Genomic DNA, 112,040 nt, shown 5'->3' with positions numbered 1-112,040 from the left:
ACGGGCTGCTGGGCATCGAAAAGGGCAACAAGGCGCGTATGCATGAACAGCATGCGCAGAACTACCGCTTCTTCGGCGCGCCCGTGGGTTTGTTCTTCACCATCGACCGTGGGTTGGAACGGGGCAGCTGGCTCGACTACGGCATGTTCGTCCAGGCGATCATGACAGCCGCGCGCGGGCGTGGACTCGATACCTGTCCACAGGCCGCGTTCACGCAGTTTCATCAGGTGATCGGCGAGCACCTCGGACTGCAGGACAATGAGCAACTGGTGTGCGGCATGTCGCTCGGTTACGCCGACGAACACGCGCTCGTCAACACGCTGCGCACCGAGCGTGAACCGGTGGAACGGTTCGCGCGATTCCTCGAATAACCAGAACCTGTTTGCGTGCGATCGCCACGCCCCACATTCCCTCGGACCAATATGAAAACATCGCGCCGTCAATTTCTGATGCTGGGTGCGAGCCTTGGCTCATCGCTCGTTCTGTCTAACGGCGCTTTCGCCGACACCGCGAACACGCTCAGCGAATCCGATCCCGCAGCGCAAGCGGTCGGCTATAAAGAAGATGCGTCGAAGGTCGATAAGGCGAAGTTTCCCAGCTACGTAGCAGGGCAAACTTGCGCCAGTTGCTCGCTGTTTCAGGGCAAAGCTACCGATGCGTATGGTGGCTGCACCTTGTTCGGCACGAAGCAGGTCGCGGCGCGTGGCTGGTGCAGTTCGTATTCGACGATGTGACGATTTGACGATGTGATTAGCCGTGGGTGACTGGCGGCGGCGCGTGGCGGGACGCCATAGCGCCCACGTCGTCGTCGCAGCAGAATTAGCCAAACACCTTCAACACCAACTCATGCGAGCGGCCGATCCAGACAGCCGCATCGCGATGATCGCGTAACGCGTTGCCGGTATTCGGGTGCATAAAAATATCGAGCGCGCCGTGGTTCAGCGTCAGCCAACCCACCACGTCCGTAAATTGCGCTTGCGTGAATTCGAGCTGATACGACCACATGGGATGCGGCCCGACCGGTCGTTCATGAAAGCGGCCGATCAGCAGTGTGTCGCGCCAATAAGTCTCGATCTGTTCGCGGAAGGCCCAGGCAGCGTCGCGGCTGGTCGAGTCGAAATAAATATGAGCGTGCCAACTTTCGATGGCAGAGGTATCGCGAAGAGTCATACAAGGTCCGTTGTCTATCTGGCTTTATCCGACATTCATTCTGCTTCAGTTTCCGTCGACGTGCGCACTGCGCGCCTCATGTAAAACTGTATGTCATCTTCGCCGACGATCTCGAAGCCAAGTCGATCGTACAGCCGTTTCGCGGGATTGCCTTTGATCACCTTCAACGTGACGGGCAACGCGTCGGCCTGAGCGGCACGCAACACACGATGCAGCACACGCTCTCCAATGCCGCGCCCTTGTAGCGTTGGCAAAACCTGTATCTGGACGACGACCCACTCGGTGTCGGTGCGGTGCGCTTTCAGCAAGCCGGCTGGCGTGCCGTCGATGCATATCACCTGCGCCGTGTCGTAACGATGCAGCAGACGCGCGCGATGCGCGGCGTCGTCGGCCGGTTCGCCGACGCGCGTCAGGTACTCCGTCATCGTGGCCTTGCGCAGCGCGAACAGGAAGTCCTCGTCAGCGGCTAGAGCCGGGCGCAGGGTTAAGGTGGGCTTCTGGCTGGTCATGTCGAAGGCGTTTCCGGTGCGGGACTGGCCCGCCCCGGTTAGTAAGAATGGTCGTGAATTGTCGTGTTGTCGGTGCTTTTTTACCACGTGCTCATGTTTCGCTCTCGCCACCCGCGGGTTCAACGCGCTAGCTCGCCGTTCCCGCCGGATGTCCATTCGACCGGCATTCGGCATGCATCGGCATGCGTCACATCAGGCGCGCTCTGCGTTTGCGGGTTGTCGAAGGCAATGCGGCGAGCGGTTGCGTTCAGATTACGAAGTCCAGTGCGATACCCCGCTGACACGTTGGCATGTGCTTTGCTTTTGCCCTACTCGCGTCTTGCTGAAGCGCGCAGGTCAAAGGTGTTGCGCGCGAGACGTCGTCCCTCCGGGAAACGGGGCCAACCCTGCATAAAAACGAAAAATGCTGAACACGAAACCACACACTGTCACGCGCGAAGTCGATGGCGAGGTCGTCACGCTTGTCTTCTATCCTGACACCGGCTGTTTGCGTTTTGCCAATGCCCGCGGCGTTTGCCATGAATTGCGGCCGCCGCATTCGTGGCTGGCGATGTCGGCCACCGCGCGCGGCGTGTGCCGTGGGACGCAAGCGACGACCGACGGCTTGAGCGTGCTATTGACTGACTTTTGCGCACAGCGCCCGCGCTGGCTGAGCGCTCCGGAACGTGTATCGGTTTATGAGCCTGCTGATGAACCCACCCGTGGCGCCACGCGCGAGGTCAACCGGGGAGTCCTGCATCAGGCCGCTGACGACTTCGCCGGTCTGCGAGTGCACGCCATAGCGTAGTGGCCGTGCCTGATAAGCCGCTGGATGCGGCATTTGGCAAGTCCCATAACGCAATACGCGTAATGTGTCGGCCGACACAATCCGATGGACGGACTGCGGTTATATTCAGATTATCCGGCGACGTTCGTTCTACACGGCGGGCAGTTTTTTTGTGAATTAAGTGAGGTGAGCCATGGAGATGATCGAGCTTGAGCCTAGCGTTTCGGCAGATGGACGCGCGGTGATTTTCCAGCTTTCTGCGCGCGGACGGGATCTCGAATGCGCGGTGACGCGCGAGGCATTGGAACAGCACTTCTGGCTGCAACGCGGCGCCGCCGAGGCACGCATCCTCAAGGCGTTCGCGGATGGGCGCAAGCGCATCACCGCAGTCGCTGAAAGAAAAATGCTGGCGCGGCCCGGCGAAAAAGTTTTGCTGACAATCAGCGATTTCGCTGCGCGTGGTTAATGTTGCGGGTTCGCGTGTGTGGCATTGAGCGAGCGACGGTCGTCGTACCGTCGCTCGCATGACTGTTGCCGTGTTTTCTAGTGGCGGTCCGTTATTGCGGGCCGCTGCTATTCAAGCCAATGCTTGTTCACCAGATCGCGCGTGTGCTGTAAGCGTGTCCAAGTCGGCACCCAGCCGCGAGGTCAGATCGCCGAGCAAGGCTGGCAGATCCGCCAGATCCTTTACCGCGCCGAAGATGTAGTAATCGGGCCGCACGATAATCGCCTTCACGCCGTGTTCATCGAAGAAGCGCTGGTACTTGCCGCTTGCGTCCAGCAGGATGTGGCCCGCCACCGCTTTGGCCGCATCTGTTGTCATGCCGGTTGCGCGGCCGCCAATCCGCTCCAGCGCATTCTGCGAAGCGGCGTCGAGATAATGAGCCGGATCGGCGTCGAGTGTGATGACGTGAAAGCCATTCGGCATCGCATCGTCGAAACGCGACGTGGCGTCGCCGGTTCGGATCTGGCCATGTACGCTCAGCAGTCCCGCTGGTGTATCGCATGAAAACGGCTGGTGCGTGCAGATGAGTCCTCCGCTCAGGCCAGGGAAGGGCGGCAGCGGCGGCACGTCGCCAGCGAGGTAGGCGGCGTCGCGGCGAGCGGCCTGCACAGGATCGGAAATGCATACGACCTGACCCATCGCAATCGACGCCTCGATCACCGCGCGCACCTGCGGACGACGCTCCGGCGTGTAGCTTTCGAGCAGACCCGGTGACGTAATCCCCCGCAGAATCAGGTCGAAACGCCATGCGAGATTCCACGCATCGCGCAGACCCGAACACATGCCCTGGCCCATGAACGGCGGCATCTGGTGAGCGGCGTCGCCGGCCAGCACGATCCGGCCGCTATGCCAGTTCTTCGCGAGCAGCGAGCGGAACGTGTAGACCGCGTGACGGACCAGCGTAGCGTCGGCGGGCGTGACCCACGGCGACAATAGCTCCCACACTTTCTCCGGCTTTTGCAGATCGTCGAGCGACTCATGCGGCAAGCGCATGAATTCCCAACGCCGCAAGCCTGGACCACCGGGCACCATTGTCGTGGGGCGTGCCGGATTGCACCATTGGCCGATGTCCGGCACATCGAGCTTCACGCCTTCGTTCGGCTTCAGATCGATCACGAGCCAGTCTTCCTGGAACCCGAGGTCGTCAACGGCAATGCCCGCCGATTTGCGCACGAAACTATTCGCGCCGTCCGCGCCGACCACGTAACGGGCTCGCACGGTTTGCGTATTGCCGGTTGGCGTCCACGTGCCGTCCACCATCGTGCCTTCGCGCAAGCTCACTTCGCAGTAGTCGGTATGTTGATGCACGGCGGTCGCTTCCCAGCCCTGTTGCACCGACACGGTCGGCAACGACTTCGCCTTGCTGTCGAACAGCGCTTCGAGTGACGGTTGATTGAACAGATAGCCGACCGGGCCATCGCTGATCGATTCCGCCGACCAGTCGATCTCGACCAGCGTCTTCCATTCTGCGTTGAACCATTGATAAGTGGCCGACGGTTGCGAGATTTTCTCGACGTCCTGGCCGAGCCCCATCGCGTGAAAGACGCGGCGGATCTCGTGATCGTGAAACACGGCGCGCGGCAGCGGATAGAGCGCGGGCCACCGGTCGAACGCCGCAACGCGGTACCCGCGTTCGCCGAGAAGAATCGACAGCGATTGTCCCACGGGACCATAGCCTACGATGACGACATCAAGTAGTTTCTGTTCAGCCATTTGAGTTCACCTGCGAGGAAACGAGTTGTGCCCTGGCGCCAGTGCGTCCGGCTGCCATTCGATAAAAACAACGAAGAGGAAAGAGGGGGTTCAGCCCTCGTGCGTCAGCTCAGCGGCGGGGCCGATGCTTCGTAGTTGTGGATGAAGTCGGCCGGCACTTCAGGACCCCACAGATAAAGCGAGTCTTCTGGTGGAAAGTCGCCCGCAGGCCATACATGTCCCGCTGAAACGAAATCGATGTCCGCCGAGTACTCGCAAAACGAGCCCCACGGATCCTGCACATAATGAAAGTAGTTTGAGCCAAGCACGTGCCTTCCAGTGCCCCAGCCTTTGCTGAAGCCGGCGGCGTGCATCTGCGATGCGCCCTCGCCAACCATGTTGACGTTCTCGACATCCCATGCCGAGTGATGCCAGCCGCGTGCGTTGCTTTTCGCAAACGCGACGAGATGGTGATCGCTGCCGTGCGGCGCATGCGTGAACGCGATGATGTCGATCGATTTGTCCGAAAGCCGGAGACCCAATGCGCGCGAGTAAAAATCGAGTGCGCCGAGTACATCGGGGGTGAATAGCAGGACGTGCGTCAGGCGGCGCGGTTTAACCTGCTTCGACGCGGATCGCGTGTGTGAGCCGCGTGCGTCCGCAGCGCTGCCGGTTATCACGCTCGGCGTCTTTTCTGACGGACTGGTCTTTGGGCCGCTTTTTACCTGAACCAGATTGCCATCCGGGTCGTGAAACCAGAAGCCCGCTGTATCATGCAGAGGATCACTGATGATCGATGCGCCGTTAGCCTGAACCTGTGACTTGAGCGCGGGGAGGTCGTCTGCGAAACAGTTAAAGCTTAGATACGCGAGCGATTTTTTGTCGGCCGGCAAGATGCGCCCCCAACGATGTCCGTCCGCTGCGCGAAGTTCGAGTTCGCGTGCATCGCCGGTGCCGCGTGCGGCGACATCGAGGCCGAAGGCGCTGAAGAAGCGCCCGGCTTCGTCGACGGAAGGAACGTTGAGCGCGAAGTGGTCGATTGAATGAACACTCGCAGCGGGGCGAACGGCTGCTGAATGGGACATGTCTGCCTCCACGAATAGGAAACGATGCGCCGGCTCTTGGGCCGGCTTTGCTTCAATGCGCCGGGTGCGCCGTTCAGCCTTTAACTTCGTCGACGATCACGTTGGTCAGTGTGCCGATCTTTTCCACCGTGATTTCGCAGACGTCGCCCGCTTTCATCAACAGCTTCGGCGTGCGCGCCCAACCAATGCCCGACGGCGTGCCGGAGACGATCACGTCGCCCGCTTCCAGGGTGATCGCTTCGCTGATGATGCTGATGAGCGTCGGTACGTCGAACACCATCTCGTCCGTGCTCGCCGATTGCACGACTTCGCCGTTCAACCGCGTTTCAAGGCGCAAGCCCTTCACGCCAGGCGGAAGTTCGTCGGCGGTGACGAGGTCGGGGCCGAACGCGCCCGTGCCGTCGAAGTTCTTGCCGACGGTCCATTGCGGCGTCTTGAACTGATACTCGCGCACTGAGCCGTCATTGAAGACCGAGTAACCGGCCACGTGCGACAGCGCATCGTCCTTCGTGATATGACGGCCGCCCTTGCCGAGCACGACGGCGATCTCGCCCTCGTAGTCCAGCCCTTCGGAGTCGCTGACTGCCGGACGGACCATCGGCTGTTCGTGCGCGATGAGGCTCGTGTGGACGCGGAAAAACAGCGTCGGGTAATCCGGTTGCTCGTATTTGCTTTCCGACGTGTGGTCCGCGAAATTCAGCCCGACGCAGATGATCTTCGGTGGGCGTTGCAGCGGCGGCAGCAGCTTCAATCCGTTGGCCGCGACCTTCTCGTCGCTCGCGTGATCCTTCGCATAAGCGCACAGATCGACGCCACGTGTGAGCAGCGATTCGAGCGTTTCTTCGCCCAGCACGCGCACCTGTTCACCGTCGCGGATACCGAGCACCGCCTTTCCATTCTTTTCAAAACTGACGAACCGCATTGCTGCCTCCTGATGTTTCCCGCGACCTTCCGGGCCTTCGAGCTCTAATTGACACATTTGTCATTTCGTATTCTAGTGATAATGACGAAATCGTCAACATGAATAAGCCCAGGACAAACCCGCAGGCACCAGCGTGTAAAATCCTTGTCAATCAAGGGATATCGAACATGCAAGAGCAAGAGCCAGTTGAAAATCATCGGACGCGGGTGGGGGCGTTGCGTCGTGAGAAGACTCGCAATCGCCTGATCGAGAGCGCGCTGGGCGTGTTCGCCGAGAAGGGGCCGGATGCGCCGATGATCGACGACTTCATCGCGGCGGCAGGGGTCGCGCGGGGCACCTTTTACAACTACTTCCGCACGACAGCCGAACTGCTGTCCGCCGTCGCTGGCGACAGCAGCGACGAGGTGCTGGCTGTGATCGATCCGATCGTGCGCGCCATCGACGACCCGGCGCAGCGCGTCGCCGTCGGTTCGAGGCTGTATATGCAGATGGCGTTTCGCTATCCGCTGTGGGGCGCGTTCATTACGCGCGTCGGTACGAAGCGCGGCTCACGCGGACGTCTGCTCGACGAATATCTGACTCGCGATCTGAAACTCGCCATCGACGCCGGCCGTTTTCATGTCGCCGACGTCGTGGTCGCGCGCGATATTGCGCTCGGCTCCATTCGCTACGGCATTGAAACGCTGTTGTCCGAAGAGGCGCCGCCCGATTACACCGAGCAGTCGATGTACGCGCTACTCCAGGCTTTCGGTATCGCCGCGCAGGAAGCACGCGAACTCGCGTATGCGCCTATCGCCGACTGTCCCGAACCACGCGGCGTCATTTTCGAGCGCATCGGCCGCGGCATTGAAGTGGCCGGCCACGCGCTGCCACAGTAATCGTTCGCACTTCATCAAGTCACGCACGCGATTCTCGTCTGACGAAATCGCGCTGTTACACCCATTCGTCAAATTAACCCGCCAAACTCCCTCGCTTCGCCCAATTGCATTTGAGACCTCGCGCATAAACTGTTTTCCATGGCGCGACAAATCACCGAGCTCCATCGACGCGGTCTTCCCCCGCGTTGTTTTGAACCGTACCGTTGATGGCAGTTTGCCGCGGGTATTGAACGCGGCAGGGCAGTAACGCAGTAGGAAGTAGAAGCAATGCAAATAACGCGCAATCCATGTAATAGGCGCGAAATCAGAAGGGGTTTGCAGCCAGGGGTAGTTGAAGGCGAGGGACCGGGCTGTTACGTGAAGTACAGCAGTGAGAAGTAGCTCTGGTAATGACGTTTTATGCAGTAGGGGTCGCAGTAAAAGTAGTAGCCGTAGCATTTTTAGAGCAGCAGTATGAGTCGTTCAGGTAATAGCTGTTCCAGTAGTTCAGTGAGTAAGAGTCATTGCATTCGTGGTTTCAAGTTGCAACAGCTTTGTTTGGTTTTGGTGGTCATAGGTCGGCAAGCATCCACGCGCGAGTACGACTGTTCCATCCTGTCAGACCCTGTTCCCTCACGGGAACAGGGTTTTTTTTCGCCGAAATACATTGGATGGCTTGTATTTGGCGCAACCGCGCCGATATACAGACACTGAGCCTCGCGGATCGACAGTCATTGTCCGGTCGCGAATCGCAACATGCCGGGCGCGAAACGGGAACAAGGCAACGTTCGATTGCTCACGCCGGTATTAAAAGTTGCTTGCCACGGCGGCTTCACGGACTCACATTAGAGGCCAGAGCCGTCGCGCATTGGCGGCGTTTGTCATCGGAAACCACCGGCAGCTACCGGAGTCTGCATGACGATGCTGAGAGTTAGAGAAGGAGTCTGAAGCCTATGTCCAGTAAATCGCGAGTCCGCAAGCACCATCAGCCGGCCATGTCCCCGCTGTTGCGGGCATTGACTTACAGCAGCACGTCGCACGAACCCGTCACCTCGGCCATGCTGATGCAGTGCTATAGCGCACTCGACGCGTTCCGGCACGGCCACGGTTCGCGCACTTTGCACACCACGTTGAGCCGGCATTTACTGGTGTCGCAGGAATTGGCGAGACTCGGGCTGGGTGAAGACTATCTTGCCGACATTCAAAGCGCACATGCGGCGATGGTTCGACTCGACGCGCGTGAACATGATGGCGGCCTCTGGGCCCTGGAAGAAAGCGACTATGTCCATCTTTGCACGGGGTTGGCGATTCTCGACGGCCAGTTGTCCATGGCATCGTTGAGCGAAATCGCGAGCGCCGAAGCGAAAATGATCGAAGGTTTGATGCGGTCCGCGAAAGTGCAGGCGATTGCCGAAGCGGTGGTCTGAGTCGCGGAGGTGTGTGCGCTACGTCAGTTGCATTGGTGATGCCGTTTCAAACGCACTATTGATAAACGCCCCACATGTGGGGCGTTTATCGTTTTCGGATCCAGCCACCGTCGTAGCCGATCAACCCGTCAATCGTTGTACTGCGTCATGTCGTAGTACGCGACGCCGTTCTGCCCGCCACCCAACTGCACGACTCGCGAGCCACCTGACGTCAGCGCCGGGAACGGGCAATTCGTACAGCTTTGCACGCCCTGGGAATTGACGCCCGCACTCACCGTGGCCTGATACTGCCCGGTCGTGGTGTTGTTCGGCTGCCCAACGAAGAAGCCGTTGACCTGCGACGTCGAGCCGCCGGTTGCGACAGCAGACGCCTGAATCTGCAACGACGTCACTGGATACGCGATGTCCGCGCCGTTCACGAGGCTCGACCACGTGAGGCTCATCGCGTACTGCGTGCCGGCCAATGAACCGGTCGGCGTCAGAAATGCGGTGGCGATATCCGACAGCAGCGTCGGCCATTCGACCGTGCTGCCCGCTACCGCATTCAGCGGACTGCCCGGGTTGATGATCGACGACTGGCCCAGTTGTGCGCCGTTCCTGTCGTAGAAGGTCACGGTGTAGCTCGAATAGAGCGGTACCGTGCTTGCGTCGACGGCTTGCGGTGCGTAGGAGCCGCTCGTCGTCGGTGCGGCGAAACTTGCCGTCGTCGACAACGATTCCCATGACCAGCGATACAACTCGGTATTGCTCGTGGTCGTAGCCGGCGACACCGGCGCTGCGCTCAACGTGGCGTCCGACAGTCCCAGCGTGCTGCTGCCCAGCGCGATGCGCGGCATCAGCCAAACCGGCGCCGCCAGACCGGGACCCGTCACCGAAGCCGAATAGACTGTCGGATTCAATGCCGTCGGAATCGAAATTGCCAGGCCGGATTCGTAGCGGTTCACGTCGCTCAACTTCGTATCGAGGAACGTGCGGCGCTGGATCTGCGAGCTGATCGCCACCGCGAATTGCGACTGGTTGCCGATCAGGTCCCAGGTCAGTTGCGTGCCGCTTGCGAGCGTGACCGGCGTCGCGAGGGGTTGCGCGATGCTGTAGAGCACGCCGGTGGTGCCGCTCGCGAGCGTGAACGGCAATTGCACGAGCGCAAGCTGCTTGCCGTTGCTCGTGAAGAACGCCAGCGTTTTCGGCGAGCCGAAAACGGCGCCGGTGAAGGCCGTGTCCGTCGAAGCGTGGCCAATGGCGAGATCGGCCGAACCGTTTTCGAGGAACGTGGAGTCGATGGCCGGCGAGCACGCCGTACTGAGCGCGCCGTTCGCGGCGCAGGCAGTCAGCAGCGAAGCAAGCGGCTCCAGGTAATTGGCGGCCACGCTCGGCGCTGCGAGTGTCACCGACGAGCTGGTCTTGCTGTTCAATGCGATGGTGGTACCCGGCGCCGCGTTCGACACCAGCATCGAGCCGCCGTTAGCTGCCCTGACAACCGATACCGTGTCGATCACCGCATCCGCGCCCGTGTGATTCGGCGTGAACGCCGTGCCGATCGGATCGAAACCCGCCGACGCGATGCCGTTCTGCGTGAAAATTTTCGCAAGAATGGTATCGAGCGTGATGGTCGCGATCTGCACGGACGGCAAGGTCACCGCCGCGAGCGTGGCGGTGGTGGCCAGGTCGGCAGGATTGCCCGACGCGGTCAGCATTGCAGCGAGCGCGGTGGTCAACGTCGTGACGTTGGCGGTGGCCGTTGCCTTGCTGGGCAACTGGGCCAGCACCGTCGACAGCGGCGCCGCGATGCCGCGTGCATCGGTGGCGACGATCAGGAATGGCGCGCTCATGCCCTTCACCGACATCGTGTAGGCCCCGTTGGTGTCGGTCGTGGTGGTGGCCTGGGTGCCGGTCGAATCGGTCAGCGTGACGGTCGCGCCAACCAGCGGGCCGCCCGTCGCCACCGTGCCGCTGACCGAGGTCGTCGTGACAGTCGACGAACCCGACGATGTCGAGCCGGAACTGTCGCCGCTACAACCGCTGAGCTGCAAAAAGGCAAAAGCCACGGCGGCTGCGATGCCGGTGCGCACTGACGATCGATGCATGAATTTCCCCGATACTCGGATTATTTGAATCGCGTGTTGGATGACGTGTTGAATGACATTAATACCGGCAGATTTTGCCGAAAAAGCTGCCCGGCTATACCGCGCTGCGCGGTCGGTCGGAAAGCGGATTATCTCGTGACTAAACGATAAAGCGGCATGGTCGCGGCGGGCTTTAGCGAGTTCGGAGAATACTTGAAAGCGGCGTTATTGTGTCGGACAGCCAATGTAAATATGCAGTGTCATTGAGCATAACGAGTCTCCGTAAGAAACACGTTGAAGCGGCGCGTGAGGTTTGCCGGAGCCAGCAACGCTTGCTAGACTGGCTTTCGCCCAGTCGCCGTCAGCGTGCTGTTGCGGGCCGGCTCCCGCCGGACGTTCGCTTTAACGGCGCGATTAATCGGAGACGCCATGTCTTACATGCTGCTCATCGTCGAGCCGACCCATCAACGGTTTGAACGCGGCGAGGCCAAAGGCCGCGAACTCTACGACCAGATGGTTCGTTTTTCCGCCGATCTGAAAGAGCGCGGCAAACTGCTCGCGGTCGAATCGCTCACTTCCCAGAATGACGCCGTGCGGGTGCAGGTTCGCGACGGCCAGCCCAAATTGCTCGACGGACCTTTCGCCGAAGCGAAGGAAATGATCGGCGGCTTTTTTCTGCTTACGTGCGAAACCCGTGAGGAAGCCGTTGAGATCGCGCAGGCGTGTCCGGCGGCTGCGTGGTGCACGGTCGAAGTCCGCAAGCTCGGGCCGTGTTTCTTGTAGACGCATGCATGGAGATTGAGCGGCTATCGATTGGTCAGGGTTTTCCCGCGTCTATCGGTCCCTATGTCGATCCGGTCGCGCACCGCTCGTCGTGTGAATAGGAAGCCGGCCAACGGGCGCGGCGTTTCCTTCACAACGACAAGGAGAGGTGGCGATGCGATTCATGATCCTCGTAAAAGCGACGGCCGCCAGTGAGGCCGGCGAGATGCCCGAAGTGTCGCTGATCGCCGCCATGGGCGAGTACCACCAGGAACTGGCGAAGGCGGGCGTGTTGCTCGACGCAACCGGTTTGCAGCCGAGTTCGAAAGGCTGGCGCATTCACTACAGCGGCGGCAAGCGCACTGTGGTCGACGGTCCGTTTGCGGAGACTCGCGAACTGCTCGCCGGTTACACGCTGATCCAGGTGCGCTCGCGTGAGGAAGCGATGGAATGGGCGCGGCGCTTCCCCGCGCCATTCGGCGAGCACGCCGATGGGGAAATCGAAGTGCGTCAGCTATTCGAACTCGACGACTTCGAGTCCGGCCCGGAGATCGAGCGGTTCCGTGACCTTGAAGCGTCCCGGCGCTGAGCGCGTTGGCAGGCGACCGAGGCGACCAGGGCGGCGTGTTGCGTTGTACGTCGACCGTCCGGCGCACTAACCGATCAATGGGCTCCATCATGCACAACCAGATTTACGTCAATCTCGCCGTCGACAACCTCGAGCGTTCGAAGACATTTTTTAGCGCGCTCGGCTTCAGCTTCGACGCACAGTTCACCAATGAACAGGCGGCCTGTCTGATCCTCGGCGACAACATCTACGCGATGTTGCTGGTCAAGGATCTGTTCAAGTCCTTCACCCGTAAGTCACTGTGCAATCCGCAGGAAAGCACCGAGGCGCTGGTCGGGCTGTCGTGCGAAAGCCGGGGAGAGGTGGATGCGCTGGTCGCGAAGGCGCTCGCTGCCGGCGGTTCGGTGCCGCGCGCGCCGCAGGACTTCGGCTTCATGTACGGGCACGGCTTCGAGGATGTCGACGGCCATATCTGGGAGTTGATCCATATGGATCAGAGTGCGCGGGCAGCGGCTCAGACGGCAGGCTAACGCAGTGACCATACCGGCCACTCATCGTGCCATCGAGGCAGTCTGGCGGATCGAATCCGCCAAGGTCATCGCCCACGTTGCGCGGATCGTGCGCGATGTCGGGCTGGCTGAGGAACTGGCGCAGGACGCGCTGGTGGCCGCGCTCGAACATTGGCCCGACGCGGGCGTGCCTGACAACCCGGGGGCCTGGCTGATGACGACGGCGAAGAACCGCGCGCTCGACCGCTTGCGCCAGGAAGCGCTGCATGCGCGCAAACGCGAAGAACTCGGTCACGACCTCGACGCACAGGAAGCGCATCTCGTGCCCGATTTCGTCGATGCACTCGACGCCGCGCATGCCGACGACATCGGCGACGATCTGTTGCGGCTGGTGTTCACCGCGTGCCATCCGGTTTTATCGACCGATGCGCGGGTCGCGCTCACGCTGCGCCTGCTGGGCGGCCTTACCACCGACGAAATCGCCCGTGCGTTTCTCGTACCCGAGCCGACCATCGCGCAAAGAATCGTGCGGGCCAAGCGCACGTTGTCGGCGGCGAAAGTGCCGTTTGACGTACCGCAGGCGGATGCGCGGGCGCCGCGCGTTGCGTCGGTATTGCAGGTGATCTATCTGATCTTCAACGAAGGCTATTCGGCGACCGCCGGCGACGACTGGATGCGTCCCGCGCTCTGCGAGGAAGCGTTGCGGCTGGGGCGCGTACTCAGCGGTCTCGTGCCGGACGAAAGCGAGGTGCATGGCCTCGTCGCGTTGATGGAAATTCAGTCGTCGCGCATGCATGCGCGCACGGACGCACAGGGTCGTCCGGTGCTGTTGCTCGACCAGGATCGCAGCCGATGGGATCCGTTGCTGATTCGCCGGGGCCTGGCCGCGCTCGGCAACGCGTACACGCTCGGCGGCGCGAGCGGTCCCTATGCGTTGCAGGCCGCGCTGGCCGCGTGTCACGCACGCGCGCGTCGCGCTGAGGATACCGACTGGGCGCAGATCGTTGCGTTATATGACGCGCTGTCGCAAGTCGCGCCGTCGCCGGTGGTCGAGTTGAATCGCGCGGTGGCGGTGGGAATGGCGTTCGGACCGGCAGCGGGTCTTGAGATCGTCGACGCGCTGGCCGCCGATCCCGCACTCGCCAACTACCACTGGTTGCCAAGCGTGCGTGGCGACTTGCTGGTCAAGCTCGGTCGTGTGGACGAAGCGCGCGGCGAGTTCGAGCGCGCCGCTTCGATGACGCGTAATGCGCGCGAACGCGAGTTGCTGCTCGAACGCGTACGCGAGCTCAAGCATTGAGCCGTCAAAGCGTGCTGCGTTGACTAGCGGATCAGTTGACGCACGCCCAACGCGACGATCAAGCCGCCGCATATACGATCGACCCACGCCTTGCTGCGCCGGTACGCCGATGCGATCCGCGAATGCGACAACGTGAGCGCGACGAATCCGTACCAGCTACCCGCCGTCACGCACACCATGCCGAGCATCGCGGCAAACGTGCCGACGCTCACGTGCGCGGGTGCGGCCGACGAAAACACGGCGGCAAAAAACGCCATCGACTTCGGATTCGCGATGTTGGTCGCAAAGCCCTGCGCGAACGACTGACGGAAGCCGCCTGCGGGCGCGTTGACGCTCGTTACCGGCTTGCCTGCCGACGCGTTGACGATCAAGCGTCCGCCGAACCAGATCAGATACGCGGCGCCCGCCACCTTCACCGCGAGCGCCAGCCACGGAAACGCGGCGAACACGATGCCCACGCCGAGAATCGCGCAACTTGCCCAGAACAGATTGACCAGCACGATGCCGGCGACCACGGCGAGTGCTTCGACTCGGGTGGCGGACGCAGCCTTGTGCGCGACTGCGACGAAGTTGGGGCCGGGAATCACCACACCGGCTATGTACACGGAGAAAACGCCGAGAACGGCAGAACCATCGATCACAGGACACTCCTTATGTCGGACCCGCCACGGTGCGGTGCATTTGGCCACTGCGCGTGCGGGTCAATGTCAGCGTCAGCGTCAGCGTCAGCGGGGAAATTCTAAATGCCGAAAAACGCCACGGCGGCAGTGGCCACGCCCGCTGCCGCGACCCCGAACGACAGATTGCGCATCCAGTTCTTGCGGGTCAGCAAGGTGATCGCGCACAGCGCAATCGCGACCTGGATCAGCAAGGTCGCTTGCGCCCAGCGATGGTGGCCGTGCAGCAGCGCTTCGCTTTGGGCGTCGCTGGCCAGCACCTCTTTCTCGATCGCTTCGGCCTTCGCGCGGATCGGCGCTTTCTGCTGCGTGTATTTGTCGACGTCGGCGAGGAATTTGGCGTGAGCCTCGCTATTGTTCGCCGACAACGCCGCGCCGAGTTCCGCGAGGTTTTCCTTCTCGCCTTTGGCCTGATAGTAGTTCCACTGGTTCGACGCTTCGGTCTTCTTGATCGCAGCTTCGTTCTTGTAGAACAGCGCCAGATTTTCGGCGTTGCCGCTCTGGTAGGCACACAACGCACCGATCGTCGCGAGGATCGCCGTCATCACGGCCATGCGGCTCGCAAACGGGTCCGCGTCGTGGTGGCCGGCGTGTTCCACGGCATGGTCGTGCAGACCGTGCACTTCGTATTCTTCAGACATCCGATTCTCCGAGGCAATGCTTTTCTTGTCGCCGGGGTGCGCGCACGCAATGTGTCGCGCGCGCGAGTCCGGCGGGGCTCAATCTTAGCGTGTGAGCACCGTGGATGGAAAAGCTGCGGGTTGGAGAACGGATTGTCATGGTGGTTCAATGGGACGACGCTTTGCGTCGCCTTCAATGAATCCCCGCCGCGAGCCAGGTTCGTACCAGCGGAATCACATGTTCCCCCGCCAGCATGCCGAGCAAACCGACCAGCGCGACGGTGGGCGGCGCGGGCGATTTCACTTCCATCACGCTATAAATCAACCCGACCACCACGCCGGCGGCCAGAGAGACCAGATACGCTTTCATGTTCGGTGTATCCCTTTCAGACGACGGGCGATGACGCGTCACGCCCGCCGTTCGCGTTGGCAATTACATCCGGATGACGACGCGGCCGCGCGTGCCGGCCGCCACGGCCTGATACGCGTCGCGGGCTCGTTCGAGCGGAAATTCCTCTGCGATGGCGGGCCCGGTCAGCTTGCCGCTCTCGAAACCTTCGACCAGCGCCGTCATCAAGGGCGCCGATTCCGCGACACCGAGTTTCGCGCTGTCCACGCCGAGCAATTGGGTCTCGTTGTGATAGAAGTCGATCAGGTCGAACTCGACCCGGCGCTTGCCCGTCCCGCTGATTTCCAACACCCGGCCACGGCGTTTGACGAGACTCAGCGCGGTTTCGAATGCCACGCCGCCGACGGTGTCGTACACCACGTCCGCACCGTCGCCGCCGGTCAAAGCACGCAGGCGGTTGGTCACGTGTTCGTCGAACGGCACGTAATCGTCGATCAGACGGCCTGCTGGCGTAGCACGGTCAAGTGGATGACGGTCGACAGCAATCACGCGCGCACCACGCGCTTTCGCGATCTGCACGACCGCGCCGCCGACGCCGCCGCCCGCGCCGATCACCGCGATCGTCTCGCCTGCTTGCAGATGCGCGTACTCGACGGTGCCGAGCCACGCAACCACGAAGTTCACGCCAATCGCGGATGCGGCGGCGTGGCTCAGCGTGCCGGGTTTGCGCGACAGCGCCGCGAGCGGAATCTTGATGAACTCGGCATGGGTGCCGTCGCGCGTGAAGCCGATGTCGCCGCCGGTGCCCCACACTTCGGCGCCGAGCCATGCTTGCGGGCCGTCTACCACGACGCCGCTGAAGTCGCGGCCCGGTATGCGCGGCAAGGTCGTGTGTTCGAAGTGTCCGGAGACGTTTTTGACGTCGCTCGGATTGACCGACGCCGCCATGACGCGCACGACGGCGTTATCCGCGTCGGCGTGTGGAGTCGGCAGGTCGACGTAGTCGAGCACGTCGGGGCTGCCGGGAGACTTGAACTGAATCGCTTTCATCGTGCGTCGCTCCTGAGAGATCGGTAGATGCCGGGCCGCACAAGTGCGGTGGATTGAGCGTAAGTCTAGATGACAGAGAAAAAGGAATTAAGACAAAGGCTTTCGAATATCGGACAAACCAGACTATTCGGCCAGGCGGGCCGGCGCCCCCTCGCTCAGCGTACCGCCCGGATCGAAGCCGGTCGGCGGCGCGCCCAGTTCACGCCGGAACATGTCGCTGAAACTGCTCGGCTGGAAACCGAGCGAACGCGCGATGCTGCTCACCGACCGTCCTTCGGCCAGTCCTGAAACGGCCACTGCCAGTTGCACCTGACGTCGCCATTCCGCGAAGCCGACGCCCAGTTCGCGTGTAAAAAGCCGCGCCAGCGTCCGCACACTCGCGCCAACGGACGCCGCGTGTTGCTCGAAGCTGATCGCAATCGACGGGTTTGCGATCACCGCGCGGCACAACGCTTCGAGCCGCCGGTCCGATGCATCTGGCAGCGCGATGCGCAGGGACGAGCGCGGCGCGTGAGTTAGCTCCAGCATTGCAAGACGATACGCGGTGTCGAGATAGTTCTGATCGCGAGCGTGCGCGCTCTCGTGTTCCGCAATCGATGTAATCAGTTCGCGCAGCAGGCCATTGATCTCGAACACATCGCAGCGCCGGCTCAGGTGGCCGACAGTACGCTCGTGGAAATAGATATTGCGCATCTCCACGTCGCTCATCATGTGGATGGAATGAAGCGTGCCCGCGGGCAGCCAGACCGCGCGCTGCGGCGGCACCACCAGCGCTTCGCGGCCGACCTCGACCCACATTACCCCCGACACCGCGTAAAGCACTTGTGCCCAGGTATGCGAATGAGGATCGATGCGCAGCCCGCGCGGATAATGCCGCGCTAGCGAGCGGGCATCGGCGGCGTCATCGAGTTCGGGAGGGCGGGCTTTGGGCACGGCGGGTCGGGACGCGCTTCGCGTGGTGTCAGAAGTCGCGGACCCAGGCGGTCCGTGAACGAAGCATAGCGCGACCCGTGGAAGTGCTGCGACTCCCGCGCGCCGCAGCAACCGGCCGTTTCAGGTTCGATGTCCCATCACCATCAGCAGCAACGACAACGTGACGACCGAGCCGATCGTCGACAGCAGGATCACCCGCGACGTGATCTGCGCTTCACGCCGGTAGAACTCCGCGAGCATGAACGGACCGGTGCCGGTCGGCAGCGCGGCCAGCACGACCGCCATCTCGACCATGGTGGACGGAAGCCCGAACACGCGCGCCGCGAGCCACCACGTCAGCGCCGGCTGGACGACCAGCTTGACGCCGGTCAGCAGCAGCGAGATGCCGCCCGTACCTGGCTCGACCGGCCGTTTTTCCGCGAGAAACAGGCCGAGGCTCACCAGCGCGCACGGACTTGCCGCGCCCATCAGCAGCTTGAGAAACGTTTCCGCGCTCGATGGCAACGCGACATGCAGACTGGCAAACAGGACGCCCGCAATCGGCGACACGATCAGCGGATTGCGCGCGAGCGAGCCCAGCACTTTCAGGCCGAGCTTGTGCGGCGTGCGCTCGGTTTGCAAGCCGACTTCGATCAGCACGATCGCCAACGCGAACAGCACGCACGCAACGAGGATCGTTGCGATCGTGGTCGGCGTCAGGCTGGCCGGGCCGAACGCGATCAGGCCGAGCGGAAAGCCGATATAACCGGTGTTCGGGTACGACGCGGCGATTGCGTCGACGCTGGCGTCGGCGAGATGACGGCCGCTGAGCAGACGCGTCGCGAGGATCAGCACGAACACCACGACGCAGGCAAGCGAAAACGCCGCGACGAACGCTGGCTGATACAGCTGCTGCCAGGTGGCGTGCGCCATCGTGTCGAACAGTAGCGCCGGCAGCGCCAGCCAGACCACGAATCGATTCAGTTCCGACGCGGAGTTCGGTCCGAGCACGCCGCTGCGGCGGCACGCAAAACCAGCCAGAATCAGGCCGAAGACGGGAAGCAGAATCTCGAGGGTGGCTAACATCGGTGCAGGAAATAGGAGCGGATAGACGACGCCGCCAGCGTAGTGGCTTACGTTGATACAATCAAATACTGTTTAAAGGCTCCGACGATACCTTTTTTGCATCGTCGTTCTGAGGACGATTTCGTGATCGATATCAAGCCGCTGCGTTACTTCGTGACACTCGCCGAGACGCGCCATTTTGGCCGCGCGGCGGCGCGTCTGAATCTGTCGCAGCCGCCGTTGAGCCGGCAACTCGCCGCGCTGGAGTCGAGCCTCGGCGTCACGCTGATCGAGCGCAGTCCGCGTAGTGTGACGTTGACCGCGGCCGGCGAGCGCTTTTATGCCGACGCAAAGGCGATTCTCGCGTCGGTGGAACAGGCGGTCAGCAACGCGCAGGCCGCCGCACACGGCGATGCGGGCAAGCTCGCGATCGGCTTCACGATGTGTTCCGCGTACAACGTCGTGCCCGGCTATGCACGCGCGTTCGGCGCCGCGTATCCCGAGGTCGCGCTAAATCTGCGCGAGGTCGTATCGAACGATCTGGCCGCCCAATTGCTGGCCGGTCAGATCGACGCGGCCATCATGTTCCCGAACGTGCCTGACCGGAGTCTCGCCACCCGCACCATCGTGACCGAGCCATTGTGTGTAGCGTTGTCGCGCAACCATCCGCGAGCGCGTGCGCGCCGGTTGAAGATCAGCCAGCTGGCGGGCGAGCCGTTTGTGCTGGCTTCGGAAGAGGTCGCGCCAATTTTGCGCGCGACGATCCTCGAACATTGCCGCTCGGGAGGCTTCGAGCCGGACATCCGCTTCGAAGTGCAATTGCAGCAAACTGTGCTGAGTCTCGTCGATGAAGGTGTGGGCGTCGCGCTGGTGCCGTCGTCGATGCGCAAGGCGCAACTCGCGGGCGTTGTGTTCCGGCCACTCGTCGATGCACCGTTGATCGAGCAGGTGCTGGCGTGGTCGCCGGCGAATCGCAATCCCTGTCTGGCGCGGTTTCTCGAGTTGGCTTGACGGGCCAGGTCTTATCGCGTGGCGAGCGGGGTATCGGCAGTCGAGGCGGCTGCGTCATCCGGTGGATAACGTAGTGCGTCGCGCCTGATCTGCCGGCGGCACCAGAAGGTCCACAGCATCAACCCGCCGTAGACCACGTAACTCACCAGTTGAGAGGCAAGCGCCGAGCGCGGATCGCTCGGCCAGCGCCAGACTATCGCACTGCGCAGAAGGTTCTCGCCCAGCATGCCGACGCCCCAGACAATCGTCATCAAGCGGATATAGGCGGCTAGCGTGGGCCGCTTGCGCCAGCGTTGCTCGAAGAGTTCGGCGCTGCGAGGATCTTCGCGCGCCATCGTCGAGCGGGCGAGATAGAACACCAGCGGCCGGGGCAGCGCGAGCGACACCAGAAACGATGCGCCAATCATGCCTGACACCATCGGGTCTTCAACCGACTTCAGCCGAACGTCACCGCCCGCGGCGAGCGCAACCAGCGATAGTGCGATACCGATCAGCACGAGTGCGCTGAGTGCATCGAAATGACGATAACGCACGAGGTCCCAGCCCATCCACGCGATGGGTGGAAATGCCGATGCGATCAGGCCGCCTTGCAGGCCCCAATGCGGAAGCGCAAGCCGGTAGGCGAGCCATGGTAAGGCGACGTTGATGAGTAATGCGCTGAGGTAGCGCAGGCGGGGTTTCATCGGCGGGTGTCGGTGAAATGGTGGGCGTGGCGGTGCAAATGGACCGCGCAAACGCGTGCTGGCAGTGTAGGGCGAAGTCTGACGGCTTGCCATGGGTTCGCGCGACGCGCAAAGCATCACCGTCGCCAATATTCTGCCGACGAACCCGATCCGCAGTAAATCTGCGATCATCGAACCCACGCCGTTCTGAGCCATTTCGCTAACCACTCGCCCGTCAGCAATGTCCGCCCAGCCCGCCATCGCCACGACCCTCACCACCCGCCGCCTGACCTTGCGCCCCCACACGCGCGACGACTTCCTCGACAGCTATGCGATGTGGTCCGATCCGGAAGTGATTCGCTACATTGGCGGCAAGCCGTTCACGCGGGAAGAGGTGTGGGCGCGTCTGCTGCGCTACGCAGGACATTGGGCGATGCTCGGCTTCGGTTACTGGGTGGTGCGCGAAACGCAGAGCGGGCGGTTTCTCGGCGAAGTCGGTTTCGCCGACTACCATCGCGAGATCGAGCCGTCGCTGCAGGGCACCCCGGAGGTGGGGTGGGCGCTGGACCCGTCCGTGCATGGACGCGGTTATGCAACCGAAGCCGTGCGTGCCGCGCTCGATTGGGCTGACATGGCCTGGCCAGATGGCGAAACAGCTTGCATCATCGCGCCGGAGAATGCGCCGTCGCTGCGCGTGGCGCACAAGTGCGGTTATCGCGAGCAGCTTCACACCACCTACAAAGGCAAACCGACTATCTTGCTGCGGCGCATCGCCCACGCGAAGTGACCCTGCGCGGCGAGCGTAGCCGACTCTTATCGAATCGCCGCGGCCCTTTCCCGCGCAATCAGATCCACCAGCTTCTCGAGCTGCTGACCCTGCGTGTCGAAGTTCGCCGCATCGAGCCAGCGCGCGTAGCTTGAACGCAGTGCCGGCCATTCACTGTCGATGATCGAAAACCACGCGGTATCGCGATTGCGTTCGCGATACACGATGGCCTGCCTGAAAATCCCTTCGAACGTAAACCCATAACGCAACGCCGCTGTGCGCGACGGCCCGTTCAGCGAATCGCATTTCCATTCGAAACGCCGGTAGCCCGATTGATCGAACACCTGCGTCATCAGCAGGAACAGGGCTTCGGTGGCGATGCGCGTGCGCTTCAGGCGCGGCGAATAGGTGACGTGACCGACTTCGATCACGCCGTTTGCGCGATCGATGCGCATCAGCGACAGCGTGCCGACCGCGCTGCCGGTCGCGAGATCGATCACCGCGTAGTGCAACGGATCCGGCGACGCAGCCATGCGCGTCAGATGCTCGCGATAAGCTGCCAGGCTGTCGAATGGACCGACAGCCAGATAGGTCCAGTCACGGGCATCGGTGGCGGAGCTGTACGCGTCGTACAGGTCCTCGGCGTGACGCGCGACGTCCACCGGTTCGAGCCGGCAATAGCGGCCCACCAGCGGCTCGCGGCTGGGCGCCTGGGCGCCTTGCCAGTCCGGCACGGGGGCGCCGATCGGCTGGTCGAATGCGTTACGTCTGGGTTCCATGCCTGCTCTCCTGTCGTGTGGGTCATCAAGGTCGGTGACGATTTGTCGATGAGAGAACGATACGTCAAACGTGGTATGTTCAAAAGAGCCACCGAAGCCCAATTTGATAGGTCCATCCGACATGATCGAGATCATCGGTCCACTCGTCCATGCTGGCGAAGCAACCCGCATCGGCGCCGACACCCAACCCGCTTCGCTGCAGAAACAACTGATCGAGCGCCTTCAACAGGCCATTCTCGGCGGACGCCTGCCGCCCGGCTCGCTGCTGCCTTCATCGCGGCTGCTGGCTGCCGAGATGGGTGTGTCGCGCAACACCGTGGTGATCGCATACGAGCATCTGGCCGCGGTTGGCTACGTGTTCGCCGATCAGAAGGGTACGCGGGTGAGCCCGTTGTCCAGTTCCACTTCGCGTGACGACGAGCCGACCGCTTGCGCCACCGCGCCGGAGGTGGCCTACGCGGCGCGTGTCGGTCAGTTCGCGGCGACCCGCACCCACGCCGACAACACCTTCCCGCTGACACCCGGCACGCCCGCACTCGACCGTTTTCCGCTGACCGCCTGGCGGCGCGCGCTCGAACGGTCGATGGAACACGCGTTGCCCGTCGCGCTCGGCTACGGTGAGCCGACAGGCGAACCGGCATTGCGCGACGCGATTGCCGCGCATCTGCGGATGGCGCGCGGCGTACGCTGCGAAGGCGCGCAAGTGGTGATCACCGAGGGCGCCCAGGAGGCGCTGAACCTGTGCGTGCGGCTTTTCACGAATCCCGGCGATATCGCGTGGGTCGAGGACCCCGGTTATCGCGGCGCGAAGGCCGCGTTCAATCTCGGCGATTTGCGCACGCTGCCGGTACCCGTCGACGCCGAAGGCATGGCCGCGCGCTCTGACGCATGGCTTACGCAGCCGCCGAAGCTGATCTATACGTCGCCCGCCCATCAATATCCGACGGGCGCGGTGTTGTCGGTCGCGCGCCGTCTCGCATTGATCGCGCAGGCACGGCGCAGCGGCGCGTGGCTGATTGAAGACGATTACGACGGCGAGTTCCGGCACACGGGCGAGCCGATCGCCAGCATGCAAGGTCTCGTCGACGACGCGCCGGTTTTATACGTCGGATCGTTCAGCAAGACGATGTTTCCGGCATTGCGCATCGGCTTCGTCGTGCTGCCGCGCGCGATCGCCGGGCACACGGCAGTCGCATTACAGGAGATGCTGCGCGGCGGGCATCGGCTGGAGCAACTGGCATTGGCGAGATTCATCGGGAGCGGCGAATTTGGGCGGCATCTTGGGCGCATGCGGCGGTTGTATCGCGAGCGTCAGCAGGCGCTGCGCGACGCGCTGGCCCAGTATTTCGCGCGGGCGCAGGTTCTGGGCGGTGACTGCGGGATGCATCTGACGCTGCGCTTGCCGCCGGGTTTGAACGATCGATCGCTCGTTGCGCGCGCGCTCGCTGAAGGCCTGAATCCGCGCGCGCTGTCGAGTTTCGCATTGCAGCCGGATGCGAGCACCAATGGGCTCGTCATCGGCTACGGTAATACGCCCGCCGAGCGTCTCGCGCCTGCCATTCAGACGTTGGCGGCGCTGGCTCGCGAGATGGACGGGAAGGGCGCACAGGCGAAAGGTGCCCTAAAAGCCCGACCGAAACAGCCGCACTGACTATCGAAGCCCTTTGCTCCGTCATTGACCACGCGGCGTGCACGTTTGAATTTGTCCGCGTGACCCATGTCGCGCTATCGTGTCGCTTATGCGCGCCGATTCTGCGACTTGCAATTCTCGCCGGATCGCCGCGCAGATCATGCCCTGCATGCCGCACCGCAACATCGCATGACGAGCGCGCAGCGCCTGTCCCGCGGCAGGCCGGTTCAGGCATGAAGAATGCCTTTGTTTTGTTGTAGTTACCCTGACGATTTATCTGACCGGAGACGACATGAAGGAAATCGAACCGACCCCGTGGTTTGAGCTTGACGCCCACACGCCTGTCCATGAAGGCTGGTACGAGGTGCAACTGACGAGCGGGGACACGGCGTTTGCAAAATTTGGCGACGGCCTCTGGACCGAGAAACCGCTACTGGTGTTCACGCACTGGCGCGGCCTGTCGGCGGACCCGTCGAAAGCGCCCGAGGGCGAGACTGAATCGATTGCCGCCGAGGCCACCGCGGCCGAAGGCGTACGGGCCGCATGGAACGCTTTCTTCCCGGGCTTGGGCGAAGAACAGCACAAACCGCTGGACGCCGTGCCCAACGGTAAAGCTCCGCATTGATCCACGCCATGGCGGCGGCCTGCCGGCTGCCGCCATGAAGCGCTCTCCCGCCCTTGGGGCGCGGCCCCGCTACAATCTTCGTCATCTTCTCCGACACTCTGACGCAAGCAAGGACGTATGAAAGTCACCCGAGAACCTGTGGCGTTGCCGCGGGCTACGCAGTTGCTGAATCATGGACCGGTCACGATCATCACCAGCGCGCATGGCGGTCGCTCGAACGTGATGGCGGCCTCGTGGGCGATGCCGCTCGATTTCAATCCGCCCAAGGTCGTCGTGATCGTGGATAGCCGCACGCTGACACGGCAACTGATCGAGGGCAGCGGGGTCTTCGGCCTGCAATTGCCGAGCCGCGGATTCGCCGCGCAGACGCTCACCGTGGGCAGCCACGCAGGCACGGAGCTGGACAAATTCTCGGCGTTCGACCTCGAAACATTCCCCGCGCAGGAAATCGACGTGCCGATGCTGGCCGGCTGCATCACGTGGATGGAATGCAAGGTGATTCCGGACGATAGCCAGCGGCACGACATGATCATCGGCGAGGTGGTTGCGGCCTATGCGGATAACCGCGTGTATTCGAACAACCGCTGGCATTTCGGCGACGATCCCGAACTGCGCACCTGTCATTACGTAGCGGGCGGAACGTTCTTTGCCACGGGCGAAGCGTTTGAGGTGACGCCGGCGAGTGGGGCGGCCGAGTGATTGTGCAATCGCGGCTCCCGAATTGAGCCGCTTCGTTGCATCGACGTAATCCGCTTGCGCGCTTTCGCGCGCGGGCGTTCACGCAGTCGTTTAATTAGCGCCTTCAGCAAATGCCGTGAGCGCGTCGCCTGCTAGCCGATAACGCACCCACTCGCTTTGCGCGCTCGCGCCAATCGATTCATAAAAGCCGATGGCCGGCTCATTCCAGTCGAGCACACTCCATTCGAAGCGGCCGCAGCCGGTTTCGCAGGCAATGCGTGCGAGGTGGCGCAACATCTGTTTGCCCGCACCGCTGCCACGTGATGCTGGCGACACGTACAGATCTTCCAGATAAAGCCCCTGCTTGCCGAGCCATGTGGAATACGAAAAGAAGTACACGCAAAAGCCGACAGGCTCGCCGTCCATCTCGCAGATCAGTGATTTCGCCGACGAGTTCGCCGAGAACAGACTGGTTTCGATATCTTTGACGGTAGCGACAACTTCGTGCTCTGCCTTTTCGTACACCGCGAGTTCGGTGATGAAGCGGAGAATGAGTGCTGCGTCGGACGTGCTGGCGGGGCGGATGTGAATAGTCAAGGCAAGGTGCTCGATGATTGGAACGGCGGATCGAAGCCGTGGAATACCGAAGCCGTGAAAACCATTTATCGGCTTCGAATCGGACGTACATCGTAGCGCTTATCGCGACGTCGTGGCCAGCGGGTGTCGAGATCTGCAATCGACGATTGGCGATTGACGCCGCACAGCGGGATCGTTTATTGTCGATCCATGGACTTTCACTCGATTCCCTTCGCTGCTGTCACCACCACGACGACCACCTTCACCGGCGGGTCGTCTGGAGGTTGCGCACGCTAGAAGCACGAAGCTGAAGCTGTGGCAAACCACTCAGGGCCCCGCCGGAAACGGACGGGGCCTTTGTCGTTTCTGGACCTCCGTTTGCGGCATCTCTTTGCGGCGTCTCGTTGTATTAACCGCACTATCCGATCAAATGGAGCATCACCGTGAACGACATCGATCATCGTGTTTTAGGCAACAAGCTCGACCTTTTTCATCAGCAGGAAGAGGGGCCGGGTATGGTCTTCTGGCATCCGCGAGGCTGGGAGTTGTATCGCGTGCTCGAAGATTATGTGCGTGCGCGCATGCGCCGCGCGGGCTTTCGCGAGATTCGTACGCCGCAACTGTTGGCGCGTTCGCTGTGGGAGAAAAGCGGTCACTGGGAGAAGTTCGGCGCAGCGATGTATTCGCTTGCCGATGCCGAAGAAGGACGCGCGCTTTGTCTTAAACCGATGAGTTGTCCCTGTCATGTGCAGGTGTTCAATCAGCGCGTGCGTTCGTATCGCGAGTTGCCGGTGCGCTATAGCGAATTTGGCGCGTGTCATCGCGATGAGCCGTCGGGATCGCTCGAAGGCCTGAAACGTACGCGCGCTTTTGTGCAGGACGACGCGCACGTGTTCTGCGCGCACGAACATATCGAGGCAGAGGTGGGCCGTTTCTGTTCATTGCTGCGCATGATCTATGCGGACCTTGGTTTTCCCGCGTTCAAGGTGGCGCTCGCCACGCGTCCTGCGCTGCGCGCAGGCAGCGATCAGCTGTGGGACCACGCAGAAGAGGCGTTGGCCAACGCCGCGCGCGCAGCGGGTCTGGAGTTCGATGTGCTCGACGCAGAGGGCGCTTTTTACGGGCCGAAACTGGAATTCCACCTGATGGATAGTCGCGCGCGCAGCTGGCAATGCGGCACGATACAACTGGATTTCGTGTTGCCCGAGCGGCTCGACGCGGAGTTCGTCAATGAACGCAATGAACGCGCGCGGCCTGTGATGCTTCATCACGCGGTGCTCGGCAGCATGGAGCGATTCATCGCGATGCTGCTCGAGCATCACGAAGGATGGTTGCCTGTATGGCTCGCACCCGAACAGGTCGTCGTCGCCACGATCAGCGACGCGAATGTGGCTTACGCGCAGGAGTTGATGCAGGCACTCGACGACGCGGGTCTCCGGGCATGGTTAGACAGCCGGCCCGAGCGGCTGGAGAAGAAAATCGTCGATGCACGCGAGAAACAGATCCCCATTCTGGTTGCACTGGGCTCGCGCGACGAGCGTGACCGGACAATTAGCATTCGCCTGCGCGATGGAAAGCAATCGACGTTGGCTTTTGCGGAGGGCGTCGAGTATTTGAGGCTGGCCGCATTGGCGCCATCCGTTTCGCCCCGGCTGTGATGCATGGCGTTCGTTTCGACGCCTGAACGGTGATCTCCGACCGGCTAATTCGAAGCGAACGCTATGCATAAAACGCGGACGGCACCACGCCGAAGTGTCGCTTGAACATGGCGGCAAACGCACTTTGACTCGTGTAGCCGTGATCCATCGCGACGGCAATGATCTTCTCGCCGTGCGCGAGGCGCTTTAGCGCCAATAGTAGACGCGCCTGCTGACGCCAGCGGCCGAAAGTAAGGCCGGTTTCGCGCTGGAACCAGCGGTGAAAAGTTTTCTCCGACACGTCCAGCGTGTTCGCCCATGCGCCGATGGTGCGATTGTCATCGGGCGCGGCAAGCAGGCTGTTGCACAGGTCACGTAAGCGTGGGTCGGCTGGCCACGGCAGATACAGCGGCAGCAGCGGCACCGCGTTCAATTCCGCCAACAGCAGTTGCATCAGATGATCGTCGCGAGAACCGAGGGTGTAGTCGAGCGGCACGTCGATCGCTGCAAGTATCAGCTCGCGCAGCAGCGGATGCACTTCGACCACACAACTCCGGGTAGGCAGATGCGCGGTCGCGCCAGGTTCGACGAACACGGTGCGCATCTTGACGTCGCCACTCATCTGCACCGAATGATCGATGCCGGGTTCGAGCCACACGCCGCGCGTCGGTGGCACGACCCATGAGCCGGTTGCCGACTCGATCATCATCACGCCTTCAATCGCGTATAGCAATTGCGCGCGCCGATGACGGTGCGCCTCGATCACCGTGCCATGCGGATACCACGCGGCCATCGCCGACACCGGCATCGGCGTGCTTTCGAACGGCACATGCGCGCCCGGCGCGGTGGGCGTGTCGTACACCTGGCTTCGATGCCCAGCAGACGTAGAGGTTTGCATGTTCATGATGGGTTGTGCGTTGAAACCGGGATCGATCGCCTTCGACCGCGTTTGACCCCCTTCGACCGCCTTTGACCGCCTTTGACCATTTCGCGACAAGCAACGACCTTTTGGCGTGAGACAGACCTCCGCGTGCGAGCGCAACATGTCGCTTCGTTTCGAAGGCCTTCGAATTCCATTTGACCGTCAATTCCGAGCCAGAGCGCGATATGAAGAGATCGTATTTCCTGTTTCCCTTTGTGGCAATCCTGTTGTGGGCCGGCAATGTCGTGGTGTCGAAGTTGTCCGCGCACACGATCGACCCGTCGGCGATCACGTTTTATCGGCTGGTGCTGGCGGTTGCGTTGATGAGTCTGTTCACGCTAGTGCCGGCATGGCGCAATCGTGCGGCAATCGTGCCACAACTTCCGAAGCTCGCCGTACTGGGCTTTCTCGCGATGGCGTTGTTCCAGAGCCTTTCCTACGAAGCGGCGAAGACGACGACGGCGACCAATATGTCGATCATCACTGCGTTGGTGCCGTTGATGACGATGGTCGCCAGTACGCTATTGCTCGGCGAAGCGCCGACGGGCGGTATGGTGGGCGGCGGGGCGTTGTCGCTGGTGGGCGTGGTGTATCTGATCACGCAGGGCAATCCTGCGCAGTTGCTGGCCAACGGCGCGCATATCGGCGATCTGCTGATGATTTTCGCGGCGCTGGCCTATGCGCTGTATGGCGTGTTGCTCAAGCGCTGGCATGTCGGGTTGCCTTCGTGGCAATCCACCTATTTGCAGGCGATTTTCGCGCTGCTCTTCATGCTGCCGATGCTGCTGCGCTTGCCCGCGTCCGAGGCATTGCCCACGCGAGCGAGCCTGCCGCTGATTCTGTATGCGGGCGTGCTGGCTTCAGTGGTGCTGCCGTTTCTGTGGATGCGGGGCGTCGAGCATCTCGGGCCGAACCGGTGCGCGCTGTTCATGAACGTGCTGCCGATTGCGACAGCGGTTATTGCCATCGCGATGCTGGGCGAAACGTTGCATCTATATCACTTGCTGGGCGGAGGGACTGCGCTCGTTGGGGTGATCGTGGCGCAACGATTCAGGCGGCCCGTTCAGGAGCCGATGGAGGCCCTGGAGTAGATGTCGTGCTGCCGTATCACTCCACCATCGGCATGACAGGCGTGTCCGATAGCGGATCGGCAAATTCCACGCGGTCCCGGCCGCCTCGCTTGGCCTTGTACAAAGCGGAATCGGCGAGGCCGTATGCGGTATCGAAGCCGGTCCGGGCCTGATTGGCACTCACGCCAAAACTGGCCGTGATCCGACGATTCACCGGTGCGTCGAACACATGACTGCGAATTGCCACACGCATTTCTTCGGTCAGATCCAGCGCGTCGGTGAGGTCGTGCCCCGGCAACAGCACGGTGAATTCCTCACCGCCCACGCGACCGATGATGCCCCGCTCACCGACAATCCGGCGCAGGCAATCGACGATGCCAAGTATTACCGCATCGCCGACCGGATGGCCGAAATCGTCGTTCACCTTCTTGAAGTCGTCGATGTCGAGCAGGATCATCACCGCCCGATCGACGCGCAACGCCTTGCTCGCGCGCTCGATCACCGCGCTGCGATTCAGCACGTCGGTCAACGCGTCGTGCGTCGCGCGATATTGCAGCTGCTGAGTGAGCGCATGCATCTCGCGCTCGGCGCGGTCGCTGCGTCCAATCAGACGGCGCGTCTCGCGCATCAGACGCTCGAAATGTCCGATCAGCTCGCCAAGCGCCTGACGGCATGTCTCGGGATCGACGCCGTCACCCGCATGAATCTCGCGTGCTTTCTCCAGCGCCTCGCTCTCGTTCTGGAACAGATCCGGGGCGTCATTCGACGAGGTGTTCGAAGCAACAGTTGAAGGCACCGTGACCTTCCTTACGTCGCGACCGGACAATCGGTGAACTGGATCGCCGTAAAGTCAGCTTGCAGTTCCTCACCGAATTCGAGAATGGTTTCATCTTCGGCGTCGCGGAACCAGTTCACCAGCACGCGATTTCCCGATGTGGCCGCTTCGTCCAATGCATCGAATACGCTGAACAGCATTTTCGTACTCGAACTGTTGAAATAAGTCAGCGTGACGTCCACGGTGATCGAGGCGTCGTCGCAACTGGCCAGGTAGGTACGAAGCCGCTCGATGACCGGCGCGTAAAACGCCGCCGCGTTCTCGGGATAGGACTCGCCTCTGATCGCCAGCAGATGCTGCTCGAATCTGAAATCGACTTCCGGCGACGTGGTCGTGGCCGCAATATAAAAGTTATCCATGGCGCGTACTCATCCTCGTCAGATGATGGTCTTCAGGCAAAACAGAGTGGTGTCGGGAGCATCGACGCGGGGATGAAAAGCGAATTCCAGCGGAGCGCTCGCGTCGCGAGCCATCGTCAGGAAACCCAGCCCGGCGCCTTTGCTTTCTTCCGGCGTGTCGGCGCGCAGCGTTTGCTTGTACGCCTGCTTGATTTCTTCGATCGACATGTTGCGCAGCGGCTCGAGCCTCTCGCGCAGGCTGTCCACCGCTGTTGTCGCAACCGGGTTCATGCACAACATCAAGTGACGCTCGCCTTCATAGGTGATGCACACCGCACCCTCGCGAATCGCGCCACCGTTGTCCAGTCCTTCGACGAGTGCGTCGGATGAATAGTGGACGATATTCTGCGAGATTTCGATAAAGGACGAAAACAGTTTGCGCCGGATCGGCGCGCTGATTCCTGCCACTTCCAGTTGCAGTTTCACGACCTCACTCATTGCCGCGACGATGCTATGTGAGAAGTAGCCCTTGTGATAGAAAATCAGGTTACGTCTTTGAGCGAGATCGAAAAACGCGCGATCCTGGTCGGAGAGTTCGAACATTTTCATTAACTACCTTAAACGCGTGCAAAGAAAAGCATGACGTCATCGCGGCGCGACTGCGCGCCTTGCCAGTCAGCCAGCGCGCGTTGCAGACCCTCGCATAGCGCGGATAGCGGCTGCGTGCGGTGCGCGACAATAAAATCGAGCGCGCGACGTCGTCCAAAAGCAATCTTTCGCGGACCGCCGATCTGGTCGGTCAGCCCGTCTGTCGAGACGAACAGCAGACTTCCGGGCGGCAGCGCGGCGGTGCTCAACGCCCAGGTGTAGTCCGCGAGACTGTCGACATAGCCGACACCCATGCGGTCGCAGACCATGCTCTCGAAGTGATCGGCATCCGGCCGCAGCACATGCAGCGCGATGCGCGCACCGGAGAAATACAGTTGCCGTTGTTCGACGTCGAACCAGAAAAACGCGGCGTCGAGGCCGTCGTTCGACTGCGGTGATTCACCCTTGCCGTGCACCTGCCCGAGCAATCCCTTGACGTTGCGATTGACCGCGGCCAATAGCGCAGCCGGGTCGCGCGGTCCGAGCCGTTCGAGTGCCTGCGACAGTGACGCCGAAGCAAGCAGCGTCATGAACGCGCCAGGTACACCGTGCCCCGTGCAATCGGCCGCGGCGCCGAACCAGCCGTCGGCGAACGACGCGAAGTGGTAGAAATCGCCGCCCACCACGTCGCGCGGTTCCCAAACCAGCTCGGCATCCGGCAACGTGGTCGACAGCATGTCGCGCGACGCACGCAACATCGCTTGCTGGATCACGCTTGCATATTCGATGCTCTGCATGATCTGGCGGTTCTTTTCCGCCTGAATTTCCGCTACCGCGCCCAGTAGCTGAACACCGCTGGCCAATCCGACGAAGCGTCCTTCGCGCGTCACGATGAAGCCGTCGGACAGCGCCTTTTCGCCCGCTTCGACTGTCTTGAACGTGAGCGCTTCGATGCTCATGTCCGCGTCGACGATGAGCGGCTCCTTGTCCATGAACGCGATGCAGCTCTTCTTGTCGTAGAGCTCCCGGTGAAATGGCTTGCTCATTTGCGAGAGCAGGATATCCCGGTTGATCAGTCCGATCGGACGGCCGCTTTCCAGCACCGCGAGGCTGATCATGTCCCGCCGCGAATAAAAAATGTCCATTGCCGACGCGTTCGAATCGGCCGCGTCGATGGCAGGAAACTCCTGGCACAAATCGCCTGCGCAACGCGGGCTTCCGGAGACGCCAGAGCGATGAAAGTGCGCAAGCGCGGGATGCATGGCTGGACTACCCGTTCAACGAGGAAACCAGCACGCTAATCGCTCTTTATGTCGTTTTTGTTAAATCTGACGATTAGAGTGAGCGGTCAAAATAGCCCCGTGCAAAGCTCTTGCGCGCAAAAACATGCGGCAAACGTTTTCGCTTGAGTTACCGCCGTCAACTGCTCGTCAACGCGCGCGCGGAGCAATTGCAACGGTCGTGCGCGTGGTGTCGTGTGATGGCGTGATGGCGGGTGCGGTCAACTCTTTAGCGGTAACCATATCTCCAGGCCACCCATCCCGCTGACCGGATCGAACCTCTCGTCGTACCGCTCGAAAATTGGCGCGTCCGCAGGCGCGTGCCCTGATGCCGGCAGCCACGAATTCCAGATCGTATTCATCGTGCGGCGTATTGTCGAAATATGCTCGCGATGGGTGAACACTGCGTACCTCTGCGCGGCAATCCGCAAACGGTTCAACTCCGCCGGCAACGTCGAAAAATCGCTGACTTCGACACCGCACAGGTAGTCGAAATTACCTGCGTCGTCGGCGTTGTGGCACACGCCGTATGCCACGTTGCCCACTTGCGTTGGCACCTTGCCGAAGTGCGGCCCAAAGCGCTGCCACTGCGATGGAATCGCCTTGCTGGTGTCGCACGAATAGCGCTCGTTTAGTCCGGCGACGAGAAACGGCTGACCGTCTTCAAAACGCGGCGGCTCCAGATGGTCGAGAAGGGTTTGGTCCATTTTGATCGGCTCCACGATAGCAAGATTGTCGAGGTGACCTCGCGCGCGCAGCGCTTCCGGCGTCAACCCGAATTGCTCGCGAAACGCACGCGTGAATGCTTCATGAGAGCCGTAACCGGCGTCGAGGGCGACCGTCAGGATGTCCGGTGCGCCTGAGGCGAGTCGTCGCGCGGCTTCGCTCAAGCGCCGCCCGCGAACGTAGCGCATGACCGGAAACCCGGTGGCCGCTTCGAAAGCACGCGCCAGGTGGAAGCGCGACACGCATCCGCCATTCGCTATGTCGTCGAGCGTCAACGGCTGCGCAAAGTGGCTTTCGATAAACCACAGCGCTTTGCCAACCGGGTTCATATTGGCTCTCGTGTCTGCATGGAACCAGCATAGCCAGCGAGGAATTTACGCGTTTGATCCCGCTTGCGGTTTTGCGTTTATTTGTTGAGTCTCGTTGCCGGCAGGCAGCGAACGTTCGGACAATGCGGACGGTGCGCCATGAGCGTCCGCACCGTCCGCCTCACCCGCTCGCGCTGGCCGCAACAGCAAACCGCCCAGCATGCCCGCCATGGCCGCGAAGATTGCCCCGCCCAGGAAGGCCAGCCGATAGCCGCTATTAAGCGCCGCCGTTGCTCCCGCCGACGCCAGCATCGCGTCGCTACGTGCGGCGGCGAGACTCGCCAGCACGGCGAGACCCAGCGCACCGCCCATCATGAACGACGTGTTGACGATCCCCGACGCCAGCCCTGAATCGGCCGGATCGACATCGCTCATTGCTGCGAGCAGCATCGGATTAAACGCGATACCCGCGCCGAAGCCGAGAAGGATCATTCCTGGTAAAACGTCGATCAGGAAGCTGCCGCCGACCGGCGCACGGGCAAACAGCGCGAGACCGGCCGCCGCCACCAGCAGACCGGCCGCCAGCGGCCGACGCAGACCGAACCGCATCACCACGCGCGCCGACAGCCCGAGCGAAAAGAATCCCATGATCAGGTTGGCGGGCAGAAACGCAAGACCGACCTGCAACGGCCGATAGCCGAGTACGCGCTGCATGTACAGCGCCGAAATGAAGAACCACGCGAACATTGCCGCCGCCCACAGCACACCGACCACGTTCGCGGTCGCGACATTACGCAGACGGAACAGACCGAGCGGCATCAACGGATGCTGGACGCGTGCTTCGATAATCAGAAACGCGGCGAGTAGCGCGAGCGCGGCGAACAGCAAGCCGAGTGTCTGCACCGACGTCCAGCCGGCTTCATTGCCGTTCACTACTGCGTAGACCGCCAGCATCAACGACGCAGTGACCGTCACCGCGCCTGCCACGTCGAGCCGCTCGCCGTGCGCATGACCGCGCGCGGACGGCAGCAACGCGACGCAGAGCGCGTAGACAGCCACGCCGATCGGCAGATTGACCAGGAAAATCCAGTGCCAGCTAAGCAGATTGGTCAGCAACCCGCCAAGCAGTACGCCGATGCTGCCACCCCCTGCGCAAACGAAGCCGTACACGCCCATCGCTTTCGCACGCTCGGCGGATTCGGTGAACAGATTCATGATCAGCGACAGTGACACCGCTGACACAACCGCACCGCCCAATCCCTGCACGGCTCGTGCGGCAACCAGCAGGATCTGCGAGTTCGCGATGCCGCAGGCCAGCGACGCGAGCGTGAACAGTGTGATGCCGCCGAGAAACAGCTTGCGGTGGCCGTAAAGGTCGCCGAGCCTTCCGCCGAGCAGCAGACAACCGCCGAAGGTCAACATGTACGCGTTGACGACCCAGACCAGCGACGTTTCAGTGAAGCCGAGATCCGCCGCGATGGACGGCAACGCAACGTTCACGATCGTGGTGTCGAGCACGATCATCAGCACGCCCAGACACAGCACGATCAGTGCTAGCCAGCGTTGTTTGCCGTGAATGGATGGATGGGTCATGCAGACGCTCCCAGACCGCGCTCCCGAATGCATTCAAGGGATTTGAACGGATTCAGACGGACATCACGAACACATGACCCGGCGCCGGACGTGCCGCCGTCGAGCGACGCGTCGGGCAAGCCGTTTAGCGCGAGGTAATTTTTCAGTCTAGCATCGGCAAGTTTTGCGTCACAACTACGAAATCCTGGGCGGCGCGCAGCACGCGCGTCAGTCTCCGCCGACGATGTCGTACTTGCCGCCGCGCTCCAGCGCACGTTGATACGCTGGCCGCGCATGAATGCGCTTCAGAAAGCCGGTTATCGCGGGAAGTTGACCTTCCATGCCGCCGCGCGCGGTGCCGGCTTCGAGTGGGAAGCTCATTTGCACGTCGGCGGCAGTGAAGTCGTTACCGACGAACCAGCCCGTCTTGCTCAATTCCTTGTCGATATAGCCGAGGTGCAGTTTCAACTGCGGATCAATGAAGCTCGATTGCAACGTGCCTGCGATCTTGCGCGCAATCGGCTTCGCGAAGAACGGCATCGGTGCGCTCGCAATGCGCAGCGCCACCAGTTTCAGCAACAGCGGCGGCATCGCAGAGCCTTCCGCGTAGTGAAGCCAGTACGTGTAGCGCAGATGCTCGGGCGTGCCCGCTGCCGGAGCGAAGCGCCCCTGACCATATTTGCCGATCAGATATTCGATGATCGCGCCCGACTCCGCGATGGTCTGGCCGTCGTCGGTAATCACCGGTGATTTGCCGAGCGGGTGTACCGCGCGCAACTCGGGCGGTGCGAGCATCGTTTTGGGATCGCGCTGGTAACGCTTGATCTCGTACGGCACGCCGAGTTCTTCGAGCAGCCACAACACGCGTTGCGAGCGGGAGTTATTCAGATGATGGACAGTCAGCATGGGTCGAAGGACGTTGGCCAGTGGAGTGTCACATCATAGGGATGTTGTGCCGAGGTGGGGCTCTAGTCGCACCACCTCGGTCCTGCGGGGGCCCGTTACGTCCGGCCCATGTTCAGGCCTGCGCCTTGCTGCCCATCAATGCGTTGGAAGGCAAGGTTTCGTCGAGCAGCTTGCGGGCGCTTTCAATACCGGCTACCGGCAGTCCTTCGGGATTCAGCAGGCCAACCTGGACGAGCACCGAAGCCTGATCCCAATAGATGTGCTCGTTATAAAGCTTGTCACCCCGGAAACACACGACGGCCAGCATCGGCACCTCGAAATACTTGCCGGTGGGCGCAACGCCAGGCAGGAGCCAGTCGATTTCGCACGTATGCGTGCAGCTAAAAATGAATTCGTCGACGATGCGGTCCGAGCCAATGGTGCGTGAAATCGGAATCAGCCGGGTATCGACGGGATTCGAGTTGACGAAGTGATGGGTATAGAAGCTCTTGAGCCGGTCGTGGCCGACGCCGCCAGTCATCGTCGGAACGTGATTGACGTACGGCTGCGCGACCATGGTCGGCATGACCGCATCGACGTCGCGCGTGGCGAACTCGTGATAGCAGTGCGCTTCCCACAATGCATTGAGGTCGTAGACCGGGCCGAGCACTTTGCGCAGCAGCGCGAGCGTACGCGAATACGCCATCATTGCGGCTGGTTTGTCGTACTGCGGCCGTGCCGGCGCGGCGAATGCGTGATCGCAACCGGCGTACACATATTGCTCGACATGCGGACGCGTGCGCAACGCGGCACTGATGCGTTCGCGCGTTTCCGGCGGACAGTGTGCGTCGTTTTCCGGGAAGTGGAACACCATCGGGCAGCGAATGGCGGGCACTTCGTCGAGGTAAGCGTCGAGGCCGACGCCGTAATAGCTGACCGCACAGTCCACATCGGTACGCGCGGCGCTCAGGAACGCGAGCTTGCCGCCGAGGCAAAAGCCGACCGCACCGACCTTGCCGGCCTGCTCGGGCATGGCGCGCAACGCGGCGATGGTGGCCGCGATATCGTCGACGGCGAGGTCGGTATTGAACTCGCCGAGATAGCCGAGCGCCTGCTTCATGTCGGCTTCACCATAACCGAGGTCAATGCCCGGTTTGATCCGCCAGAACAGGTCCGGCACCAGCACCACATAGCCCTCTTCGGCATAGCGGTCGGCGGTCGCCTTCATCGTGTCGTTGATGCCGAAAATTTCCTGCAGCAGGACGAGCCCCGGGCCCGAACCCTGCGCGGGACGCGCGACATAAGCGTTGAAACGGCCGCCATCCTGGGCGACGACTTCGGTGAAAGAGCCAGCCATGCTGTTTGTCTCCGCTCCATGCAAGCAGTTGCACGGGAAAGTGGGGTTATGTCATTTTGCGCAACTCGAAGCGCTTGAGCTTGCCGGTCTCGGTGCGCGGCAATGCGTCGACGAACGAGATCACGCGTGGGTATTTATACGGCGCCACGCTATTTTTCACGAAATCCTGCAGTTGCGCGACCAGTTTGTCGTCCGCTCCAAAACCTGGATTCAGCACGACGAACGCCTTGACGATCTGCCCACGGGTTTCATCCGCGACGCCAATCACGCCGCATTCCGACACCGCGTCGTGTTGCAGCAGCACGCTTTCCACTTCGGGACCGGAGATGTTGTAGCCGGCGGAAACGATCATGTCGTCGGCGCGGGCCTGGTAGAACACGTAACCGTCTTCGTCGAGATAGACCGAGTCGCCAGGCAGATTCCAGCCATCGCGCACGAACTTCATTTGCCTTTCGTCGGCGAGATAGCGGCAGCCGGTTGGGCCGCGCACCGCGAGTTTGCCGACCGTGCCGGGCGGCACGGGTTGCATCGCGTCGTCCACGGCCCGCACGACGTAGCCCGGCACCGCGCGGCCAATCGCATGCGGGCGGATTGCGTCGCCCTGCGCCGAAATGAAAATGTGGATCAACTCGGTGCCGCCAATACCGTCGATCATGTCGATGCCGGTCGCGTCGTGCCACAGGCGTCGTGTCGAGTCCGGCAGCGCTTCCCCCGCCGACACGCTTTTCTTCAGGCTCGATACATCGTGATGTGAGATCAGCGGCGCCATTTGGCGGTAGAAGGTCGGCGCGGTGAACATGATGGTTGCATGAAACCGCTCGACGGTGTGCAGCAGGGTTTCTGGCGTGAGTTTCTCGATCAGCACGCTGGACGCCCCCACGCGCAGAGGGAAGCACAACAGGCCGCCCAGGCCGAATGTGAAGGCGAGCGGCGGCGTGCCGCAAAAGATATCGTTCGATGTCGGCTTGAGTACGTGGCGCGGGAACAGGTCGCACATCATCAGCACGTCGCGATGAAAATGCATGCAGCCTTTTGGCGCGCCGGTCGTGCCGCTCGTGAAAGCAATCAGGCAAACGTCGTCGGCTGCGGTGTCGCACGCGGTGAAATGCGAGGGCTTGTTGATGGCGAGCGTGTCGAGCGAACCGGCAGCGTCGTCGTGGAACAGGCGCGTCTGCTTGAGCGTCGCGCAATAAAACTCGTCGGCTGGATCAGTGCAGCGCGCCAGTTCTGCGGTGAGACGCGCGTCGCAGAGTGCCGCGCTGACCTGCGCCTTGTCGATGATCTGCTTCAGTTCCTTCGCGCGCAGCAACGGCATGGTCGGCACCACGACGAGGCCGGCCTTCAGCGCGGCGAGTGCGGCGACCGCCATCTGCAATGTGTTCGGCCCGCGCAGCAGCACGCGATTGCCGGCTTGCAGTCCCATTTCGTCGACCAGTACATGCGCGGTGCGATTCACCAGGGCCAGTAGTTCGCCGTAGGTGGTGACACAACGCTTGTCGTCCACCAGCGACCAGATTGCGGGACGGTCGCGATGCCCTGCGTCGATCGTTCTATCGAGCAGTTCGGTCGCGCAATTCAGACGCGCAGGATAAACCACGTCCGGGTTGTCGAGCAGAAAAACGGGCCATTGATCCTGCGGCGGAAGATTGTCGCGCGCGAAAGTATCGACGTGTGCTGACGGTTCCATCATGGGTCTCCGGGCGTTGAGCCGGCTGAATGCGCTTCGGTTGGCGTAGTGGGCGGCGTGCGTTCGTGCCGTTCTTCAGTTACTGCGGGACCACGGCGGTCGCTTCGATTTCCACCTTCGCTTCATCTTCGATCAGCGCAACGACCTGGACCGCGCTCATTGCAATGTCGTAGTCGCCGATCAACTCGCGAAACGCACGGCCAATGTCTTTCAGCGACGCGAGGTATTCGCGTTTGTCGGTGACGTACCACGTCATTCGCACGAGATGTTCAGGCTTGCCGCCCGCTTCGTGCAGCACGGCGAGCACGTTTTTGAGCGCCTGAATGGCTTGCGCGGCGAAGTCCGTTGTCTGGAAGCGGGCTTGTTCGTCCCAGCCGATCTGTCCAGCGATAAACACTTGCGTGCCGGTGGCGGCGACGCCGTTCGCGTAGCCGCGCGGTTTGATCCAGCCGGCGGGAAGGAGAGCTTTTTTCATGAGCGATGCGCCTCGATGGAGTCGGGCTGTGGAGCAAACGTCGCGAGCGCGCTCGCGATGTCGGCGGGAATATCGATCGATGTGCCGCTTTCGAGCGACGTCGTGACGAGCACCTGTTTCGCGCTAAAGCGCGTTTCACCCTGGCAATGACCGACGATTTCGATGCTGATCGAACGACGGCCGATGGCTGTCACGCGCAACGTCAGCATGACCGTTTCGCCCATCTGGCTCGGCCGCGAAAACTCGCAGTCGAGTTTGACGATCGGCAAGCCGACACGCCGCCGCGCGATCATGTTCGCGTAGTCGATGTGAAGGCCTTCGTTGAACCAGTCTTCGACCAGCGCGTTGGTCATCACCAGATATTGCGGAAAGAACACGATGCCCGCCGGATCGCAGTGCGAGAAGCGGATTTGCACGGGCCTTTCGAACGGCGCGCTCATGGTGCGGTTTCCTTCGCAGCAACGGCCGCGTGCGCCTTTAACAGATCGCGGCCGATAATCAACTGCTGCACTTCGGTCGCGCCTTCGTAAATGCGCAATGCACGAATCTCGCGATACAGCATCTCGACGGCGGTGCCGCTTTGCACACCCATGCCGCCAAAGAGTTGTACGGCGGCGTCGATTACCTGCTGCGCGCCTTCGCTGGCATGCCACTTCGCCATCGCGGCTTCGCGCGTGACGTTTTCGCCTTGATCACGGAGCCACGCGGCGCGATAGACCAGCAACGCGCTGCTGTCGATGGTCAACGCCATTTGCGCGAGCTTTGCCTGCGTCAGTTGAAAATCGCCGAGCGTTTGCCCGAACATCTTGCGCGACGAGGCGCGCGCGAGACCCTCGGCCATCGCGTGGCGCGCGAAACCCAACGATGCCGCCGCTACCGAGGTGCGGAAAATATCCAGCGTCCGCATGGCCAGTTTGAAACCTTCGCCGGGCGCGCCGAGCATCTGGCTGCGTGGCACGCGAGCGCCCGCAAAATGCAGGCGCGCAAGCGGATGCGGCGCGATGACGTCGATGCGTTCGGCGATCTCGAGTCCGCGCGTATCGGCATCGACAATGAATGCGCTGATGCCTCGTGCGCCAGGCGCTTCGCCGGTGCGCGCGAATACGACGTAGAAGTCGGCAATACCGCCGTTGGAAATCCACGTCTTGTCGCCGTCGAGCACGTAGGCGTCACCGTCTTCGCGCGCGGATAAAGCCATGGCGGCGACATCCGAACCCGCTTCAGGCTCCGACAACGCGAACGCGGCCAACGCGGTGCCATTCGCGACGCGCGGCAGATAGCGCGCTTTTTGCTCATGCGTGCCGCCGAGCGAGATCGCGCCCGAGCCGAGCCCTTGCATGGCCAATGCGAAATCCGCGAGACCCGAATGTTTGGCGAGCGTTTCTCGCAACAGACAGACGGCGCGCGTGTCGATCGTGTCGCCGTGGCCGCCGTACGCGACGCCACCCACGCCATACTTCAGCCATCCCGCCGCGCCGAGTTCACGCACCAGATGACGGCAGGTCGCATCCACGTCTGTTTGGCTCTTGTGGTTCTCGTGCGCGAGATTCGCACGGCACCATGCTTGAATGCCTTCGGCAAGTGCCCGATGACGTGGCTCGAAAAAAGGCCAGGCCAGCGCGCTATGCAGGTCGATGGGGTTGTCGGCGCTCAACTCAGTCTCCTTCGAACACAGGACGCGACTTCGCCGCAAACGCGCTATACGCGCGTTCGAAATCGCGAGTGCTCATGCAAATGGCCTGGGCTTGCGCTTCCGATTCGATCGCTTCGTCGATGCTCATGCTCCATTCCTGGTGCAACATCTTCTTCGTGATGCCGTGCGCGAAAGTCGGACCGGCGACGAGGTCGGCGGCGAGTTTCTGGGCTTCTTCGACGAGCGCCGAAGGTTCGCAAAGGCGGTTATAGAAGCCCCACGCGTGACCTTCATCGCCGCTCGCCGAGCGCCCGGTGAACAGCAATTCGGCCGCCCGTCCCTGACCGATGATGCGCGGCAGGATCGCACACGCACCCATATCGCAGCCCGCCAGACCGACGCGCGAGAACAGGAACGCGAGCTTGCTGCGTGCCGTGCCGAGACGCATATCGGAGGACATTGCGAGAATCGCGCCCGCGCCTGCGCAAACGCCGTCGACGGCTGCAATGACCGGTTGCGGGCAATGGCGCATCGCTTTGACGAGGTCGCCGGTCATACGCGTGAAGAGCAGCAGTTCCGGCATTGGCAGATCGATCAGCGGCGCGATGATGTCGTGCACGTCGCCGCCCGAACAGAAGTTCTCGCCGGCGCCGTGAATGACGACGGCCTTGATGTCGGTTGCGTAGGTCAGGTTGCGGAACAGATCGCGCAACTCCGCATACGATTCGAAGGTCAGCGGATTCTTGCGCTCCGGACGGTTCAGCGTGATCGTCGCGACCTTGTTCGTCACCGACCAGCCGAAGTGCCGCGCTTCGTAACCCGCGAGCGTCAGGCGGTTGCCGGCCAGCAGCGCGTCGGCGTTGGATCGTGTCATGGTGTCTCCTCCAGTTCTGTGCGCGTCAGTCTTTCAGACTGTCGAGCAGATGTTGCTTGAGCTTGCCAAGGCGTTGATGGGTACGCGATTTCTCGTCGAGACTCAGCCCGCCAAATAGTTCGACGACCCATTGCTCGTGCGCCACTGCCATCTTGTCGAATGCCTTGCGGCCTGCTGGCGTCAGGCACACGCTGATCGAACGTCGGTCGTTCGGATCCGTGTCGCGCGAAACAAGGCCTTCTTTTTCCAGTTGATCTGTAATGCCCGTGACGTTGCCGCCAGTGACCATCAGCCGTCGCGACAACTCCGTCATCTTCAGGCCTTCTGGATGACGCTCGAGCTGCGCCATCAGGTCGAAACGCGGCAACGTGGTGTCGAATTCGTTACGCAGACGTTTGCGCAACTCGGCCTGCACGAGGTTGGTCGTAGTCAGCATGCGCAACCATAGACGCAGACCCATGTGACTGTCCGCGCCCGTACTCATTTCGAGGTCCACGACATTCTCCGCAGGTTTCGCGACGCCTTTGCGCGGCGATTTCGTTTCGGCTGTGACAGCGGGCTTCTTGATGTTCGGTGACTTGGTCACATGACTTCTCCACCAGAGATGGAAACGGATTGCCCCGTGATTGCGTCCGAGCCGGGCTGGCACAGCCACAGCACGCTATTAGCGACCTGCTCGGGGCTCACGAAACGATGTTGCGGATTGGAACGCAGTAAGGCTTCGCGGGCCTGCTGTTCGGTGCGGGAGGTGTTGCTGGTGATCTGTTCGAGCGATGCGTGCAGCAGTTCGGTCTCCGTGTAGCCGGGACACACCGCGTTGACTGTGACGCCGCGGGTGGCGACTTCCAGCGCGAGTGATCGCGTGAGACCAATCACGCCGTGTTTCGCGGCGCAGTATGCGGCGACGTACGCGTAACCGATTTGCCCTGCCGTACTGGCAACGTTGACGATCCGGCCGTGACCGCGTTCCAGCATGCCCGGCAACACCGCACGCGTGCCGAGAAAGACGCCAGTAAGGTTCACCTGGAGCATGCGCTGCCACAGCGTCATGTCGGTGTGCGTGAACGGTGCGGCTTGTGCCTGACCCGCGTTGTTGATGAGGATGTCGACGGCACCCGCCTGAGCGAATGCGTTTGCAACCGACTCTTCCTGCGTGACGTCGACGCCGATGCATGCAACATCGCCGAGTGCGCTGCATTTTTCGCGCTGCGTGTCGAGTCGTTGCACATTGCGGCCCATCAACGTGACGCGTGCGCCCGCACGCAACAGCGCCTCGGCGACCGCAGCGCCAATGCCGCTGCCGCCGCCGGTGACCACCGCATGTTGGCCCGCGAGTGTCGATTGAATAGGGGTGTTCACGTCGTTCCCTCCGCGCGTTGCGCGCGCTCTTGTGGCGACAGGCCTGCATTGGCGGCGGCCTGCGCACGCTCGCGTTCCAGGTTGCGTTCAAGTTGCGATTTCGCGGCGGTGTAGGGCTTCGGCCACATCACATCGAAATAGCCGATCTTTGCGGCTTCGTTCAGCGTCCACGACGGATTCGCCAGATGAGGGCGTGCAATCGCACACAGGTCCGCGCGACCCGCCGCAATAATGCTGTTCACGTGGTCCGCTTCGGAGATCGCGCCGACCGCGATGGTCGCGATACCCGCTTCGTTACGCACGCGGTCGGCGAACGGTGTCTGGAACATCCGGCCATACACGGGCTTCTCTGCCTTGCTCACCTGACCCGACGACACGTCGATCATGTCCGCGCCTGCGGCCTTGAACGCGCGCGCTATCTGCACGGCGTCGTCCGGTGTCGTGCCACCTTCGACCCAATCGTTAGCGGAAATACGCACGGAAATCGGCTTGTCTTGCGGCCAGACGGCGCGGATCGCCTGGAAGAGCTGAAGCGGATAACGCAGCCGGTTTTCGAGCGAGCCGCCGTATTCGTCGGTGCGCTGATTGGTCAGCGGTGACAAGAAGCTCGACAGGAAATAGCCGTGTGCGCAGTGCAGTTCGAGCCAGTCGAACCCGGCTTCAGCCGACATCTGCGTGGCGCGGACGAATTGCGCTTCGATTTCGCGCAATTCGTCGCGAGTGGCTTCGTGTGAATGCTGGCTGATGTCGCGCACATACTGTTGCGGCGAGGCTGAAACAAGCGGCCAATTGCCTTCGGCGAGCGGTTGATCGATGCCTTCCCACGCGACGCGTGTCGACCCTTTCGCGCCCGAGTGCCCGAGCTGAATGCCGATTTTTGCATCCGACTGACTGTGCACGAGGTCGACAATGCGCTTCCACGCAGCGAGATGCTCCGGTGCGTACATGCCGGGACAGGCAGGCGTGATGCGCGCTTCAGGCGACACGCAGGTCATCTCCGTCATTACCAGCGCAGCGCCGCCCATTGCGCGTGCGCCGAGGTGCATCAGATGATAGTCACCGGCAATACCGTCGACTGCCGAATACTGGGCCATCGGCGACACGACGACGCGATTTTTCAGCGTCAGCCCGCGCAGTTTGAACGGCGTGAACATGGGTGGGACCGAATGCTTTTCCGGCGCGCGTTCTACACCGGAACGTTTCGCGAGCCAGTCTTCGAAGCCTGAAAGATAGTGCGCGTCGCGTTCACGCAGGTTTTCGTGCGAGATGCGTTGTGAGCGTGTGAGCAACGAATACGCAAACTGTTCCGGCTCGAACGACGTATAGCGATCGACGTTTTCGAACCATTCGGTCGAATTGCGTGCGGCGTTCTGAATACGCAACACGCCGATGCTGCGTACCTCCGTGTAGTGCTTCAGTGCGGCGGGCAGATTGCCGGGATGGGCGCCGATGCTGTTCGCGAGTTCAATGGCGTCTTCGAGCGCGAGCTTGGTGCCCGATCCGATTGAGAAATGCGCGGTATGTGCAGCGTCGCCCATCAGGACGATTGGCGTTTGTGTGCCGTTGGCGTTATCGCGCCAATGCACCCATTCCCCGTTGACGACGCGCGGAAAACGGATCCACTGTGACGAGCCGCGCAAATGCGCGGCGTTCGATAACAGCGCGTTGCCGTCCAGATACTTCGCGAACAGCTTCTCGCAGAAGGCGATGCTGTCTTCCTTGCTCATCTCGTCGAGACCGGCGGCACGCCACACGCGCTCAGGGGTTTCGACGATGAAGGTGGAGGTCTGATCGTCGAAACGATACCCATGTGCCTGGAACCAGCCGAATTCGGTTTCTTCGAAGGCGAAGGTGAACGCGTCGAAGAGTTTCTTCGTGCCGAGCCAGACAAAGCGGCAGTCGCGCAGGTCGATGTCGGGCTGATACGTGGCAGCGTACTTTTGGCGGACCGCGCTGTTCAGGCCGTCGCACGCGATGATCAGATCGGCTTCGTAGACGCTGTCGTCGGTGACCTGAGTTTCGAAAACCAGTTTGACGCCGAGTTCTTCGCAGCGTGCCTGCAGGATGTTCAACAGACGTTTGCGGCCGATGCCGCAGAAACCGTGGCCCGACGAGCGGATGTGCTCACCGCGAAAATTTATTTCGATGTCGTCCCAGTGATTGAACGCCTGCAGGATGGCGTCGGCGCTAGGGGCGTCGGCGGCGCGCAGGTTGCCGAGGGTCTGGTCGGAGAACACCACGCCCCAGCCGAAAGTGTCGTAGGGGCGGTTGCGCTCGACGACCGTGACTTCGTAGTCTGGGTTGCGGCGTTTCATCAAGAGGCCAAAGTACAGCCCCGCCGGACCGCCGCCGATACAGACAATGCGCATGCTTGTTCCCCAATGTGGACTCTGCTATGGGGATTAATTTAGGCCTTGATAGTTTAGATGTCAAGTAAATGTGTGGTGAGGGAGGGTGGTCTGGGGCGACGATGTGATCGAAAGAAATAGAATCGGTCGAGCAGAAATATAGATGGTCGAACGGACCTGACGCGCTGTAAGCGGCGGCTTGCCCAACTCATGCTGTTTTCGCATGAGCGCATTCAGAATCAGCATCGTGCAGAATCTGCTGATGGGCGCGGCGCCCTTTTGAGCGTGCCGGCTTTCGCGACGTCGAGCGCGGCATGGTTAAAATCTCCTACTTCTTTTTCTTGTGCACGCACGCTCGCTCGCCAGATAACGCGCGGCCCCCCGCCGTAAAAATGAACCAGGTCTTCACAGTGCCCGCGCCGACAGGCGGTACGTGATTGTCCGTGGTGTGTCTGCCTTGAAAACCAAGCCGGAACGGTTGGCGAGTGGATGGCTGGCAGGAGGAGTCACCACTCGGCCGAGGTCGAAAAAACTGTTGAGCGGCTCGACACCCACAGCGAAATGCCGTCCCGCCCAAGGTTCGTGAGTGCGGCCGCCGTTGCTAATCCACAGCAGCGCATCGGGTAGCTCGCTGGCGTTCCAGTCGAGGCTCACATCCGCATGCTCCGCTGGATACCGCAAGATAAAAGGTGGCTCACATCCGGAAATCTGCATCAGCTCTTCGGTGCTTTCCGCCAATGGCAGTCGGGAAGCGTTCAACGGACCCTTCGTCGTCGGGACTTCTGTCAGGGACGCAAACGCACGGTTCGGCAGAATCTGCGAGATGCCGGGCTCCGGCGGGACCGGATAGCTATAGATGGACTGGCTGGAGCAACCAATAAGCTCCACGCCGCCGTCGGGGACGGCAAAGGTCGGATGCAGAGCGAACGGCATCACGACGTCGCGCCGCGCGTGCACCGTAAGCGACACGAGCAACGACGGCGCATTCGGGTCGGCCTCGACCTTACGCTCAAGTCTTTCGATCGCACTGTCGGCCGGATACGCGACTTGGATCATCAGCATGTGGGCGGTCTGATTCACCAGTGTCCACATGTGATTCGCACCGTACCCGTGAACCCATCCGTCACTGGCGTCGCGACGACCAAACCCATCAGGAAGACCTGCAGGCGCCTCGACCATCCCGAACGGCAGGCAGGGCCATTCGCCACGCAGCGCACGCATCAGTCCGTGCTGGCTGCCGTCATCGGTCCAGGGGGCCACCTGCATGGGGGAGACAGAGCGTCCTTCGCCGATGTCAAAACGCACCGGCGCGAGCATGCCGCCCAGTGACTGGATCTCCGCCTCACCGTGTTCCCACCTAAGCTTCCAGCGCTCGATTTGGTCCATTGTGTCGGTTAGTCAGTTTCGTAAAAGGAACCGCATGCCAGGCGGCTACGCAGCGCAATAGCTTGTGCGGACGTCAGACCAGACTGGTCACCCTATGATGACCAGCTGAACTGGACATCCGCGCGGTCCCGCGTGGCATCAATCAGGCGCGCGTTGACCTCGTCGGTGTGCTCAACCCATTGTTTCGCTGCGTCCTCGTCACGACCGAAGCTCATGTGACGGCTGACGAGCCGTTGCTGGCGCAAAGCTGAGTCGACATTGACGTACCAGACTTCGTCGAGCAGGGGCCGAACGCCTTTCCAGTGGCCGTGTTCGAACAGCAGGTAGTTGCCTTCGGTAATGACGAGCGGCGTATCGGGCGCGACCGGAATCGCGTTGGCGATGGGCTCTTCTATCTCGCGACGGAACGTAGGCGCGTAGACCGTTTCGTCATCACGCTGCTCGCGCAGCCGACGCAACAGCGCGACATAGCCCGCACTGTCGAATGTATCTTCAGCCCCTTTGCGGGATGCCCGACCCAGGCGAGCAAGCTCCACGTTCGCCAGATGAAACCCGTCCATCGGGACAATCACAACTTTCCCAGGGAACGCATCGAGGATCGCCTGAGATAGGGTCGACTTGCCGGCCCCCGGCGCGCCAACCAGTCCGAGAATGCGGCGACGTCCGCCAGTAGTCAGCTGCCGCAGCCGGCTCAAATAACGGTCTTCAATCATGGACATTATCCATCTATGTTTTAAGGCGTCGGGAGCCCTTACAGCGCACCCGCCGACGCCGCGTTGTACCCCGTGCATCATAATCCCGGCAGGCCTGATACCCCGCTACCTGCAAGCCGCGTTCAGTGATGCGCCTTCGCCTTTGCCGCGGCGTTGATGCCGCCAGCCATGAACTCGCGCGCGTGCTTTGCGAGGTCCATCCCGTCGTCCCACAGGTTGCGCCAGATAGCCAGAGCGTTGGACAACTCTTCATTGACGACCGTCGACGAGAAGCTTTCGAAAGTGACGACCCCTTTGTAATCGACCATTGCGAGCGCGTGGAAGAACTGCGAGAAGTCAATGGTTCCGGAGCCGAGGTAGCCGCGATTGCTCTCGCCGATATGAACGTAAGCGAGGCGGTCGCCGCACAGTAGAACCGGCTGCATGAAATCCGATTCCTCGATGTTCATATGATACGTGTCGAGATGAACACCAACGTTTGGCGCGCCGACTTCGTCAATCAACGCCAATGCCTGAGATGCCGTGTTGAGCAGGTTGCTTTCGTAGCGATTGACCACTTCCAGCCCAAGCTTCACGTCCTTCTTCAGCGCAAAATCCGCGATGTGCTTGATGGAGTCGATTGCGTTCTGGCGTCCCTTTTTAGTGACCGGTGCACTGTATTTCGCCATCGCGCCGTACAGGATCCCGCCGAAATATTTTCCGCCGATTTCGGAGGTAATAGTGATGGCCTCCTCGAGCATCGCCACCCCGCGAGCGACCGTCGCAGCATCTTCACTCGACACGTCCGCTGCGAAAGTCAGGCCGCGCGAGCAACCTACTTCGAGCCCATACTCCTGTAGCAGGTCCCGCGTGAGCGAGAGGTCCATGAGTTTCGGACCATGCAGCGACAGTTCCGCGAGGTCGAAGCCGGCTTCTTTCGTCGAACTCAAAACCTTGCGCGTCGACTCCGGCGTGAGGTCGCCAGCCCAAACCAGTGCGTGTACGCCGAGCTTGTTCATTGTGTAACTCCTTCAGTTGCGGCCGCGCGCTTGCGGACCAAAGTTTTCGACATGCCGTTAGCCCAGGCCCAACGGAAGAGCATCACAGCAAGCAGGAAGACACCCCACAACGCAGTCGCCAGATGCTGATTGGCGCCGAGCAGGTTGAGGCCGGAAGCGATGACCTGGAGAATCACGAGAGCGATAACGACCGGTACCACGCGGCCGAAGCCGCCGAACGGGTCAACACGCCCGAGGAAACAGGCCAGCACGGAGATGAGGAGAAACGCTTCGCCATGACCGACGCGGACCGAGTTGAACTGGGCGGCCATCACGACGCCCGCGACGCCGCACATCAACCCTGACAGCATGTAGATTCGGGTAACCGCACGCGTTGTCTGGATGCCGGAGTAACGCGTCGCCTCAAGGTTCGACCCAATCATGCGGGTCGCGAAACCCAGCCGCGACCGTGTCATCACGACGTGCCAAAGTAACGCGCAGCCAAGGAAAATCAGCAGTGGAATGGGTACGCCCAGGAAGACGCCGTTACCCATTTCGCGCACAAACGGCGGGAACCCGGAGATGTCACCGCCACGCGTCAGGAACTCGCCCAGCCCGCGCAAGAAAATCATCATCGACAACGAGACGAGGATTGGGCTGGCTCCTGTGCGAGCAATGACGGCCCCCATCACCCAACCGGCGGCGGCACCAGTTGCCAATGCGGCAGCAATGCCGAGGATGATGGCGATGGCGCCCGCATCTGCTCCACCGTAGGTACGAAGCACCCACGCCATCGCCAGGCCAGAAATGTTGGCCGTGAAAGTCACCGAAAGATTGAAGCCACCGGAAATCAGCGGCATCAGCATCGCCAGCGTAAAGAAGCCGAGTTCTGGCAACTGGAACGCTACCGAGACGAAGGTGCTCTCCGAGAAAAATCGGTCTGATGCGAAACTCAGCACCGCGATAACCAGGGCGAGAAATCCAAGCAACCCGGCGACGTCCGCTGGTACATGCGGCGCGAAAGAGCGATGAGATGTCGAGGTGTTCATGACGAGGCCTTTACGCTTTGTGACGTGAATCGCGCACCGACGAGCTTGGCGAAGCCGCCGCTCGACAACGTAATGGCGATGAGGATGATGGCACCGATAATCATCTTGAACGCGTACGGCGAGATGCCCAGCAGGTTCAAGCCATTTGCGGTGATGGCGGTCAGAAGGATGCCGAGGATGGCCCCGAGAATCGTGCCCCTCCCACCGCCCAACCTCGCACCGCCCAGCACCACTGCAGCGAGCACATCCAGTTCACGTCCATAAAACGCGTTCGGTACGACTTCCTGAACGTAGTGGGCTTGCATCAGTCCGGCGATGCCGGCCATCATGCCGAGCCAGCCGAACGCGATGTAATGCATCGCACCGATGTTGACCCCTACGCGTCGCGCTGCTTCGGGGTTGTCGCCCATTGCGTAGAGCTGCCGACCCGTTGTCGTGCGTCGCAATAGAAACCAGGTTGCGATGACCATGACGACCATCACGGCCACAGGCAGTGCGAGGTTCGCATTGCCACTCACGGTGCTGAAATGGATCAGGGAGACTCTGTCCGTCCACCAGTCAGGCAGGTCGTAGATGGAGACTCCGCCGGTGAGAAACATCAATCCACCGAAGAACACGTTGAACGTGGCAATCGTCACCACAATCGAGACGATGCGGAATCTGTAGATAATCGTCGCGTTGATGGAGCCAAGCAGAAACCCGAAGAATGCCGACACGATGAAGCCGAGCGCCCAATTGCCGCCGCCGAGTCGCATCACGGTCAATGCAGTGAGGTACTGAACCACCGAGGCACCGACGGCAAATGAAATATCAATGCCACCGGCAATCAGCACGACCAGCAGGCCGACTGCAAAAATGATGTTGACGGAACTCTGGTTGAGCAGGTCGAACAGGTTGGGCGCCGTGAGGAAGGTCGAGGTTGAAAGGCTGAGGCCAATCACCATGATGGCGATAACGAGAATCAGCAGGGCCTCAATCGAACCGATTCCGAGTTTGCGAAAATCAGGCATGGACGTCTCGCTCGATTTGTTCCATCGTTGTCGTTCCCGGCACGTACTCTTTAACGATGCGTCCATCGCGCATGTGCAGAATTCGGTCGGAGTTGAAGTAGACCTCCGGAATCTCGTCGGAGATAAGCAGGATGGCCATTCCCTCAGAAGCGAGCTTGTGAATGATGGCGAAGATGCCAGCCCGGGCGCCGACGTCGACGCCTACGGTGGGCGAATCCAGAATCAGGAGCTTCGGGTTGGTTGCCAGCCACTTGGCGAGCACAATGCGCTGCTGGTTACCACCCGACAATGTGGAGACCGCATCGTCGGGCTTGCCGATTTTCACGGCCAGTTGTTGAATCCAGTCTTGAATCAGCGCGTTTCGCTTTTTGGCAGCAATCAGATGAGTACTGTCCAGAAGGTCGTCGAGCACGGCCGCCACCGTGTTGTCGCCGATTGATTGCGGCTGCACGAGTCCGAGTTGGAGACGGTCTTCAGATACATAGGCAATGCCTGCGCGGATAGCATCACGATTCGTGCGCACCGACAGGGCTTTACCGTCGAGCAGGATGGAGCCCGCATTGGGACGTGTCATGCCGAACAGCGACAATGCAACTTCCGTTCTACCTGCGCCAAGGCGTCCCGTGACACCGAGAATCTCGCCCCGTCGCACCTTGAACGACACGTCGTGGTACTGACGTGCGCGTGACAAACCCTGCACCTCCAGCACGACCGGTGCTTTCGATAAGTTGGTCGTACGTACTTCGTAGTCGAAGGTGCGGCCCGTCATCAGTTCGGTAAGACGGGTCTGCGTCATCCCTTCGGTGGGGAAAGTTCCAACATACTGTCCATCGCGGAAAACGGTCACGCGGGTGCAGACATCTAACACTTCAGCGAGCCGATGGCTGACGAACACGACTGCAATGCCATCCGCAGAAAGCCGGCGCACAATTTTCAAAAGGGCTTGGGTCTCGGCGTGGCTGAGCGAGGCCGTTGGCTCGTCCATGAAGACAAGTCGCGCGTCGCGAACAAGCGCTCTGGCGATTGCCACGACCTGCCGTTGAGCGATAGACAGTGAGCGAACAGAGCGGTTGAGGTCGACGGAGACGCCGAGTCGTTCAAGAATCCGGCGCGCCGCTTCCTTCATCTTCCCGTAGCTGACGAGACGCGGACGAGACCCGAGGTTCTGCTCGAAAGCGATATTTTCCGCGACGGTCATTTCGGGGAAAAGCGCCAGGTCTTGCCAGATGACCTGAATGCCGAGATCACGGGCTCTCGCCGGGTCCAGGCCTTCGATTGACTCACCATCCATGAGCATCACCGCGCCCGGCTCCGGCTGATAGACCCCACTGATAATCTTGATGATGGTGCTCTTGCCGCAGCCATTCTCGCCAGCGAGGCATAGAACCTCGCCGGGCATGACGTCGAACGTCACGGCCCGCAGCGCCTTAACGCCGCCGAAGATTTTGGAGATGTTCTCGAGCTTGAGCAGTGGCGCACGGTCTGCGTCGAGCGCGGTCGATGCCGGATTTGCAACGCCATGCTCAGAACGAAGGGTGTTGGTGGAAGCTGGATGACTCATGGAAACGCTCCGATGGCACTGTCACGTAACCGGCCACGACCAAACGTGTCGCACCGTTTACTTCCGGGTGAGCGGTGTGCTGCCGCGCTCACCCGTTCGGCAAGGAAATACGCTCAGAGGCCCATCTTTGCGAGGTCGTCCACGGTCTTGGCGTTGAGGTCCACCAGGTTGTCGACAATCAGGTTGTGGCCAACGGGATGAACGACGCCCAGGCCTGGGATATTCGTGCCGTCTTTAATCGGCTGTCCTTTCGCGAGCATCGTGCCTAAGGTCACAAATACTTCTCCAGCGACTTCCGGATTCCACATGTATCCGCCGCTTAGCACGCCGTCGTGGACGAGCTTTCGACCTTGTCCCGGCGAGAACGGTCCGAGAACCAGGACCTTTCCTTTTGCCTGTTGCTCATCAACGGCGCGGGCTGCGCCGATGGGCCCCTGGCTGCCGAACGCAAGGATGCCTCTCAGGTTAGGATGAGCACGCATCAGGTCGAGTGCTGTCTTGCGCGACGCGTCCACGTCTTCAGCGACGCCGTAGCGGTCGCCGACGAGGGTCATCCCCGGATAGTTGGCCTTGATATAGGCGTTGGCCGCATCCGCCCACGCGTTATGAAGTGGCACGGTCAGGGACCCGACGAACACTGCATATTCGCCTTTTCCGCCCAGCGCCTCGCCGAGGCGTTTTCCGTAAGCATCGCCAAATCCTTTGACAGATGCCAGTTCAAAGTCCCAATCCGCGTTCTGCTGTTTCGGGGACTCGTGCGTGATGACCTTGATACCAGCGGCCCGAGCGCGCTGAAGAACAGGCTCCAGCACCTGTGCGTCGTTCGGTACCACGCCAATGACATCTACGTGCTGCGCAATCAGGTCTTCGATGGCACGCACCTGAAGCGCAGGGTCAGCGCTCGTCGGTCCGACCATGAATGCCTTGACCCCAAGCTGGTCAGCACGCTTCTTGATTCCCGCTTCCATCGCGTTGAACCAGGGAATGCCGCCAATCTTTACAACAATACCGATTACCGGCTTATCGGGAGAAGCCGATGCGAAGCCCGTCGTCAAAGCCAGCGCGACCGCGCTTGCGCCCAAAGTGCGGATGATGTTCTTGAACATGTCTCCTCCGTTGGACGCCCGACCTACCCGGCAGACGCCCGATGAGTGTTAGGAAAACCCGCTTATCACTTTGCTAAACTTTTGCTGAATCCATTCAGCAGTTCGGGTTGGTGTATGCTGAATCTATTCAGCAAATCGGTCGACCCCGGAGTTACCCTGGTACGGCACCTTTTTCCAAACGGTTACCTTCGAAACACATGAACGGCGGAAATGCCCTCGGAGTCACGTTGATGGCAAGCAGCAACCCCGGACGAAAGTCCACGATTTACGACATCGCAGAGAAGACTGGTTCTTCAACATCGACAGTGAGCATGGTGTTGAACGGCAACTGGGCCCGCTATCGCATCAAGGAGGAGACAGCGAATCGAATTCTCGACTGCGCGCGGGAGCTTGGATACAACGTCAACATGAAAGCGCGAGGGCTTCGGCTATCGCGATCGGGACTCGCGGGGATGATTCTTCCGCACTATCGGAACCGTTTTTTTGCAGGGCTTGCTCAGACCTTTGAAGACCAGGCCCGTAGCCGCGGACTTTGTCCGATAGTCGTAGGGACCCAGCGCGACCCGGAAGTAGAAGTGAGTGTCACGGAAACACTTCTGTCCCAACGCGTTGAGTTGCTATTCATTGCCGGTATGCGAAATCCGACGCCGTTGAACAATCTCTGCTCGGCCGCGAGCGTGCCTTCTATCAACCTCGACCTGCCCGGCGATGGAGCGCCATCGGTCGTTACGGACAATCGCAAAGGAGCGGCGGAGATCACCGAGGTGCTGATTGAGAAATTGCTGGCACGGGGTCATTCAACGGATGAGTTGGTCCTGTTGGGCGGCGTCGCCAATGAATATGCAACCGAGATGCGTATCGCAGGATTTCGGGACGCTTTTAAGGCGAGAGGAATAGCGCCGGCAAAAGATGCTATCGAGTGCTGCGGCTACAACGCGGCGGCTGCCAACCGGGCGCTGACCAGCCGCTGCCAGAAGCTCGGGCGCCCCCCGTTCGGCTTGCTGATGAATTCGATTACCGCGCTTGAGGGCCTGGTTCAGTTTATGGCGACATTGCCGCACGACGCGTGGAAGACGATCGTTGTTGGCTGCTTCGATTGGGATCCGTTCGCGGCATACCTACCGTTCGACGTAACTATGTTGCGGCAAGACGTGGAAAAGATCATTTCTGAAGCGTTCGCGCTGATTGAAAAGCAGGATCCTGCCGACAGGTCGCTCATCCTTGTGCCCACCGGTTTCGGCAAGATGTTTGAAGAGGCGGAACAAACAAAGGAGTTTGACCGCTAGCTTCATTTAGTCATGAAGCATGATGGCGATTTGAGGCCCGTGGTCATGAACGTTCGGCACTGGGTAGTCTGATACAGAGGGTGTTGTAGGCAGCGCATCCGGGTGTGTACTGCCTCGCAGTTTCCACAAACTCCAAAATGTTGAGTCCGCTTAAAAAAGGCCAGCTAGTTTCAATCACGTAATCCCCTGGCAATAAGATTGTCTAAACATTACGAATTGTCCTATCATTTTCTTTCCGTTTGCCTTCTGACGTACTTCGTGCAGGGAGAGCAAGATGGAATCAATGTTGGGAAAGCTGGCTTTAAACGTGCGATTCACCATGCCAGCAGGTTCTTCAGTGATCCTGATGACGCAAGTCGGGGCAATTCTGCTCGGTGCAACCTCCGTGCGAGCGCAAACCGGAGGATGTGGGTCACTCTCGGGTACTTATACCAGTGTCGTTTGCCTGCCCGCGTCAGGCACACCCGCGACAATCACGACCACCACCGGCACGACTGTGACGACGGCCACCGGCAACAGCATCCGGGCGGCCGCTGGCGCTGCGAATGCGACCGTTTCCCTGTCCGGCACGACGATCACCAATAACGGCGGCAACGCAGCGAACGGTGTGCAAAGTCAGGTCACGAGCGGGACGGGCAATGCGTCGGTGCTTTTCTCCGCAGGCACCGACTCGATCACGATGCAGGCCAGCAGCCAGGATGGCGTGTCCGTCACGAACGTGTCGGCCGGGACATCGAGTATTTCGGTCGCCCCAGGAACCACGCTGAACATCACCGATAAAGTGGTTGGAAACGAGCGGGACGGACTGGATATCAATGCGACCGGAGGCGGCAACGTGTCGGTCGTGCACAACGGCAGCGGCACCATTTCTGTTGCGGGCGGCAATGCGCTTTGGCTCAAGGCGGTCAACGCCGGCAATATTGCCGTGACGCTCGGGAACGGCATCAATCTTTCTGTCGATAACACCAACGCAACGTCTGCCGCCAGCAACCATGCGGGCATCCATACGCGCGCGACGGGAGCCGGAAACACCACGATCGAAAGCGCCGCGACGATTCAGGACCAGGGTACCAACGCGTTTGGGATCTACACGGAGGCCGGATTGGGCACGACGAGCGTGCGCAATACCGGAGCGATCACGACCAATGGATTGAACGGCTCCGGCATCCGGTCGACTGCAAGCGGCGGTTTGATCGACATTAGCAACGCGGGCGCGATCACCACGACCGGTGCTGCTGCGCACGGTATCTACGCGAATGCAGCCACGGCGACGAACACCAGCATTTCGGTCGACAACCAGGGCGTCCTGACGGTCGGCAACCCGGCGGACGTAAGCGGCGCGCGCGCCATCTATCTGACTGCGCGCGGTACCGGCAGTGTCCTCGTGACGGGCAACGGGAACATCTCAGTGCTGGGGAGCGCGGCGACGTTGCGCGGTCAGGGAATTATCGTCAGCTCGGAGAGCGGCAATGTCGGGGTCGACTACGGCGGCGCGATGACCGTGCACGGGCTGGGCGCGGGGGGTATCCGCGCTGATTCGAGTGGCGGAAATGTTCAGGTCAACTACACCGGCAGCGGGATCGAAACGTTCAACACCAATGCCAATGGCATTTATGCCACCGCGACGTCCGCAACCGGAACGGTGGGCATTGCGGCGCAAGGCACGATCGTCACGCATTCGGATGCGGGCAGCGGCGACGGCACCGGCACCGCGTCGTTCGGACTTCAGGGATACAGCCAGGGTGGGGACGTCAGCGTGTCCTTCACCGGCCCGAAGATCGATGTCAACGGGTCCGGCGCAGCGCTGCTTGCGGCGAACGCCTACACGGGCACCGGACTCGGCACGCTGACCGTCGCGAACAGCGGCGAGCTCATCGCCCGGGGCGATCGGCAGCAAGGCATTCACACGCGCTCGTCCACCGGCGCCCAGACCATCACGAACACGGGCCCTATACAGACTTTCGGTGCCACGAATAGCGCCGGCATTCTCGCCGAAGCGACCGCAGAGGCGGCCATTTCGGTCGTCAACGAGGGCGCTGTCAGCACGAAGGGCGCAAATTCGACCGGCATCGACGGACGCACCGAGGGCGGGTCGATTGCGATCCGCAATAGCGCGCCCGTGAGCGCAGGGTGGGGGAGCAGCGTCGGCGTCTCGCTCGGCGGCGCGACGCAGGTGCTGAACAACACTTCCAGCATCGGCGGGCTGAGCGACATGGCGGTGCTCGCGGATACCTCCGGCCTCGGGGCCAGCGATAACGTCACGCTCGACCCGGTTGATCCCGCGGAACCTGTTGCGGCGTTCGCGCCGGTCAGCGGCGTCGCTGCATCGTCATCGCCGGTCTTCGCGTTGACCAACGCGGGACAGCTGACCGGAGTGGTCAACGCATCCGTCTCAGCGGTGACTTTCGAAAACAGCGGCGTGTGGAACCTGCGCAGCTTCGCGGACAGTACCGGTAGTGGCACCCGTGACACGTGGAACGTCGCCGTGAGCAACTTGGGGAACAGCGGCAATAACTCGATCAACAATACCGGTACGCTGAACCTGTCCGCCCAACCGGCGGCGGGCATCAGTACCTTCAATTCCGCTGGCGCGTATTTGCCGTTGGGGCAGGTCAACAACACGCCCGTGCCGGGCGGGGCGGTGCAAGGACAGATACTCGGCGTCACTACCTTCACGAACAGCGGCACGATCGATCTGACGGGCGGAGCTCGCGCGGTGGGCAACGTGCTTGTTATTGGCGGCGGTCAGACCGCCGGCCAGGACGGTGGCGGCGTATTCGTGTCGAACGGCGGCACGCTGAAGCTGAATACGGTCCTCAACGAGGGTGGGGCCAATAGCCGGTCCGACATGCTGGTGGTCGATTCGACCCGAACGGGTGCGGGCGGTGCCACGCGAATTCAGGTCAGCAATATCGGCGGGGCGGGTGCAGTCACGAGCGCCAACGGAATTCCGGTTGTCGAGATTCTCGACAAGACGCCTGTCGCCAGCGACGCGAATGCGTTCGCGCTGAAAGGGCGTGCCGTGGCAGGGCCCTATGAATACAAGCTGTTTCGCGGTGCCGACGACGGCAGCGCCACGGATGCCTGGTATCTGCGCTCCGAGCAGGCGGCGCCGCCCAATCCTCCGGTTCCTCCGAGCCCTCCGGGGCCACCGGCGCCTCCAGGACCACCGGCTCCGCCCGCGCCCCCTGGGCCGCCCGCACCCCTGTACCGGCCCGAAGTGGCTGCCTACGAGGCTAATCAAAGGCTCGCCGCGATGATGTTCGTCCATAGTCTGCATGACCGGCTGGGCGAGCCGCAGTACGTCGAAGGTCAAGGTTTCAATCCTGATTCGGACAAGGCAAAGTCCGGCTGGCTTCGGGTCGTGGGACGCTGGGAAGGTTCCGAAAGCAAAGACGGTGTCTTCAAGACCAGCTCGAATTCCTTTCTGCTGAATGGCGGCCTCGAAGTTGCGAAATGGAAGCTGGCGAGCGATACGGACCGGCTGCACGCCGGCGTCATGGCGAGCTACGGCACCGCGAACAGCGACGCCGATGCACAAGGCAATACCGCCCACGCCAAGGGCGACGTCGAAGGCTGGGCTATCGGCGCTTACGGTACGTGGTATCAGAACGATGCTCAGAAGCTGGGCGCGTATGTCGATACGTGGTTCCAGTACGGATGGTTCTCGAACCGCGTCGAAGGCGACCAGTTGCCGACAGTCAAGTACAACGCGCAAGGACTCGGAGTGTCCGGAGAGGTCGGATACGCGTTGCCCGTAGCGTACGACTGGGTGGTCGAGCCTCAGGCGCAACTGATCTATCTTGACTACAGCGAGAACGATATTACGGAGCCCAATGGCACCCGCGTGAGCGGAGCCGATTCGAGCGGGATTGTCACCCGGCTTGGCATTCGCACGAGCCGCACGTGGACCCAGGTGGACGGTCGAAAGGTGCAGCCGTATTTCACGGTGAACTGGTGGTATTCGGATACGGATAGCAGCGTCAGCTTCAACCAGTTGCCTGTGGGCAGCCTGTATCCGCACAACCGCTTCGAGGCGAAACTCGGCGTCAATGCAGATCTCGGAAAACGATGGACAGCATGGACGAATGTCTCCGGCTCGTGGGGACAGCAAAACTACTACCAGTATGCGTTGCGTGTGGGCGCGAAATATACGTGGTGAACGCGGACAGCCTAAGCTTTTAGCAGGTTAAATCAGCGTATGTCGCGGGAATCGGCCCAGACCCTCTTGCCTTCGTTTCCGGAAATTTACTTGACGACGGTCGTGATAGAGTCCGCTCACGTTCTTTCTCGCGTAACGCTTATGCCGCCAAGCATCGAATCTGGATCGGTTGATCCGGTTGATCACCCACAGGGCATGGGAACCAGTACCGTCGCGCAAACCGCGGACAGGCAGATTCCGCAGATCGTCCCAGAGCAAACTGCCCTGGTGATCATGCATTATCAGACCGACATCCTCGAGTTGTTTCCATCGGTCGCAGCCACGTTGCTCGCGAATACGCGGCTGTTGTGCGACGCCGCGCGAGCAAAAAATATCAGCGTCTATTTCGCCAAGATTCACTTTAGCCCCGGCTATCCCGAAGTCAGTCCGTTGAATAGAAACGGGCAACGCATCAAACAACTCGGTCTTTTCGTCGACGACAAGATCGCGCCAGAACTCGGTCGGCGGCCCAGTGAACCGCTTATCATCGCGCATCGTGCCAGCGTGTTTTTCGGTACTGATCTGCAGGCGCAGCTTAGCGCTCAGGGAATCGATACGCTGTTCATGGTGGGCATCGCGTCGACCGGTGTGGTGCTATCGTCGGTTGCTTATGCGAGCGATGCGGACTTCCGTCTGTTCACGATCAAGGACTGCTGTTACGACCCAGATCAGGTCGTGCACGATCATCTTTTTTCAACCGCGTTCGATTCGCGCACGACGGTGCTCTCACTCGCCGAGACCTTGTTGTTGCTTGCCTGATAAAGGCCGTGTTCTGGACGCCGTACGCGGCAGCGCGAAGCGAAACTGCCGCCCCGCAACTCAATCCTTCTCTCTCCGGGACTCGGGCGAGTGATACGTTTAATTTGCCCGATGTCTTCGCAACTCTTGCTCTTTTAAAATCTTCTGGTAGGATATCGCCCCTGTGTAGGGGAGTCGCCAAGTTGGCCTAAGGCACCGGATTTTGATTCCGGCATTCGAAGGTTCGAATCCTTCTTCCCCTGCCATCACTTTCCTTCAAGTCCTGGATCGATCCGGGCAACGGTCGTAGACCGTATCGGCCGCACCAACCCGCACGTCACTGAAGTTGAAAAGCGCGGCGCGCGTTCAGCGCCCGCCAGTAGGTGAAGAAGCGTCCGCCGAATACACCGGCGACGGCCCCGGACACTAAAGCATCGATCAGGACCATCATCCCGAGTGAAGATGCGTCGGTGACGGTCGCGATCTCAACACCCAGCCAGAATTTGGTGACGAAGGTGGCCGTAATCAGCAATAGTGGCACCACTGATCCCGGCAGCATGACGGTCTTCGCAATCGGATCGACAATGAATCGGGACCGGCTTGCGATGAAAACGCCGCCCATGATGCCAACGAGTGCGCCTGCCATCCACGTGATCGCCGCGGACCATCCGACCAGCGGATCCGAAATCAGATGTGCAATACCCCACGCGGCAAAAACGATGGGAACGATGGCGAGCTTCGAGAGTGGTGCCGTTCCACTTCTCAGTGCCTTGATCCCGCGCGATAGTAGAACGACGAGTAGCACCCAGACCCAGATCGGCGTGCCGTGAATGATTGCTTCCGGGGACATGATGAGCTCCTTTCAGAACTGGTGATTGACGGATGAACGACTAACGTTCGAGCCGCTCAGTGGTATTCAGCATACCGGCATGGAATGAGCGGAGAATTATGAAGGCTTCGGTTGGTGTCCATCCGACCTGATTCAGTCAATCCAATCAGATTCATCGACCGGGATGCAGCCCTTTCTTTGTCCGGGTATCAGCGCGATACTCGATAAAATGTTTCCGCTAATTCGCGTGACGTATGTTCGCCGAAGCAAATGAGATGGGAACTCACGCGTTTCGACGCGCAATCCAGCTTGCTGGCGTTTGATCATCGTGCTTGAGTAGCTCGACTCAACCGGTAACCGGCAATTAGTCCTATGTCGTACGCGCTTTCTATTGCGCGCGCGATGCTTTCCACGCTGACCACATAGCGTATTTCTGCTTGATCGGAACAAGGAAATTGTTCGACGCCGAAACATTCGTGGGCGATTTCGCCCAACGTGTTCAGGCGTTCATCGATCGGCGCGGACATGGTTCCAGACGTGTTTGAAGTCATGAGGCGGCAATGCCGGTCAGAGATTCGCTAGTCAGTACGCCCACCATCCGGGTCCCCACATGTTCCAGTTCCAGGCCGCGTTTTCGTTCATCTCCGCATTCATGCGTTCCTGAGTCACCAGGTTTTGCTGGAGTTGTTCCCGCTTGTAGTTGTCCCACGCATTTTCGTCACCAATGTACAGGCAACCGCATGCATAGGGATCCGCATATAGAAAAGCAAGCTTTCCGTCCTTCACCTTCTGGACGACGCGATTAGGTGGCAGGGTTTCCAACTGTGCGCGTTGTTGATCAGTTGTTACAGGGACGATATGAAAGCCCGCTGCCGCCAGCAGGTCATTTTTTTCGTTGGCTCGTTCGACAGGTGTGGCGCATCCGGAGATTGCAATGCACGTGCTCATCGCGAGCAGCAAAGTGGACCATCGAAGCTTCATGACCATTTCCTTTTTTTGGCGGGTAGAAAATATCGGGCACTTTGCATCACGCGCGGAATGCCCATTGCAATTAGACGAGATTCACAGAACCACGTCTCGTCGATCGTGACCGGCGGGAAAGCGATTAAGAATGCTCGAACAGCGAGAGTTTCTTCGCTTTGATCATGGATCGGACTTTCGACACGAAAGACGCGTGCGGGTCCTGGGTGCATGCTTGCGTGACGGTCTCTCCGACAGGCTGGACCGTATCGACTACCAGGGTGTCCGTTTCCTTCACGCCGAGCTTGTCGACGCCGGCAACCCAGTAAATCAGGGCCGGTCGGTATGCTTCGTCGACTGCAACATAATCCGCACACGTCATTTTCGCGGGGCTGAGTTTTTTCTCTTGCGCACTAGCCGCTTGAGCAGCGGCAATGCAAATCAATACCATGAGAATTTTGGTGAATTTCATAAATAATCCCTGAAGTGAGCAAGTCGGGTTCGTCGCAAGATTGGCGGCCAGAGTGGTGAAAACTGGCGTTGTGTGTAAGCAGATAGCGACGTGCATGGTAGAACTGGAGAATTAGTTCAGCGTTAACGAGTGCCTGTCGGCAGGGTGGTTAAGGAGCGTTGCCGGACGAAGCGTCTTTCGAAGCGCAGGGTAATGCCATGCGTTTTATCCGGCCGTTCGCGATGAAGCGTTCAAGCATTACCCGTCGATTCGCTGTCAGCTGCGCGAGAGCTAGAGCTTATGCGGGCTAGGCACTTGCGGGGTGGCCGTCTCATCAAACCAGACGGTCGCCACGAGTGGATGAAGTGGGCGCTCGATAGCGCAGGCATTAAACCAGCAAGCGCTGGAAAAGATGCTGCGGTCAAAGGGTGTGTGCGAACAGGGAGAGAAGCAGGGATTGCCGAGTGACTTCGGCCGGAATACACATGCGGCGCGCGTGTGCGAGTGGCAATGATTCAGATTCTTCGCGTCCCCGCAGGCACTAAGGCAAGCTTGTCGATGACACCCGCTCTCCCAGTCTGCAGGTGACCGAGCGGCATCCCTGAGTGAGCGTGCCGCTGGACATCATCTTCGCGAGCAAAGGCTTTTTAGTTTGCAGTCGCTGCGATCGTAAAGCGCCGTAGCCGCACAACTTGCACACGTCGATCAGGGGCGTTGGGCGAGTGCGGACTCGAAAAGAGGCTTCCACGACAGGATGTGCTGGCTGATCAGATCGCCCGCCTCTTTCTCTTTCCCCTGGTCAGCCAACTCCACCATTTGATAGTGCTCTTTCACCGATTCCTGCTGGCGAATGCGGCCTTCAGCGGTATCTATTCCATAGAGCCGCATGTCGTCGCGCAATTGCATCACCGTTCGGGTCAGGAAGGGATTGCCAACCTGTTCTACGAGCGCTTGGTGAAAAGCCCGGTCGGATGCGAGGTATTGCGGCAGGTTTTTCGACGCAACCGCGTTTGCCACTGCATCGGCAAGCGCGACTAGCGAGGCGCGGTCTTTGAGGCCCAGACGCGCGAGCGCCTCAATAGCAAAGCGCTCGAGCAACTCCCGCATGGTGAAGAGGCTCTCCAGTGCTCCCAGAGAAAGCTGCTCAACGCGGAACCCGCGATTGCGCATCGCGACCAGCAGGCCGCTGCGAGTGAGTTCCAGCAAGGCCTCGCGAACCGGCGTGGTCGAGACCCCGAGTTCGGTGGCCAGTCCCGGTACTGAATAAATGGCGCCGGGTGACGTACGTCCAGATACGATATCCGCGCGCACATGGGCGACGACCTGCTCACGCAGATTGCCCGCGCCGACATCTTGCAGGTGGTCCATTTCGCTCCTCTTCTTGATTAACGCCATTGCGGCTGACCTGGTCGACAGAGTAGTGCGTATTGGCGACGCAACCGGGATGATCGCCGCCCATGGGCAGACTATTCTCGCGTTCGCGTCAAATTTGTCATGTAACGCGCTACTCAAACTACGAAGAATTCTAGACGATTTTTGATCGTCGGGCACGCTGTCTATGAGCATCGTGCATCACAACTGTGGAAGCGCTTCCTTAATTGTGTCGGGGCTGGACGACTTCCGTCGCCGAGGTGGCGAAAGGCGTTCTCTTCAGACCAGGCATGTGGGCTGAAACTCCTTATAGGTAAGGCATACGGCGTGTTTTTTGGAAGCCAGAAATAGCATCGGAGATGCCATAAACGGCGACCAGAAGAGGCCAAGGGTTTGCCCTAGTTGTTTTGGGGATTTTCGGGCTTAGAATTCACTCACTTCGTAGTAACGCGCTACTTGTTCTACGAACAAAGCGACGGCCATTTTTGTATTTTTTAACGCGAAACCCAGAACAAAAAGCGCATCACTACGACATCAGTAAGGTACGCGTAATAATTCCAGCCGTCTTATGGCCCTTCCAATCCGTGTTTGTCAGCGAGCGGAGAGTCCATTTACATCACTGGCGTCCCGTCCATCGTCATGGAACGCCTGCGGCACTTCACGAGGGAATGATGCGAGTACTACTGGTGGAAGATGATGTACACGTTGGTCAAAGCCTGTTCTGCGCGTTGAAGGGTGCGGATTACGTCGTTGACTGGGTACGTGACGGCAAGTCTGGCCGGGACGCGATTGGCAATGCGTATTACGCGGTCGCTTTACTCAATATGGGCCTTCCGGGTCTGTGCGGTATTGATCTGCTCAAAGCATCGCGGGCTGCCGGAAACAGCGTCCCGGTATTGCTTCTCTCCGCCCACGACGATCCCGAAACGCGTGCACGCGGTCTCGACACCGGTGCCGACGATTTCGTACTCAAACCGTTCAATGTCAGCGAACTGCTGGCTCGTATACGCGCTGTGCTTAGGCGGACCGCGGGCTATCCGACCTCGCGCATCGGCGACGAATCAATCAGTCTCGACCTGGATAAGCGCACGTTTTTCTATAACGGCGTGGAGTCGTCGCTCTCCGCGCGGGAATTCGCGATGATGCATGCTTTTCTGGAACGTCGCGGCACAATCCTGTCCCGCGGCCAACTCGAAGAACGCTTGTATGGTTGGGGCAGAGAAGTGGAGAGCAACACGATCGACGTGTTGATCCATGCAATGCGAAAAAAGTATGGACAATCGTTGATTCGCAATGTCCGGGGCGTGGGTTGGACAGTGATGCCGGGCGAATCTTCCTCCAGTACGCCGGGCGGCACGTTGTCGAGTCGCAAGGGCTTATTAGCCCACTGATCTGCAATGAAGCGCCGGCGATCCGTCGCGAAACGAGATGACTCGTTTCACGCACGGGGATAACAAAGTAATTCGACGTCAATTGGTGACGCGGCAAATACGACTTGTTGCCGCGATGCCGAATGCGGGCATTGCATGTTCGTTGACCATCGTAATAAGCGTCGATGCTCGCTCCGCTTCTGGAAAAAAGCTTTCAGCGCTACACCAAGCCGCAAGCGAAACTCCGGTACGGTGTCTCGCCCACTCCTCCGCTCGCCTGCGGAATAAAACTCGAGTAAGCATACACGCGTTGGCACGGAACGCGGCTGGACACTCGCCTCTCAACTTCTGAATCATCGCATCGATACTGTCCACGCCGCCATCGGCTGCGGAGAGCAATCTGGCTTGCTCTATTGCATTGATTTTTATATCGGCTGCTGAAGTTTTCGAGTTATTTCGGACAGTCGGATCCATGCTGCTCAGCCCGTACTTCTGTTGTTAATTCGCAGCTAATTCCTCCGGTGCATGATTCGCAATGCCACCAGCAATATCGAGGTCCAACATGACTGACAACTCTCTGTCGACCCACATGAATGATCGATGCGTTGCCATTCCGGAGATTGGTCTGGAATTGCGCGTTTGCACGCCCCCAAGCTTCGTGGGAAAGGGTCTTGAACTGATCGAAACGATCAATGCGCCGGGCTATGGTCCGCCGCTCCATCGGCACAGCGAAACAGAGGTTTTCTACGTATTGCAGGGGCGCTATCTCTTTGAGGTCGATGGCGAACGCTTTGAGGCGAAGATGGGCGACACCGTCGTAGCGAATGGCGGAGTTCCGCATCGCTTCGTCAATATTGACAGCTGTCCGTCAAAGCAATTGGTCATGATTGTCCCGGGTTTCGACGCTTTCGCGTTCTTTACCCAACTGGGACTTGCAATGAAAAACGGAAGGCTGGAAAACGACGCGAAGCTCGCATTCAGCACGCAATGGGGTGTCGATTTTCTGGGGCCGCCCCTGCAGGCTTCCTCAACAATGACAGCAGCGAGCGAGGCGGACCGGTGTGTTTCGCCGGGCGCCCGATAGGCAGTTCGGGAATGGATCTTCTGATCCAGTAGTAAGCAGCGTGTCGAAAGGAGCCGCGAGGCAATCTCATGAGCACAATCGGAAATAGTTCTGACGCGACGTCAGATATCGCCGCGCCTTTGCAGGTGCGTGACATAGGCAGTTTTCATGTCGGCGGTCAGATGGTTTCGCTAACCGGGATGGCTCCGCGACTGCGTGTCAGCACGGCACACGGCGCAGTTCATCCCATCGATCCCAACGGTGAGATGATCGTTGGGCAAATGTACGTGCAGTACGTCAAGCTCGCAGCGCCTCGTAGCCGGCATCCCCTTCTGCTCTGGCATGGCGGCGGCATGAGCGGCGTCAATTGGGAAACGACACCTGACGGGCGCGCGGGATGGCAGATGTTCTTCCTTCGCGCGGGCTTCGATGTATTCGTGTCCGACGCCGTTGAGCGAGGCCGTGCATCGTGGGCCCCTTATCCCGACGTCTATCCGGATGCGCCGTATTTCCGCACCGCACGCGAAGCCTGGGAGGAGACGTTCCGTTTCGGGCCGGCCGACTCCTGGCATGCCGATCCGGCCCAACGTCATTCTCACGATGGACTCCGCTTTCCCGTGGCGCAAATGGAAACGTTCATGAGCCAGTTTGTGCCCCGCTGGGGCGGCAACGATACGCTTACCCAGCATGCCTACGATGCACTCATCGGCCGCCTCGACAGCAGCATTGTGCTGACCCACAGTCAGGGAGGGAATTTTGGGCTCAACGCCGCGCTGCACGCTCCCGATCGCATCAAGGCCGTGATCTCGCTGGAGCCATCCGGCGCGCCTGATCCGGATCATTGCGACCCGACGGTCTTGCGCGGCATACCGCACGTTTTCATTTGGGGCGATTACCTGGATCAACACCCCTTCTGGGTCAATTCAGTCCCCAAGGTGCGGCGATGGTATGAAGCGCTGATCGCCGCTGGCGTGGACGCGCAATGGATCGATCTGCCTTCACGTGGAATCGCGGGAAATAGCCACGCACTGATGGCCGACACTAACAGCGACTCGATTGCCGGAATAGTGCTCGACTGGATCCGGGAAAAGAAACTGGCCGCTCCGAACTGATTCAGCGGTCCGACGCTAAGCACAGAACTCACCGGATAACCGCCGCGCACGCGCGCTAGTGCCCGTGAGAAACAAACTTAAGATGAAACGTTATGCATTCAAATCTCAACCCGTCAAACGCATCGGCAAATACCATTGCGATTCCCGCAATCGGCGTCAACGTCCAAGTGCGCATTGCACCTACGGCAACGGGCGCCAAAGCGACACTCATCGAAACCTCAGACGAGCCCGGATACGGGCCGCCATTACACCGGCACGAACGGGAAACTGAAGTCTTCCATGTGTTGCGCGGTCAGTACCTGTTCGAAGTGGACGGGGAGCGCATTATCGCGAGCGCGGGGGAAACCGTAGTGGGTCATGCGGGCAGTACGCACCGGTTCACCAACATCGACCAACAGACATCGCGAATGCTGGTTCTGATCACGCCGGGACTCGACGCGCGTGCTTTCTTCTCCGAGCTTCGCGGTGTGATGGCGAACGGCGAGCCTGATCCCAAGGAATTGCAGGACTTTGGTATGAGATGGGGTGTCGAGTTTCTGGGGCCCCCATTAACGGCGTAACTGGCTTGTCTGCGCGGAAGAGTTCGACTGTGAAGGGTCCGAATGGACGGGTCAAGGATTGCAAACCGCTTGGCGAGGTCTGCTCATGAGCGGCGATTACGCAGGAAAAATCCCTGCACGATATGCAGTAGGCCACAGTAGGTAACTACGGTAAACAAAGCCAGATGTGAAAAGCAGCTGGAGTATGTCAGCGCTCATTTACTCTCTGTGACTCGACCGTGCCATACCTGCCCTGGCGCCAAATGCTTTCGACGATATGACGCAGGTTATCCGCGTGTCCGCGAGATGTACCGATGGGCCGTAGCCGCAGTCGGGGTTAGACTGGTTCCTATAGCGAGCGTCTGTCTTCTGCGTTACCGCTGTCGCCGGAAGTCTCAGGCCATGTGCCTGGACCCACGTCGGGAAACGTAACTTCCAGTATCTGCTTTAACTGGCTGACGCAACGACGCGCCTCGAGCGGCGCATTGAGATCGATGATTTCAAGCAGCATCACTAACACCGGCAGGAACGCATCGGAAACAGGCGTGTCGCGCGAGCAATTGCGCAAGAACTCGGCGTATCCAAAAAGATGGCGCACGAATTCCAGCTCATGGGCCGCAAACTGACCGTCGTCTATGGGCCCCGAGGAGATGGTCACCGCTTGCTTGGCCGACAGTGTGTGAGGCAGCGCGACGTATGAGATGGAATCGGTCAAAAGAGGGTTTTTAGAATCTGCATAAATTCGATGTTCGACCGTAGCTACCGGGACTAGCCTCAGCGTGTTGAGATCGGCACGACCTGTGCTATAACGAAATCGTTTTTCAGAAACAGTTCCCGCGCTCACGGCGGATCAAGTATTTCATGGCACTTCGAGCGCGTCAAATACATTTGACTTACTTGGACGCGGTTTGAATGACGACTGATTGGCACGCGTTATACGACGACGTGAAACTGCTTGGCCAGTTCGGCAGCGATGCTCAAGTTGCGGAATGCCTTGGCCTGACACGTGCGCAGATTTCCGCCTGGCGCACCGGCAAAAGTGAACTAGGAACGCTTGCCAAACTGCGGATCCTCGACGCACTGGGACAGGACACACTACGTTCTGCGGTGCTCAGCCTTCTTCCTCATCAGAATCGGGCGCTGCTCGAAGCGCAGCACCTGGCGTTCGTCGCTCGGGTTTCACGCGGGCGGCTGGAATCACAGGCACGCCGCATGGACGCGGAGGGAAATGCACCCTTCGGCAATGGACTGCTGGCGGCATTGCCACCCGAAGATCAGGCGCGCATCGTGCCACATCTGACGAGCATGACGCTCCCGCTAGGCGCGGTGGTGTATGAACCCGGCGACCGCCTGCAGCACATCTATTTGCCGGCCACGGCTGTCTTTTCGTTGTTGCAGGTGACCGACGACGGCGCGACTACCGAGATCGCAGTCATTGGACGCGACGGTCTTCTCGGCCTCGCGGCTTTCATGGGCGGTGAACCGGTCCCGAGTCGCGCTATCGTGCAGACCGAGGGGCTGACGTACTGCCTCGATGTCGACTTTGCGAAAGAGGAACTGGCGCGCGGCGGGCAGTTGCAGGATCTTGTTCTACGTTTTTCTCAGGCCTTGATCACGCAAATGGCGCAGACCGCCATTTGCAATAGCCATCATCCCGTTTTCCAGCAATTCTGCCGATGGCTATTGCTAAGCCTTGACCGACTCGACTCCAATTCGTTGTCCGTGACCGGCGACCTGATCGCCGAACTGCTTGGCGTTCGTGCTGCGACGGTCGCCGAGGTTGCAGAGCGGCTGCAAAGTATGGGGGCGATCCGCTATGACGGCTGTCGGGTCGAGGTACTTGATCGACACAGCATTGAAACTCAGGCGTGTGGCTGCTATCACGTGGTCAGACGAGAATATGAGAGGCTGTTGCGCGACGCTTGATGTGCGTGGCGCATACGCTTTCCCTGTCGTTACGTGATCGGGCATGCCCGCACAAACGTCACCCGAAGTTCTTCGTGACTATATCGTCGGCGCGCGCGACTCGATGATTGCTCAGACTGTCTACGCGCGTGGCGCAGACAAGCCCTGTCTCGTATAAACATCGTTCTCGAACGCCGCATCACTCTCAATCCGCTTTTTCAAGCGAGTGGGAATTTCCCTATTTAGGCGCTATTGACAGTGCCAGTCCGGTATGTCAAATTCATTTGACACTAGCGCAAGCATAGACGCTGGAACTTGAGAGAGACATCGGGCGCGCCGGCCCGCTTGCGGCCGGCGACGCCTTGTGTCGAATAGCGCGAATCTGCAATGAATCCACTGCCGCGTGAAGACGCTGAAAACATCGTCCTTTGGAATTACAAGCCGCTAGCGTGCAAGTGCAAAGCGCGACTGATTATCGTCCTGCATCGCGACAGCACAACCGGAGAGATGATTGCCCAGCGACTTCGGAGCGAGGGATTCGAGGCGGAACACCATACTGACATTGAAGATGTCGAATTGATTCTGGCGCATTGGCAGCCCGGCGTGCTTCTAATCGACATGCGCCTGGCCACGCAAGAAGATCTCCACTTCGTACGAACTGCTTCTCACAATCCCGCGATGACTCGCACGCTGCTGATCGCAATCACCGATCCGGCCGTCAAAGGTGAAACGAGAACGGCGCGAGAAGCCGGTTTCGACGGGTTATGCTACGGACCCTGTCAGGTATCGAGGCTGGCTGAGATGCTTGATAACTACCTGGCACTCTCTTTAGACGACGCTCGTTAGCCGCACTCTGGGCCTTCCACTTCTGCGGTACCGACCGACGACTGCTCGTTGGCTCTGAAAATGGAACCTGGTATGCTTGTCCAGCGACTGGACATCCACGGACCGGAGCAACTCGTCATGCCGCAACCGACCATGCAACTTGGCGGCGCTAATGCCGGCAGGGACACACTCGCCGTACGGCTCAAATCGCGCATTGTGTTGCTGGCGCTATTCGTTGGGTCGATGTGGGCGGTGTTCTTTCTGTCTGCCGCCATGCCCTTTCTGGATCTGAACCGGCACGGCGTTGTGCCGCGTTCGCTGAGCGGCTTGCAAGGGATTCTGTTTGCGCCGTGGCTTCATGCGAGCCTTGCGCACATCGCGGCCAACACCGGCGGTCTGCTCATTCTGGGCTGGCTGTGCATGTGGCCGCGCCTATCGAATTTCTGGGAGGCCACCGTGGGTGCGATGCTGGGCGCCGGCCTCTGCGCGTGGCTATTCGGTACGTCTTACTCAGTACACATTGGGGCGAGCGGGCTGGTGTTCGGCTATGCCGGCTATCTGATTGCACGAGGCTATTACACACGCAAAGTTCTCGCCCTGATCGTGGCCTTGCTCGTCATGGCGAGCTTTGGTCTCAGCTTGTTGATCGGCGTGCTGCCGCTTGATCCCGGGCTATCGTGGCAGAGCCATATCGGTGGCTTGCTGGGCGGAATTCTTGTGGTCCGCATGGGCTCATCCGGCGGATCGCGCAGGCGATAAGCCGGCCGTTTCGATAATCGATAACCGTTGACCGATGGTAATGAACGCGCGTCGAACGGCTTCATCTTCGACATTCGCGCAGCAACGCATTAAAGGTTTGTGAAACCAGACCGTAATAGCTAATACGTGGTGGCAGAGAGCGTTTCCCGAGCCGCCCCAATAGCTAGTCGGAGAACAGCGTGGGATTCAGAGCGGTTTGGCGTCCTCAGAAATGCAATATGAATCAGTCTCGGGCCGATGCTGACGCGACAACGGGTGGTAGGGCTGGCCGGAACCAGCAGTTCCTGACGTTTTTTCTTTCCCGCTATGCCCGACCCAGGTCGGTACCGTTAGCAAGCTTATCCATTGCCGTTGCCGCTGGAATTGGCGTCGGAGCTCTTGTGCAGCAAGCGGGCAGTGAAGCGGCGCCGGCCTTCCGTCTCGCGTTGTCCATCGCGGCAGGCATTGCCGGGTTCGCGTTCGTTCGTCGAAAGCTTGGCTTTGACCATGCCCGGCAGCATGCCGCTATCGCGCTGGCAAGCGGACTGCTGGACGCGAATCGCGACTGCCTCAAAGTGCTTGATACCGACGGGAAAATGCTGCGCGTGTCGGAGCATGGCGCCACGTTAATGGAAGCAGAGACTCCAGAGCAGCTCGACGGCGCCGATTGGCTCAATTTCTGGAGGGGCGAACACCGTTCAGCCGCTGAAGATGCCTGGGTCGGCGCTCTGGCGGGGACGAGTACGTGTTTCACTGCAAGCTGCGACACGACCAAGGGAAATGCGAAATGGTGGAGTTCCACGCTCACGCCCGTTGTTGAGGATGGCGCAGTGGTGGCTCTGCTTTGTGCTTCAGAAGATGTCACTCGTCAAAGCGCGTTGTTGAAAACGCTCCGTGAACAAAACGAGTTAATGCATGAGATGGAGTCACATGTCCGGCTGGCTTTTTACTCGTATAGCCCGGACTTTGAACACTGCTATCACGTAAGTGCGGGTATTGAAGGGGTTTTCGGCATTACCTCGCAAGTGTTGAGCCGGAGCCCTTCCGCGTGGCTCGACCTGGTCTTGCCCGAGGACACGGAGCCGTTGCGCGCCGAGATGCGCCGCATCGTCGCTGAATCGGCTGAAGGACGCTTCGAGTATCGGATCCGACGCCCCGACGGGTGCCTCCGCTGGATTAGAAGCACCGCGTACCCCGTCCGCGATGCAGCCGGAAGCGTAACGCGCATTGTCGGTGTCAGCGAGGACATCACCGTAGAGCAGGAACGTCTCGTAGCGCTTGACCGGTTGGCGTACACGGACGGACTGACAGGTCTCGCTAATCGCGCAGCTCTCGTTCGGCGGATGAAAGTCCTTTGCGCGAAGAAAATCGCGTTCGGTCTCATGTTTATTGACCTCGACCGCTTCAAGGTTCTCAACGATACGCTTGGCCATACGGCTGCTGACCGACTCCTGAAGGACATCGCGAACATCATCCAGAAGGCTCTTCCCGCAGATGCGTGTGTTGCCCGCCTCGGAGGAGATGAGTTTGCGGTGATCGTCAACGGCACGAGCGATAAGGACACGTTGACGACGTTGGCAGAATCTCTTCTCAATGTCTTTTCGAGCGGCACCCGAAAAGACCAGACAGGGGCGTTCGTCACGGCGTCTATCGGCATCTCTCTCCATCCTGAGCACGGCAACGACCACGAAGCGCTGCTCACAAGCGCGGACATTGCGATGTACGCGGCAAAAAAGGGCGGCCGCAACGGCTTCAGATTTGCCGACAAAGCGGCCAGCGATGTACTCGGCGATTTCGAACTGGAGCGTGGACTTCCTGCTGCGCTCGCGTCTGGACAATTCGTGCTTCATTTTCAAGGTATTCATGAACCGCGTTCGCTGGCGGTAAAAAGCCTTGAAGCACTCGTTCGATGGAATCATCCAACCCGCGGAATGGTGGGGCCAGCGAGCTTTATCCCAATACTGGAAGAGAGCGGCTTCATTGTCGAAGTTGGGGCATGGGTAGTGGACGCGGCCCTTGAACAATTGGCCATCTGGCGGGCCGCGGGTCAAGGCAGTCTTTGCATGTCGGTGAACGTGTCGGCGCGTCAGCTCCGGGATAACGCTATCGTCGCGGTTGTCGACCAGGGACTGCGCAAACATCGCTTGCCGCCGCGCTGCCTCGAAATCGAACTAACGGAAAGCGCGCTGATGGAAAACCCGGCCCTAGCACAGGAAACGCTGATGTCGCTTAAGCGTCTGGGCGTGCGCATCGCCATAGACGATTTCGGGACGGGGTATTCCAGCCTGCGTTATCTTGCCGATTTCTCGCCGGACACAGTGAAGATTGACCGGTTTTTTACGGCGAGGCTCGGTCACGACGAAGCCACTGCGTCGATTGTTCGGGGCATCATTCAGATGTCGCACGAACTGGGTATGAAAGTGACCGCCGAAGGAGTGGAAACGAAGGAGCAATTGCATATTCTGCGTGATGCAAGTTGCGATTATGTCCAGGGCTTCTTCCTGACGAAGCCGATGAATGCCGCCAGCATGGCGACTACGCGCCACTTAATGGCGCTACAGCAGGGTCAAACTTCGATTGGCCAGTCTGCGTAACGGATACGCCGCAAGATCTTCCAGTTTGGTGACGGTTGCCCTCGCGCGTTGAAAACTAATTCGCGATGGAAGCGGGAGAGGGCGCTCGTCCTTTCACGATGTCACAGTCGGGCCATCGGCTGATGGTCTGAGCGGTTGCACTTGACAGTGCTCGTGACGCATCCTGTGCAGAAGCCAATGGCCTCCCCACGATGAACAGCGCTTCCGACGGCCAACGCTCCAAACGGGCACCCCTTGGCAACTCTGCCGATAACGCCTGACACCCAATAGCCACCGCCCTTTCACGGCTGCGCACGTGCTGCGATGCCCGCCGCAGCGATAGGCATATCTCCTCAACCGACTCTGCCAGTAGACATCGCTCGTCGAAAAACCTGTATATTTATACAGTGGTATGCCCGAAACTCGATACGGCGAACTGACACTTTTTAATCAGGGCCGCGCGATGGGCATAGGTCCAAGGTTCAGCGCAAGCCATGCGGTCACCTGAAGGCGAACGGGGAGCGCGTGCTTTATTCTGAGGAAACTTCATCATGAGAGCGGACGAGTGGGTTCGTGAGGCCGAGCGGGAGTCGAAACTTGTCGATGCCCTATACAAGGCGCGGCACCTGATTTCGATGCACAACGGCATGACCGTGCGGTGTGACGGTGAGGAATGGGCGCTGGACTTCGGCGCGGAACTCACCTTGATTGACGCCGCGCTGAAAAAGGCCGGCGTCGACACCCGGCACTTCAGGCCGTAGGTGCTCGTCGAATGGTCGCTGGCAGCCATGAATAACGTTGCATTTTGCATCAAAGTATCGGTATGAGCGCCGGAACCGGCGGGGATTCGCTGCGTCCATTCTCATGCGCGCTGCACCGTATGCCGACGACTTCTAGTAACATTCGCGCCTTGACTAAACCCCGCCGTGAGACGGGCATCACCAGACAGGCATCAAATGGATATTTTTTATTACTGGCAGAGGCTCGAGCAGAATCTGAAGAACGGTGAAGTTGGCTATTTTGCGTCCAACAATCCGAAAATCGTGCAACTCGCAGAGCGATTGCCGAAGCGCATCTGGGTGTTCAAGACGCCAAAAGGGATGAAGGGATCGATCCAGTTGGTCGGCTCGCTGCTAGTCAGCGAAGAACCGCGCGTGGCGGTGGCAACCGAGTATCCGAACGTCATCCACTATGACCCGTTTTCACCCGAATCCGTCATTTTCACGGACTCCAATACGCCCGAGCGCATTGCGGAGGTCTCTGCCTACTTCCAATATCGATTCCATGCTGCGTTCAGTGCCAACTTCAATGGCGACGCGGGGGTACAGGCGATGGAATCGAATGTCGTGCGCGGGCTCGAACAGATGGTTGCAGGCTGGGGGCGCTGCCAGATGCTGGAACGGGTTAAGGACCCTAAGAAGGTCCAACCAATCAATCCGTTTGCACACCCATCGCACTGAGCCGCGTTGCCAGGTCGACGATAAAAGGAAGGGGTGGCTACGTTCGCGTACGACTGCTTAGGCAAAGGCGTCCAACCAAAGCGTCACCCCGTCGTCTCGGTTGGACTCAAAGCGTGTCGCCGGGCGTCTCCGAGTTACGAGGCCTGTGTCTGATTGGGCCACGCCACGTGAGCGAGAAAGGCAGCGCTGGCGTCGTCCAGTGGCCTTCTCGACTTCTCGAGCTTCGAACACATGACAGCGCCTTCCCAGGCGTTCCAGAAATAACGCGACAACGCCGCCGTGTCCGCGTCCTCGCGAATCTCGCCGACCTGTTTGCCTTCTTCGAGGCACACTTGAATCCGGTCGCGCCACTCCTGCAGCACTTCCAGAAGTTTCGTGCGGAAGTTCTCATCCAGCGCGGCAAGCTCCTGGCTGAGGTTTCCGACAAGACACCCGCGCTTGAACTTGTGCCGTTGCATGCCCTTGGATGCGTCTTCGGTAAATGCCTTTATTCGCTCGAGTGGAGAAAGCGACGTGTCGGTCAGATGCAGGTCGAGCTTCTTCACAAAGTAGTCTGAATAGGCCTGTATCACCTCAAGTCCGTAGGCATCCTTGCTATTGAAATAATAGTGGAAGGAGCCCTTCGGAACACCTGCTAGCGCAACGAGTTCATCGAGCGAAAAGTTATAGAAGCCCTTTTCGGTGAGAATGGCCACGCCGAGCCGAACCAGTTCTGACCGGCGACCTGTATCACGTTTGGTGGTTGTTGTTGCCATTGTTCTAGCGTCCTTGAGATGATTGAGTACCTGTCTACCAGTGCGGCCGTTTGCTCAGTAACGGGCTCATCGCAAAAAGTCCGAATATCGGCCCGGGAAGCAGCACGAGTGAAATCCATGAACCCAGAGCGTGGTATGCACTTGTTGCGGTGAAAATCGAGCACGCCGACAGCAGGAACCCGAAACTATTCTGCATGGTGAGGGCGCCGCCTACTTGCTCTGGCGGGCAGGCACGTACCGATAATGCCGAAAACTGCGGTGAATCCGCCACCACTGCAAGGCCCCAGACAAGCAGCAGCGCAAGTTGCACGTAAAGAGGCACCTTGCCGGCAACAAATGGATAAAGCAGGCACAGACTTCCGGACACGAGAAGCGCGATAAAAGCCGCGCGTGCGCTCCCAAACCGATGACTGAAGGCGCCGCCTAACACGCAACCTGCTGCGCCTATCGCAATCACCGCGAACGACCAGAGCGCCACTTCTCTCGTAGACGCCGTTGCCACTCGCCCCAGTGCTTGCGCAACGAGTATCGGGACCAAGGTCCAGAAAGCGTAAAGCTCCCACATATGGCCGAAGTATCCGAATGCCGCAGCCCGAAATGCGGGTATGCGAAACACGGAACTCAACCCACCCAGATTGGCCTTGGCTACGGCCCGGCGAGCAAATGGACCTTCGCCTAAAAACCACACCATCAGCGCACCTGCAATGGCGAGGACAGACGAAGTAAGGACAACCAGATGCCACGAGACATGATCGAACACGCCTCTTATTGCGTGTACGGATGCGGTTCCTAACGTAAGCATCGCGACGAGCCATGCGAGCGTTTGCGCTGCGCGGCCCGGTGCCCACGTAACGAGTAACTTCATGCCGAGGGGATAGATGCCCGCCAAAGCAACCCCAACGCCGAACCTGAACACAACCGCGGAAGCGAACCCGGAACTGCATAACGCAAACAGCGCGTTCAGGAGTGCGCCAAGCAAACCGCACAGCGCAAAAACCTTGCTCGTCGGCAGGCGGTCGGCAATGCCGGTAAATGCCGAAATCAGCGTGCCGACAATAAAGCCCGCCTGAACGGAATTGGTCAGCCAACCTATGTCCGAAGCAGTGAGGTGCCACGATGTCTGCAGATCATGCATGGCCGCGTTTGCACTGAACCAGAGGGAGGTCCCGAACAACTGGGCAATCGCAATCACCGCTATTGCACGGTTGACCTGAAACTTTTCGCGTACCTCAGCACATCGCGTGTCCAGTTCCGTACCCACTCGAAAGTCTCCATTGAAGTCGTGGCCCAACCGCTGCGACAGATGCGACTCCGCTTCGAATCGGGCTGTCCCAGGAATTACCCGGAACAACTATAGATTTTTGTAGACGACCAGTCAACCTAGGACTATAAATGTCCAAACTGACCGGCCGTCTAGTTCGACACCCACATAACTGAGCGACATACGCGTATCAGACACGGAGACAGGAACCATGGAAAAGGCGAGTGCAGCAGCGTCATCGATTGACCGGCCAGTGCGGTCGTGCGGGCTACGCGGGTTGACTCGCGTGTGCGTGGTGCTCGTCGAAAAGGTGATGCCAGACCCGTTCGTGATTGCCATTCTTCTCACCCTCACCACCTGCATTCTCGCGATGGCCATTGCGCCCCACGGCGATCTCGGCACGATCGTGACGAGCTGGTACGACGGCGTGTTCAAGATTGCGAGCTTCGCGTTTCTGGTCGCATTGACCCTGGTGACAGGCCACGCGCTTTCCACGTCGAAACCGGTGGCGATGCTGCTTCGAAGGGTTGCGTCAATTCCCACCACCGCTGTCGGCGCGATGACGTTGACCTTTTTCGTGTCGATGGTGGGCGGCCTTCTGAACTGGGCGGTGGGCCTTGTCGTTTCTGCGCTGTTCGCCCGTGAGGTTGCGAAGCGGGTGAAGGTGGATTTTGCGTGGCTGGTCGCGGCAGCCTATGCTGGTTGGTCCCTGTATGTCTGCGGTCTTTCCAGCTCCATCGCGCTGCTCAGTGCGACTCAGGGTTCACCGCTGAATGTCATCGAGAAGGTGACCGGTTCGGTATTGCCGATGACAGACTTCCTGTTCTCGCCGCTGAACTTCGTGCCAGTCATTGCGCTTGCGGTGTTGATTCCGCTGGTCTTCCGTGTGATGAAACCCCGCGATTCTGAAACCATTGCGGCTGACCCCAAGCGTCTTATCCAGGAAGACACCGTCGAGGTCTCGAGCAAACGCCCGAACACGATTGCAGGCTGGCTCGACAACGGATGGGTACTTAACCTGATTCTCGTCGCGCTGGGCCTCGGTTATATCGTTAAGAAGCTGGTTGCAGGTTCGTTCACGATGGACCTGAATATGCTCGTCATGATTTTCCTGATGCTCGGCCTCGTGACGCACTGGACGCCGCGCGCCTATCTGACGGCCATCAACAACGCCGCCCGGGTGGCCGGCCCGGTGCTCCTCCAGTTCCCGATCTATGGCGGCATCATGGGCGTCATGACGGTTACCGGTCTCGCTGACGTCATCGCACAATGGTTTATCAGCTTCTCGACGACTCACACGCTTCCGTTCTGGAGTTTCGTCTCGTCGGTTCTCATCAGCATGTTTGTGCCGAGCGCGGGCGGTCACTGGATTGTCCAGGCACCGTTCGTTGTTCCCGCTGCCCAACATCTCGGTGTCTCGCAGCATGCCGTCGCCATTTCCGTGGCGCTTGGCGAAGGCGTCGCGGACATGATCCAGCCGATGTGGGTCATTCCGCTGCTGGCGATCGCAGGTGTCGGCATGGGCCGTGTGATGGGCTTCACCGTCATCATCTTCTTCGCGATGTTCGCAGTGATGGGAGCGACGCTTCTGTTGCTGTAACGCTCAATCCACCCGCCCGCACTCTCTGGTAAGACTGAAAGCTCATGGACGACATGCAAAATCTTGGATATCTGCTGGCAGCGGCATGCCGCAAGTATGGCGACGCGATAGCAATCGATGCTGCAGAAAGCAAGCTGACCTACGAGGCGCTGCTCGACGAAGCTATCGTCGTCCAGCGCGCACTGAACGAGCGCACATGCGAGGCCAATGAGCCTGTCCATGTACTTGTCTCCAATCATCCGTCGGATCTCGCCGGCTTCCTCGGCGTCTGGCTGGCGGGTGGAGTCGCAGTGCCCATTCACAGAACATCACCTGCGGGTGTCATTGACGCCATCCATCACAGGACCAGAGCCCGGTTGGTGGTCGACGTCGCGCAGGGAGCAGCACCGGGTTCGAATCCCGTCGCGCAGATCAGCGACGTCGCGCCGCCTGCGCGGCAGCCATTGGAAAATGCTGCACTCGTTATTTTCACGTCGGGGTCGACGGGTGTTCCGAAGGGCGTCGTGGTCAGCCACGACGCCTTCGCCGGGAAGCTCCGGGCAATCGACGCGATGATTCACTTCCGCCGCAATGAGCGCACGCTGCAGCTTCTCAATATCACTTTCAGCTTTGGCATCTGGGTCAGTCTGCTGACCTTGATCGGCGGAGGCACCATCGTGCTGCCGCAAAAATTTGTCCCGGCGCTTCTGCTCGATCAATTGAGAAACGAACAGATTCACCGGGTGGGTGTCGTGCCGACCATGCTGCGAGCGATGCTTGCCGTGCTTGCGCAGGATGCAGACGACCCTCGAGGATTCACCGCAAGTTGTCCGACACTCCGCCAGATTCTGACTGGAGGCGAACAACTGAGCGAACAGCTTGCGACGCAACTCGGCAACCTGTTTCCCGATACCGACCTGGTGAACATCTTTGGCCTGACAGAGACGTCGACGTGCGACTTCTTTCAGTTTCCCGGAGACCGTCAGGCCAATCCGCACTCACTAGGTCTTCCATCCAGTCGCGTGAAATTTCGCGTCGTCGATGAGGTCGGCGTCGATGCGCCCGCGGGTTCAATCGGCGAATTGCAAATCAACAGCCCGTTCCTGACGAAAGGCTATCTGGATGAACCTGCACTCACGCAGGCCGCATTCTCCGATGGCTGGTTCAGAACAGGTGACCTCGCAACACTCGACGCTGACGGCCAGGTGCGTCTGATGGGCCGGGCCAAGGAGCTCATTTCTCGCGGTGGAAACAAAGTCACTCCCATGGAAGTCGAGCGCGCAATCAAGCAGTTCGACGCGGTCAGCGACTGCATGGTCGTGGGCGCGCCCGATGAAATTCTCGGGGAGCGAATTCACGCGCTCATCGTCCTCAATACAGGATTCGCAGTCGACGCTGAAGCGCTGCGAACGTTCCTCGCGACGAAACTGGACCGCTTCAAGCTGCCGGACTTTATCTATATCGACGAGGCGTTGCCGGTGGGCCGCACTGGAAAGGCAGACCGGCGTGAGCTTCGAAACATGATTGCAGGTGGCGTGCTTGCGCCAATTGCAGGTCGTTCCTGAAACCGAATAGGAAATTCCCAATGTCCGACTTCACGACCCTGAAATACGGCGTCAATGCTTCGATAGCAACCATCACTCTTGATCGCCCCGAGCGCCTCAATGCATTAGGCAAGAAATCGCTCCATGAGATTAATGCCGCAATGGATCTGGCCGAGAGCGACGATCATGTCAAGGTTGTCGTCATAAACGGCGAAGGCAAAGCGTTCTCGTCGGGCTTTGACCTGAAGGAGCAGATGGAGGCGAGACCGGAGGGCGACGCACTCTGGCGCGAAATTCTCGACCGCGACTACAACACGACCATGCGTTTCTGGGATTGCCCGAAACCCACTATCGCAGCGGTGCACGGCGCGTGCCTCGCCGGTGCGTTTGAAATTGCGCTGGCATGTGACCTCACGGTGGCTGCGCAATCGGCCATTTTCGGCGAGCCCGAACTCAAGTTTGGTGCCGGCATCGTCACGATGCTATTGCCCTGGATGGCCAATCCCAAGCAGGCGAAGGAAATCATTCTGACTGGCCTTGACCACATCGATGCGACACGGGCTGCAGAACTGGGCTTCGTGAATCGCGTCGTGCCTGACGGCGAACATTTGAACGAAGCGCTTCGAATCGCTCGCACGATGTGCGTCATCGACCCCAATCTCGTGCGGGCGACCAAGCGCGCAATCAATCACAGCTTTGAAGTGCGCGGCATGAAGGAATCATTGCATCACGCTCTGGATATCGACCACGCGATTGAATCTGCTGGCTCGCCCGACAAGCAGGCCTTCATGGAGGTCGCACGCGAACAGGGCATGCGTGAGGCTATCCGATGGCGTGACCGCCGATTCGAAGGTTGAAACACCTATTCCACCCATTTTCACCGGAGAAGACCTAATGTCCGAACAGACGTTTAACGCAATGATGCTTCGCGAAGAAGACCGGAAGACGAAAGCGGCAATTGAGAAGTTGAGTTTCGACTCATTGCCGGATGAAGACACCCTCGTCAAGATTGAATATTCGACGATCAACTTCAAGGATGCGCTCGCTGTCACCGGCAAGGGCAAGATCGTTAAAGCATGGCCCCTGGTGCCCGGCATTGACTTCGCCGGTGAAGTGGTTGAAACGTCGAATCCGAACCTGAAAGCGGGCCAGAAGGTCGTGCTAACGGGATGGAGCGTGGGCGAAAAATACTGGGGCGGCTACAGTCAGTATCAACGGGTTCGTGGTGAATGGCTCGTACCGTTGCCTGCCGGGCTCACGACCCGCCAGGCCATGATGATCGGCACGGCCGGCTTCACGGGAATGCTGTGCGTGAATGCGCTTGAAAATGCCGGTATCACGCCGCAAAGCGGTCCAGTGCTCGTGACCGGCGCCGCGGGTGGCGTTGGCAGCGTGGCCGTCGCCATCCTCGGCAAGTTGGGCTATAAGGTTTCCGCTCTCACCGGCAACACGGAAAAGCATGATTACGTGAAGAGCCTGGGTGCGCAAGAGTTCGTTGACGGTCCCCTGTGGGCTGACCCGCCGCGCGCGCTCGAAGGCCAGAAATGGTCAGCGGCGATTGATACGGTCGGTTCGAAAGTGCTTGCCCGGGTGCTCGCCGAGATGAACTACAACGGCGTCGTTGCCGCCTGTGGACTCGCCGGGGGCGCTGATTTGCCGACCACCGTCATGCCATTCATTCTTCGCGGCGTCAAACTCCTCGGCGTGGACTCGGTCATGCTCCCGCTGGAAGACCGTATCAACGCGTGGAATCGCATTGTCGTCGACCTGCCCATGGAAATGCTGGATGGGATCACCGCGAGAACCGTGGCACTCGCAGAAGTCGGTGCCGCAGCAGAAGCCATGCTCGCGGGTGAGTTGCGCGGTCGTGTACTCGTCGACGTGAACTAACGGAAGCTGGAACCTGGAGACAAAGAATCCAGGAAAATTCCAACGAAGCCGTGCTCTGTGATGTGTGCGAGGGGATTCCAATGGACAACCCCCGCACACTACATTGAGTTAATCGGCGAGCGATCGCCGAACCCTGAAAATCGTCGTATCGACAATCTGCTCTCCCTGCTGACGTGCGCTGCCTCCAAGGCCGCTCTTGAGCCATCGCAATCACCGCTTCTGAAATCCGCGCGACACGTCACTACTGGGCGTTGTCAAGCCATCCACGCGCTACCAGTCGATCAGATAGCGCCAGCTTACGCGGCGATCCGGCTGTCTCGCACATGCTTGAGGAACGCTCTTCGCCAACCGGTCGTCAACCGGGCGAGCCCGAGACAACGCCAAATCGCTCCACGATAAAGTCGATGAAACTGCGAAGCTTCGGAGACATCTGGCGATCGCGCAAATACAACAGCGAGACCGGCCGGATGGGCGGCGCATACTCCGGCAGTACCTCGACCAACCGGTTTGCGCTGAGATCCGCGTCGATCAGAATGGCGGGCAGCATGGCGATGCCCATGCCGGCAAGCACAGCCCTGCGAAGCGCATCGGCATTGTCGATCTTCAGGCGGCCATTGATGGGCACACTGACGCTTCCGGTCGGGCCAGACAGCGTCCATTCAGGCCGTGCCGCGCGCATTTCCGAACGGAGTGGAAACGCGTAGGTGAGACATTGGTGAGCGCGAAGCTCTTCGGGCGCCGCCGGTACGCCGTTCGAATCCAGGTATGCGCGCGATGCACACAGCACGAGGCGATACGGCCGCAAAGGGCGAGCCACGACGTCGGGCTCACTCGGCGTGCCGATGCGAATGGCCGCTTCGAATCCGTCCTCAATCAGGTCGGACAATGCATCGGTCGCGACCACATCGAGTTGCACTTCGGGGTAGCGCTCGCAATAGTCCGCGATGGCAGGGATCAGGCACTCGTTGCTAAAGATCACGGGTGCAGTGAGCCGCAGGCGTCCGCGCGGGGTCGCGTGATGGTCGAGCGCCAGGTTTTCGGCGTCGTTCACGAGGCCGAGAATTTCCACACAACGGTCGTAGTAAGCGCGCCCAAACACGCTGATCTGCTGCTTGCGCGTGGTGCGGTGGATCAGCCTCGTACCGAGTCGTTCCTCCAGCGCATGCAGATGATTGCCGACCATGGTGGGCGACAGATCACACGCGAGCGCCGCAGCCGTCAGGCTGCCGGTGTCGACCACGTGCACGAAAACGTTCATCGCCTTGAGGATATCCATTCCCCCATATTAATGGGTTCTGTGGCAAATTTCCGCCAATTTATCAAGATTGACGGGGCAATTAAAGTGGTGATGCCGACGCTCGATCTTTCCGTTCGCGTCACGACCCACCCAGCCCCCTCATCATGCACACACAATCGACGCGATCGCCGCGCCTTGCCTTACTCGCCGCGAGCCTTGGCTTCTTCATCATCTGTCTGGACGTGACGGTGGTGAACGTCGCGCTCGAGCGCATACGGGAAGGCCTATCTGCCAGCGCTACCGAGCTCGAGTGGGTGCTCAATGCGTACACGCTCGCGTTCGCCTGCCTTCTGCTTAGCGCCGGTGCGCTCGGTGACCGGCTGGGGGCGCGACGCGTGTTTATCGGAGGCTTCGCACTCTTTACTGTGGCGTCGGTCGCCTGTGGCTTCGCAACCGGGGCGGCCACACTGATCACAGCGCGGGTCGCACAGGGCGTTGGGGCTGCGTTGTGCGTGCCGTCGTCGCTGTCGCTGCTCAACGCGAGCTTTCCCGATCCGCGGGCGCGAGCCAAGGCCGTCAGTATCTGGGCCGGGACCGCCGCGCTGGCGCTCGGCGCCGGTCCTGTCGTGGGAGGGGCGCTGGTCGACTGTTTCGGTTGGCCGAGTATTTTTCTGATCAACGTACCGGTGGGTGTCGCCGGCATCTGGCTGACGCGGGCTTATGCTCCCGATACCGTGCGTAACACAGGCCGTCGCTTCGATTTGACCGGGCAACTGCTGGCGGTAGTTGCGCTTGCCGCGCTGATGTTCGCCGTCGTCGAAAGCGGAAGGCTGGGCTGGGGAGATGCGGCTGTGCGGACGGCAATCGGCTGTTTCGTTGCGTTCGGCGTTCTGTTCGTGCTGGTCGAAAAGTGGCAACGGCATCCGATGCTTCCGCTTTCGCTATTCCGGATACCGGCCGTCAATGTCAGTTCGGTGATAGGGCTGTCGCTCAACTTCGGCTATTACGGACTGATGTTCGCGATGAGCCTTTTCTTTCAGAGAGTGCGCGGCTATACGCCCTTCGAAACGGGTCTGGCTTTCCTGCCAATGACCGCTGTCGTCACCGTGGCCAACCTCACATCCGGTGCCCTCTCCGCGCGCTTTGACTACCGCATTCCGATGGTGGCCGGCCAGGCGCTCGCGGCGATTGGCCTTCTATCACTCCGACTGATCGGCAGCAGTAGCAGCTACCTGGCGATCACGGCGCCCTTGCTCGCGATTGGTGTTGGGGTCGCGCTGGCTGTACCGTCGATCAATACCGCGGTGCTCGAAAATGTCGATTCGCGATCCGTCGGCATCGCTTCTGGCGTGCTGAACACGGCGCGCCAGATCGGCGGCGCGCTCGGAGTGGGGGTCTTCGGATCGCTCGCCGTCGGAACGGCCGGCGATCTTGTCAGAGGCCTGCATACGTCCGTCATGCTGGCCGGGGTTTTTATGCTCGCCGGCGTAGTCCTATCAATCTCTGGTTTGAAAAATTCAGCTTCGAAGGAACAAGCGGGCGCGGTCTGCGAAGGGCTTCCGCGCTGAAGCCGTTGATCATGTGATCGGCTCCGAACGGCCCATCGAGGACTGTCGCGCTCAACTACCCACTTCCGTTAGACGACGCGGCGCCCTGGCGCCCCGGCGTTTTGCGTGCCGCCACCTTCTTTGGCGTCACGCTCAGGCAACCCGGCTACTGCTGAAGCGGTCCTCTGCGTGATTCGCCCGTGAGTAACGGCACCTATCACCCGCCGTAGCCGCGATTGTTCACGCGCCGTCAGTCTCCGCGATGCCGGGCGCAGAGCAGCTTTTCTTCGTCTGTCTTACACTCCCGGGCTGCCACGAAAGCGCCTCACAAGCCTTCATTTATCTTTCTATGACCGGGATTTTTTCGATGTCCAATACCAACGCCGCCGTATCCGTGAACGCTTACGGCGTCAACCAGAGTCAGATCACCGTGCAGGCCACGGACGGTGCTTGCAACGTATGGGTGCTGACGCCCCAACGCGAAGGCAAGTGGCCCGGCGTGATCTTCTACATGGACGCGTTTGGCATCCGCCCCGCCATGATCCAGATGGCAAGCCATGTTGCCAGCCAGGGCTATGTCGTGCTGCTCGCCGATCTGTACTACGGCCTGGGCGCATACGGACCGCTTGATCCGAAGGAAGTCCTGAAGGGTGATTTCCGCGCGACCGTTGGCCCGATGATGGCTAGCACCGACAATCACAAGGCGGCCGGCGACACCGCTGCACTGCTCGCCTATCTCGACAGCCGTGACGACGTGAAGGGCGACAAGGTCGGCACGGTCGGCTTCTGCATGGGTGGCGGCATGGCGTTGACGGCTGCGGCCTGGTACCCGGATCGCGTGTCGGCTGCGGCGAGCTTCCACGGCGGCAATCTGGCCACCGACCTGCCAACGAGCCCGCACCTGCAGTTGCCCAAGGTCAAGGCCGAAGTACTCATCGCCGCAGCAGATCAGGACCACAGCTATCCGCCCGAAATGGCTCAACGCTTCGACGCTGCGTTGACCGAAGCCGGAGTGAAGCACAAGAGCGAGTTGTACGAAGGGAAGATGCACGGCTGGATGAAGCCGGACATGCCGGTCTTCGACGCACCGGCGGCCGAACGCGGCTGGAACGAGCTGTTCGCGCTCTACGCGCGAACGCTCGGCTAAGTTAAGAGCTTCACGCTTGAGTGACCGAAGGTCGGCCATGAAGCCGGCCTTCGGTCTGTTGTATCGCTATTCGCGGCTCTGCGTGATGACTGCTGTTTCGCACAGCAGTCATCACGTGAAACTCCAGTCTTTCAGTAGCACACGTACGACTTGCCGGTACTGGAAAACTCACATTGACCCGAGGCGATCTGATTCAGCATCGTGACGGTTTCGGCTGCGACCTGAGCCACCGTCTTGCCTTCGCCGCCATGCACGTTGGCCATAGTTTGCCGATCAAGGTCTTTCATGAGAGACAGATCGCCGATCATTAGAGTACACATCTCGATTCTCCTTCGTGAATAACGGGGTAATGGCATGCCGCCCCGGCAGTTGATGAACGTCACCGTCCATGCAGCCTGTTATGCAATGGCTATGCCAAACGGCATGGCGGTCCGCATGTTTCGTTAGTTCGGAGAAGGGTGACGGCGCGCAGTGCGTTTGCGGTATTTGACTGCGGTATCGATGAGGCGATGCGTTTTCCATCTGTTGGGAGGCGGTGAACAGGTTGGGTATTGCTGTGCGAACCAGGGCAACAGTCCGGCAATCCCGAGAGCAGGCAACACTAGCATTGCGCCGACTGGAGGGAGACCTTCCAGGCCCCTCACTCCGACTGCGGAAACTCGCTCAACAATTCGAGCAAAAAAACGGAGGTTCGGTCGATGGCGCTCACGCTGACTCGATCCTCACCCATGATCGCCGCACCGTCTCGTGCAGCGAGTCGAACGCTGGCTACATCGAGACGTCCGGTCGCTGCCACGAGATAGGCTTGCCCGCCCGCAGGTAGTGCATATTCAAGCGTTTGCCCAGCAAGCATGGCAGCGTGAAGCAATCTCGCATCGGCGTTGATTTCAAGTGCACCGTCACGCACATCGGCAGCGTCTCCGCTTGCGAGTGGCAGCAACTGTGCTTCCTCTTGCTCTCGCGGAAACTGCCGGGTAGCCCAGCGAGGTTCGCCGTCGCGCCGGCGCGGTGTCAGCCAGATCTGGAACAGTCGTGTGGGCACCGGTTCTTCGTTGCGTTCTGAGTGAAACACACCCGTTCCCGCGCTCATGACCTGAACGTCACCTGCGTCAAGGCGACTTCTATTTCCAAAGTCGTCTTCATGAGTGATGGCGCCACTGCACACATAGGTCACGATTTCGACATTCCGGTGCGGGTGCATGCCGAAGCCCGAGTGCGGCGCGAACTCATCGTCGTTCCATACGTAGAGCGCCCCAACGGGGGCGTGCTCAGGCGGGCCGATTTCGCCGAACCGGAAATGCAGCCCGGTTGTCAGCCAGTCCCGCTCGATACGGCCGAGCGTTTCAAAAGGGCGATGTTCAATCACGTTGTCACTTCCATTTGATGAGTTGAGCGCTCGCGGATCGAAAAGGCGGCAGCAGCGAGGCCAGCGCCTTTTGTCCGCGACGTCGTCAGGCTCGCCGGACGGCGCTTAGACCTGCGCCTGCCCACCATCGACGAACAGTTCCGCGCCGTTCACGAAGCTCGCGTCGTCCGACGCGAGGAACAATGCTGCGCCCGCGATTTCCTTCGGTTCGCCGACCCGTCCCATCGGGATGCGCGCGGCAAGATAGTCGAGCAAGCCCTGCTGTTGTGCCGTGTCGGGGCCCGCGAGTTCCACCAGACCGGGCGTCCTCGTCGCGCCAGGGCTGATCGTATTGACGCGGATCTTGCGATCCTTCAGGTCGAGAATCCAGCTACGGGCGAATGCGCGCACCGCGGCTTTCGACGCGGAATAGATGCTGAATGCGGCGGTCCCTTCAATGGTCGTCGTCGAGCCAGCGAGAATCACGGAGGCGCCTTCGGCGAGCAGCGGCAGCGCTTTTTGCACGGTGAAGAGGGTGCCCATGACATTGCGGTCGAACGTGTCGCGATAGTGGGCTTCGGTGATTTCACCAAGCGGCAGCATCGAGCCGCCGCCAGCGTTGGCGAACAGCACGTCGAGACGTCCCTTTTCGCCGCGAATCTGCTCGTACAACATGTCCAGCTGGTCGGGCTTCGACGAGTCGACGCGGACCCCCGTCGCATTGCCGAGCGCAGCGACAGCGGCATCGAGTTCTGCCTGCCGCCGGCCCGTGATGTACACGTGTGCGCCTTCCTCGGCGAAACGTTGAGCGGTAGCCAGTCCAATGCCGCTGGTGGCGCCGGTAACCAGCGCGATCTTGCCTTCGAGCTTGCGTGCCATGATGTTGCTCCTTCGATTACGTGATTGGATTTCGTTAGGGGGTGAAGCGATGTGAGAAGAATATCGACGCGTTGATCCTTTCGAAATAGAATTGGTTGCAAACCATCATTGCAAAAATGAAATGACCAAACTGCCGGATTTCGAAGGACTGGCGATGTTCGCCAAGGTGGCCGAAGAGGGGTCGTTCGCGGCGGCGTCGCGGACGATGGGGGTGTCGGTTGCCACGGTTTCGCGGGGTGTCGCCCGGCTCGAGGAGCGGCTCGGCGCGAGGCTTTTCAACCGGACATCGCGTCAGCTGGCGCTCACGGAATTCGGCCGCACGATCGCCGAGACAGCCGGCGACATCTATCGGCGTGCCGAAGAGGCGGAGAGCGCCGCACGTGAGATGTCGGTTCAGCCACGCGGTCTGATCCGTCTTGCCGTGCCGATGTCGTTTGGTTTGCGCTGGGTCGCGCCACTGTTGCCGGGGTTCTTGCAGGCGTATCCGGAAGTGTCGGTCGACCTGCACCTGTCCGATGCGACGGTCGACATCGTCGCGCAAGGGTTCGACGCCGCGTTGCGGATTGCCGCGTTGCCGGATTCGTCGCTGGTCGCGAGGCGCTTGTGTTCGGTGTCGCAGCTAGTCGTGGCGGCGCCCGGGTATCTGGCGCGATGCGGGCGTCCGGCTCATCCACAGGACCTGAACGGCAGACCCTGTCTGTCCTACGCCTACCGTGCGCGCAGTGATCTCTGGCGATTCACCAACGATGCCGGCGAGGAGTGCGCTATCACCCCGGTCGGCCCGCTGCGGGTGACCAACGCCGATGCGTTGGTGCCCACCTTGCTTGCAGGGCTCGCGATTGCCGAACTGCCCGAGTTCATCGCCGGAGAATATCTTGCCGATGGTCGGCTCGAAGCTATCCTGACCGACTGGCATCTGACGCGAGGTGGCCTATTCTTCGTTACGCCGTCCGCCCGCTCGCGTCCGGCGAAGGTTGCCGCGCTCGCGGATTATTTCGCCGAACACTTGTCGGAGCCAGTCTGGTTAAGAGGCGGTACGATAGACCCCGCCCGCGTCGTCGCTGGGGGTCGCAGCTGAGCGTTGAAGATCATTGCGAAAGTGCAACGGTCGGTTGCGGAACAAAGTCTTCCGCGATGATTCTGGTGTCCGTATTCTCTCTCCGTCGTATTCAGCAGTTTGCTTCTTAGGTTGATCGTCACACCTGGTGGCTTGTCACACTGGTGCCGGATGATGGTGTCCGGCTGTTGCCCAAAACAGAAAGGAGAATGACCATGCCGTACGTCACAACGAAGGACAGCGTCGAAATTTTCTACAAAGACTGGGGCCCTAAAGACGCACAGCCCATCGTATTCCATCATGGCTGGCCGTTGTCTTCCGACGACTGGGATGCGCAAATGCTGTTCTTTGTCGCAAACGGTTATCGTGTGATTGCTCATGATCGACGCGGCCACGGGCGTTCGTCGCAAGTGTCGGACGGCCACGACATGGATCACTACGCCGCCGACGCCTTTGCTGTGGTCGAAGCACTCGACCTGCGGAATGCCGTCCATATCGGCCATTCGACCGGTGGCGGCGAGGTGGCCCGTTATGTGGCGCAGCATGGCGAACCGGCCGGGCGCGTGGCCAAAGCGGTGCTGGTCAGCGCGGTTCCTCCGCTGATGCTGAAGACTGAAGCGAACCCTGAAGGTCTTCCACTCGACGTTTTCGACGGCTTCCGCAAGGGGCTTGCCGACAATCGCGCACAGTTCTTCGTCGACGTCCCGGCCGGTCCTTTTTATGGTTTCAATCGTCCCGGTGCGACGGTCCATCAGGGGGTGATTCAGAACTGGTGGCGGCAGGGCATGATGGGCAGCGCCAAAGCTCACTATGACGGCATCAAGGCATTCTCGGAGACCGATCAGACGGCCGATCTGCAGTCGATCTCGGTGCCGACGCTGGTGCTCCATGGCGAAGACGATCAGATCGTGCCGATCGCCGATGCGGCGCTCAAGTCAATCAAACTGCTTAAAAACGGTACGTTGAAGACTTACCCGGGTTATGCGCACGGCATGTTGACGATCAATGCAGATGTCCTTAACGCCGATCTGCTTGCTTTCGTGAAGGCATAAGTTCAACCGACGGAGTGGGCTCGCGGTTGCGGGCTTACTCGGAAGTGGATGCAGACAATGAGCGATGTTGCGTCTGCGAGGGATTTTCATCGCGACTGCCCCCGCTGCAGTGATTGCCGGGATGAACAGGCAGACGCTGTGCACGAAGGCGTCAACGCCAAGCGCAATTACGCCGACCGCGCGATGCCGACGGTCGCGACAATGGCGAAGTTGCGCTTCAGGTTACGGCTGCATATCGCGTTCAGTCGCGCGTCGAGAGCTGACGCGCAGGCCACCAACGCGGCCGCGTCCAGCTTCGGCTGCGCCATGCTGGAACCCGCTAGTTGCGCTTTTTCACGCAGGTGTTTTGGCCGGACGTCGCGGCCACTCCTTTGCTACACTTGACCAACGACCTGCGTTGGTGGGCGTCTCGTTGGCGCCGTTATTTTCTGCAAGTTCAGCTTCGCCACAGCCTCAAAGAAGAAGCCTTCCGGCCAACGTTTTTCCCGTGTCAACTTATTGCGGCGATTCTGGCTCCCGCGCCATCGCCGAAGTGATGAAGTCGGCGCTGCCAGTAAGGCGCAAGGCAGTTAGCCGACGCAAGTACTCGAGTACGTTGGCGCTTCTGTTCATAGGCCTCCCGTCACCCTGTAGGCCCGCACGCCAATCGTTCATCGCAACGCATTGAAACAGTGCCGAGGTGCTTCCATGGCTGAGACGTCCGACTTCCGCAGCAAAAAGATCGAGCTTGCCCACGGACGCGGCGCCATGCCCGCGCTTGGGTTTGGCACGCTGATTCCCGATCCCGCTACGACGATCAGCGCGACCAGAGACGCACTGAAAACCGGCTATCGGCACCTCGATTGCGCCGAGCGATATCGGAACGAACGCGAAGTGGGCGAGGCGCTACGGATCGAAGTTGCCGCAGAAGGAATCGCCCGCGAAGATCTGTTCGTGACCACCAAATTGTGGAACTCCAATCATCGGCCGGAGCGTGTCGAGCCGGCTTGCGACGCAAGTCTCGAAAGGCTTGGACTCGACTATCTCGATCTGTATCTGATACACACGCCGTTTGCGTTTCAACCGGGTGATGAGCAGGACCCACGCGATGAAAGCGGCCAGGTCATCTACGACAAAGGCGTCACGCTGCTGGAGACGTGGCGAGCGATGGAAAATCTTGTCGACAACGGAAAGTGCCGTGCGATAGGGCTCTCCGATATCGGTCTAAACGACTTGCAGCCTCTTTATGAATCGGCACGAATCAAGCCCGCGGCGGTGCAGGTCGAAGCGCATCCTTATCTTCCGGAAACGGAATTGCTGGAATTCTGCAAAGAGAAAGGGATCGTGTTTCTAGCGTTTGCACCGTTGGGACATGGAATCAGGCCGGGGCCGGTTGAGGATCCAGTTATCTCCCAGATCGCCGCGCGAATTGGAAAAACACCCGCACAAGTACTGCTTGCCTGGGCGATCCAACGTGGCGGAGCGTTGCTCACCACCCCGAAGACAACGGCCCGCGCGCGGGAAAATTTCGATATCTCCGCACTCCCGATCGAGGCGTTCGACGAGATCAACCGGATCGAAACGAGGCAGCGGTACAACGAAGTCGTCAAAACAGGCAGCCCCGGATTTATTCCGCGACGCACACAGTAGATCGAGGTGAACGGTATCCGGAGGTATTCCATGCAGGAACAGACCATACGTGGCGCGCTCGATGCCCATTGGCGCGCATCGGCGGACGGCGATCTCAACGCAGAACATGACATTTACGATGACGATGTCGTCTGTGACTATCCGCAGTCGGGTGAGCGAATCCTCGGGCGCGTCAATTTGCAGGCGTTGCGAGGGCATCACCCGGACAAACCGTCAGGGTTCGCGATCCGGCGAATTCAGGGGGACGGTCATCTTTGGGTCACGGAATACACCATTACCTATAGCGGGCGCTCTGCTTACACAATCAGTGTGATGGAGTTTCGCGACGACAAAGTCGTTCACGAGACCCAGTACTTCTCAGAATCATTCGAAGCGCCGGATTGGCGGAGTCAATGGGTGCAGAAGATCCCGTGACGCGGCAGGAGCGATAGCGCGATCCTGTGTTCACTCGTCGTACAACCAGTGTGATATCGCTTCACACTACTTCGGCATTTTTCGCGTAAGGACATGCCGCTCTTCAGGCACGGCGATCTGCTATTTAAGCTCCAGCGTGCGATACGTCCCCGTCAAAATGCGCCGGTGCGCTAATCTCGCCCCCTCCATCGCGGGTAAACACGGTATATACAACTTACATCAAGCTTTATAAACTTTGTACGTTGTCATACAACTCGTGTGTCTCAAGGGCAAGCCTGTTGTGCTGGCCACCCGTCAAGCTGTCAGGGCGAAATGAACGCGACCGCATAGCCAGAACAATGCCGCGCATCTTTCTCCGCCTTGCTGCGCGTTAAGACCCTGTCGAGGCATCCGCGATCCATCGGATGCTCTATTTTGAAAAAGTCACGATGAAAATGAAATTTGCCGCTTCCCGTGTTTCGATGATCGTCGCCGCTTCGGTGCTCGCATTCAGCACCGTGTCCGCGCATGCGCGCGTGTTCCGCGTCGCGGACGTGCACGGCGACACCTATCCGACCAATATGGCCGTGAAGTACATGGGTGACGAGATCAACAAGGCAACCGGTGGCAAGGATTCCGTGAAGGTGTTCGGCAACAGCGCGCTGGGCTCGGAAAACGACACGATCGACCAGGTTCGCATTGGCGCACTCGACATGACTCGCGCCAACGGTGCAGCGTTCAACGAGATCGTGCCGGAATCGATGATTCCGTCGCTGCCGTTCCTGTTCCGCGACATCGACCATTTCCGCAAGGTCATGTACGGCCCGGAAGGCCAGAAGATTCTCGACGCATTCCAGGCGAAGGGCATGATCGCGCTGACGTTCTACGAGAGCGGCGCACGTTCGATGTACGCGAAGCACGCGATTCATTCGCCGGCCGACATGAAGGGCCTGAAAGTACGCGTGCAACCGTCGGACCTGATGGTCGATGAAATCCGGGCAATGGGCGGCACGCCGACCCCGATGCCGACGGCCGAGGTGTACACAGGTCTGAAGACGGGTCTGGTAGACGCAGCGGAAAACAATCTGCCGACGTATGACGAAGGCAAGCACTTCGAAGTCGCGAAGGTCTATTCGGAAACGCAGCATTCGATGACGCCGGAAGTGCTGGTGTTCTCGAAGAAGGTGTGGGACACGCTGACGCCGCAAGAGCAGCAGATCATCAAGAAGGCAGCGGCTGACTCGGTGCCTTACTACCAGAAGCTGTGGACCGCGCGTGAAGCCGACGCAGCAAAGACGGTGACCAGCGGCGGGGCGACGATTGTCGCCGCATCGCAGATCGACCGTCCTGCTTTCGTGAAGGCAATGCAGCCGGTGTGGGCGAAGTACGAAAAGACCCCGCAAATGAAGCAACTCGCTGACGAAATCCAGGCAGTCAAATAAGTTCGGATGTAACGCAGCGCAGAAACACGTTGCGCGGTGAAAGGTATGGCGACGCGGCCAGCACTGCGTCGCCATACTGTATTAGCGGTTCTGCGCGTCTATTTGCTGTCGCAGACGTTTTTCTTCCTCCTGAAGCTCTGGCGTAAAAGCTTCGCCAAAGTCCGCGGCTTCGTAAAACGGCCGGATTTCGATCTCCGAGTCGCTTGTCATCGGATTCGGGCAGCGGCGTACCCAATCAATGGCCTCGTCCATTGATTGAACCTGCCAGATCCAGTATCCGGCAATCAGTTCCTTGGTTTCGGCAAACGGACCGTCATAGACGGTTCGGTCCTTGCCGGAGAACTTCACGCGTACACCGTTCGAGCTCGGCTTCAGTCCGTCGCCGCTCTGCATGATGCCCGCGTTGACCAACTCTTCGTTGAACTTGCCCATCGCCGCGATGAGTTCCATGCTCGGCATTTGCCCGGCTTCGGATTCGGGGGTCGCCTTGACCATGACCATGACTCGCATTGCGCTTCTCCTGAGAAAACGATCGATGTAAGAGTGGGTGGAGAGGCAATCGCTGCCTCTACCACGACGACGGATGACGGTAGCGAAAATCGACAGGAGCAAAATACCGCACGTGGGTGGATCTTCGCTTCACCAGCAGGCGATCGCGTGTGGTGTGACGCTGCGACTATCCACGGGATCGCAAGCGGCTGCGTCACTGAATAACGTGATCCACTCGGCTGGCGAGTTTTTCAACTGCCGCCACCACCCCTCTTTCGACGCACAAAGAGAACGCCGGCCCCGGCTATGACAAGCAGTGCCACTATCAAGCCGATGCCCATGCCGGTTCCGCTGCGTGAGTCAGTCGGACTGGACGCAGCGGACGCCGCTGTGGCTGACGAGGCGGGTGGCGCAACCGGTTGCGGAAGCGCTACACCGGCCGCGCTGCCCTGGTGAACCAGCGAGGCTTCCGACGTTGCAATGGCTGGAGACGCGATGGACGGAACCGCATCCGGTGCAGGTCCGACCGGCGCCAGTTCGGTAGACGAGGCCATCGCGGGTGCTTGCGCCGCTTGCGGCGTGACGTCGACAGATCGGGTCATCGCTGTCCACCGCGCAAAGACACCGTCGATGCAATGCACGTCAGTACACGCGTTGCGCGACTGCCGCCACTGGCTGAGCTGTTGCGGCGACAGCTTTCCCGCGTTTAGCAGAGCCTGCTGCTGCGAGAAGATATCGTCGTATTCATTGTTCAGAATCGCGTGATCGCATATGACGCGCTCAGCCGGTTGCTGCGTGGTAGCACATTGAATATCGTTCGCCATTGCGGCGGTTGAACCCAACGCTGCTACTGTCAGCAGCAAGATCAAATATCGTCTTGGATGCACCTGTACTCCTGGAATGTGATTGCTGTGACCGAACGGCGCTTGCCGGCCCGCGACTGACGATGTGGGATTGGCGAACCTCATCGCGGCCACGTTAGCGACTGGAAGCGGGCACCACAATGAATCCGCCTGACTCGTCGCCGTGCGCCACGACCTTTCCTTCCAGCAGGAAATTCGCGGTCAGTGCGCATAGCGCCGCGTCGATCTCGTCGATAGACCTTAGCGACGTCGTTTGAATTCCCGCCTCTTCAAGAATTTGCCGGCGCTGAGTCCGCTTTTGCTTCGCAGAAGCGACTTCGTTCTTGAGCAGCGCGCAGGTTATCGCGTGGGGAAATGTTTCGAAGCACACCTTGTCGACGATTTTTTCGTGCCCCCCATATAACGGGAAGTGCGGCGTGAGCGCGTTATATATGCGCTCGCCGTTGAACATCCACCGATAGAATCCACTTTGACTTGCCATGGCGAGTTCGCGAGTCGGTGTGGCAAACGAGAAGATTCGTTGGCGCGCGAGCGCCTTCTCGGCTTGTCTTCCGGCCTCACCCGTTCGCCATTGACAGGGTGCATCAATGCCCACTGCCGCTACGTCGAACTCAACGCATTTTTCGAGCATATGCTCCGGGGTTTCCTTGTGGACGTTGCACACAATTTCGGTGCCACGCAGGATAACAAGGTGATTTCCTTTCCTGTCTCCGCCGATATCGATTCCAGCTACTGCTCGTCTGGACTTCATCCAATGGCCCTCGAATTGAATGGGATCGGTGTCGGCATGCGATTTTTCGATCCTGAGCCGTTGCTTCGGTTGTCGATCTGAAAACGTCTGCGCGCAGTCGCGACTGGCATAAAGTATGGAGGTTTGAAACCCGATAGAAAACTTCCCTTACTTTTATTTACCTCACGCGCAGGAATAATGCCTGCGTTGCGGTCATGTTTGCGCCGTTGAACGGTGGCCGTCGACCGCCGCTGGTTAACGAAGAGAAGTGTCGCGACTTGTCGCTGATAGGACGGATCGAGCAAGCGCGGCTAGGCACGATGTCCGCACGCTGAGCGACGATATCGGAAATCGCACGATCCAGACCATGCAAGTTCATACAGACGCCACGACCACCTACACGAAGCGCTTGAACGCCGTACTCGCCTATATCGATGTGAATCTCGAGGGCGACCTGTCGGTGGAAGCACTCAGCCGGATAGCGAACTTCTCGAAGTTCCATTTTCACCGGCAGTTTGCGGCTTATGTGGGGGTGCCCGTCGCACGCTATGTGCAATTGATGCGCTTGCGCGGGGCGGCTCGCCAGCTGGCGTCACAGGCATCCTGCACGGTGCTCGATGCCGCGCTCGACGCGGGCTTCGACAGCCCTGAATCGTTCAGTCGAGCGTTCAAACGTGCGTTCGGCACGACGCCAAGTGCGTTCCGGCGCGATCCGAAATGGCAGATCTGGAGTGCGACCTTCGTTGTTCCCTATCTTTCAAGGAAACTGACCATGCAAGTGCGAATCATCGACTTTTCTGAAACCCGCGTTGCTGCGCTCGAACATTGTGGTCCTGCGGGACTCGTCAACGAGAGCGTGCGGAAATTCATCGACTGGCGCAAGCAGAGCGGCCAATCGCCGCTGGCATCCAGCAGGACTTTCGGCATTCCGCACAACAACCCGGATACGACACCGGCGGAAGCGTTCCGCTTCGATATCTGCGGAGAGATTGATGAACCGGTCGCGCCGAATGACTATGGCGTGCGGGCCTCCGTTATTCCCGGCGGCCGGTGCGCGGTGGTTCGGCATACGGGGTCGACGGATCATGTCGGTGAGACGATCTATCCGATCTACCGTGACTGGTTGCCGGCAAGCGGACAAGAACTGCGGGACCATCCGTTGTTCTTTCACTACCTGAGCGTGTCGCAGGACACGCCGCAGGATCAATGGCAAACCGATATCTACATTCCTTTGGTGTGACGGCAACATGACGGGAACGGATAGGCCGCGATAACGTTACGCCTGCGGCCGCCCGGTCTCTCCGACGCGGATCACCTGGGCGTTTTCACCGGCGCCTTCGCGCGCCTTTTCGTGTCGGCAGTGTGTGAACCACGCGGTGGAGAAGTCAAAGCGCAAGCGTCCGCCAGTAGCTTGCTTAGGTCGGCACGAGTGATCTTCGATAAGCGGACGAGCACAGAGGGATAAGGCTCGTAGTGATCGGTGACGTAGTAGGTCTCGGGATGCCGCTCCAGCAACTGTCCGCGGCGGTCAAAATCGATACGCACGACGATGCAATTTTCCTCCGCAGACTTGTTGGTCGGTACACAGGCAAGGATTTTGCCATCCAGCTTCAGCGCTGGCGCCCCGTAGGCCGTGCCGTCAATGACACCGGGTAGGCTAAGCCCCAGTTCCCGTACCGTTTCGAAAGTGAGCGTGGTCATTGGCTGTGTCCTCTCAAAAGGCCCTTTGATTCGGCTAATCGCAGTTTGCCATGGTATTGGGGCTGCAAAGAGGGGTGCACAAGCGGACTGCAATGTTTCAGGGCTCTGCGCTCGTGGCGCGCTGTCGAAACCGCTGACCGGCTTCAGATCCGCCAGGAATCTGAAGCCGGAACTCTCATGCAAGGCTACGTCGCCACGAAAAAATCAGGCGTCGTAACGCGCTTCGTCAAGATCGGCAATCAGCGTCGGCCCCGTCGGATGCCAGTCCAGGCGGGCCTGCGTCCACGCGCTGGAGGCCGGCATATCGAGGCCGACGAACATCGCCATCCATCCGAAATGCGCCGCGGCTTCCTCCGGCGCGATGGAAACGACTGGCAGGTTCAAGCCCCGGCCCAGTGCTTCGGCGATTTCCCGACTGCTGATGCCTTCTTCGCCGACTGCGTGATAACGTGCGCCCCGTTCACCCGCTTCCAGCGCGAGCCGGTAGAGATGCGCGACATCCGAAAGATGACCTGCCGGCCAGCGGTTGCGTCCATCGCCGACATAGGCCGCGACGCCTTTTTCCCGAATGATGCCGATGAGCGGCGTAATCAGCCCCTGTTTGAACGGATTGTGGACTTGCGGCAGGCGTACCACCGACACGTTGATCCCGGCTTCCAGCAGTTCATTCCCCGCCAGTTCGGACGCGATGCGCGGATTCGGATGGTGGGCATTGAAGACATTTTCAGTGGCAGGTTCGCCGTGTTCGCCGCTGCCTATGCCGGTCCCCGACGTGATGATCAGCGGCCGGTCGGAGCCCGCAAGCGCGGAGCCGAGTGCCGCGATCGCACGCTTGTCCTTCTCGCAGTTTTCGACGAATCGGGAGAAGTCGTGATCGAACGCCGTGTGGATCACGCCGTCCGCTTTAGCCGCGCCGCTGCGCAAACTTTCGACATCCTCTAGCGTTCCGCGATGCACTTCGGCGCCCGCATCGATCAGCGCTTGTGCTCCCGCGTCCGAACGGGTCACGCCAATCACCTGATGACCCGCATTGATCAATTCAGGAACGATGGCGGAGCCGATAAACCCGGTCGCCCCGGTAACGAAAATTCGCACGATGAAGCCTCCTTGGTCATGACATGTTCACTATCCGATCATTTGTTATCCCGTTAAAGTAGTGATCTCATCATAGTAAAACGACTAACAGGGTCATCATGTCGGTCAACACACCCAGATCGCTTGGAGATTTTCTGAAAAGCCGCCGGACGCGCCTCGATCCGGCGAGCTTCGGCTTTTCCGGACGGCGGCGCACGCCAGGATTGCGTCGCGAAGAGGTTGCGCAGCGCGCGCACATCAGTCCGACCTGGTACACCTGGCTCGAACAGGGACGCGGCGGCGCGCCATCGGCGGAAGTGCTGGAGCGGATCTCCGGCGCGCTGATGCTGACCGATGCGGAGCGCGAACATCTCTTCATGCTGGGGCTGGGGCGGCCGCCCGAGGTGCGCTACAGGTCGGCTGACCGCGTCAATCCCCGCATGCAGCGTCTACTCGATTCACTCGATGCCAGCCCGGCGATCATCAAGACGCCGACCTGGGACGTCGTGGCCTGGAACCGTGCCGCGGCCGTCGTGCTGACCGACTACGGCGCATTGCCGCCCGATCAGCGCAATATTCTCCAGTTCCTGTTCCGCGATCCCACTGTCCGTGCCAAGCAGCACGACTGGGAAAGCGTCGCCCGTTTCGTGGTGGGTGCATTCAGAGCGGATGTGGCGCGTGCGGGCCTGGTATCCGAAGCCGGTGAACTGGTGGACGAACTGTGCCGCATCAGCCCGGAGTTCGAGGTGTTATGGCGAGACAACGATGTGCATAGTCACGAGGACGGCGATGGTGTGAAGCGCCTGACGCATCCTGAGCTGGGAGTGATCGAACTGGAATACTCGGCTTTTTCCGTCGATGGCCGGCCCGACCTCGGCATGATTGTCTACACCCCGCTTGATCGTGAGGTCGCGCAGCGAATCAGGGAGCTCGCCGCGAATGCGTCGACGCCAGCGGCGTTTGACGAGCACGTCTCAAGTTAAAAATCGCCCCCACTCGAAATCGACCCAGTCGGGTCTCATGGGAACCACGCCTGCGCCGGGAGTGAAGGTTAGCTCGCCAAAATACACGTCGTTGTTAGGCGCATACAGATCGACGCGAACGTAATTGAAATCTTCGGAAAGAACGGCGGCTGTTTCCAGCATCAATTGCAGATTTCCGGGCGGCGGTGACGGTGCGGTACTGCGAGCGTAGGGACCGATTCCAACTTCAAGATGATTCCACTGCGCGTCGTACACGTCGCCACGGGTGTTGTTGCCAAAGCGGTCCGAGATCACGACGATGAACATCATCGGTCTGCGAGCGTCGCCTCCGAAGCAATGCACCTTGTAATCAGCGGGAATCTCACCACGCTCATCAAGAAGAAGGTCTTCAAAGAAAATGCGTGGCTGGATTTGCCGATAATGACGCTCCCGTGCAACTTTATAAAAATCGGTGGACATCCATTGACTGGCGAGGCGTTGCAAATTGGCGAAAGTATTTTGCTTTTTCTCCCTGACGACTTCGACGAAACTGCTCCCGTGATTCGCCTTCATCACGAAGGAGTCGGGCAGTGTGTCAAAGACCGCTTGCGTGAAGACGTCAGGCGCCGAAATAAGCGGGACCAGATGCTTCTCGCCCACTTTCGCCCTGACGTAATCCCGTACGGCAAGTTTGTCGGTCAACGCACCGTAGCGCGGGTCCGGCCGCAGACTGCGTTGCAGGATCTTCTCGTTGAAGGTTGTCGGGCGAAATAGTTTTGGGAAGCGGCCAATGTGCTTGCGGTGCAACAAGCTCAGGAAAATCGCATCAGGAAGAAGCTGCTTTGCACTGTCCTTCATCCGTCGAACCAGCGCGTCGGGTGAGCGGGGCATGGTGGGTCTCCCAACAATGACCTGTCAGCCGTGGGTCATCAGATTGCGTTCACGAGATGGACTTGTTGCGCTGAAGCATAGCTGCGGAAGATTCGATTAAAAGCGTGTGGCACAAAACGAAGAGAGATCGGCTGATTAGGTTGTGCGTTTCGAACGCGCATTGCACTTTAACGGGGAATAGTGTCGACCAGCGCGGAAGAAGAGGGGGCAGCGAGAAAAACGGGGGAGTATGGTCGATGGAGATCAATTGCGGAAAAGCGGGAGAATCTGTGTTGAGAAACAATTTAAAAGTAACCCTATCGGTGGCATCCGCGAAAAATAAAAACAGCGAACATTCATGCCACCGATACTCAACAAATCAAACACTGCACTTAAAGCTTTTCCCGCCGATTACTGTTCGCCGCAATGCGTGCCACTATCGGCACCAGGCGAGGATTAAACATCGGGATCGAGCTTGCCCGACTTTCCGCGCGAGCGACAATTGCATCGATCGTCACACGGGTCACCGCGCGTTGTGCCCGCTTCGCGAAGTGCTTCATCCGGCGGTCGCTGATGGGGTGCCGTGCCCACACCAGCGCGGCGAACCAGCCGATAACCGTCCATCCGAGCAGAATGTTCACCATGGTCACCGCGAACGCGTCTTCGCGTTCTCTGGCGTCTGCGATGATTGACGGCGCCAGATAAAGCATGACTGCGCCGAGGAACACTGCACCTTCGATAATCTTCATCATGTCGACACCTCGCTACAACCTCGGTCAGCGGACCTATTCTGCTTAGTGATTCGAATACAGGCGACCAAACGACCTCACCGATTCACGGCCGCCAGATTCCGACGAAGATGCAGCCACACCGCCGTACGAATCATTCGCGGAATTAACTGCGCTGTTGTTGCGATCGGCCGCGACGGTTTGCGCATTCTGGCCCTGTTGCGATGCAGGGGCACCCACCGACGGGCGATACGAAGGAGCCGGGCCGTAGCCACTGGCAAATGCAGGTGCGGCGATCGAGGCTGTTGCGGCGATCAGCAAGGCTGCGAGGAATTTGCTTTTCATGATGACTCTCCAATCCAGTTTGAAAGGGTGCCGCGAATCGACGATGACTGCGCGGCTGATGGATTGAAGTTTAGTCGGCGCCTATCTTTTTTCTATACCGATAGGGTGAAATCAGAATTGCTGCGAATCGAACAATACGATGCAGGCTGGCGCGGAGTGACAGGGCCGGCAGCACGGCCCTCTCACGTTCATTTTTCTTCGCGTCGGCGTGGCATTGCCGCAAAGGCCGCTTCTCTCCGTGAAGCAGCCCCGGCGGCCTATCACACCGAATTGTCACGCCATCTTCAGCACCACCCGGAAACGCGCTGCGCCGCTCATCATCCGGTCATAAGCTTCGGGCGCGCGCTCCAGCGGAAACTCTTCGATCATCGGCTTGACGCCGGAGAGCGCGCTGAACTCAAGGGTGTCCTGCGAGTCGGCGGACGTGCCGGACGGCCAGCCCTGAATCGAATTGCGCCCCATGATGAACTGGGCGATGGGAACCTCGACGGGCTCTTCGGAAATGCCCACCATGATGAGCTTCCCGTTTAGTCCCAGCCCACCGACTGCCGCGCTCATTGCCTTGCCGCTCGTGACCGTCGCGAGAATCACCTTCGCACCGCCGAGCTTGCTGAGTTCCTCGGCGACACTCTGCGTCTTGCTGTCGATGTAGTGATGCGCCCCGAGTTGCTTCGCCAGCGCGGCCTTGTCCTGGCCACGGGCGATCGCGACGGTGTTGAAGCCCATCTTGCGTGCGAACTGCACGCCGAGGTGTCCGAGCCCACCAATACCGAGAATCGCGACCACGTCGCCCGCGCGAGCACCGCTATTGCGCAACGCGTTATACGTCGTGATCCCGGCGCATAACAGCGGCGCTGCGTCTGCGTCGGACAGGTCGTCCGGAATGCTCGCCAGCGCCTCGACCGGCGCCACGACGAACTCCGCATAGCCGCCGTCGTAACTGATCCCCGGCACCTGGGCTTTTTCGCAGAGAACAAAGTCGCCCTGGCGGCAACGGGAGCAACGGCCGCAATGACCGCCGTGCCAACCTACACCGACGCGCTGACCGACGCTCCATCCTTCTACGCCGGTGCCGATGGCGTCAATAACGCCTGCAATTTCATGGCCCGGCACGCGTGGAAATTGCAGCCCGGGCCATTGCCCCTCTTTGGTCAGCGAATCGCTATGGCATATCCCGCACGCCTGAACCTTGATGCGAACGTGCCCGTCGCCGGGTTCTGGAACATCCAGTTCAACGAGCTTCAACGGACCTCCCGCTTCCGCCACTTGTACCGCCTTCATTCTGGACATGGATTTCACCTCGCTGATCGTCGTCATGGTCGGCATTCTGAAGGGCGCCCTGTTTCCTCGCGCCTTCAGCGTTGATTGAACACTCGGAATGCTGCGATGCGTTTTACGCGGACAAGTGTCGCTTGTTGACCATAGTTGAAAATCGGGCGGAATCCAACTTGTTGCATGGGGTTCGATCTGTTTCGCGATGCCGGGATGCCGGACTTATGGCGAAAAGCGAAGTTAGACGTCTGCCGTTACGGTAAGGCGTTTAGTTACAAAAGGAGCGGGATGTTTTGTGCATGATGGACTGCTGTGGACGATTGGCGATGCCATCGCGCACGAGAAAGTCTGAGCAAGCGATGCATCAATGTTGACCTGCGTTCAGCAGCATCCAGATTTGCCGTGTAGGTGGCCCGGCAAGCACTCGCACGAAAGCCGCGCGGCATCGAACACAGGCGTAGTGCTGTTCTCTTCGAGACTCGCCCGCAGCGCCGACGCCCTTCAGCGAAAGATCCTGATGCGGCGCTTCGGTAGAAGATTTGCCGTAGAGGTCCGCGCATCGCGCGCAGGGTTGAATCCAGAGGTCCATTGTCAGATTGCCAATTGTTGCGGTCGCTTGCCAGCCAGGTAGGCCGGTTAGTCCAATATATACGTCTCTGTTCGAGACAGGTCAAATGACGCGGGTCACGCGTCGACTCGCGTCACCTCAATAGTGGCCTGGAAGGCGAAACAGGATGCGCGTAGAAGAAATCATGACCTCGCCAGTCGTCACCGTCGGATTCGATGACACATTGGCGACTGTGAAGGAAATCTTTGATGTCGTGAAGTTCCATCATCTGCTCGTTGTCGAAGACGGAGAACGCCAGGGTGTCGTGTCCGATCGCAGATTTGCTGAGAAGGATGGGTGGGGAAGTCGACGACGTCCCTGCCGATATGAGTTAAGGGTGCGGTCTTTCAACTGGCGCGAATCGGGATGCCTGTCCCGGGCGCGACAATAGCGGGCATCGCCTCAACATCCCGGATGGTAATAACAGAGCAGAGCGGCACTGCGCGCTCGTCGGAACTGCCAGCGGCCGACCGATTGCCGCATCAGGCGCAGTCTCGCCGCATCTCTCGAATAACCACTAGCCTTAAGAATTCGGTTGCCCAGTATGACGGCAGAAGAACCAGCGCCGCGCCGTCTTCGGTTTGGCTTCGATCTCAACCACATTGCGCCACCAGCGCTCGCCCCGATGAGGCGCAGCGAGATCCAGCCGCTCCCCCATGCGTGGTGTCGACAGCGTAATGCCGTGAGCGGCAGCGAGACCCATGACGCGCTCAAACGGCTCGTGCCAGCGATGCATGGCCAGATCGAACGTACCGTTATGGATGGGCACGAGCCAACGACCTTGCAGATCGATATGCGCTTGCACGGTGTCTTCAGGTTGCATGTGCACGTAAGGCCATTGCGCGTCGTAGGCACCTGTTTCGATCAGCGTGACGTCGAATGGACCGAGGCGCTCGCCAATCGTTTTGAAGCCGTCGAAATAACCTGTGTCGCCGCTGAAAAACACGCGCAGATCGTTATCGACAATGACCCACGACGCCCACAACGTACTGTTGCTGTCGAACAGGCTGCGTCCAGAAAAATGTTGGCCCGGCGTTGCGGTGAACGTCAGTCCGCCAACTTCCACGCTCTGCCACCAGTCGAACTGGCGCACTTTCTTCGCGTCGATACCCCATTCGATCAGCCGGTCTCCGACGCCGAGCGGCGTCAGGAACACACCCGTCGTTGCCGCGAGCGCGAGCACCGTGTCGCGGTCGAGATGGTCGTAGTGGTCATGGGACAAGATCACGCCGCGCAGCGGCGGCAAATCAGCCAGCGCAATGGGCGGCGCATGAAAGCGTTTGGGACCCACCCGCCGGAACGGCGACGCGCGTTCGGCGAACACGGGATCGGTCAGCCAGAACTCTCCACGCAGCTTGAGCAGCATGGTTGAATGCCCGAGCCGGTAGAGGCTGCGATCAGGCGCGGCATCGAGTTGTTCGCGGGTCAATACGTCGACGGGAAGCGCCCCCGTTGGGGCCGTACCTGTCGGCTTCCTGAACAGCACGTTCCACATGATGCGCAACGTTTTGCCGAAGCCCTCGGCAGGACGCGGTTTGACGTTGCGAAAACGCTGGCCGTCGTGCTGCGCCGACGAATGGGACAAGTCGCGCCCACGTTTCGCTGCGGTAAAGCCCAACGCGCGGCCGATGAAACCGGTGAACGATGTCATGTGAAACGTCCCGATGCGTAAAGTAGACTTGGTAGTGTAGTTTATTATCGAGAAAAGTAAACCGCCTGGTGTAAAATTTAGCGATGGACCCGAACGTTATTACCCACCAACGCCTGACTGATCGCAAGCGCCTTGCCGTGATCAGCGCGGCTACTGAAGAATTTCTCGCTGCCGGTTTCGATGCGACCAGCATGGACCGTATCGCGGCCCGGGCGAACGTTTCCAAGCGTACGGTCTACAACCATTTCCCGAGCAAAGAGGTGCTGTTTGCGGCGATCCTGCAGCAGTTGTGGAACGCGAGTCATATGGGCGACGCGCCTTCCTATCGCGCGGACCAGCCGTTGCGGGTCCAGTTGCTCGAATTGTTGTCACGCAAGCTGAGGCTGATGAACGGCGACGCGTTTCTGTCGCTCGCACGTGTCGCGATTGCGGCCGGCATTCATTCGCCGGAACGTGCGCGAGACATGGTGGCGCGGATGAGCGAGCGTGAGGAAGATCTAACCGTATGGATACGCGCGGCTTCTGCCGACGGGCGTCTCAAGACATCAGACCCGGTGTTCGCTTCGCAGCAGTTACAGGGTCTCGTGAAGTCGTTCGCGTTCTGGCCGCAGGTAACGATGGGGCAGCCGCCGCTCAGCAAAGCCGAACAGAAGAAGGTCGCTGAATCGGCGGCGGATATGTTCCTTGCTCGATACGAGTGAGCGCGCTCTACGTTTTAGCGTTCGGCCCCCCAGGGTGCGTTGTTAGCTCGCAAGTGAAGTACTTTGAAGAAGTCTCCAAAGCCAACATACTGCTCAAAGCAAAGATGCCTGGCGCAGCCTGACATGCGCTGTGCGAGAAACGCCGATAGCGTGGCTCGCCGGGAGAGCGGCCGTTCGTGGCTACGAACCCAGCCGCTCCATCAGAAAATCGACAAAACTCCGCACGCGCGACGATAGGTGCCGTGCGTGCGGATAGAGCAAAACAAACGGCCGCGAACAACCGCCATAAGGCACGAGCAATTCCTTCAGCGTTCCTTTCCCGATGTCTTCATCGACGATAAACCGGTAAGTCTGAAAGATCCCCGCGCCGTGACGCGCAAGGGTCACCCCGGCAAGCACATCACCCGATGCCGAGCAGCCGCCACGCGTGATCATCTCGGTCGCTTCGTCTTTCTGTTTGAATAGCCACGGAAGATTGCGCCCGGTACTCGGCAACGCATATTGAATGCAGTCGTGATCAACCAGATCGTCGGGCGTTTTCAGTTTGCCCGCGTGACGCAGATAAGCGGGTGAAGCGACGACCACCAGTTCCGCGTCCTCGATTGTTCGCGCAATCAGCCCTGAGTCGCTCGGCGCACGTCCGCGAATCGCGAGGTCGAAACCTTCTTCGGCGAAGTCGATATTGCGGTTGCTGAGGTGCGTTTCGACCGTGACGCCGGGATAGCGCGTACGAAACTCCGCAAGCAGCGGTAGAACGCGATAGTGGCCATACGGTGTCGGCATGCTGATCCGCAATACCCCGGTAGGCGCGGTTTGCTGCCCGGTCGCTTCACGCTCGGCATCGGTCAGCAGGCTCAATGCCAGCCGGCACTGCTCGAAATATCGCCTTCCTGCATCGGTCAGCCGGATCTGCCGGGTGGTGCGCACAAACAGGCGCACGCCGAGTCGCTCCTCCAGACGCGCGACCGAACGGCTGACCGCTGCCGGCGTGACACTGGCGGCATTCGCAGCGCTGGTGAAACTCTCGAGTTCCGCCGCGAGGCAGAACAGTTCGATACTGCCCAGAAGGACATCTTCAAATTGACGCTGCATGGATTTCGGCGATCTTCAGTAGCGCGCTTTCTTGCCGGGGCAGATATGCGCCCCGCACGGCCGCAACGTGGACGCAGCGGGCGGCGCGGTCGCCTTCGGTGCGCAACAAGGGTCCGTACAGAATATCAGGACTCTGCTGCGCGGGCGGCTTCGATTTGCCCTGCGTCCATACAATGAAGATCGCCCATGACCCGTGTCAATCCGGCTTCAGCGCTCGCTGCTTTCGATATGCATCGACCGGCAAGCCGCCCCAGCCCCAATTCTCCTTCTCCACTTCCTGGATGACGACAAAGGTGGCGTCGAGCGGCTTGTTCAGCACATCGAGAAGTAATTGGCTGACGCCTTCGATGAGCTTCGCTTTTTCGTCGGCAGTGACGGAATCGTTGCCGGGTTTGGACCCTTCGCGGGTCACCTGGATGGTGACGATAGGCATGTTGTCCTCCGTGTCACTTTCGATTGACTGACGCGGCGCCTCACGGCGCCGTCACAGTACGGCGGGGCGATTAATGGCCCGCGTTCTGACCACCGTCCACGTGCAGGATTTCACCCGTCACAAACGGCGCGGCATCCAGATATAGCACTGCGCCGACGATATCGCTCATCTCGCCCATATGCCCGATTGGGTGCAGTGCGCCCAGCGCCGCATGCGTTTCTTGCGCGTGCATCGGCGACTTGATGATGCCAGGCGAAACCGCGTTGGCGCGAATACCTTTCTTCGCATATTCGATGGCAAGCGACTTCGTAGCCGAGTTAAGGCCGCCCTTGGTCAACGACGCCAGCACCGAAGGTACACCGTCGATCGCACGGTCGGCGAGCGTGGTCGTGATGGTGACCACGTGACCGCTCGCGTTCTTTTCCATCTCCGCGATCGCCAGTTGCGTGATGTGGAAGAAGCCCGACACGTTCACGCCAATGGCGGCCGCGTAGTCTTCAGCAGTGTATTGAGTAAAAGGCTTGGCGATGAAGATGCCGGCGTTGTTGACCAGCGTATCGATACGGCCAAAGCGAGCGACCGCTTCGGAGATCACGCGGCGCGCGGTCGCCGGGTCGGCGATATCGCCCGCAATCGTCAGGATGTTGGGATCGTCCGACGGTCTCACCGATCGTGCGGTGGCGACGACGCGGTAATCGAGTTTGCGGAACGCGCTGACCAGTTCGGCGCCAATGCCTTGTGAAGCGCCGGTAACGACAACGACCTTTTGTGACGTGCTCATGATGAAACCTCCAGACGGCTAGTTGGGATTCGATGCTGATCGGGCCATCGGCTCCGATGGGTATGAAATCTAGGCGCATTGGCGCTGAGTTCGAATACCCGCCATGGACAAACAGTCATTCGCTCCAGGTACAAATGGTCGGGAAGGGCGGTGGGGTTTCAAATTGCCGAGGCTTGGGCGCCAGCAAAATTCCGGGCACCTCCGTCATTTGGCAGGTCGGGCGATGACCAGCCGGGCTTGGCTTCTGCTCGCCAGCAAACTCACGGTCCGGCGTTCTGTCGACGATCCGGTAACTATCCGATTACCGAATTATTTCGACGGCGGGCGTCCAGAACGCGGCGCACCTGGCTACTATCCGATGCGTGCGCGTAACGGCTCTAATGGCCGTTCTGAGCGTTGCACAATCGTTAAAAATCTTTCTGGAAAACTCGATGAAGCTTTATTACTCCCCGGGCGCATGCTCGCTGTCGCCGCATATCGTCGCGCGAGAAGCGGGTGTTGCAGTGGAACTGGTGAAGGTGGACCTCAAGGCCAAGCGCACGGAAAGCGGCGCTGATTTCTTGCAGATCAATCCGAAAGGCAGCGTGCCTGCTCTTCAACTGGATGACGGCGAGTTGCTGACTGAAGGACCGGCAATCGTGCAGTACCTCGCAGACCTCAAGCCTGAAAGCGGGCTCGCGCCCGCGAACGGCACGCTCGCGCGATACCGTCTTCAGGAACTGCTCGGCTTTATTAACTCCGAGTTGCATAAGGGCTACTCGCCGCTGTTTAATCCCGCCACTCCGGAAGGCGTACGGTCGGAACGGAAAGCGGCTTTGAGCAGGCACTATGCGTTGCTGGAACAGCGCCTGGCTAAACAGTCGTGGTTGCTCGGCGACGAGTTCTCAGCGGCGGACGCGTATCTGTTCACCGTGACCAACTGGGCGGGTCATGTCGATCTCGACCTGTCACAGTTCGGCACAATCGCGGCATTTCAGCAGCGCGTTGCAAAACGCCCGCTCGTTCAGGCCGCCATGCAAGCAGAAGGGTTGATTAGCAACGTGTCGGCGTAAGAGTCGCTGACGGCGTTTAATCACTCGTTGGGGCATGTTCCCGGCATCGGCCGACTCGTTGCCGGCTCAGCGGCGCGAGTCGGGTGATCGCATGAATGGCGGGGGCGCCCGCAGCGACATTGAGCACAAAATCACGAGACGACACCATGACGATTTCCACGACACGCCGGAGCGTGGCCTTAGGTTTGCCCTTTCTACTCGGTATGAGTATCGCCGCGCCGCTGTTCGCCGCCGAATCCCCGATAGCCGACATTGAACGCCGCTATGGTGGACGCCTAGGCGTATTCGCTATCGATACCGGTTCAGGCCGGACACTTGCTTATCGAGCCGACGAGCGCTTTCTGATGTGCAGCACATTCAAGGGACTTCTGGCCGCGCAAGTGCTCGCGCGCGTGGACGCGGGCAAGGAAAGTCTCGAACGACCTGTGCGTTATACCGCTAAAGACCTCATCTTCACGTCACCGGTGACCAAGGCAAATGTTGCACAGGGGGCGATGTCGGTTGGCGCGCTGTGCCGGGCTGCTGTCGAAGTCAGTGACAACACCGCGGCGATCCTGTTGATGAGAAGTGCCGGCGGTCCCGAGGCGCTGACCCGGTTTGTGCGAACTCTCGGCGATAACGTGACCCGCTCTGATCGCTATGAACCGACGTCGAACCAGTATGACGGCGTGCTCGATACGACTACGCCGAGAGCAATGACCACGACTGTCAGCCGCATTCTTCTGGGTGATACGCTGAGTTCTCAATCGCGTCGGCAACTGGAAGCGTGGATGGTTTCCTGCAAGCCGGGTCTCAATCGGATCCGCGCGGCGTTGCCCGCAGATTGGCTGGCCGGCGACCGTCCTGGCACGAGTGTCGAAGAAGAAACGAACGATTACGCGATCGTGCGACCGCCAGGTCGCGCACCGCTTCTGATTGCTGCCTATTACGATGCGCCCGGCGTCAGTATGGATCTTCGCGAAACGGTGTTGCGCGAAGCCGGTCGCGCATTTGTGACATGGGCCAACGTGAGTGCCTGACGAACGCGGGCGCACGTGATTCGCGGATCGATTCGATCCGCGAGGATTTCAATAGCATTGCGCGCGGAGCACGCAGGGTGCGTCCGGAGAATGGGCGTCGCGCTCTAAACAAGCGTATGAAGCGGAAAATCGACGTCATGGCCGTAATCAGGCAGCGGCAAATATTGCCGTCAGCAACGTTTCAAAAGCGTCGTTTCGCTCGCTATTTTTGCGTGGGTTTGCTTTTGCCCATGCACTGACCACGGCGGCCTGTTGTTCAAGAGGGAGCCGTCTGAACATTTCAGCCCCAAAAGTCCGCATGAAATCGTCGCCGTGCAGATGAGTGACTGCGTCAGCCGACAAGAGATTCCCGGGCGCATGCGGGTTCACCCGCCTTCCATTAACAAAATATCCGACCGCCATCACACGCCCCTCCCGTGGGTTGATGGAGCCATCATAGGCCCGAGAAAAATAAAAAAATTCTGGTCTGGAAGAAAGATTACTCTAATGAAAGCAGCCGTTCCGGCTGACGCGCGACCTTTTCAGGTCGTCTGTTTCCGATGTCGATGCAGCACACCAGCGTCGCTGTTTCGAAGCGATGGTTGCCGATTCAACGCTTGGTCTGCTTCGCATCCCGAAGCAGATGGGCCGAGCGGTGGACGTCTGTGTCGCAAGTGCCGGCGGTGTCCACGATTCATTGACGACGTGCAAACCACCCTGACACGTGCTGCAACTCACCGGGCAACCTGCGTGCGGGCGTCCACAGACTGACCCGGCATCGCCGAATCGAGATGCTCTCCGCAATCTGACGAAATAAAACTCTCACTCCGAATTTTTCTGTCAGGGATGCGCCAGGCGCGCCACACCATTTCAGCGCCATCGCCCGACAGCGTGCGCCGCATTCGCCGCCGTGCACCGCCCTCGTTACCTTCCGCAGCGGCCGCTCAACATCGCGGCATACATGCCCGCAGCCCCCGCGCAGCGCGGCTTGCGGGTCGATCCACAAAAGTGCCATTGAATGTAACTTTTGTGTAGGGACGCCGGACCCGTCCTCCAATATTCTTACCCTACCGAGACGATACGTCTGGCGCTGGTTCCTTCATCCCGCTGCCGACGACGACTAATTCACAGGAGAGGATGTTGACCAAGAAAGTCCCGCTCAAAATCGCTATCGCTGAGCATCCACATACGTCTGCTATCCGCAATGGTTCCATCCCCATCGAGGGCGTGGATGCCGAGTTCGTTACGGTTCAGCCGCAAATCGGTGCATTCCGCCGGATGGTGCGCGATGTCGAATTCGACGTCTGCGAACTGGCGCCGACGACTTACATCATCGCCCGCGCATACGGCGCGCCGTTTGTCGGTCTGCCGATTTTCGTAGTACGCCGCTTTCACCACGGTGGTCTGCTGGTTCGCCCGGACGCTGGCATCAAGCATCCCAAAGATCTGGAAGGCAAGAAAGTCGGCGTGCGCGCGTACTCGGTCACGACCGGCGTGTGGACCCGTCAGGTGCTGATCGACGAGTTCGGCCTGGATTCGTCGAAGGTCACCTGGGTGGTCGATGACGAAGAACACGTGCAGCAACTGAAGTTGCCGGAAAACGTGATTCACGCGCCGCAAGGCAGCTCGCTCGCCGAAATGATGGCATCGGGCGAACTGTCGGCAGGTTTTGCCGCTGCGGCCGGCATTGGCCGCACGGGTGCGCCGACCGGCGGCTGGAAGGAGGTCGAAGCCGACTACCCGGATCTGCTGCCGAACGCCACCGAACTCGAAACCGAATACTACGCACGCACCGGCGTTTATCCGATGCACGGCACGATCGTGGTGAAGGATTCGGTGCTGGCGGAGCATCCGTGGATCGCGAAATCGATTTACGACGCGTTCGCGCAGGCGAAGAAGGAATGGCTCGCCCGCCTGGATGCAGGCGAAGCGACGGCGGCGAGCGACAAAAAGTATCTGGAACTGCGCAAGATCGTCGGTCACGACCCGCTGCCGTATGGTCTGCAGGAAAACCTGAAGACGATTGAAACGCTGGAAGCGACTGCGTTCAAGCAGGGGCTGACGCCGCGCCGTATGGCGATCAACGAACTGTTCGTTGATCCGTTGGCGAAGTAACCCGCCGACTCGAACGCAACAGGATGCATTGGACCGGAGCGAAGGTTGATAACTTCAGCGCCGGTCAATTGGAGACACCATGATTATCGATTGCCACGGTCACTTCACGACCGTTCCCGCCTCGTTCCGCGCATGGCGCGCGAAGCAGGTTGAATTTGCCAACGACC

Annotated in this window: 115 protein-coding genes and 1 tRNA gene (1 of these 116 running past the window's edge); 49 read left to right on the top strand and 67 right to left on the bottom strand. The window is 60.0% G+C overall.

What is annotated here, in order from left to right; genetic code table 11:
• Positions 1-371, top strand: the 3' portion of a protein-coding gene (locus LMG28727_RS22830; RefSeq protein ID WP_201644587.1) for a nitroreductase. The gene continues 319 nt to the left of window position 1, outside the view; 371 of the gene's 690 nt are visible here — the last part of the coding sequence; the start codon falls outside the window, past its left edge; the stop codon is at positions 369-371.
• A gap of 51 nt (positions 372-422) precedes the next feature.
• The gene (locus tag LMG28727_RS22825) at positions 423-734 is read left to right on the top strand and encodes a high-potential iron-sulfur protein (protein WP_201644586.1); all 312 of its coding nucleotides are present in this window, start codon (positions 423-425) and stop codon (positions 732-734) included.
• 85 nt (positions 735-819) lie between these two features.
• Here the strand turns inward: LMG28727_RS22825 and LMG28727_RS22820 are convergent, their stop codons facing one another.
• Positions 820-1,170 carry a DOPA 4,5-dioxygenase family protein gene (locus LMG28727_RS22820; protein ID WP_201644585.1) on the bottom strand — a complete coding sequence of 117 codons (351 nt, stop codon included), beginning with the start codon at positions 1,168-1,170 and terminating at the stop codon, positions 820-822.
• Positions 1,171-1,205: 35 nt separating this feature from the next.
• Positions 1,206-1,679 (bottom strand): GNAT family N-acetyltransferase, encoded by a 474-nt coding sequence (locus LMG28727_RS22815; RefSeq protein WP_201644584.1) that lies wholly within the window; start codon positions 1,677-1,679, stop codon positions 1,206-1,208.
• 403 nt (positions 1,680-2,082) lie between these two features.
• Here LMG28727_RS22815 and LMG28727_RS22810 point away from each other — a divergent pair, with 403 nt between their 5' ends.
• A complete protein-coding gene (locus LMG28727_RS22810; RefSeq protein WP_201644583.1) occupies positions 2,083-2,466 on the top strand; it encodes a hypothetical protein in 384 nt (127 codons plus the stop codon).
• Between the two features lie 172 nt (positions 2,467-2,638).
• On the top strand, positions 2,639-2,911 hold the full coding sequence (locus tag LMG28727_RS22805) for a DUF1488 family protein (protein WP_201644582.1): 273 nt from the start codon (positions 2,639-2,641) through the stop codon (positions 2,909-2,911).
• Positions 2,912-3,022: 111 nt separating this feature from the next.
• On the opposite strand, the gene mhpA is transcribed toward LMG28727_RS22805, so the two are convergent.
• From mhpA to LMG28727_RS22790, 3 genes are all read right to left on the bottom strand, one after another.
• Complete coding sequence (gene mhpA, locus LMG28727_RS22800; RefSeq protein WP_201644581.1) at positions 3,023-4,663, bottom strand: bifunctional 3-(3-hydroxy-phenyl)propionate/3-hydroxycinnamic acid hydroxylase MhpA; 1,641 nt, start codon at positions 4,661-4,663, stop codon at positions 3,023-3,025.
• Between the two features lie 104 nt (positions 4,664-4,767).
• Positions 4,768-5,727, bottom strand: coding sequence for a VOC family protein (locus LMG28727_RS22795; protein WP_201644580.1), 960 nt, complete (start codon positions 5,725-5,727; stop codon positions 4,768-4,770).
• A 73-nt stretch (positions 5,728-5,800) separates the two neighbouring features.
• Positions 5,801-6,649 carry a fumarylacetoacetate hydrolase family protein gene (locus tag LMG28727_RS22790; RefSeq protein WP_201644579.1) on the bottom strand — a complete coding sequence of 283 codons (849 nt, stop codon included), beginning with the start codon at positions 6,647-6,649 and terminating at the stop codon, positions 5,801-5,803.
• 167 nt (positions 6,650-6,816) lie between these two features.
• Here LMG28727_RS22790 and LMG28727_RS22785 point away from each other — a divergent pair, with 167 nt between their 5' ends.
• Together LMG28727_RS22785 and LMG28727_RS22780 are read left to right on the top strand one after the other, a co-directional pair.
• Entirely contained in the window at positions 6,817-7,527 is a 711-nt protein-coding gene (locus LMG28727_RS22785) for a TetR/AcrR family transcriptional regulator (RefSeq protein WP_201644578.1), read from the top strand.
• A gap of 932 nt (positions 7,528-8,459) precedes the next feature.
• Entirely contained in the window at positions 8,460-8,933 is a 474-nt protein-coding gene (locus tag LMG28727_RS22780) for a hypothetical protein (protein ID WP_201644577.1), read from the top strand.
• A gap of 128 nt (positions 8,934-9,061) precedes the next feature.
• Here the strand turns inward: LMG28727_RS22780 and LMG28727_RS22775 are convergent, their stop codons facing one another.
• Complete coding sequence (locus LMG28727_RS22775) at positions 9,062-11,017, bottom strand: hypothetical protein (RefSeq protein ID WP_201644576.1); 1,956 nt, start codon at positions 11,015-11,017, stop codon at positions 9,062-9,064.
• 408 nt (positions 11,018-11,425) lie between these two features.
• On the opposite strand from LMG28727_RS22775, the gene LMG28727_RS22770 reads away from it, so the two are divergent.
• The 4 genes from LMG28727_RS22770 to LMG28727_RS22755 all read left to right on the top strand — a co-directional run bounded on the left by LMG28727_RS22770 (position 11,426) and on the right by LMG28727_RS22755 (position 14,135).
• Positions 11,426-11,779, top strand: coding sequence for a YciI family protein (locus tag LMG28727_RS22770; protein WP_201644575.1), 354 nt, complete (start codon positions 11,426-11,428; stop codon positions 11,777-11,779).
• Positions 11,780-11,933: 154 nt separating this feature from the next.
• Positions 11,934-12,347 carry a YciI family protein gene (locus LMG28727_RS22765; protein WP_201644574.1) on the top strand — a complete coding sequence of 138 codons (414 nt, stop codon included), beginning with the start codon at positions 11,934-11,936 and terminating at the stop codon, positions 12,345-12,347.
• Positions 12,348-12,436: 89 nt separating this feature from the next.
• Positions 12,437-12,856 (top strand): VOC family protein, encoded by a 420-nt coding sequence (locus LMG28727_RS22760; protein ID WP_201644573.1) that lies wholly within the window; start codon positions 12,437-12,439, stop codon positions 12,854-12,856.
• A gap of 4 nt (positions 12,857-12,860) precedes the next feature.
• Entirely contained in the window at positions 12,861-14,135 is a 1,275-nt protein-coding gene (locus LMG28727_RS22755; RefSeq protein WP_201644572.1) for an RNA polymerase sigma factor, read from the top strand.
• A gap of 23 nt (positions 14,136-14,158) precedes the next feature.
• Here the strand turns inward: LMG28727_RS22755 and LMG28727_RS22750 are convergent, their stop codons facing one another.
• From LMG28727_RS22750 to LMG28727_RS22725, 6 genes are all read right to left on the bottom strand, one after another.
• Positions 14,159-14,776, bottom strand: a complete 618-nt coding sequence (locus LMG28727_RS22750) for a LysE family translocator (RefSeq protein WP_201644571.1) — start codon at positions 14,774-14,776, stop codon at positions 14,159-14,161.
• A gap of 98 nt (positions 14,777-14,874) precedes the next feature.
• Positions 14,875-15,453, bottom strand: a complete 579-nt coding sequence (locus tag LMG28727_RS22745) for a DUF4337 domain-containing protein (RefSeq protein ID WP_201644570.1) — start codon at positions 15,451-15,453, stop codon at positions 14,875-14,877.
• A 172-nt stretch (positions 15,454-15,625) separates the two neighbouring features.
• Positions 15,626-15,802 (bottom strand): DUF1427 family protein, encoded by a 177-nt coding sequence (locus LMG28727_RS22740; protein WP_201644569.1) that lies wholly within the window; start codon positions 15,800-15,802, stop codon positions 15,626-15,628.
• 63 nt (positions 15,803-15,865) lie between these two features.
• Positions 15,866-16,831, bottom strand: coding sequence for a quinone oxidoreductase family protein (locus LMG28727_RS22735; RefSeq protein WP_201644568.1), 966 nt, complete (start codon positions 16,829-16,831; stop codon positions 15,866-15,868).
• 123 nt (positions 16,832-16,954) lie between these two features.
• Positions 16,955-17,764, bottom strand: coding sequence for an AraC family transcriptional regulator (locus LMG28727_RS22730; RefSeq protein WP_201644567.1), 810 nt, complete (start codon positions 17,762-17,764; stop codon positions 16,955-16,957).
• A gap of 120 nt (positions 17,765-17,884) precedes the next feature.
• Positions 17,885-18,829: an AEC family transporter gene (locus tag LMG28727_RS22725; protein WP_201644566.1), complete on the bottom strand. Its 945-nt coding sequence runs from the start codon at positions 18,827-18,829 to the stop codon at positions 17,885-17,887.
• Between the two features lie 123 nt (positions 18,830-18,952).
• Between LMG28727_RS22725 and LMG28727_RS22720 the strand changes: the two genes are divergently transcribed.
• Positions 18,953-19,819 (top strand): LysR family transcriptional regulator, encoded by an 867-nt coding sequence (locus LMG28727_RS22720; protein WP_201644565.1) that lies wholly within the window; start codon positions 18,953-18,955, stop codon positions 19,817-19,819.
• An 11-nt stretch (positions 19,820-19,830) separates the two neighbouring features.
• Here the strand turns inward: LMG28727_RS22720 and LMG28727_RS22715 are convergent, their stop codons facing one another.
• Positions 19,831-20,502, bottom strand: a complete 672-nt coding sequence (locus LMG28727_RS22715; RefSeq protein WP_201644564.1) for a VC0807 family protein — start codon at positions 20,500-20,502, stop codon at positions 19,831-19,833.
• 220 nt (positions 20,503-20,722) lie between these two features.
• On the opposite strand from LMG28727_RS22715, the gene LMG28727_RS22710 reads away from it, so the two are divergent.
• Positions 20,723-21,268 (top strand): GNAT family N-acetyltransferase, encoded by a 546-nt coding sequence (locus LMG28727_RS22710; protein ID WP_201644563.1) that lies wholly within the window; start codon positions 20,723-20,725, stop codon positions 21,266-21,268.
• Positions 21,269-21,294: 26 nt separating this feature from the next.
• Here the strand turns inward: LMG28727_RS22710 and LMG28727_RS22705 are convergent, their stop codons facing one another.
• Positions 21,295-22,026 (bottom strand): GNAT family N-acetyltransferase, encoded by a 732-nt coding sequence (locus LMG28727_RS22705; protein ID WP_201644562.1) that lies wholly within the window; start codon positions 22,024-22,026, stop codon positions 21,295-21,297.
• A 121-nt stretch (positions 22,027-22,147) separates the two neighbouring features.
• On the opposite strand from LMG28727_RS22705, the gene pdxR reads away from it, so the two are divergent.
• The 3 genes from pdxR to LMG28727_RS22690 all read left to right on the top strand — a co-directional run bounded on the left by pdxR (position 22,148) and on the right by LMG28727_RS22690 (position 24,980).
• Positions 22,148-23,677 carry a MocR-like pyridoxine biosynthesis transcription factor PdxR gene (pdxR, locus tag LMG28727_RS22700; protein WP_201644561.1) on the top strand — a complete coding sequence of 510 codons (1,530 nt, stop codon included), beginning with the start codon at positions 22,148-22,150 and terminating at the stop codon, positions 23,675-23,677.
• Positions 23,678-23,948: 271 nt separating this feature from the next.
• Positions 23,949-24,281: a hypothetical protein gene (locus LMG28727_RS22695; RefSeq protein WP_201644560.1), complete on the top strand. Its 333-nt coding sequence runs from the start codon at positions 23,949-23,951 to the stop codon at positions 24,279-24,281.
• A gap of 117 nt (positions 24,282-24,398) precedes the next feature.
• Positions 24,399-24,980, top strand: a complete 582-nt coding sequence (locus LMG28727_RS22690; RefSeq protein ID WP_201644559.1) for a flavin reductase family protein — start codon at positions 24,399-24,401, stop codon at positions 24,978-24,980.
• Positions 24,981-25,070: 90 nt separating this feature from the next.
• On the opposite strand, the gene LMG28727_RS22685 is transcribed toward LMG28727_RS22690, so the two are convergent.
• A complete protein-coding gene (locus tag LMG28727_RS22685; protein ID WP_201644558.1) occupies positions 25,071-25,556 on the bottom strand; it encodes a GNAT family N-acetyltransferase in 486 nt (161 codons plus the stop codon).
• A 422-nt stretch (positions 25,557-25,978) separates the two neighbouring features.
• On the opposite strand from LMG28727_RS22685, the gene thrS reads away from it, so the two are divergent.
• Positions 25,979-27,193, top strand: coding sequence for a threonine--tRNA ligase (gene thrS, locus LMG28727_RS22680; protein WP_201644557.1), 1,215 nt, complete (start codon positions 25,979-25,981; stop codon positions 27,191-27,193).
• Positions 27,194-27,254: 61 nt separating this feature from the next.
• Here thrS and LMG28727_RS22675 read toward each other — a convergent pair whose 3' ends face one another.
• On the bottom strand, positions 27,255-27,980 hold the full coding sequence (locus tag LMG28727_RS22675) for an AraC family transcriptional regulator (protein WP_407945864.1): 726 nt from the start codon (positions 27,978-27,980) through the stop codon (positions 27,255-27,257).
• Between the two features lie 299 nt (positions 27,981-28,279).
• On the opposite strand from LMG28727_RS22675, the gene LMG28727_RS22670 reads away from it, so the two are divergent.
• Positions 28,280-29,185, top strand: coding sequence for a DMT family transporter (locus LMG28727_RS22670; protein ID WP_201644556.1), 906 nt, complete (start codon positions 28,280-28,282; stop codon positions 29,183-29,185).
• Positions 29,186-29,201: 16 nt separating this feature from the next.
• Here LMG28727_RS22670 and LMG28727_RS22665 read toward each other — a convergent pair whose 3' ends face one another.
• The 23 genes from LMG28727_RS22665 to LMG28727_RS22555 form a co-directional block, all read right to left on the bottom strand.
• Positions 29,202-29,960: a GGDEF domain-containing protein gene (locus LMG28727_RS22665; protein ID WP_201644555.1), complete on the bottom strand. Its 759-nt coding sequence runs from the start codon at positions 29,958-29,960 to the stop codon at positions 29,202-29,204.
• An 11-nt stretch (positions 29,961-29,971) separates the two neighbouring features.
• On the bottom strand, positions 29,972-30,358 hold the full coding sequence (locus LMG28727_RS22660) for a DUF1987 domain-containing protein (RefSeq protein ID WP_201644554.1): 387 nt from the start codon (positions 30,356-30,358) through the stop codon (positions 29,972-29,974).
• Between the two features lie 18 nt (positions 30,359-30,376).
• Positions 30,377-30,940, bottom strand: coding sequence for a SiaB family protein kinase (locus LMG28727_RS22655; RefSeq protein WP_201644553.1), 564 nt, complete (start codon positions 30,938-30,940; stop codon positions 30,377-30,379).
• Positions 30,941-30,954: 14 nt separating this feature from the next.
• A complete protein-coding gene (locus LMG28727_RS22650; RefSeq protein WP_236592266.1) occupies positions 30,955-32,070 on the bottom strand; it encodes a SpoIIE family protein phosphatase in 1,116 nt (371 codons plus the stop codon).
• Positions 32,071-32,426: 356 nt separating this feature from the next.
• Positions 32,427-33,260 carry an AraC family transcriptional regulator gene (locus LMG28727_RS22645; RefSeq protein WP_201644551.1) on the bottom strand — a complete coding sequence of 278 codons (834 nt, stop codon included), beginning with the start codon at positions 33,258-33,260 and terminating at the stop codon, positions 32,427-32,429.
• Positions 33,261-33,305: 45 nt separating this feature from the next.
• On the bottom strand, positions 33,306-34,832 hold the full coding sequence (locus LMG28727_RS22640) for a DHA2 family efflux MFS transporter permease subunit (protein ID WP_201644550.1): 1,527 nt from the start codon (positions 34,830-34,832) through the stop codon (positions 33,306-33,308).
• Between the two features lie 207 nt (positions 34,833-35,039).
• Positions 35,040-35,717 carry a glutathione S-transferase gene (locus LMG28727_RS22635; protein ID WP_201644549.1) on the bottom strand — a complete coding sequence of 226 codons (678 nt, stop codon included), beginning with the start codon at positions 35,715-35,717 and terminating at the stop codon, positions 35,040-35,042.
• Between the two features lie 112 nt (positions 35,718-35,829).
• Positions 35,830-37,053: a dienelactone hydrolase family protein gene (locus LMG28727_RS22630; RefSeq protein WP_201644548.1), complete on the bottom strand. Its 1,224-nt coding sequence runs from the start codon at positions 37,051-37,053 to the stop codon at positions 35,830-35,832.
• A 46-nt stretch (positions 37,054-37,099) separates the two neighbouring features.
• A complete protein-coding gene (locus LMG28727_RS22625) occupies positions 37,100-38,740 on the bottom strand; it encodes an AMP-binding protein (protein ID WP_201644748.1) in 1,641 nt (546 codons plus the stop codon).
• A 79-nt stretch (positions 38,741-38,819) separates the two neighbouring features.
• Entirely contained in the window at positions 38,820-39,215 is a 396-nt protein-coding gene (locus tag LMG28727_RS22620) for a RidA family protein (protein WP_201644547.1), read from the bottom strand.
• Positions 39,212-39,655: an acyl-CoA thioesterase gene (locus tag LMG28727_RS22615; RefSeq protein ID WP_201644546.1), complete on the bottom strand. Its 444-nt coding sequence runs from the start codon at positions 39,653-39,655 to the stop codon at positions 39,212-39,214. The genes LMG28727_RS22620 and LMG28727_RS22615 overlap by 4 nt, the downstream gene beginning before the upstream one ends.
• A complete protein-coding gene (locus tag LMG28727_RS22610; RefSeq protein ID WP_201644545.1) occupies positions 39,652-40,869 on the bottom strand; it encodes an acyl-CoA dehydrogenase family protein in 1,218 nt (405 codons plus the stop codon). Before LMG28727_RS22610 ends, LMG28727_RS22615 begins: the two co-directional genes overlap by 4 nt.
• Before the next feature lies 1 nt (position 40,870).
• Complete coding sequence (locus LMG28727_RS22605) at positions 40,871-41,722, bottom strand: enoyl-CoA hydratase family protein (protein WP_201644544.1); 852 nt, start codon at positions 41,720-41,722, stop codon at positions 40,871-40,873.
• Between the two features lie 25 nt (positions 41,723-41,747).
• Positions 41,748-42,308 (bottom strand): MarR family winged helix-turn-helix transcriptional regulator, encoded by a 561-nt coding sequence (locus LMG28727_RS22600; protein ID WP_201644543.1) that lies wholly within the window; start codon positions 42,306-42,308, stop codon positions 41,748-41,750.
• Positions 42,305-43,081, bottom strand: a complete 777-nt coding sequence (locus LMG28727_RS22595; RefSeq protein ID WP_201644542.1) for an SDR family NAD(P)-dependent oxidoreductase — start codon at positions 43,079-43,081, stop codon at positions 42,305-42,307. The genes LMG28727_RS22600 and LMG28727_RS22595 overlap by 4 nt, the downstream gene beginning before the upstream one ends.
• On the bottom strand, positions 43,078-45,450 hold the full coding sequence (locus LMG28727_RS22590; protein ID WP_201644541.1) for a bifunctional salicylyl-CoA 5-hydroxylase/oxidoreductase: 2,373 nt from the start codon (positions 45,448-45,450) through the stop codon (positions 43,078-43,080). The genes LMG28727_RS22595 and LMG28727_RS22590 overlap by 4 nt, the downstream gene beginning before the upstream one ends.
• 384 nt (positions 45,451-45,834) lie before the next feature.
• Positions 45,835-46,815, bottom strand: coding sequence for an aldose epimerase family protein (locus LMG28727_RS22585; protein ID WP_201644540.1), 981 nt, complete (start codon positions 46,813-46,815; stop codon positions 45,835-45,837).
• A 92-nt stretch (positions 46,816-46,907) separates the two neighbouring features.
• The gene (locus tag LMG28727_RS22580; RefSeq protein WP_201644539.1) at positions 46,908-47,528 is read right to left on the bottom strand and encodes a nucleoside/nucleotide kinase family protein; all 621 of its coding nucleotides are present in this window, start codon (positions 47,526-47,528) and stop codon (positions 46,908-46,910) included.
• 122 nt (positions 47,529-47,650) lie between these two features.
• Positions 47,651-48,526 (bottom strand): sugar phosphate isomerase/epimerase family protein, encoded by an 876-nt coding sequence (locus LMG28727_RS22575; protein ID WP_201644538.1) that lies wholly within the window; start codon positions 48,524-48,526, stop codon positions 47,651-47,653.
• Positions 48,523-49,554, bottom strand: coding sequence for an ABC transporter permease (locus LMG28727_RS22570; RefSeq protein WP_201644537.1), 1,032 nt, complete (start codon positions 49,552-49,554; stop codon positions 48,523-48,525). Before LMG28727_RS22570 ends, LMG28727_RS22575 begins: the two co-directional genes overlap by 4 nt.
• Positions 49,551-50,564, bottom strand: coding sequence for an ABC transporter permease (locus tag LMG28727_RS22565; protein WP_201644536.1), 1,014 nt, complete (start codon positions 50,562-50,564; stop codon positions 49,551-49,553). Before LMG28727_RS22565 ends, LMG28727_RS22570 begins: the two co-directional genes overlap by 4 nt.
• On the bottom strand, positions 50,557-52,125 hold the full coding sequence (locus LMG28727_RS22560) for a sugar ABC transporter ATP-binding protein (RefSeq protein ID WP_201644535.1): 1,569 nt from the start codon (positions 52,123-52,125) through the stop codon (positions 50,557-50,559). Before LMG28727_RS22560 ends, LMG28727_RS22565 begins: the two co-directional genes overlap by 8 nt.
• A gap of 113 nt (positions 52,126-52,238) precedes the next feature.
• Positions 52,239-53,231 (bottom strand): substrate-binding domain-containing protein, encoded by a 993-nt coding sequence (locus tag LMG28727_RS22555; RefSeq protein WP_201644534.1) that lies wholly within the window; start codon positions 53,229-53,231, stop codon positions 52,239-52,241.
• 230 nt (positions 53,232-53,461) lie between these two features.
• On the opposite strand from LMG28727_RS22555, the gene LMG28727_RS22550 reads away from it, so the two are divergent.
• The 4 genes from LMG28727_RS22550 (at position 53,462) to LMG28727_RS22535 (ending at position 59,722) form a co-directional block, all read left to right on the top strand.
• The gene (locus LMG28727_RS22550; RefSeq protein WP_201644533.1) at positions 53,462-54,517 is read left to right on the top strand and encodes a LacI family DNA-binding transcriptional regulator; all 1,056 of its coding nucleotides are present in this window, start codon (positions 53,462-53,464) and stop codon (positions 54,515-54,517) included.
• 274 nt (positions 54,518-54,791) lie between these two features.
• Entirely contained in the window at positions 54,792-58,679 is a 3,888-nt protein-coding gene (locus LMG28727_RS22545) for an autotransporter outer membrane beta-barrel domain-containing protein (protein WP_201644532.1), read from the top strand.
• 195 nt (positions 58,680-58,874) lie between these two features.
• Complete coding sequence (locus LMG28727_RS22540) at positions 58,875-59,477, top strand: isochorismatase family cysteine hydrolase (RefSeq protein WP_236592260.1); 603 nt, start codon at positions 58,875-58,877, stop codon at positions 59,475-59,477.
• Positions 59,478-59,644: 167 nt separating this feature from the next.
• A tRNA-Gln gene (locus LMG28727_RS22535) sits at positions 59,645-59,722 on the top strand.
• A 71-nt stretch (positions 59,723-59,793) separates the two neighbouring features.
• On the opposite strand, the gene LMG28727_RS22530 is transcribed toward LMG28727_RS22535, so the two are convergent.
• The 5 genes from LMG28727_RS22530 to LMG28727_RS22510 form a co-directional block, all read right to left on the bottom strand.
• On the bottom strand, positions 59,794-60,306 hold the full coding sequence (locus tag LMG28727_RS22530) for a DUF6622 family protein (protein ID WP_201644530.1): 513 nt from the start codon (positions 60,304-60,306) through the stop codon (positions 59,794-59,796).
• 302 nt (positions 60,307-60,608) lie between these two features.
• Positions 60,609-60,812 (bottom strand): hypothetical protein, encoded by a 204-nt coding sequence (locus LMG28727_RS22525; protein ID WP_201644529.1) that lies wholly within the window; start codon positions 60,810-60,812, stop codon positions 60,609-60,611.
• Between the two features lie 55 nt (positions 60,813-60,867).
• Positions 60,868-61,266, bottom strand: coding sequence for a hypothetical protein (locus LMG28727_RS22520; RefSeq protein WP_201644528.1), 399 nt, complete (start codon positions 61,264-61,266; stop codon positions 60,868-60,870).
• Positions 61,267-61,390: 124 nt separating this feature from the next.
• Positions 61,391-61,717 (bottom strand): HdeA/HdeB family chaperone, encoded by a 327-nt coding sequence (locus tag LMG28727_RS22515; RefSeq protein WP_201644527.1) that lies wholly within the window; start codon positions 61,715-61,717, stop codon positions 61,391-61,393.
• 684 nt (positions 61,718-62,401) lie between these two features.
• Positions 62,402-63,064, bottom strand: coding sequence for a GntR family transcriptional regulator (locus LMG28727_RS22510; protein WP_201644526.1), 663 nt, complete (start codon positions 63,062-63,064; stop codon positions 62,402-62,404).
• Between the two features lie 674 nt (positions 63,065-63,738).
• Here LMG28727_RS22510 and LMG28727_RS22505 point away from each other — a divergent pair.
• A complete protein-coding gene (locus tag LMG28727_RS22505) occupies positions 63,739-64,458 on the top strand; it encodes a response regulator transcription factor (protein ID WP_201644747.1) in 720 nt (239 codons plus the stop codon).
• A gap of 78 nt (positions 64,459-64,536) precedes the next feature.
• Here LMG28727_RS22505 and LMG28727_RS22500 read toward each other — a convergent pair whose 3' ends face one another.
• Entirely contained in the window at positions 64,537-64,911 is a 375-nt protein-coding gene (locus tag LMG28727_RS22500) for a hypothetical protein (RefSeq protein ID WP_201644525.1), read from the bottom strand.
• Between the two features lie 88 nt (positions 64,912-64,999).
• Between LMG28727_RS22500 and LMG28727_RS22495 the strand changes: the two genes are divergently transcribed.
• From LMG28727_RS22495 to LMG28727_RS22485, 3 genes are all read left to right on the top strand, one after another.
• On the top strand, positions 65,000-65,521 hold the full coding sequence (locus LMG28727_RS22495; protein ID WP_201644524.1) for a cupin domain-containing protein: 522 nt from the start codon (positions 65,000-65,002) through the stop codon (positions 65,519-65,521).
• 332 nt (positions 65,522-65,853) lie between these two features.
• A complete protein-coding gene (locus LMG28727_RS22490) occupies positions 65,854-66,612 on the top strand; it encodes an alpha/beta fold hydrolase (RefSeq protein ID WP_236592257.1) in 759 nt (252 codons plus the stop codon).
• Positions 66,613-66,704: 92 nt separating this feature from the next.
• Positions 66,705-67,172, top strand: coding sequence for a cupin domain-containing protein (locus LMG28727_RS22485; protein WP_201644522.1), 468 nt, complete (start codon positions 66,705-66,707; stop codon positions 67,170-67,172).
• 328 nt (positions 67,173-67,500) lie between these two features.
• On the opposite strand, the gene LMG28727_RS22480 is transcribed toward LMG28727_RS22485, so the two are convergent.
• Positions 67,501-67,995 (bottom strand): hypothetical protein, encoded by a 495-nt coding sequence (locus LMG28727_RS22480; RefSeq protein ID WP_201644521.1) that lies wholly within the window; start codon positions 67,993-67,995, stop codon positions 67,501-67,503.
• A 101-nt stretch (positions 67,996-68,096) separates the two neighbouring features.
• On the opposite strand from LMG28727_RS22480, the gene LMG28727_RS22475 reads away from it, so the two are divergent.
• The 6 genes from LMG28727_RS22475 to LMG28727_RS22450 all read left to right on the top strand — a co-directional run bounded on the left by LMG28727_RS22475 (position 68,097) and on the right by LMG28727_RS22450 (position 74,652).
• Complete coding sequence (locus LMG28727_RS22475) at positions 68,097-69,077, top strand: Crp/Fnr family transcriptional regulator (protein WP_236592248.1); 981 nt, start codon at positions 68,097-68,099, stop codon at positions 69,075-69,077.
• A gap of 366 nt (positions 69,078-69,443) precedes the next feature.
• On the top strand, positions 69,444-69,902 hold the full coding sequence (locus LMG28727_RS22470; protein ID WP_201644519.1) for an ANTAR domain-containing protein: 459 nt from the start codon (positions 69,444-69,446) through the stop codon (positions 69,900-69,902).
• 72 nt (positions 69,903-69,974) lie between these two features.
• Positions 69,975-70,640 (top strand): rhomboid family intramembrane serine protease, encoded by a 666-nt coding sequence (locus tag LMG28727_RS22465; protein WP_236592246.1) that lies wholly within the window; start codon positions 69,975-69,977, stop codon positions 70,638-70,640.
• Positions 70,641-70,858: 218 nt separating this feature from the next.
• Positions 70,859-73,213 (top strand): sensor domain-containing protein, encoded by a 2,355-nt coding sequence (locus LMG28727_RS22460; RefSeq protein ID WP_236592244.1) that lies wholly within the window; start codon positions 70,859-70,861, stop codon positions 73,211-73,213.
• Positions 73,214-73,743: 530 nt separating this feature from the next.
• Positions 73,744-73,953 (top strand): hypothetical protein, encoded by a 210-nt coding sequence (locus LMG28727_RS22455; RefSeq protein WP_201644517.1) that lies wholly within the window; start codon positions 73,744-73,746, stop codon positions 73,951-73,953.
• 195 nt (positions 73,954-74,148) lie between these two features.
• Complete coding sequence (locus LMG28727_RS22450; protein ID WP_201644516.1) at positions 74,149-74,652, top strand: hypothetical protein; 504 nt, start codon at positions 74,149-74,151, stop codon at positions 74,650-74,652.
• Between the two features lie 134 nt (positions 74,653-74,786).
• On the opposite strand, the gene acuR is transcribed toward LMG28727_RS22450, so the two are convergent.
• Together acuR and LMG28727_RS22440 are read right to left on the bottom strand one after the other, a co-directional pair.
• The gene (gene acuR, locus LMG28727_RS22445; protein ID WP_201644515.1) at positions 74,787-75,407 is read right to left on the bottom strand and encodes an acrylate utilization transcriptional regulator AcuR; all 621 of its coding nucleotides are present in this window, start codon (positions 75,405-75,407) and stop codon (positions 74,787-74,789) included.
• Between the two features lie 34 nt (positions 75,408-75,441).
• Positions 75,442-76,698, bottom strand: coding sequence for an MFS transporter (locus LMG28727_RS22440; protein ID WP_328811165.1), 1,257 nt, complete (start codon positions 76,696-76,698; stop codon positions 75,442-75,444).
• 181 nt (positions 76,699-76,879) lie between these two features.
• Between LMG28727_RS22440 and LMG28727_RS22435 the strand changes: the two genes are divergently transcribed.
• Genes LMG28727_RS22435 through LMG28727_RS22420 form a run of 4 tightly spaced genes read left to right on the top strand, consistent with a single transcriptional unit; the run spans position 76,880 to position 81,681 of the window.
• Positions 76,880-78,268, top strand: a complete 1,389-nt coding sequence (locus LMG28727_RS22435) for a short-chain fatty acid transporter (RefSeq protein WP_201644514.1) — start codon at positions 76,880-76,882, stop codon at positions 78,266-78,268.
• A 44-nt stretch (positions 78,269-78,312) separates the two neighbouring features.
• Complete coding sequence (locus LMG28727_RS22430; RefSeq protein WP_201644513.1) at positions 78,313-79,812, top strand: class I adenylate-forming enzyme family protein; 1,500 nt, start codon at positions 78,313-78,315, stop codon at positions 79,810-79,812.
• Between the two features lie 20 nt (positions 79,813-79,832).
• The gene (locus LMG28727_RS22425) at positions 79,833-80,648 is read left to right on the top strand and encodes an enoyl-CoA hydratase/isomerase family protein (protein WP_201644512.1); all 816 of its coding nucleotides are present in this window, start codon (positions 79,833-79,835) and stop codon (positions 80,646-80,648) included.
• 37 nt (positions 80,649-80,685) lie between these two features.
• The gene (locus tag LMG28727_RS22420) at positions 80,686-81,681 is read left to right on the top strand and encodes an MDR family oxidoreductase (RefSeq protein ID WP_201644511.1); all 996 of its coding nucleotides are present in this window, start codon (positions 80,686-80,688) and stop codon (positions 81,679-81,681) included.
• 355 nt (positions 81,682-82,036) lie between these two features.
• Here the strand turns inward: LMG28727_RS22420 and LMG28727_RS22415 are convergent, their stop codons facing one another.
• Entirely contained in the window at positions 82,037-82,957 is a 921-nt protein-coding gene (locus tag LMG28727_RS22415) for a LysR family transcriptional regulator (RefSeq protein ID WP_201644510.1), read from the bottom strand.
• 125 nt (positions 82,958-83,082) lie between these two features.
• Between LMG28727_RS22415 and LMG28727_RS22410 the strand changes: the two genes are divergently transcribed.
• Both LMG28727_RS22410 and LMG28727_RS22405 read left to right on the top strand, forming a co-directional pair.
• The gene (locus tag LMG28727_RS22410) at positions 83,083-84,486 is read left to right on the top strand and encodes an MFS transporter (protein WP_201644509.1); all 1,404 of its coding nucleotides are present in this window, start codon (positions 83,083-83,085) and stop codon (positions 84,484-84,486) included.
• Positions 84,487-84,832: 346 nt separating this feature from the next.
• Entirely contained in the window at positions 84,833-85,612 is a 780-nt protein-coding gene (locus tag LMG28727_RS22405) for a dienelactone hydrolase family protein (protein WP_201644508.1), read from the top strand.
• 131 nt (positions 85,613-85,743) lie between these two features.
• Here the strand turns inward: LMG28727_RS22405 and LMG28727_RS22400 are convergent, their stop codons facing one another.
• From LMG28727_RS22400 to LMG28727_RS22390, 3 genes are all read right to left on the bottom strand, one after another.
• Entirely contained in the window at positions 85,744-85,932 is a 189-nt protein-coding gene (locus tag LMG28727_RS22400) for a hypothetical protein (protein ID WP_201644507.1), read from the bottom strand.
• A 320-nt stretch (positions 85,933-86,252) separates the two neighbouring features.
• Positions 86,253-86,978, bottom strand: a complete 726-nt coding sequence (locus LMG28727_RS22395; RefSeq protein WP_201644506.1) for a pirin family protein — start codon at positions 86,976-86,978, stop codon at positions 86,253-86,255.
• Between the two features lie 105 nt (positions 86,979-87,083).
• Complete coding sequence (locus LMG28727_RS22390; RefSeq protein WP_201644505.1) at positions 87,084-87,836, bottom strand: SDR family NAD(P)-dependent oxidoreductase; 753 nt, start codon at positions 87,834-87,836, stop codon at positions 87,084-87,086.
• 121 nt (positions 87,837-87,957) lie between these two features.
• On the opposite strand from LMG28727_RS22390, the gene LMG28727_RS22385 reads away from it, so the two are divergent.
• Complete coding sequence (locus LMG28727_RS22385; protein WP_201644504.1) at positions 87,958-88,914, top strand: LysR family transcriptional regulator; 957 nt, start codon at positions 87,958-87,960, stop codon at positions 88,912-88,914.
• A gap of 194 nt (positions 88,915-89,108) precedes the next feature.
• Positions 89,109-89,945: an alpha/beta fold hydrolase gene (locus tag LMG28727_RS22380; RefSeq protein WP_201644503.1), complete on the top strand. Its 837-nt coding sequence runs from the start codon at positions 89,109-89,111 to the stop codon at positions 89,943-89,945.
• A gap of 167 nt (positions 89,946-90,112) precedes the next feature.
• On the opposite strand, the gene LMG28727_RS22375 is transcribed toward LMG28727_RS22380, so the two are convergent.
• Positions 90,113-90,253, bottom strand: a complete 141-nt coding sequence (locus LMG28727_RS22375) for a hypothetical protein (RefSeq protein ID WP_201644502.1) — start codon at positions 90,251-90,253, stop codon at positions 90,113-90,115.
• 379 nt (positions 90,254-90,632) lie between these two features.
• Between LMG28727_RS22375 and LMG28727_RS22370 the strand changes: the two genes are divergently transcribed.
• From LMG28727_RS22370 to LMG28727_RS22360, 3 genes are all read left to right on the top strand, one after another.
• A complete protein-coding gene (locus tag LMG28727_RS22370; protein ID WP_201644501.1) occupies positions 90,633-91,574 on the top strand; it encodes an aldo/keto reductase in 942 nt (313 codons plus the stop codon).
• A gap of 30 nt (positions 91,575-91,604) precedes the next feature.
• Positions 91,605-91,988, top strand: coding sequence for a nuclear transport factor 2 family protein (locus LMG28727_RS22365; RefSeq protein ID WP_201644500.1), 384 nt, complete (start codon positions 91,605-91,607; stop codon positions 91,986-91,988).
• A 428-nt stretch (positions 91,989-92,416) separates the two neighbouring features.
• The gene (locus LMG28727_RS22360; protein ID WP_201644499.1) at positions 92,417-93,409 is read left to right on the top strand and encodes a TRAP transporter substrate-binding protein; all 993 of its coding nucleotides are present in this window, start codon (positions 92,417-92,419) and stop codon (positions 93,407-93,409) included.
• 81 nt (positions 93,410-93,490) lie between these two features.
• Here LMG28727_RS22360 and LMG28727_RS22355 read toward each other — a convergent pair whose 3' ends face one another.
• From LMG28727_RS22355 to LMG28727_RS22345, 3 genes are all read right to left on the bottom strand, one after another.
• Positions 93,491-93,919, bottom strand: coding sequence for a YciI family protein (locus LMG28727_RS22355; RefSeq protein WP_201644498.1), 429 nt, complete (start codon positions 93,917-93,919; stop codon positions 93,491-93,493).
• 230 nt (positions 93,920-94,149) lie between these two features.
• Positions 94,150-94,785 carry a lysozyme inhibitor LprI family protein gene (locus LMG28727_RS22350; RefSeq protein ID WP_201644497.1) on the bottom strand — a complete coding sequence of 212 codons (636 nt, stop codon included), beginning with the start codon at positions 94,783-94,785 and terminating at the stop codon, positions 94,150-94,152.
• A gap of 91 nt (positions 94,786-94,876) precedes the next feature.
• Entirely contained in the window at positions 94,877-95,512 is a 636-nt protein-coding gene (locus LMG28727_RS22345; protein WP_201644496.1) for a DUF429 domain-containing protein, read from the bottom strand.
• Between the two features lie 346 nt (positions 95,513-95,858).
• Here LMG28727_RS22345 and LMG28727_RS22340 point away from each other — a divergent pair, with 346 nt between their 5' ends.
• Entirely contained in the window at positions 95,859-96,731 is an 873-nt protein-coding gene (locus LMG28727_RS22340) for an AraC family transcriptional regulator (RefSeq protein WP_201644495.1), read from the top strand.
• Positions 96,732-96,802: 71 nt separating this feature from the next.
• Here the strand turns inward: LMG28727_RS22340 and LMG28727_RS22335 are convergent, their stop codons facing one another.
• Both LMG28727_RS22335 and LMG28727_RS22330 read right to left on the bottom strand, forming a co-directional pair.
• A complete protein-coding gene (locus LMG28727_RS22335; RefSeq protein ID WP_201644494.1) occupies positions 96,803-97,192 on the bottom strand; it encodes an MmcQ/YjbR family DNA-binding protein in 390 nt (129 codons plus the stop codon).
• Positions 97,193-97,396: 204 nt separating this feature from the next.
• Entirely contained in the window at positions 97,397-98,287 is an 891-nt protein-coding gene (locus LMG28727_RS22330; RefSeq protein ID WP_201644493.1) for an SDR family oxidoreductase, read from the bottom strand.
• A 98-nt stretch (positions 98,288-98,385) separates the two neighbouring features.
• On the opposite strand from LMG28727_RS22330, the gene LMG28727_RS22325 reads away from it, so the two are divergent.
• On the top strand, positions 98,386-99,249 hold the full coding sequence (locus LMG28727_RS22325; RefSeq protein ID WP_201644492.1) for a helix-turn-helix transcriptional regulator: 864 nt from the start codon (positions 98,386-98,388) through the stop codon (positions 99,247-99,249).
• On the opposite strand, the gene LMG28727_RS22320 is transcribed toward LMG28727_RS22325, so the two are convergent.
• The 4 genes from LMG28727_RS22320 to LMG28727_RS22305 all read right to left on the bottom strand — a co-directional run bounded on the left by LMG28727_RS22320 (position 99,241) and on the right by LMG28727_RS22305 (position 102,461).
• Positions 99,241-100,119, bottom strand: a complete 879-nt coding sequence (locus LMG28727_RS22320; RefSeq protein ID WP_201644491.1) for an ATP-grasp fold amidoligase family protein — start codon at positions 100,117-100,119, stop codon at positions 99,241-99,243. The genes LMG28727_RS22325 and LMG28727_RS22320 overlap by 9 nt on opposite strands.
• Before the next feature lie 371 nt (positions 100,120-100,490).
• Entirely contained in the window at positions 100,491-100,850 is a 360-nt protein-coding gene (locus LMG28727_RS22315) for a superinfection immunity protein (protein WP_201644490.1), read from the bottom strand.
• Positions 100,851-100,892: 42 nt separating this feature from the next.
• Positions 100,893-101,171: a hypothetical protein gene (locus tag LMG28727_RS22310; protein WP_201644489.1), complete on the bottom strand. Its 279-nt coding sequence runs from the start codon at positions 101,169-101,171 to the stop codon at positions 100,893-100,895.
• A 273-nt stretch (positions 101,172-101,444) separates the two neighbouring features.
• Positions 101,445-102,461, bottom strand: a complete 1,017-nt coding sequence (locus tag LMG28727_RS22305; RefSeq protein WP_201644488.1) for an alcohol dehydrogenase — start codon at positions 102,459-102,461, stop codon at positions 101,445-101,447.
• 716 nt (positions 102,462-103,177) lie between these two features.
• On the opposite strand from LMG28727_RS22305, the gene LMG28727_RS34670 reads away from it, so the two are divergent.
• Positions 103,178-103,441 (top strand): CBS domain-containing protein, encoded by a 264-nt coding sequence (locus LMG28727_RS34670; RefSeq protein ID WP_201644487.1) that lies wholly within the window; start codon positions 103,178-103,180, stop codon positions 103,439-103,441.
• Between the two features lie 132 nt (positions 103,442-103,573).
• Here LMG28727_RS34670 and LMG28727_RS22295 read toward each other — a convergent pair whose 3' ends face one another.
• Positions 103,574-104,701 (bottom strand): MBL fold metallo-hydrolase, encoded by a 1,128-nt coding sequence (locus LMG28727_RS22295; RefSeq protein WP_201644486.1) that lies wholly within the window; start codon positions 104,699-104,701, stop codon positions 103,574-103,576.
• An 83-nt stretch (positions 104,702-104,784) separates the two neighbouring features.
• On the opposite strand from LMG28727_RS22295, the gene LMG28727_RS22290 reads away from it, so the two are divergent.
• Positions 104,785-105,402: a TetR/AcrR family transcriptional regulator gene (locus tag LMG28727_RS22290; protein ID WP_201644485.1), complete on the top strand. Its 618-nt coding sequence runs from the start codon at positions 104,785-104,787 to the stop codon at positions 105,400-105,402.
• 180 nt (positions 105,403-105,582) lie between these two features.
• On the opposite strand, the gene LMG28727_RS22285 is transcribed toward LMG28727_RS22290, so the two are convergent.
• From LMG28727_RS22285 to LMG28727_RS22275, 3 genes are all read right to left on the bottom strand, one after another.
• Entirely contained in the window at positions 105,583-106,494 is a 912-nt protein-coding gene (locus LMG28727_RS22285; RefSeq protein WP_201644484.1) for a LysR family transcriptional regulator, read from the bottom strand.
• A 196-nt stretch (positions 106,495-106,690) separates the two neighbouring features.
• Positions 106,691-106,927: a tautomerase family protein gene (locus tag LMG28727_RS22280; protein ID WP_201644483.1), complete on the bottom strand. Its 237-nt coding sequence runs from the start codon at positions 106,925-106,927 to the stop codon at positions 106,691-106,693.
• A gap of 70 nt (positions 106,928-106,997) precedes the next feature.
• Positions 106,998-107,708, bottom strand: a complete 711-nt coding sequence (locus tag LMG28727_RS22275) for an SDR family NAD(P)-dependent oxidoreductase (protein WP_201644482.1) — start codon at positions 107,706-107,708, stop codon at positions 106,998-107,000.
• A 431-nt stretch (positions 107,709-108,139) separates the two neighbouring features.
• Here LMG28727_RS22275 and gstA point away from each other — a divergent pair, with 431 nt between their 5' ends.
• Entirely contained in the window at positions 108,140-108,760 is a 621-nt protein-coding gene (gene gstA / locus LMG28727_RS22270; RefSeq protein WP_201644481.1) for a glutathione transferase GstA, read from the top strand.
• Between the two features lie 146 nt (positions 108,761-108,906).
• Complete coding sequence (gene bla, locus LMG28727_RS22265; RefSeq protein WP_236592236.1) at positions 108,907-109,779, top strand: class A beta-lactamase; 873 nt, start codon at positions 108,907-108,909, stop codon at positions 109,777-109,779.
• Positions 109,780-109,926: 147 nt separating this feature from the next.
• On the opposite strand, the gene LMG28727_RS22260 is transcribed toward bla, so the two are convergent.
• On the bottom strand, positions 109,927-110,181 hold the full coding sequence (locus LMG28727_RS22260) for a hypothetical protein (RefSeq protein ID WP_201644480.1): 255 nt from the start codon (positions 110,179-110,181) through the stop codon (positions 109,927-109,929).
• A gap of 714 nt (positions 110,182-110,895) precedes the next feature.
• On the opposite strand from LMG28727_RS22260, the gene LMG28727_RS22255 reads away from it, so the two are divergent.
• Positions 110,896-111,873 (top strand): PhnD/SsuA/transferrin family substrate-binding protein, encoded by a 978-nt coding sequence (locus LMG28727_RS22255; RefSeq protein WP_201644479.1) that lies wholly within the window; start codon positions 110,896-110,898, stop codon positions 111,871-111,873.
• Positions 111,874-112,040 lie beyond the last annotated feature (167 nt).

It is taken from the genome of Paraburkholderia metrosideri (assembly GCF_904848625.1).
Lineage (GTDB): Bacteria > Pseudomonadota > Gammaproteobacteria > Burkholderiales > Burkholderiaceae > Paraburkholderia > Paraburkholderia metrosideri.
Note: the sequence above shows the minus strand (reverse complement) of the source record. Positions and strands in the feature narration are given on the sequence as shown.

Excerpts from the sequence above, each read along its gene's own strand:
- LMG28727_RS22825 (WP_201644586.1), top strand. The coding sequence starts at position 423 with ATGAAAACATCGCGCCGTCAATTTCTGATGCTGGGTGCGAGCCTTGGC.
- LMG28727_RS22820 (WP_201644585.1), bottom strand. The coding sequence starts at position 1,170 with ATGACTCTTCGCGATACCTCTGCCATCGAAAGTTGGCACGCTCATATT.
- LMG28727_RS22815 (WP_201644584.1), bottom strand. The coding sequence starts at position 1,679 with ATGACCAGCCAGAAGCCCACCTTAACCCTGCGCCCGGCTCTAGCCGCT.
- LMG28727_RS22810 (WP_201644583.1), top strand. The coding sequence starts at position 2,083 with ATGCTGAACACGAAACCACACACTGTCACGCGCGAAGTCGATGGCGAG.
- LMG28727_RS22805 (WP_201644582.1), top strand. The coding sequence starts at position 2,639 with ATGGAGATGATCGAGCTTGAGCCTAGCGTTTCGGCAGATGGACGCGCG.
- mhpA (WP_201644581.1), bottom strand. The coding sequence starts at position 4,663 with ATGGCTGAACAGAAACTACTTGATGTCGTCATCGTAGGCTATGGTCCC.
- LMG28727_RS22795 (WP_201644580.1), bottom strand. The coding sequence starts at position 5,727 with ATGTCCCATTCAGCAGCCGTTCGCCCCGCTGCGAGTGTTCATTCAATC.
- LMG28727_RS22790 (WP_201644579.1), bottom strand. The coding sequence starts at position 6,649 with ATGCGGTTCGTCAGTTTTGAAAAGAATGGAAAGGCGGTGCTCGGTATC.
- LMG28727_RS22785 (WP_201644578.1), top strand. The coding sequence starts at position 6,817 with ATGCAAGAGCAAGAGCCAGTTGAAAATCATCGGACGCGGGTGGGGGCG.
- LMG28727_RS22780 (WP_201644577.1), top strand. The coding sequence starts at position 8,460 with ATGTCCAGTAAATCGCGAGTCCGCAAGCACCATCAGCCGGCCATGTCC.
- LMG28727_RS22775 (WP_201644576.1), bottom strand. The coding sequence starts at position 11,017 with ATGCATCGATCGTCAGTGCGCACCGGCATCGCAGCCGCCGTGGCTTTT.
- LMG28727_RS22770 (WP_201644575.1), top strand. The coding sequence starts at position 11,426 with ATGTCTTACATGCTGCTCATCGTCGAGCCGACCCATCAACGGTTTGAA.
- LMG28727_RS22765 (WP_201644574.1), top strand. The coding sequence starts at position 11,934 with ATGCGATTCATGATCCTCGTAAAAGCGACGGCCGCCAGTGAGGCCGGC.
- LMG28727_RS22760 (WP_201644573.1), top strand. The coding sequence starts at position 12,437 with ATGCACAACCAGATTTACGTCAATCTCGCCGTCGACAACCTCGAGCGT.
- LMG28727_RS22745 (WP_201644570.1), bottom strand. The coding sequence starts at position 15,453 with ATGTCTGAAGAATACGAAGTGCACGGTCTGCACGACCATGCCGTGGAA.
- LMG28727_RS22740 (WP_201644569.1), bottom strand. The coding sequence starts at position 15,802 with ATGAAAGCGTATCTGGTCTCTCTGGCCGCCGGCGTGGTGGTCGGGTTG.
- LMG28727_RS22735 (WP_201644568.1), bottom strand. The coding sequence starts at position 16,831 with ATGAAAGCGATTCAGTTCAAGTCTCCCGGCAGCCCCGACGTGCTCGAC.
- LMG28727_RS22725 (WP_201644566.1), bottom strand. The coding sequence starts at position 18,829 with ATGTTAGCCACCCTCGAGATTCTGCTTCCCGTCTTCGGCCTGATTCTG.
- LMG28727_RS22715 (WP_201644564.1), bottom strand. The coding sequence starts at position 20,502 with ATGAAACCCCGCCTGCGCTACCTCAGCGCATTACTCATCAACGTCGCC.
- LMG28727_RS22710 (WP_201644563.1), top strand. The coding sequence starts at position 20,723 with ATGTCCGCCCAGCCCGCCATCGCCACGACCCTCACCACCCGCCGCCTG.
- LMG28727_RS22705 (WP_201644562.1), bottom strand. The coding sequence starts at position 22,026 with ATGGAACCCAGACGTAACGCATTCGACCAGCCGATCGGCGCCCCCGTG.
- pdxR (WP_201644561.1), top strand. The coding sequence starts at position 22,148 with ATGATCGAGATCATCGGTCCACTCGTCCATGCTGGCGAAGCAACCCGC.
- LMG28727_RS22695 (WP_201644560.1), top strand. The coding sequence starts at position 23,949 with ATGAAGGAAATCGAACCGACCCCGTGGTTTGAGCTTGACGCCCACACG.
- LMG28727_RS22690 (WP_201644559.1), top strand. The coding sequence starts at position 24,399 with ATGAAAGTCACCCGAGAACCTGTGGCGTTGCCGCGGGCTACGCAGTTG.
- LMG28727_RS22675 (WP_407945864.1), bottom strand. The coding sequence starts at position 27,980 with ATGCCGGTGTCGGCGATGGCCGCGTGGTATCCGCATGGCACGGTGATC.
- LMG28727_RS22670 (WP_201644556.1), top strand. The coding sequence starts at position 28,280 with ATGAAGAGATCGTATTTCCTGTTTCCCTTTGTGGCAATCCTGTTGTGG.
- LMG28727_RS22660 (WP_201644554.1), bottom strand. The coding sequence starts at position 30,358 with ATGGATAACTTTTATATTGCGGCCACGACCACGTCGCCGGAAGTCGAT.
- LMG28727_RS22655 (WP_201644553.1), bottom strand. The coding sequence starts at position 30,940 with ATGTTCGAACTCTCCGACCAGGATCGCGCGTTTTTCGATCTCGCTCAA.
- LMG28727_RS22650 (WP_236592266.1), bottom strand. The coding sequence starts at position 32,070 with ATGGACATTTTTTATTCGCGGCGGGACATGATCAGCCTCGCGGTGCTG.
- LMG28727_RS22645 (WP_201644551.1), bottom strand. The coding sequence starts at position 33,260 with ATGAACCCGGTTGGCAAAGCGCTGTGGTTTATCGAAAGCCACTTTGCG.
- LMG28727_RS22640 (WP_201644550.1), bottom strand. The coding sequence starts at position 34,832 with ATGACCCATCCATCCATTCACGGCAAACAACGCTGGCTAGCACTGATC.
- LMG28727_RS22635 (WP_201644549.1), bottom strand. The coding sequence starts at position 35,717 with ATGCTGACTGTCCATCATCTGAATAACTCCCGCTCGCAACGCGTGTTG.
- LMG28727_RS22630 (WP_201644548.1), bottom strand. The coding sequence starts at position 37,053 with ATGGCTGGCTCTTTCACCGAAGTCGTCGCCCAGGATGGCGGCCGTTTC.
- LMG28727_RS22625 (WP_201644748.1), bottom strand. The coding sequence starts at position 38,740 with ATGGAACCGTCAGCACACGTCGATACTTTCGCGCGCGACAATCTTCCG.
- LMG28727_RS22620 (WP_201644547.1), bottom strand. The coding sequence starts at position 39,215 with ATGAAAAAAGCTCTCCTTCCCGCCGGCTGGATCAAACCGCGCGGCTAC.
- LMG28727_RS22615 (WP_201644546.1), bottom strand. The coding sequence starts at position 39,655 with ATGAGCGCGCCGTTCGAAAGGCCCGTGCAAATCCGCTTCTCGCACTGC.
- LMG28727_RS22605 (WP_201644544.1), bottom strand. The coding sequence starts at position 41,722 with ATGACACGATCCAACGCCGACGCGCTGCTGGCCGGCAACCGCCTGACG.
- LMG28727_RS22590 (WP_201644541.1), bottom strand. The coding sequence starts at position 45,450 with ATGCGCATTGTCTGTATCGGCGGCGGTCCGGCGGGGCTGTACTTTGGC.
- LMG28727_RS22585 (WP_201644540.1), bottom strand. The coding sequence starts at position 46,815 with ATGGACCAAATCGAGCGCTGGAAGCTTAGGTGGGAACACGGTGAGGCG.
- LMG28727_RS22580 (WP_201644539.1), bottom strand. The coding sequence starts at position 47,528 with ATGATTGAAGACCGTTATTTGAGCCGGCTGCGGCAGCTGACTACTGGC.
- LMG28727_RS22575 (WP_201644538.1), bottom strand. The coding sequence starts at position 48,526 with ATGAACAAGCTCGGCGTACACGCACTGGTTTGGGCTGGCGACCTCACG.
- LMG28727_RS22570 (WP_201644537.1), bottom strand. The coding sequence starts at position 49,554 with ATGAACACCTCGACATCTCATCGCTCTTTCGCGCCGCATGTACCAGCG.
- LMG28727_RS22565 (WP_201644536.1), bottom strand. The coding sequence starts at position 50,564 with ATGCCTGATTTTCGCAAACTCGGAATCGGTTCGATTGAGGCCCTGCTG.
- LMG28727_RS22560 (WP_201644535.1), bottom strand. The coding sequence starts at position 52,125 with ATGAGTCATCCAGCTTCCACCAACACCCTTCGTTCTGAGCATGGCGTT.
- LMG28727_RS22555 (WP_201644534.1), bottom strand. The coding sequence starts at position 53,231 with ATGTTCAAGAACATCATCCGCACTTTGGGCGCAAGCGCGGTCGCGCTG.
- LMG28727_RS22550 (WP_201644533.1), top strand. The coding sequence starts at position 53,462 with ATGGCAAGCAGCAACCCCGGACGAAAGTCCACGATTTACGACATCGCA.
- LMG28727_RS22545 (WP_201644532.1), top strand. The coding sequence starts at position 54,792 with ATGGAATCAATGTTGGGAAAGCTGGCTTTAAACGTGCGATTCACCATG.
- LMG28727_RS22540 (WP_236592260.1), top strand. The coding sequence starts at position 58,875 with ATGGGAACCAGTACCGTCGCGCAAACCGCGGACAGGCAGATTCCGCAG.
- LMG28727_RS22530 (WP_201644530.1), bottom strand. The coding sequence starts at position 60,306 with ATGTCCCCGGAAGCAATCATTCACGGCACGCCGATCTGGGTCTGGGTG.
- LMG28727_RS22525 (WP_201644529.1), bottom strand. The coding sequence starts at position 60,812 with ATGTCCGCGCCGATCGATGAACGCCTGAACACGTTGGGCGAAATCGCC.
- LMG28727_RS22520 (WP_201644528.1), bottom strand. The coding sequence starts at position 61,266 with ATGAAGCTTCGATGGTCCACTTTGCTGCTCGCGATGAGCACGTGCATT.
- LMG28727_RS22515 (WP_201644527.1), bottom strand. The coding sequence starts at position 61,717 with ATGAAATTCACCAAAATTCTCATGGTATTGATTTGCATTGCCGCTGCT.
- LMG28727_RS22510 (WP_201644526.1), bottom strand. The coding sequence starts at position 63,064 with ATGGACCACCTGCAAGATGTCGGCGCGGGCAATCTGCGTGAGCAGGTC.
- LMG28727_RS22505 (WP_201644747.1), top strand. The coding sequence starts at position 63,739 with ATGCGAGTACTACTGGTGGAAGATGATGTACACGTTGGTCAAAGCCTG.
- LMG28727_RS22500 (WP_201644525.1), bottom strand. The coding sequence starts at position 64,911 with ATGGATCCGACTGTCCGAAATAACTCGAAAACTTCAGCAGCCGATATA.
- LMG28727_RS22495 (WP_201644524.1), top strand. The coding sequence starts at position 65,000 with ATGACTGACAACTCTCTGTCGACCCACATGAATGATCGATGCGTTGCC.
- LMG28727_RS22490 (WP_236592257.1), top strand. The coding sequence starts at position 65,854 with ATGAGCGGCGTCAATTGGGAAACGACACCTGACGGGCGCGCGGGATGG.
- LMG28727_RS22485 (WP_201644522.1), top strand. The coding sequence starts at position 66,705 with ATGCATTCAAATCTCAACCCGTCAAACGCATCGGCAAATACCATTGCG.
- LMG28727_RS22470 (WP_201644519.1), top strand. The coding sequence starts at position 69,444 with ATGAATCCACTGCCGCGTGAAGACGCTGAAAACATCGTCCTTTGGAAT.
- LMG28727_RS22465 (WP_236592246.1), top strand. The coding sequence starts at position 69,975 with ATGCTTGTCCAGCGACTGGACATCCACGGACCGGAGCAACTCGTCATG.
- LMG28727_RS22460 (WP_236592244.1), top strand. The coding sequence starts at position 70,859 with ATGAATCAGTCTCGGGCCGATGCTGACGCGACAACGGGTGGTAGGGCT.
- LMG28727_RS22455 (WP_201644517.1), top strand. The coding sequence starts at position 73,744 with ATGAGAGCGGACGAGTGGGTTCGTGAGGCCGAGCGGGAGTCGAAACTT.
- LMG28727_RS22450 (WP_201644516.1), top strand. The coding sequence starts at position 74,149 with ATGGATATTTTTTATTACTGGCAGAGGCTCGAGCAGAATCTGAAGAAC.
- acuR (WP_201644515.1), bottom strand. The coding sequence starts at position 75,407 with ATGGCAACAACAACCACCAAACGTGATACAGGTCGCCGGTCAGAACTG.
- LMG28727_RS22435 (WP_201644514.1), top strand. The coding sequence starts at position 76,880 with ATGGAAAAGGCGAGTGCAGCAGCGTCATCGATTGACCGGCCAGTGCGG.
- LMG28727_RS22430 (WP_201644513.1), top strand. The coding sequence starts at position 78,313 with ATGGACGACATGCAAAATCTTGGATATCTGCTGGCAGCGGCATGCCGC.
- LMG28727_RS22425 (WP_201644512.1), top strand. The coding sequence starts at position 79,833 with ATGTCCGACTTCACGACCCTGAAATACGGCGTCAATGCTTCGATAGCA.
- LMG28727_RS22420 (WP_201644511.1), top strand. The coding sequence starts at position 80,686 with ATGTCCGAACAGACGTTTAACGCAATGATGCTTCGCGAAGAAGACCGG.
- LMG28727_RS22415 (WP_201644510.1), bottom strand. The coding sequence starts at position 82,957 with ATGGATATCCTCAAGGCGATGAACGTTTTCGTGCACGTGGTCGACACC.
- LMG28727_RS22410 (WP_201644509.1), top strand. The coding sequence starts at position 83,083 with ATGCACACACAATCGACGCGATCGCCGCGCCTTGCCTTACTCGCCGCG.
- LMG28727_RS22405 (WP_201644508.1), top strand. The coding sequence starts at position 84,833 with ATGTCCAATACCAACGCCGCCGTATCCGTGAACGCTTACGGCGTCAAC.
- LMG28727_RS22400 (WP_201644507.1), bottom strand. The coding sequence starts at position 85,932 with ATGTGTACTCTAATGATCGGCGATCTGTCTCTCATGAAAGACCTTGAT.
- LMG28727_RS22390 (WP_201644505.1), bottom strand. The coding sequence starts at position 87,836 with ATGGCACGCAAGCTCGAAGGCAAGATCGCGCTGGTTACCGGCGCCACC.
- LMG28727_RS22385 (WP_201644504.1), top strand. The coding sequence starts at position 87,958 with ATGACCAAACTGCCGGATTTCGAAGGACTGGCGATGTTCGCCAAGGTG.
- LMG28727_RS22380 (WP_201644503.1), top strand. The coding sequence starts at position 89,109 with ATGCCGTACGTCACAACGAAGGACAGCGTCGAAATTTTCTACAAAGAC.
- LMG28727_RS22375 (WP_201644502.1), bottom strand. The coding sequence starts at position 90,253 with ATGGCGCAGCCGAAGCTGGACGCGGCCGCGTTGGTGGCCTGCGCGTCA.
- LMG28727_RS22370 (WP_201644501.1), top strand. The coding sequence starts at position 90,633 with ATGGCTGAGACGTCCGACTTCCGCAGCAAAAAGATCGAGCTTGCCCAC.
- LMG28727_RS22365 (WP_201644500.1), top strand. The coding sequence starts at position 91,605 with ATGCAGGAACAGACCATACGTGGCGCGCTCGATGCCCATTGGCGCGCA.
- LMG28727_RS22360 (WP_201644499.1), top strand. The coding sequence starts at position 92,417 with ATGAAAATGAAATTTGCCGCTTCCCGTGTTTCGATGATCGTCGCCGCT.
- LMG28727_RS22355 (WP_201644498.1), bottom strand. The coding sequence starts at position 93,919 with ATGCGAGTCATGGTCATGGTCAAGGCGACCCCCGAATCCGAAGCCGGG.
- LMG28727_RS22345 (WP_201644496.1), bottom strand. The coding sequence starts at position 95,512 with ATGAAGTCCAGACGAGCAGTAGCTGGAATCGATATCGGCGGAGACAGG.
- LMG28727_RS22340 (WP_201644495.1), top strand. The coding sequence starts at position 95,859 with ATGCAAGTTCATACAGACGCCACGACCACCTACACGAAGCGCTTGAAC.
- LMG28727_RS22335 (WP_201644494.1), bottom strand. The coding sequence starts at position 97,192 with ATGACCACGCTCACTTTCGAAACGGTACGGGAACTGGGGCTTAGCCTA.
- LMG28727_RS22325 (WP_201644492.1), top strand. The coding sequence starts at position 98,386 with ATGTCGGTCAACACACCCAGATCGCTTGGAGATTTTCTGAAAAGCCGC.
- LMG28727_RS22320 (WP_201644491.1), bottom strand. The coding sequence starts at position 100,119 with ATGCCCCGCTCACCCGACGCGCTGGTTCGACGGATGAAGGACAGTGCA.
- LMG28727_RS22315 (WP_201644490.1), bottom strand. The coding sequence starts at position 100,850 with ATGATGAAGATTATCGAAGGTGCAGTGTTCCTCGGCGCAGTCATGCTT.
- LMG28727_RS22310 (WP_201644489.1), bottom strand. The coding sequence starts at position 101,171 with ATGAAAAGCAAATTCCTCGCAGCCTTGCTGATCGCCGCAACAGCCTCG.
- LMG28727_RS22305 (WP_201644488.1), bottom strand. The coding sequence starts at position 102,461 with ATGTCCAGAATGAAGGCGGTACAAGTGGCGGAAGCGGGAGGTCCGTTG.
- LMG28727_RS34670 (WP_201644487.1), top strand. The coding sequence starts at position 103,178 with ATGCGCGTAGAAGAAATCATGACCTCGCCAGTCGTCACCGTCGGATTC.
- LMG28727_RS22295 (WP_201644486.1), bottom strand. The coding sequence starts at position 104,701 with ATGACATCGTTCACCGGTTTCATCGGCCGCGCGTTGGGCTTTACCGCA.
- LMG28727_RS22290 (WP_201644485.1), top strand. The coding sequence starts at position 104,785 with ATGGACCCGAACGTTATTACCCACCAACGCCTGACTGATCGCAAGCGC.
- LMG28727_RS22285 (WP_201644484.1), bottom strand. The coding sequence starts at position 106,494 with ATGCAGCGTCAATTTGAAGATGTCCTTCTGGGCAGTATCGAACTGTTC.
- LMG28727_RS22280 (WP_201644483.1), bottom strand. The coding sequence starts at position 106,927 with ATGCCTATCGTCACCATCCAGGTGACCCGCGAAGGGTCCAAACCCGGC.
- LMG28727_RS22275 (WP_201644482.1), bottom strand. The coding sequence starts at position 107,708 with ATGAGCACGTCACAAAAGGTCGTTGTCGTTACCGGCGCTTCACAAGGC.
- gstA (WP_201644481.1), top strand. The coding sequence starts at position 108,140 with ATGAAGCTTTATTACTCCCCGGGCGCATGCTCGCTGTCGCCGCATATC.
- bla (WP_236592236.1), top strand. The coding sequence starts at position 108,907 with ATGACGATTTCCACGACACGCCGGAGCGTGGCCTTAGGTTTGCCCTTT.
- LMG28727_RS22260 (WP_201644480.1), bottom strand. The coding sequence starts at position 110,181 with ATGGCGGTCGGATATTTTGTTAATGGAAGGCGGGTGAACCCGCATGCG.
- LMG28727_RS22255 (WP_201644479.1), top strand. The coding sequence starts at position 110,896 with ATGTTGACCAAGAAAGTCCCGCTCAAAATCGCTATCGCTGAGCATCCA.